Annotated in this window: 99 protein-coding genes, 4 tRNA genes and 2 rRNA genes; 95 read left to right on the plus strand and 10 right to left on the minus strand. The window is 53.5% G+C overall.

What is annotated here, in order from left to right; translation table 11 throughout:
- The 50 genes from GXN74_RS02815 to GXN74_RS03060 all read left to right on the plus strand — a co-directional run.
- A 23S ribosomal RNA gene (locus GXN74_RS02815) occupies nt 1-126 on the plus strand; the annotation flags it as partial.
- Between the two features lie 89 nt (nt 127-215).
- Nucleotides 216-287 (plus strand) — tRNA-Asn (locus GXN74_RS02820).
- A gap of 31 nt (nt 288-318) precedes the next feature.
- A tRNA-Glu gene (locus GXN74_RS02825) sits at nt 319-390 on the plus strand.
- Between the two features lies 1 nt (nt 391).
- Nucleotides 392-533, plus strand: a 5S ribosomal RNA gene (rrf, locus tag GXN74_RS02830).
- A 7-nt stretch (nt 534-540) separates the two neighbouring features.
- A tRNA-Cys gene (locus GXN74_RS02835) sits at nt 541-611 on the plus strand.
- Nucleotides 612-640: 29 nt separating this feature from the next.
- Nucleotides 641-713: transfer RNA gene (locus tag GXN74_RS02840), tRNA-Met, on the plus strand.
- Nucleotides 714-806: 93 nt separating this feature from the next.
- A complete protein-coding gene (locus tag GXN74_RS02845) occupies nt 807-1904 on the plus strand; it encodes an AraC family transcriptional regulator (protein WP_162369410.1) in 1098 nt (365 codons plus the stop codon).
- 294 nt (nt 1905-2198) lie between these two features.
- Entirely contained in the window at nt 2199-3098 is a 900-nt protein-coding gene (gene ttdA, locus GXN74_RS02850; RefSeq protein WP_162369411.1) for a L(+)-tartrate dehydratase subunit alpha, read from the plus strand.
- Nucleotides 3095-3709, plus strand: a complete 615-nt coding sequence (ttdB, locus tag GXN74_RS02855; RefSeq protein ID WP_212505685.1) for a L(+)-tartrate dehydratase subunit beta — start codon at nt 3095-3097, stop codon at nt 3707-3709. Before ttdA ends, ttdB begins: the two co-directional genes overlap by 4 nt.
- Before the next feature lie 64 nt (nt 3710-3773).
- On the plus strand, nt 3774-5018 hold the full coding sequence (locus GXN74_RS02860) for an SLC13 family permease (RefSeq protein WP_343032786.1): 1245 nt from the start codon (nt 3774-3776) through the stop codon (nt 5016-5018).
- A 211-nt stretch (nt 5019-5229) separates the two neighbouring features.
- Nucleotides 5230-5415 (plus strand): DUF951 domain-containing protein, encoded by a 186-nt coding sequence (locus tag GXN74_RS02865; RefSeq protein WP_162369413.1) that lies wholly within the window; start codon nt 5230-5232, stop codon nt 5413-5415.
- A 217-nt stretch (nt 5416-5632) separates the two neighbouring features.
- A complete protein-coding gene (gene rpsF / locus GXN74_RS02870; RefSeq protein ID WP_162369414.1) occupies nt 5633-5920 on the plus strand; it encodes a 30S ribosomal protein S6 in 288 nt (95 codons plus the stop codon).
- Between the two features lie 21 nt (nt 5921-5941).
- Nucleotides 5942-6397: a single-stranded DNA-binding protein gene (locus GXN74_RS02875; RefSeq protein WP_162369415.1), complete on the plus strand. Its 456-nt coding sequence runs from the start codon at nt 5942-5944 to the stop codon at nt 6395-6397.
- A gap of 42 nt (nt 6398-6439) precedes the next feature.
- Nucleotides 6440-6679 (plus strand): 30S ribosomal protein S18, encoded by a 240-nt coding sequence (rpsR, locus tag GXN74_RS02880; protein WP_162369416.1) that lies wholly within the window; start codon nt 6440-6442, stop codon nt 6677-6679.
- Between the two features lie 166 nt (nt 6680-6845).
- On the plus strand, nt 6846-8894 hold the full coding sequence (locus GXN74_RS02885) for a DHH family phosphoesterase (RefSeq protein WP_162369417.1): 2049 nt from the start codon (nt 6846-6848) through the stop codon (nt 8892-8894).
- Nucleotides 8891-9340, plus strand: coding sequence for a 50S ribosomal protein L9 (gene rplI / locus GXN74_RS02890; protein ID WP_162369418.1), 450 nt, complete (start codon nt 8891-8893; stop codon nt 9338-9340). The genes GXN74_RS02885 and rplI overlap by 4 nt, the downstream gene beginning before the upstream one ends.
- 46 nt (nt 9341-9386) lie before the next feature.
- The gene (dnaB, locus tag GXN74_RS02895; protein ID WP_162369419.1) at nt 9387-10718 is read left to right on the plus strand and encodes a replicative DNA helicase; all 1332 of its coding nucleotides are present in this window, start codon (nt 9387-9389) and stop codon (nt 10716-10718) included.
- 173 nt (nt 10719-10891) lie between these two features.
- Nucleotides 10892-11986, plus strand: a complete 1095-nt coding sequence (locus GXN74_RS02900) for a CpaE/TadZ family protein (protein ID WP_162369420.1) — start codon at nt 10892-10894, stop codon at nt 11984-11986.
- A complete protein-coding gene (locus GXN74_RS02905; protein ID WP_246208568.1) occupies nt 11974-13185 on the plus strand; it encodes a TadA family conjugal transfer-associated ATPase in 1212 nt (403 codons plus the stop codon). Before GXN74_RS02900 ends, GXN74_RS02905 begins: the two co-directional genes overlap by 13 nt.
- Nucleotides 13175-13897, plus strand: a complete 723-nt coding sequence (locus GXN74_RS02910; RefSeq protein WP_162369421.1) for a type II secretion system F family protein — start codon at nt 13175-13177, stop codon at nt 13895-13897. The genes GXN74_RS02905 and GXN74_RS02910 overlap by 11 nt, the downstream gene beginning before the upstream one ends.
- A gap of 6 nt (nt 13898-13903) precedes the next feature.
- Complete coding sequence (locus GXN74_RS02915) at nt 13904-15313, plus strand: type II secretion system F family protein (protein ID WP_162369422.1); 1410 nt, start codon at nt 13904-13906, stop codon at nt 15311-15313.
- A 19-nt stretch (nt 15314-15332) separates the two neighbouring features.
- Nucleotides 15333-15497 carry a Flp1 family type IVb pilin gene (locus GXN74_RS02920; RefSeq protein WP_162369423.1) on the plus strand — a complete coding sequence of 55 codons (165 nt, stop codon included), beginning with the start codon at nt 15333-15335 and terminating at the stop codon, nt 15495-15497.
- 14 nt (nt 15498-15511) lie between these two features.
- Nucleotides 15512-16060, plus strand: coding sequence for a DUF6382 domain-containing protein (locus GXN74_RS02925; protein ID WP_162369424.1), 549 nt, complete (start codon nt 15512-15514; stop codon nt 16058-16060).
- A complete protein-coding gene (locus GXN74_RS02930; RefSeq protein ID WP_162369425.1) occupies nt 16038-16595 on the plus strand; it encodes a hypothetical protein in 558 nt (185 codons plus the stop codon). The genes GXN74_RS02925 and GXN74_RS02930 overlap by 23 nt, the downstream gene beginning before the upstream one ends.
- Nucleotides 16596-16695: 100 nt before the next feature.
- Nucleotides 16696-18018, plus strand: coding sequence for a histidine kinase N-terminal 7TM domain-containing protein (locus tag GXN74_RS02935; protein WP_162369426.1), 1323 nt, complete (start codon nt 16696-16698; stop codon nt 18016-18018).
- Nucleotides 17996-18646 carry a response regulator transcription factor gene (locus GXN74_RS02940; RefSeq protein WP_162369427.1) on the plus strand — a complete coding sequence of 217 codons (651 nt, stop codon included), beginning with the start codon at nt 17996-17998 and terminating at the stop codon, nt 18644-18646. The genes GXN74_RS02935 and GXN74_RS02940 overlap by 23 nt, the downstream gene beginning before the upstream one ends.
- Nucleotides 18647-18671: 25 nt before the next feature.
- Nucleotides 18672-20399 (plus strand): PAS domain-containing protein, encoded by a 1728-nt coding sequence (locus tag GXN74_RS02945; RefSeq protein ID WP_162369428.1) that lies wholly within the window; start codon nt 18672-18674, stop codon nt 20397-20399.
- 353 nt (nt 20400-20752) lie between these two features.
- The gene (locus GXN74_RS02950) at nt 20753-22504 is read left to right on the plus strand and encodes a glycosyl hydrolase family 18 protein (protein WP_162369429.1); all 1752 of its coding nucleotides are present in this window, start codon (nt 20753-20755) and stop codon (nt 22502-22504) included.
- A gap of 3 nt (nt 22505-22507) precedes the next feature.
- Nucleotides 22508-23287 carry a CPBP family intramembrane glutamic endopeptidase gene (locus GXN74_RS02955; protein ID WP_162369430.1) on the plus strand — a complete coding sequence of 260 codons (780 nt, stop codon included), beginning with the start codon at nt 22508-22510 and terminating at the stop codon, nt 23285-23287.
- Nucleotides 23284-24363 carry an L-threonylcarbamoyladenylate synthase gene (locus GXN74_RS02960; RefSeq protein WP_212505686.1) on the plus strand — a complete coding sequence of 360 codons (1080 nt, stop codon included), beginning with the start codon at nt 23284-23286 and terminating at the stop codon, nt 24361-24363. The genes GXN74_RS02955 and GXN74_RS02960 overlap by 4 nt, the downstream gene beginning before the upstream one ends.
- Before the next feature lie 12 nt (nt 24364-24375).
- Nucleotides 24376-24813: a low molecular weight protein arginine phosphatase gene (locus GXN74_RS02965; RefSeq protein WP_162369431.1), complete on the plus strand. Its 438-nt coding sequence runs from the start codon at nt 24376-24378 to the stop codon at nt 24811-24813.
- Nucleotides 24810-25256, plus strand: a complete 447-nt coding sequence (gene rpiB, locus GXN74_RS02970) for a ribose 5-phosphate isomerase B (RefSeq protein ID WP_162369432.1) — start codon at nt 24810-24812, stop codon at nt 25254-25256. The genes GXN74_RS02965 and rpiB overlap by 4 nt, the downstream gene beginning before the upstream one ends.
- Before the next feature lie 17 nt (nt 25257-25273).
- On the plus strand, nt 25274-25903 hold the full coding sequence (upp, locus tag GXN74_RS02975) for a uracil phosphoribosyltransferase (protein ID WP_162369433.1): 630 nt from the start codon (nt 25274-25276) through the stop codon (nt 25901-25903).
- Between the two features lie 36 nt (nt 25904-25939).
- Nucleotides 25940-27007 carry an MraY family glycosyltransferase gene (locus GXN74_RS02980; RefSeq protein ID WP_343032785.1) on the plus strand — a complete coding sequence of 356 codons (1068 nt, stop codon included), beginning with the start codon at nt 25940-25942 and terminating at the stop codon, nt 27005-27007.
- A gap of 37 nt (nt 27008-27044) precedes the next feature.
- Nucleotides 27045-28190, plus strand: a complete 1146-nt coding sequence (gene wecB / locus GXN74_RS02985) for a non-hydrolyzing UDP-N-acetylglucosamine 2-epimerase (protein WP_162369434.1) — start codon at nt 27045-27047, stop codon at nt 28188-28190.
- Between the two features lie 92 nt (nt 28191-28282).
- Entirely contained in the window at nt 28283-28540 is a 258-nt protein-coding gene (locus GXN74_RS02990; RefSeq protein ID WP_162369435.1) for an AtpZ/AtpI family protein, read from the plus strand.
- Complete coding sequence (locus GXN74_RS02995; protein ID WP_162369436.1) at nt 28518-28952, plus strand: ATP synthase subunit I; 435 nt, start codon at nt 28518-28520, stop codon at nt 28950-28952. Before GXN74_RS02990 ends, GXN74_RS02995 begins: the two co-directional genes overlap by 23 nt.
- A 36-nt stretch (nt 28953-28988) precedes the next feature.
- Entirely contained in the window at nt 28989-29708 is a 720-nt protein-coding gene (gene atpB / locus GXN74_RS03000; RefSeq protein WP_162369437.1) for a F0F1 ATP synthase subunit A, read from the plus strand.
- A 44-nt stretch (nt 29709-29752) separates the two neighbouring features.
- Nucleotides 29753-30262: an ATP synthase F0 subunit C gene (gene atpE / locus GXN74_RS03005; RefSeq protein WP_162369438.1), complete on the plus strand. Its 510-nt coding sequence runs from the start codon at nt 29753-29755 to the stop codon at nt 30260-30262.
- 45 nt (nt 30263-30307) lie between these two features.
- Complete coding sequence (gene atpE, locus GXN74_RS03010) at nt 30308-30592, plus strand: ATP synthase F0 subunit C (protein WP_162369439.1); 285 nt, start codon at nt 30308-30310, stop codon at nt 30590-30592.
- A gap of 36 nt (nt 30593-30628) precedes the next feature.
- Nucleotides 30629-31198, plus strand: coding sequence for a F0F1 ATP synthase subunit B (gene atpF / locus GXN74_RS03015; protein ID WP_162369440.1), 570 nt, complete (start codon nt 30629-30631; stop codon nt 31196-31198).
- Nucleotides 31186-31749, plus strand: coding sequence for an ATP synthase F1 subunit delta (gene atpH, locus GXN74_RS03020; RefSeq protein ID WP_162369441.1), 564 nt, complete (start codon nt 31186-31188; stop codon nt 31747-31749). The genes atpF and atpH overlap by 13 nt, the downstream gene beginning before the upstream one ends.
- 54 nt (nt 31750-31803) lie before the next feature.
- On the plus strand, nt 31804-33327 hold the full coding sequence (atpA, locus tag GXN74_RS03025; protein ID WP_162369442.1) for a F0F1 ATP synthase subunit alpha: 1524 nt from the start codon (nt 31804-31806) through the stop codon (nt 33325-33327).
- Between the two features lie 7 nt (nt 33328-33334).
- On the plus strand, nt 33335-34210 hold the full coding sequence (gene atpG, locus GXN74_RS03030) for an ATP synthase F1 subunit gamma (RefSeq protein ID WP_162369443.1): 876 nt from the start codon (nt 33335-33337) through the stop codon (nt 34208-34210).
- A gap of 17 nt (nt 34211-34227) precedes the next feature.
- Nucleotides 34228-35604, plus strand: coding sequence for a F0F1 ATP synthase subunit beta (gene atpD, locus GXN74_RS03035; protein WP_162369444.1), 1377 nt, complete (start codon nt 34228-34230; stop codon nt 35602-35604).
- An 11-nt stretch (nt 35605-35615) separates the two neighbouring features.
- Nucleotides 35616-36044: an ATP synthase F1 subunit epsilon gene (atpC, locus tag GXN74_RS03040; protein ID WP_162369445.1), complete on the plus strand. Its 429-nt coding sequence runs from the start codon at nt 35616-35618 to the stop codon at nt 36042-36044.
- Nucleotides 36045-36225: 181 nt separating this feature from the next.
- Complete coding sequence (locus GXN74_RS03045; RefSeq protein WP_162369446.1) at nt 36226-36696, plus strand: universal stress protein; 471 nt, start codon at nt 36226-36228, stop codon at nt 36694-36696.
- Between the two features lie 132 nt (nt 36697-36828).
- A complete protein-coding gene (locus GXN74_RS03050; protein WP_162369447.1) occupies nt 36829-37890 on the plus strand; it encodes a peptidylprolyl isomerase in 1062 nt (353 codons plus the stop codon).
- Between the two features lie 65 nt (nt 37891-37955).
- Nucleotides 37956-39698: an ABC transporter ATP-binding protein gene (locus GXN74_RS03055; RefSeq protein ID WP_162369448.1), complete on the plus strand. Its 1743-nt coding sequence runs from the start codon at nt 37956-37958 to the stop codon at nt 39696-39698.
- The gene (locus GXN74_RS03060; RefSeq protein ID WP_162369449.1) at nt 39670-41445 is read left to right on the plus strand and encodes an ABC transporter ATP-binding protein; all 1776 of its coding nucleotides are present in this window, start codon (nt 39670-39672) and stop codon (nt 41443-41445) included. The genes GXN74_RS03055 and GXN74_RS03060 overlap by 29 nt, the downstream gene beginning before the upstream one ends.
- Here the strand turns inward: GXN74_RS03060 and GXN74_RS03065 are convergent.
- Entirely contained in the window at nt 41418-42158 is a 741-nt protein-coding gene (locus GXN74_RS03065; protein WP_162369450.1) for an MBL fold metallo-hydrolase, read from the minus strand. The genes GXN74_RS03060 and GXN74_RS03065 overlap by 28 nt on opposite strands.
- Before the next feature lie 178 nt (nt 42159-42336).
- On the opposite strand from GXN74_RS03065, the gene GXN74_RS03070 reads away from it, so the two are divergent.
- Nucleotides 42337-42819 carry a QueT transporter family protein gene (locus GXN74_RS03070; protein WP_162369451.1) on the plus strand — a complete coding sequence of 161 codons (483 nt, stop codon included), beginning with the start codon at nt 42337-42339 and terminating at the stop codon, nt 42817-42819.
- Here the strand turns inward: GXN74_RS03070 and GXN74_RS03075 are convergent.
- Nucleotides 42806-46129 carry a DEAD/DEAH box helicase gene (locus GXN74_RS03075; RefSeq protein ID WP_162369452.1) on the minus strand — a complete coding sequence of 1108 codons (3324 nt, stop codon included), beginning with the start codon at nt 46127-46129 and terminating at the stop codon, nt 42806-42808. The two genes, GXN74_RS03070 and GXN74_RS03075, sit on opposite strands and share 14 nt — an antisense overlap.
- Nucleotides 46130-46144: 15 nt before the next feature.
- Entirely contained in the window at nt 46145-47260 is a 1116-nt protein-coding gene (locus GXN74_RS03080) for an aminopeptidase (protein ID WP_162369453.1), read from the minus strand.
- A gap of 134 nt (nt 47261-47394) precedes the next feature.
- Between GXN74_RS03080 and asnS the strand changes: the two genes are divergently transcribed.
- The 3 genes from asnS to GXN74_RS03095 are packed head-to-tail and all read left to right on the plus strand — an operon-like array spanning nt 47395 to nt 50738.
- Nucleotides 47395-48786 carry an asparagine--tRNA ligase gene (gene asnS, locus GXN74_RS03085; protein WP_162369454.1) on the plus strand — a complete coding sequence of 464 codons (1392 nt, stop codon included), beginning with the start codon at nt 47395-47397 and terminating at the stop codon, nt 48784-48786.
- A 30-nt stretch (nt 48787-48816) separates the two neighbouring features.
- Nucleotides 48817-49686, plus strand: coding sequence for a mechanosensitive ion channel family protein (locus GXN74_RS03090; RefSeq protein ID WP_162369455.1), 870 nt, complete (start codon nt 48817-48819; stop codon nt 49684-49686).
- Nucleotides 49683-50738: a 6-phosphofructokinase gene (locus tag GXN74_RS03095; protein WP_162369456.1), complete on the plus strand. Its 1056-nt coding sequence runs from the start codon at nt 49683-49685 to the stop codon at nt 50736-50738. The genes GXN74_RS03090 and GXN74_RS03095 overlap by 4 nt, the downstream gene beginning before the upstream one ends.
- An 88-nt stretch (nt 50739-50826) precedes the next feature.
- On the opposite strand, the gene GXN74_RS03100 is transcribed toward GXN74_RS03095, so the two are convergent.
- The 3 genes from GXN74_RS03100 to murC form a co-directional block, all read right to left on the minus strand.
- Nucleotides 50827-51816: an ATP-binding protein gene (locus tag GXN74_RS03100; RefSeq protein WP_162369457.1), complete on the minus strand. Its 990-nt coding sequence runs from the start codon at nt 51814-51816 to the stop codon at nt 50827-50829.
- Between the two features lie 16 nt (nt 51817-51832).
- Nucleotides 51833-52858: a DnaD domain protein gene (locus tag GXN74_RS03105; RefSeq protein ID WP_162369458.1), complete on the minus strand. Its 1026-nt coding sequence runs from the start codon at nt 52856-52858 to the stop codon at nt 51833-51835.
- A gap of 379 nt (nt 52859-53237) precedes the next feature.
- Nucleotides 53238-54617, minus strand: coding sequence for a UDP-N-acetylmuramate--L-alanine ligase (gene murC, locus GXN74_RS03110; protein WP_162369459.1), 1380 nt, complete (start codon nt 54615-54617; stop codon nt 53238-53240).
- A gap of 175 nt (nt 54618-54792) precedes the next feature.
- On the opposite strand from murC, the gene purR reads away from it, so the two are divergent.
- From purR to GXN74_RS03230, 24 genes are all read left to right on the plus strand, one after another.
- On the plus strand, nt 54793-55608 hold the full coding sequence (gene purR / locus GXN74_RS03115; RefSeq protein ID WP_162369460.1) for a pur operon repressor: 816 nt from the start codon (nt 54793-54795) through the stop codon (nt 55606-55608).
- A gap of 80 nt (nt 55609-55688) precedes the next feature.
- Nucleotides 55689-56966 carry a glucose-1-phosphate adenylyltransferase gene (locus tag GXN74_RS03120; protein WP_162369461.1) on the plus strand — a complete coding sequence of 426 codons (1278 nt, stop codon included), beginning with the start codon at nt 55689-55691 and terminating at the stop codon, nt 56964-56966.
- The gene (gene glgD, locus GXN74_RS03125) at nt 56963-58078 is read left to right on the plus strand and encodes a glucose-1-phosphate adenylyltransferase subunit GlgD (RefSeq protein ID WP_162369462.1); all 1116 of its coding nucleotides are present in this window, start codon (nt 56963-56965) and stop codon (nt 58076-58078) included. Before GXN74_RS03120 ends, glgD begins: the two co-directional genes overlap by 4 nt.
- 128 nt (nt 58079-58206) lie before the next feature.
- Nucleotides 58207-58503 carry a septation regulator SpoVG gene (gene spoVG / locus GXN74_RS03130; RefSeq protein WP_162369463.1) on the plus strand — a complete coding sequence of 99 codons (297 nt, stop codon included), beginning with the start codon at nt 58207-58209 and terminating at the stop codon, nt 58501-58503.
- Between the two features lie 129 nt (nt 58504-58632).
- Complete coding sequence (gene glmU, locus GXN74_RS03135; protein WP_162369464.1) at nt 58633-60045, plus strand: bifunctional UDP-N-acetylglucosamine diphosphorylase/glucosamine-1-phosphate N-acetyltransferase GlmU; 1413 nt, start codon at nt 58633-58635, stop codon at nt 60043-60045.
- Nucleotides 60042-61007 carry a ribose-phosphate diphosphokinase gene (locus tag GXN74_RS03140; protein WP_162369465.1) on the plus strand — a complete coding sequence of 322 codons (966 nt, stop codon included), beginning with the start codon at nt 60042-60044 and terminating at the stop codon, nt 61005-61007. The genes glmU and GXN74_RS03140 overlap by 4 nt, the downstream gene beginning before the upstream one ends.
- Nucleotides 61008-61171: 164 nt before the next feature.
- Entirely contained in the window at nt 61172-61891 is a 720-nt protein-coding gene (locus GXN74_RS03145) for an HAD family hydrolase (protein ID WP_162369466.1), read from the plus strand.
- A 24-nt stretch (nt 61892-61915) separates the two neighbouring features.
- Nucleotides 61916-62989, plus strand: a complete 1074-nt coding sequence (locus GXN74_RS03150) for a hypothetical protein (RefSeq protein ID WP_162369467.1) — start codon at nt 61916-61918, stop codon at nt 62987-62989.
- A 139-nt stretch (nt 62990-63128) separates the two neighbouring features.
- On the plus strand, nt 63129-64565 hold the full coding sequence (gene proS, locus GXN74_RS03155) for a proline--tRNA ligase (RefSeq protein WP_162369468.1): 1437 nt from the start codon (nt 63129-63131) through the stop codon (nt 64563-64565).
- 18 nt (nt 64566-64583) lie between these two features.
- Nucleotides 64584-66200 (plus strand): ABC-F family ATP-binding cassette domain-containing protein, encoded by a 1617-nt coding sequence (locus tag GXN74_RS03160; protein ID WP_162369469.1) that lies wholly within the window; start codon nt 64584-64586, stop codon nt 66198-66200.
- Between the two features lie 26 nt (nt 66201-66226).
- The gene (locus GXN74_RS03165; protein WP_162369470.1) at nt 66227-67783 is read left to right on the plus strand and encodes an ABC-F family ATP-binding cassette domain-containing protein; all 1557 of its coding nucleotides are present in this window, start codon (nt 66227-66229) and stop codon (nt 67781-67783) included.
- Nucleotides 67784-67818: 35 nt separating this feature from the next.
- Nucleotides 67819-69192 (plus strand): NAD(P)/FAD-dependent oxidoreductase, encoded by a 1374-nt coding sequence (locus GXN74_RS03170; protein WP_162369471.1) that lies wholly within the window; start codon nt 67819-67821, stop codon nt 69190-69192.
- Between the two features lie 14 nt (nt 69193-69206).
- Nucleotides 69207-69587: a RidA family protein gene (locus tag GXN74_RS03175; RefSeq protein WP_162369472.1), complete on the plus strand. Its 381-nt coding sequence runs from the start codon at nt 69207-69209 to the stop codon at nt 69585-69587.
- Nucleotides 69588-69606: 19 nt separating this feature from the next.
- Nucleotides 69607-70989, plus strand: a complete 1383-nt coding sequence (locus GXN74_RS03180) for a CCA tRNA nucleotidyltransferase (protein WP_162369473.1) — start codon at nt 69607-69609, stop codon at nt 70987-70989.
- A 46-nt stretch (nt 70990-71035) separates the two neighbouring features.
- Nucleotides 71036-72319, plus strand: coding sequence for a PEGA domain-containing protein (locus tag GXN74_RS03185; protein ID WP_162369474.1), 1284 nt, complete (start codon nt 71036-71038; stop codon nt 72317-72319).
- A gap of 42 nt (nt 72320-72361) precedes the next feature.
- A complete protein-coding gene (locus GXN74_RS03190) occupies nt 72362-74101 on the plus strand; it encodes a phospho-sugar mutase (RefSeq protein WP_162369475.1) in 1740 nt (579 codons plus the stop codon).
- Between the two features lie 154 nt (nt 74102-74255).
- Complete coding sequence (ispE, locus tag GXN74_RS03195; protein WP_162369476.1) at nt 74256-75140, plus strand: 4-(cytidine 5'-diphospho)-2-C-methyl-D-erythritol kinase; 885 nt, start codon at nt 74256-74258, stop codon at nt 75138-75140.
- Nucleotides 75137-75811, plus strand: a complete 675-nt coding sequence (locus GXN74_RS03200) for a GntR family transcriptional regulator (protein ID WP_162369477.1) — start codon at nt 75137-75139, stop codon at nt 75809-75811. Before ispE ends, GXN74_RS03200 begins: the two co-directional genes overlap by 4 nt.
- Complete coding sequence (locus GXN74_RS03205; RefSeq protein ID WP_162369478.1) at nt 75808-76524, plus strand: 3'-5' exonuclease; 717 nt, start codon at nt 75808-75810, stop codon at nt 76522-76524. The genes GXN74_RS03200 and GXN74_RS03205 overlap by 4 nt, the downstream gene beginning before the upstream one ends.
- 270 nt (nt 76525-76794) lie before the next feature.
- Complete coding sequence (trhA, locus tag GXN74_RS03210; protein WP_162369479.1) at nt 76795-77457, plus strand: PAQR family membrane homeostasis protein TrhA; 663 nt, start codon at nt 76795-76797, stop codon at nt 77455-77457.
- A gap of 119 nt (nt 77458-77576) precedes the next feature.
- A complete protein-coding gene (locus GXN74_RS03215) occupies nt 77577-78143 on the plus strand; it encodes an S-layer homology domain-containing protein (protein WP_162369480.1) in 567 nt (188 codons plus the stop codon).
- Nucleotides 78144-78161: 18 nt separating this feature from the next.
- Nucleotides 78162-79154: an AIR synthase-related protein gene (locus tag GXN74_RS03220; RefSeq protein ID WP_162369481.1), complete on the plus strand. Its 993-nt coding sequence runs from the start codon at nt 78162-78164 to the stop codon at nt 79152-79154.
- Nucleotides 79155-79171: 17 nt separating this feature from the next.
- A complete protein-coding gene (locus tag GXN74_RS03225; RefSeq protein WP_162369482.1) occupies nt 79172-79654 on the plus strand; it encodes an Lrp/AsnC family transcriptional regulator in 483 nt (160 codons plus the stop codon).
- On the plus strand, nt 79654-80817 hold the full coding sequence (locus tag GXN74_RS03230; RefSeq protein WP_162369506.1) for an aminotransferase class I/II-fold pyridoxal phosphate-dependent enzyme: 1164 nt from the start codon (nt 79654-79656) through the stop codon (nt 80815-80817). The genes GXN74_RS03225 and GXN74_RS03230 overlap by 1 nt, the downstream gene beginning before the upstream one ends.
- Nucleotides 80818-80917: 100 nt before the next feature.
- On the opposite strand, the gene perR is transcribed toward GXN74_RS03230, so the two are convergent.
- Nucleotides 80918-81340, minus strand: coding sequence for a transcriptional regulator PerR (gene perR / locus GXN74_RS03235; protein WP_162369483.1), 423 nt, complete (start codon nt 81338-81340; stop codon nt 80918-80920).
- 154 nt (nt 81341-81494) lie between these two features.
- Here perR and GXN74_RS03240 point away from each other — a divergent pair, with 154 nt between their 5' ends.
- On the plus strand, nt 81495-81983 hold the full coding sequence (locus GXN74_RS03240) for a tRNA (cytidine(34)-2'-O)-methyltransferase (RefSeq protein WP_162369484.1): 489 nt from the start codon (nt 81495-81497) through the stop codon (nt 81981-81983).
- Between the two features lie 25 nt (nt 81984-82008).
- Here the strand turns inward: GXN74_RS03240 and GXN74_RS03245 are convergent, their stop codons facing one another.
- Genes GXN74_RS03245 through GXN74_RS03255 form a run of 3 tightly spaced genes read right to left on the minus strand, consistent with a single transcriptional unit; the run spans nt 82009 to nt 86578 of the window.
- Entirely contained in the window at nt 82009-83463 is a 1455-nt protein-coding gene (locus tag GXN74_RS03245; RefSeq protein ID WP_162369485.1) for a sensor histidine kinase, read from the minus strand.
- 3 nt (nt 83464-83466) lie between these two features.
- A complete protein-coding gene (locus GXN74_RS03250) occupies nt 83467-84150 on the minus strand; it encodes a response regulator transcription factor (RefSeq protein WP_162369486.1) in 684 nt (227 codons plus the stop codon).
- 34 nt (nt 84151-84184) lie between these two features.
- A complete protein-coding gene (locus GXN74_RS03255) occupies nt 84185-86578 on the minus strand; it encodes an endonuclease MutS2 (protein WP_162369487.1) in 2394 nt (797 codons plus the stop codon).
- Nucleotides 86579-87053: 475 nt separating this feature from the next.
- On the opposite strand from GXN74_RS03255, the gene GXN74_RS03260 reads away from it, so the two are divergent.
- The 16 genes from GXN74_RS03260 to GXN74_RS03335 all read left to right on the plus strand — a co-directional run bounded on the left by GXN74_RS03260 (nt 87054) and on the right by GXN74_RS03335 (nt 105802).
- On the plus strand, nt 87054-87920 hold the full coding sequence (locus GXN74_RS03260) for a multinuclear nonheme iron-dependent oxidase (RefSeq protein WP_162369488.1): 867 nt from the start codon (nt 87054-87056) through the stop codon (nt 87918-87920).
- Between the two features lie 189 nt (nt 87921-88109).
- A complete protein-coding gene (locus GXN74_RS03265) occupies nt 88110-89051 on the plus strand; it encodes a 3'-5' exoribonuclease YhaM family protein (RefSeq protein WP_162369489.1) in 942 nt (313 codons plus the stop codon).
- A 16-nt stretch (nt 89052-89067) separates the two neighbouring features.
- Nucleotides 89068-90441: a 23S rRNA (uracil(1939)-C(5))-methyltransferase RlmD gene (gene rlmD / locus GXN74_RS03270; RefSeq protein WP_212505687.1), complete on the plus strand. Its 1374-nt coding sequence runs from the start codon at nt 89068-89070 to the stop codon at nt 90439-90441.
- Nucleotides 90442-90747: 306 nt separating this feature from the next.
- Nucleotides 90748-91341: a helix-turn-helix domain-containing protein gene (locus GXN74_RS03275; RefSeq protein WP_162369490.1), complete on the plus strand. Its 594-nt coding sequence runs from the start codon at nt 90748-90750 to the stop codon at nt 91339-91341.
- A 19-nt stretch (nt 91342-91360) separates the two neighbouring features.
- Nucleotides 91361-92884, plus strand: a complete 1524-nt coding sequence (locus GXN74_RS03280) for a class I SAM-dependent DNA methyltransferase (protein WP_162369491.1) — start codon at nt 91361-91363, stop codon at nt 92882-92884.
- Nucleotides 92874-94169 carry a restriction endonuclease subunit S gene (locus GXN74_RS03285; RefSeq protein ID WP_162369492.1) on the plus strand — a complete coding sequence of 432 codons (1296 nt, stop codon included), beginning with the start codon at nt 92874-92876 and terminating at the stop codon, nt 94167-94169. Before GXN74_RS03280 ends, GXN74_RS03285 begins: the two co-directional genes overlap by 11 nt.
- A 333-nt stretch (nt 94170-94502) precedes the next feature.
- Nucleotides 94503-97757, plus strand: coding sequence for a type I restriction endonuclease subunit R (locus GXN74_RS03295; protein ID WP_162369494.1), 3255 nt, complete (start codon nt 94503-94505; stop codon nt 97755-97757).
- A 16-nt stretch (nt 97758-97773) separates the two neighbouring features.
- Nucleotides 97774-97995, plus strand: a complete 222-nt coding sequence (locus GXN74_RS03300; protein WP_162369495.1) for a YdbC family protein — start codon at nt 97774-97776, stop codon at nt 97993-97995.
- Nucleotides 97996-98007: 12 nt separating this feature from the next.
- Nucleotides 98008-98190: a YjzC family protein gene (locus GXN74_RS03305; RefSeq protein WP_044391480.1), complete on the plus strand. Its 183-nt coding sequence runs from the start codon at nt 98008-98010 to the stop codon at nt 98188-98190.
- A 26-nt stretch (nt 98191-98216) separates the two neighbouring features.
- Nucleotides 98217-99206 (plus strand): hypothetical protein, encoded by a 990-nt coding sequence (locus GXN74_RS03310; protein WP_162369496.1) that lies wholly within the window; start codon nt 98217-98219, stop codon nt 99204-99206.
- A gap of 56 nt (nt 99207-99262) precedes the next feature.
- On the plus strand, nt 99263-100723 hold the full coding sequence (locus tag GXN74_RS03315; RefSeq protein ID WP_162369497.1) for a HamA C-terminal domain-containing protein: 1461 nt from the start codon (nt 99263-99265) through the stop codon (nt 100721-100723).
- A 2-nt stretch (nt 100724-100725) separates the two neighbouring features.
- Nucleotides 100726-103341 carry a DEAD/DEAH box helicase gene (locus GXN74_RS03320; RefSeq protein ID WP_162369498.1) on the plus strand — a complete coding sequence of 872 codons (2616 nt, stop codon included), beginning with the start codon at nt 100726-100728 and terminating at the stop codon, nt 103339-103341.
- Nucleotides 103342-103521: 180 nt separating this feature from the next.
- On the plus strand, nt 103522-103662 hold the full coding sequence (locus GXN74_RS14280; protein ID WP_212505688.1) for a hypothetical protein: 141 nt from the start codon (nt 103522-103524) through the stop codon (nt 103660-103662).
- A gap of 283 nt (nt 103663-103945) precedes the next feature.
- Entirely contained in the window at nt 103946-104518 is a 573-nt protein-coding gene (locus GXN74_RS03325) for a sigma-70 family RNA polymerase sigma factor (protein ID WP_162369499.1), read from the plus strand.
- Between the two features lie 65 nt (nt 104519-104583).
- Nucleotides 104584-105366, plus strand: coding sequence for a phage antirepressor KilAC domain-containing protein (locus tag GXN74_RS03330; RefSeq protein ID WP_162369500.1), 783 nt, complete (start codon nt 104584-104586; stop codon nt 105364-105366).
- 1 nt (nt 105367) lies between these two features.
- A complete protein-coding gene (locus tag GXN74_RS03335) occupies nt 105368-105802 on the plus strand; it encodes a DUF7768 domain-containing protein (RefSeq protein ID WP_162369501.1) in 435 nt (144 codons plus the stop codon).
- The last annotated feature ends 170 nt before the right edge of the window (nt 105803-105972 follow it).

The following is a 105972-nucleotide window of genomic DNA, read 5'->3' on the forward strand; positions in this document are numbered from 1 at the left end:
CTCAAGATAAGATATCCCATCCGTAAGGAGTAAGACCCCTGGAAGACTACCAGGTTGATAGGTTGGAGGTGTACGCATGGCAACATGTTCAGCTGACCAATACTAATCGGTCGAGGGCTTGACCTAGGCGACTAGGCGTCAAACCATAATTGTGTAACAGGTTTTTGGTTCTTGCAGGTCTTCATGCTGTGTGGTATAATCGTTCAGTGACATATTCCTCGATAGCTCAGCGGTAGAGCATTCGGCTGTTAACCGAAGGGTCGTAGGTTCGAATCCTACTCGGGGAGCTGGTCCTTATGGACCTTGGAATTATATTAAGGCTCATTGGTCAAGCGGTCAAGACACCGCCCTTTCACGGCGGTAACAGGGGTTCGATTCCCCTATGAGTCATTTTGGTGGCGATGCGTCCAAGGGAAACACCCGTTCCCATCCCGAACACGAATCGCAATTGCTTGCAATTGCACTCGGTTAAGCCTTGGACGGCCGATGGTACTTGGTTGGAGACGACCTGGGAGAGTAGGTGGCTGCCAATTTTCATATGGCGCCATAGCCAAGTGGTAAGGCAGAGGACTGCAACTCCTCCACCACCAGTTCAAATCTGGTTGGCGCCTTTTATCAATATCCATCGCATCAAACATAGCGCGGAGTGGAGCAGCTGGCAGCTCGTCGGGCTCATAACCCGAAGGTCACAGGTTCGAATCCTGTCTCCGCAATTCAAGAAACGGCTTAGAATATAGATTCTAGGTCTTTTTTATTATTTGTTCCAGTTGAAGAGAAGCCGTCCACAACACTTTGAGGTGGTCCTTTTGAAAGAATTCAATTATGAATACAGCAGACCAAGCAGCAATATGGCTCTGAAGCAATACATATACAGGATTGGTTCTTACCACTTCAACTGGCACAAGGAAATTGAACTGTTGCTCGTGCTGAGAGGGGAAGTGGAGGTATGTGGGAACGGTGTGAGCAGGGTCCTTGAGGCAGACGATCTGATTGTGATCAATGCGAATGTCGGCCATGCGTCACTGGCACATGAACCGGACAGCATCGCCATGGTACTGCATGTGGATCCCGTATTCCTTAAAGAGTATTATGAGAAAATCGAATTCCTGTCTTTCAACTGCTTCTCGATGGGAGACACCAGGGATACGATGGCCTTTCAATCGATTAGAGCCTCCCTTGCCGAGATGATGCTCACCGGCAACCAAGAAGAGTCGGAAAAAAGGCTGCATTTCAAGAGTGCCTTGTACAGCCTTTTGCATACAATCGTATCAAATTTCCCACCCCAAGAAATCCAAGCCGCAACCTTTGTGGCCAACCAGAAGAACTTGGATGCGATCAATGGGATGATCCGGTATATCAACAAGAACTACAGGAAGAAAATCACGCTTGAAAAGCTGGCGAACGAAAGCGGATACAACCCGAGCTATGTATCCCAACTGTTCAAAGCCCATCTGGGAATCAATTACTACGACTATCTGACAAGGATCAGGTTGAGGGAGGCTACCGTCGAATTGGGAAAATCCAATGCTTCGATCCTGGAAATCGCCTTGTCCAACGGGTTTCCGGATATAAAAGCCTTCAATACGGCTTTTAAGGAGAATTTCAGGAAATCCCCCAAAGAATATCGAAGCAGGTTGAACAGCGAGAATGCAATGGTCGATGTGAATTTCAAAAGGGAATTCATTTCGACGGAAGATGGGTATGTGAACAAGAAATTGGAGGAGTATATTTCCGTAAGGAAGGGGGACTTCTCCAGCACCGCCTGTTTGAACGAAGAGCTGCGGCGTGACCAGGCCATCCAATCCAATCGACAATTGGCGGAAATGGCATCCAAACTGAGGGAATTGGCGCAAGAGCTGGATGCCATGGTAGGTACGGAGGATGAAAGCACACAAAACAGATAGAAAACATCCCATATCAAAATAGGCATTTATAAATAATGACGGATGGAAAATATTTTAGATGCGCTTGGCAGGCAAATTGAACCAAATCAAGCGGAATGCCCTGTTCCATGTTGAACTCTTCGACTGGAAACAGGGTTTTTTTTATACGGTTTTTAGCATCCTGTTCATTTTGAACTGCTTCCTGTGTGAACCATCCCGATAAAGATATGGATTTTGGGATAGAAGCATCGAATCCTTTTTGATAAAGTGCAGTTATGGATTTGGATGCGCCAATTTTGACAAGGAGGTAAGGAAATGGAAAAGACAGAGGCTTTAGGTCTATTGACAGATCGGGTGGCGAAGTTTACGGCAATGATTGGAAAGCGCCTGCCAGACGATGTCACTGCAAAGCTCAAGGAACTGCGTGATGAAGAAAGCATGCCAATGGCGAAAATGATTTATGAAGCCATGGAGAGGAACCAGGAGCAGGCGGTCGCATTGAACAGGCCGTCTTGCCAGGACACAGGAATGATCCAGATGTTTGTTCGGGTGGGGAGCAAATTCCCCTACATCGACGCGCTGGCAGAGGTTCTCAAGGATGCTGTAGCCATCGCGACAAAGGAAGGCCCGCTCAGGCACAATGCTGTGGAAACCTTTGACGAGGTGAATACGGGAACCAATACAGGGACAAAAGCACCGTGGCTCTACTGGGACATCCTGCCGGACAGTGACAGGCTGGAGCTGGACATCTACATGGCTGGCGGCGGCTGCTCGCTGCCGGGACAAGGAAAGACCTTGATGCCTGGTGAAGGCTATGAAGGTGTTGTGAAATTTGTGCTGGACATCATGACGTCCTATGGGCTCAATGCCTGTCCACCCCTGCTGGTGGGGATTGGAATAGGGACATCCATCGACTCTGCGGCCTATATGTCGAAGGTTGCCCTGATGAGACCGGTGGGAAGCAGAAATGCAAATCCGAAAGCGGCACAGCTCGAGAAGGATTTGATTTCAGCAATCGACTCGATCGGACTTGGACCTCAAGGGCTGCAAGGGAAAAAATCGGTCATGGGTGTGCACATTGAAAATTCCGCGCGCCATCCGTCGGTCATTTCGGTGGCCGTGAATGTCGGCTGCTGGGCGCACAGAAGGGGAACGATTGTATTCAACAGTGACCTCAGCTATGAACTGATTACACACAAGGGGGTTAAATTATGAGCAAGATATTGAATACTCCGGTATCAGATGAAGACTTGAAGGACATCAGGATTGGGGATGTCATTTATCTAAATGGACATATCGTAACCTGCCGTGATGTAGCGCACCGCAGGCTCATTGAATATGGACGCGAACTTCCTGTGGATATACAAGGCGGTGCGATTTTTCATGCCGGGCCGATTGTCCGGAAAGTGGAAGGCGAGGAAAAAAAGTTTGAAATGGTTTCCATAGGTCCGACAACCAGCATGCGCATGGAAAAATTCGAAAAGGAATTCATCGAGAAAACCGGTGTCAAGGTCATTGTAGGAAAAGGCGGCATGGGTCCGAACACGGAGATGGGCTGCAGGGAGAACAAGGCGATACACTGCGTGTTTCCCGCAGGTTGCGCCGTAATCGCCGCGACCGAGGTGGAAAAGATTGAAGGAGCCTATTGGCAGGATCTGGGAATGCCTGAAACGTTGTGGGTATGCCACGTGAAGGAATTCGGCCCCCTGATTGTTTCCATTGATGCGGAGGGGAACAATCTCTTTGAACAGAACAAGGTGCTGTTCAACAAACGCAAGGACGAAGCCCTTGAGGAGCTGTACACCAAGGTGAAATTCATAAAATAGGCAGCTGCAGTTACGTATAAAATTCAAAGGAGGAATTCAATTGAGTCCTACATCCATAACCTTATTGCTTCTTCTTTTCGCAATCGTCATGTTCGCATGGGAGAAGGTTCCCTTGTCGGTCACTTCGATGATTGTCTGCATTTCCTTGATCCTTTTCAAGGTACTGGAACCTGCGGAGGCATTCGCAGGATTCGTAAACAACAATGTCATCCTTTTTGTCGCCATGTTCATTGTGGGCGGAGCTCTGTTTGAAACAGGAATGGCCAACAGGGTTGGCGGTGTCATCACCAAATTCGCAAAAACGGAGCGGCAGCTGATCGTTTCCATCATGGTAATCGTGGGATTGATGTCTGGGATCCTTTCGAACACAGGAACCGCAGCGGTACTGATTCCTGTTGTCATCGGCATCGCCGCAAAGTCGGGTTTTGCCAGATCGAAGCTCCTGATGCCATTGGTTTTCGCTGCGGCCATGGGAGGAAACCTGTCCCTGATTGGAGCCCCCGGAAACCTGATTGCCCAATCCGCATTGCAGGAAATGGGCATGGGGTTCGGTTTTTTCGAATATGCCAAAGTTGGTTTGCCGATACTGGTCGTCGGCATCATCTATTTCGCGTTCATTGGCTATAAGTTCCTGCCAGATACAAAAGGGGATGCGGACAGTGTGTTCAATGAGGTCATCGACTACAGCCATGTTCCGGAATGGAAAAAGAAGCTCTCCCTGGTGATTCTGGTCGTTACGATCCTTGCCATGATTTTTGAAAAACAAATCGGAGTCCAACTGCATGTAATAGGCAGCGTCGGCGCAATTCTTCTGGTGTTGACAGGTGTCATATCGGAGAAGGAAGCGTACAAGGCGATCGACCTGAAAGTGATCTTCCTGTTCGGAGGAACCCTGGCGTTGGCAAAAGCACTGGAAAAGACAGGTGCAGGAGCTTCCATAGCAGAAGCGGCCATGAACGCCCTAGGTGATAATGCGAGCCCGTTCGTACTGCTCTTCGCCATTTTCATGATTTCTGCGGTGCTAACAAATTTCATGTCGAATACGGCGACGACAGCACTTCTGGTTCCAATCAGCGTATCGATCGCCGCCGGCTTGGGTGCCGACCCGCGGGCCGTGCTGATGGCTACGGTCATTGGGGGATCCTTGGCCTATGCGACACCGATTGGAATGCCGGCCAACACGATGGTCCTTAGCGCTGGCGGCTACAGGTTCAGGGATTATGTCAAGGCAGGGCTGCCGCTGATTGTTGTCGCAACAATTGTGAGCATGATCCTGTTGCCGATTCTGTTTCCGTTTTTCCCCTCTTAGATGTTTTCGATATGCAAGTCCTATGGATAAGAACGGGGTTGCCGCAAGAATGCGGCAACCCCGTTCTTATTGCGCTTGGTGAGGGGGAGCGAGGATTCCAAAAAAAATTTAAAAAATCGTGCCGCCGGCATACCAAAAAGGAATCCCGATGTGTTATCCTAATAAAGGAATGGAAAATGGAAACGGGTACAGGCAATAAAGGAGCGACTGTATGGAAATCGGAGTGGGTGACCGCTTAAGGCTAAAGAAACAGCATCCGTGTGGTTCCTATGAATGGGAAGTTCTCAGGACAGGCATCGATTTCCGGCTTCGCTGCATGGGATGCGGGCATTTGGTCATGATCCCAAGAACGAAGCTGGAAAAGAACATCCGGGGAATCCAGGCTAAGGAACAGTAGGAAATGGGAGTGAAAGACAACCGGCAATGAGGAGGGTTCCTGCGGAAAACTTGAAAGAATCAGAAAAACACGCTTTTGCTTGCATCAGCATCCGGTCTGTGGTATAATCTGTAATTGTGTTATATCCTTGCTCTCGACAGCTGGATAGCCGTTGTGGAAACACAGGGCTTAGTCCGGTAGAGATTGAGGGCCATCAGACCAAAAGGAGGTGCAAGTAATGAACAAATACGAATTGTCTTTGATCATCAACGGCAAAGTTGATGAAGAAGCCAAATTAGCCAACTTGGAAAAAGTGAAAGGCTATATTGAGAGATTCGGTGGTACGATTGTCAATGTGGACGATTGGGGAAAGAGAAGACTGGCTTATGAAATCGCCAAAGTCCGTGAAGGATTTTTCTATTTCATCCAGTTCGAATCGGAGCCTACAGCCCCCATTGAAATCGAAAAACGTGTTCGTATCATGGAAAACGTATTGCGTTATCTGATCATCAAGGAAGAAGCATAGGCGCCCCATAGGAGGACTTTTATGAATAAAGTTATTTTAATGGGAAGACTTACGCGTGATCCAGAAGTTCGATATTCGCAAGGGGCAACTCCCTTGGCCATCGCCCGCTACGGGTTGGCGGTCAACAGGAGGTTCAAGCGTGATGGAGAACCGGATGCGGACTTTTTGAACATCGTTGCCTTCGGAAAAGCAGGTGAATTTGCCGAGAAGTACTTCAAAAAGGGACAGCAGGTTCTGGTCGTCGGAAGACTTCAGACAGGCAGCTACACCGATAATGAGGGCAATAAGAAGTATACCACGGAAATCATTGTGGAAGAGCAGGAATTTGCCGAGAGCAAAAGAAGCTTTGAAGAACGAGTCGGAGGACAAGGGGACTACCAGCAGCCATCCGCGCCGACACCCAAGCCAGCAGGCAAGGGTGGGGGAGAAGGATTTGTGCCGGTGGACGAAGACTTTGACGACGATATCCCGTTCTAACCACCCGATAGGGGCCATCATTTGACAAAGGAGGTTAGTCGCATGGCATTTCAAAAGAGAAGACCAATCAGAAAAAGAAGACGTGTTTGCGCTTTCTGTGAAGAGAAAAGCAACAACGTAGTGAACTATAAAGACACGAACAAGCTGAAGAGATTCATTTCTGAAAGAGGAAAAATCCTTCCCAGGAGAATCACAGGAACTTGTGCAAAGCATCAAAGAACATTGACGATTGCAATCAAAAGAGCAAGGCACGTTGCACTTTTGCCTTACGTAATCGAGTAGAAGAAAGAGCCCTGGGTTTCCAGGGCTCTTTTCTTTTCAAACGGTAATGGCCCTCAATGAGCCGCTGTCGAATCCGGCCGACGCGAAAAACTTTTCATTCAATCCAGATGATGGTATAATAAGGATGGTTTTGCGAAAAGCCTCAGGTAAATTGAAGGGAGATTTCATGAACAAAGCGGGCAGAAAACTGGACATCAAGCTGGTCAAGTACTTGTATTGGCCATTCATCTATATCTTGTTTTTTGTGGTGATGACTTGGATTGCACTATTGGTCAACCATAAGATGGGATATCTGTTTCTAGGAATCCTGGTATTCAGCATCCTGCTTTTCGGGGTGGTCCTCCGTGTGGAAAAGACGAAGATGATGCGGGAAGTGGTGAATTTCGCCATCGATTTCAGCAGCATACAGAAGGATTTCCTGAAATATTTCGACCTTCCCATCATCATCCTGGATTATGACGGAAAGGTCCGTTGGAGCAACAGGGCATTCGACTGGATGGTGTCTGAAAAGAAAATACTGGACCGATGCATCAAAGACCTGATTCCGGAGTTCGACATCAAGACATTGCCGTTGGAGCACAACCTGATTGAAAAGGAGTTCACCTACAAGGACTTGATCCTGCGGGCGGTGGTGACCAAATATTCCTTTGAGGACCAGCCGGACCAGGCCTTGGGCCTTCTGGAGTATGTTGAAGAGCAAAGGTTCTATTCCGTCTTTTTCTTCGACATAACCAGGGAGCTGACCCTGCAGAGGGAAAACGAGGACCAAAAGGTTGTGGCAGGACTGTTGTACATCGACAATTACGATGAGGTGATCAACAGCATCGAGGACGTCCGCAGACCGCTGCTGATTGCCCTGATCGACCGGCATGTGAACAAGTTCGGGAACCAGATGGACGCAATCATCAAGAAGTTCGAGAAGGACAAATACCTGCTGCTCTTCAAGAAGAAATATGTGGCACAATTGAAGGAGAGCAAGTTTTCCATCTTGGATGAAATAAGGGAAATCAACTTGGGAAACGAACTTCCGGTCACAGCCAGCATCGGATTGGGTCTGAATGAGGATACATACCAGACCGCCCTGGAATATGCGCAGATGTCCATCGACCTGGCGCTGGGCAGAGGGGGAGACCAAGCGGTCATCAAGAAGAAGGACAAGTTCTCCTTTTACGGCGGGAAGAGCAAGGCGGTGGAAAAAAGCACACGGGTCAAGGCCAGGATAAAGGCCTACGCCTTCAGGGAGTTGCTGGAGGAGTGCTCGAATGTGATCGTCATGGGCCACAAGTTCCAGGACCTGGATTCCCTTGGGGCTGCCATCGGTGTCTATGCCTGCGCAAAGCAGTTGGACAAGACGGCCCATATCGTGATCAACGACATCACGTCCGCCACCCGTCTCTTGTACGACAGGGTGGTGCAGAGCGAACATTATCCGGAGGATCTCTTTTTGAACAGCAGCCAGGTGGCCGGCTATATCGATGAGAGCACCCTGGTGGTGGTTGTGGATGTTAACAGGCCGAGTTACATGGAGTTCCCTGCTGTACTGGACATGACGAAGAATGTTGTCGTATTCGACCATCACAGGGTAAGTGCGGATTATATCGAGAATCCCGTGCTCAGCTACATCGAATCCTATGCATCGTCTACATGTGAAATGATCACGGAAATTTTGCGCTACATTTCCGAAAAGGTCAAGTTGGATCCCATCGAAGCGGATGCCCTTTTTGCGGGGATTTCCGTCGACACCAAAAATTTCGTTGTGAAGACAGGGGTCAAAACTTTTGAAGCGGCGGCTTTCCTGCGCAGGAATGGCGCCGATGTGATCCGGGTGAGAAAGCTCTTCAAGAACGATATGGAGTCCTATAAGGCGAAGGCGACGGCGGTCAAGGATTCGATCGTATACAAGGATGTGGTCGCCCTGGCCGTATGCCCCTCCAATGTTGCCAACGCAACCTTGGTTGCGGCCCAAGCGGCGGACGAGCTCTTGGGGATTTCGGGAATCAAAGCGTCTTTCGTGCTCTCCGACATCAACGGAACCGTCTACATCAGCGCCCGGTCGCTGGACGACATCAACGTACAGTTCCTGATGGAGAAGCTGGGGGGAGGAGGCCATTTGAGCGTGGCTGGGGCCCAATTGCCAAACACCACCATAGAAGAGGGGTTGCGGCTCTTGAAAATGACAATAGACGAACACATACAGGAAGGTGAGAAGGAATGAAAATCGTATTGCTGCAGGACGTGAAGAATGTAGGTAAAAAAGGAGATGTCGTAGAGGTGAGCGAAGGCTACGCCCGCAATTTCCTGATCGCAAAAAAATATGGGATTGAGGCGACCAGCAAGACGCTGAACGACATCAAGCTCAAGAACGCGGCGGAAGAGCGGAGGCAGCAGGAAATCCTTGAGGAAGCCAAGGCGTTGGCGGAGACGTTGAAGGAAGCCTCCATCACCATCAGGATCAAGGCAGGCGAGGGAGGAAGGATCTTCGGCTCCGTATCCACAAAGGAAATCATCAAGGAAATCGAAGAACAGCTGCAATTGAAAATCGACAAGAAGAAACTTCTGCTCGGTGAACCGATCAAGGCGCTGGGAACAACCATGGTACCCGTCAAACTGCATCCCAAGGTAACCGCGGAACTGGCTGTCAAAGTGGTGGAAGAAGAATAGGCTGCGCATGGCATGCCGCATCGGCTGCCATCCTGCAATGGAGTGAATGGACGTGGAGGAAGTTGTAAAAAGGGTGCCCCCCCATAGTTTGGAGGCGGAACAATCGGTCATAGGCTCTATGATCATGGATCGGGAAGCGATCGCCATCGCGCTGGAACATCTGGAGCCAGGGGATTTCTACCAGCCCGACCTGCAGGTGGTTTTTGAGAGGATCACAGACCTCTACAACAGCAACAAGCCGGTGGACCTGGTGACCTTGAAGGCCGTCTTGGAGGATCATGGCGTTCTGGAGCAGCTGGGAGGAATCGAGTACCTGTCCAAGCTGGCGATGGCGGTGCCCACGTCGGCCCATATCAAGAACTATGCCACAATCGTAAAGGAAAAGGCGGTTTTCCGCAAACTGATCCGGACCGGACAGGACATCGCGGCGGAGGGGTACGACGGAAGGAACAAGCTGGAAGACATCCTGAACAGTGCGGAGGAAAGGATTTTCAACATCATCCAAAACCGCAAGACGGAGGAGTTCGCCAGCGTCAAGCAACTGATCAATCCTACATTGGACAAGATTGTGGCTGCCCACAAGAGCACGGGAAACATAACCGGCATCTCTTCCGGATTCCTGGATCTGGACTACAAGACAGCGGGGCTGCAACCGGCAGACCTGGTCCTGATTGCAGCCAGGCCCTCCATGGGAAAGACTGCCTTCGCCTTGAATGTGGCCCAGCACGCGGCAATCAAGGAAGGGAAATCCACAGCCATTTTCAGCTTGGAAATGTCCAAAGAGCAGCTTGTCAATAGGATGATCTGCTCGGAAGCCATGGTGGACGCGCAGAAGGTGCGGACGGGAAATCTGGAGGACGAGGAGTGGACCAAGCTGCTCCGGGGGGCGGCGATTCTGGGGGAATCGCCCATCTTCATCGACGACACCCCGGGAATCACCGTGGGAGAGATGAAAGCCAAGTGCCGGAAGCTGAAGCTAGAAAAAGGGTTGGACCTGGTGCTGATCGACTATCTCCAGTTGATGAGCGGAAGTGGAAGAAGCGACTCCAGACAACAGGAAATCTCGGAGATTTCCAGATCCCTGAAGAGTCTGGCCAGGGAAGTTGGCGCTCCGGTCATCGCCTTGTCCCAGCTTAGCCGTGCGTGCGAAGCGAGGGCTGACCACCGGCCCATGCTGTCCGACCTCCGGGAATCCGGCGCCATCGAGCAGGATGCGGACGTGGTCATGTTCCTGTACAGGGACGAATACTACAACCCGGATACGGATGCCAAGAACCAGGCGGAGCTGATCATAGCGAAACAGCGGAACGGCCCTACGGGGACGGTGGACCTGGTCTGGATGGGACAGTTCACAAAATTTGGAAATTTGGAAAAATAGAAGGACGGCTGCCGCAGGCAGCCGTCCTTTTTGGATGGAATGGGTAGGACGTACTATAGGCAGAGGCGTGCGCACGCCCTATAATGATGGGTACAGGGATGCGGCTCCAACCCATTCCATCCCATTCCATTCCAGCATAAGAACAAGTCGGGCAACACAGGAGGAGGGGTCTTTTGTCCAAAAGGAACATAGCCATTTTAAGTGAAGACACACCCTATATCCAGGCGTTCACCACCTACCTGGTCTTTTCGAAAAAGAACAATTTCCAAATCTTCAATTTCCACCATATCCAGGAAGTGAAAGAGGCTTACAGGCTGCAGCCGCTGGACCTTCTGCTGCTCGCGGAGGAGTACCTGGAGTTGGAACTGGATTTTGACCCGGCGTTGCCGGTCGTTGTAATGACGGAAGCGTTGAGCAAGGTGCCGGAGGAACGGTACAAGAGGATGATGCGGTACCAGCGCATGGATGCCATGGAGGAGGCGATCGGAAGGTTGGCCGCGAGCCAGGGGAATCGGGTTCCGGTGCCTGCCTTCAACCGATTTGAAAGGATCATCGGCATCTACAGCCCCATGGGAGGAGGAGGGAAAACCACCGTGGGGGTCGGGTTGTCCCTGGCATTGGCGGAAATCGCAGCCAAGGTCCTCTACATGCCTTTGGAGGGGCTTTATACCTTCCGGGACATCGGGAATTTGCCCTGCAGCAACGGGAACCTGTCGGAAATGATCTACCATTTCCACAAGATCAGAAAAATCCCATCCGTCCAGTGGACACTGCCTGTGGAAAAGGGGGCGGAAGGATACCTGCATTATTTCAGACCTGTGGACGCTTCGGGGGATTTGGACCATCTGGATGGGAAACTGCTGCAATCGGCGATCCGACACCTGATGGACCATACCGGATACCAGTTCGTTGTATTGGATCTTGGAAATGCCATGACACCTTTCCAGCGGGATGCAATGGAAGGATGCGATGAGATTTGGTGCATCGTCGCAGGAGGGATCCGTGGGCATCAGAAACAGGAGGCCTGGAAACGGGACCTGGCGGCCCAGCAGCTGGACCATTGGCTGGAGAAGACGGTTCCTGTGGTGAACCAGGTGAATCCGGGGATGGAGGAGATGGAAATGCAGGGGGAAGGCCGGCATGGCATTCCCTGGGTGCCAGAGGCGTCCAAAGTACAGAACGGGGTATTGGGAATAGAAATGGGCGGACAATTCGGAGAGGCCGTGCGCCGGATCGCCCAGGAGAGGATGGATGCATGGAAGGGATGAAGAAGAGTCCGGCATGGGAACAGGTGCAGGCCATGGTGTACGAATCGCTGAACCGGCAAAGGGGGACTCCCCCGGACGATACCCATGTGGCCGGGTTGATTGACGCCTCCATCCAGGAATGGAGGGGGACGGAGCCAGTGACGTTGGACGAGAGGATCGGCATCTTTTCCGGAATATTCAACAGCCTGCGCCGGCTTGACCTGCTCCAGCCGCTGCTGGACGATGATGCCGTGACGGAAATCATGGTGAACGGGCCTTCCGAAATCTTTGTGGAGAAGGACGGGCGCATGTACCGGGAAGAGGTGGAGTTCGACAACAAGGAGAAGCTGGAAGACCTGATCCAGCGGATCGTGTCCCGGGTGAACCGGGTGGTGAATGAAAAGAATCCGATCTGTGATGCCCGATTGGAGGACGGTTCCCGGGTGAACATCGTACTGCCGCCGGCGGCATTGGATGGCCCGGTGGTGACCATCAGGAAGTTCCCGGACAATCCCCTTACGATGGAAAGGCTGGTGGAAAAGGGGACTTTGGAGAGGGATGCAGCGGTTTTTCTGGAAAGGATGGTGAAGGCAAAGTACAACATCTTCATTTCCGGTGGTACAGGAACCGGAAAAACGACATTTCTGAACGTGTTGTCCAACTTCATCCCTTCGGATGAACGGATCATCACCATCGAGGATTCGGCAGAACTGCAGATCAGGCAAATCAGAAACCTGGTCCGTCTGGAAACGAGGAATGAAAACCTGACCGGTACCGGGGGAATCACCATCCGGGATCTGATCAAGACCTCGTTGCGGATGCGTCCCGACAGGATTGTGGTGGGGGAAGTCCGGGGCGAGGAGGCTCTGGACATGCTTCAGGCCATGAATACCGGACACGACGGGTCCCTATCCACGGGACACGCCAACAGCGCAAGGGACATGCTGAACCGCTTGGAAACCATGATTCTGGCGGCTGCCCGGATGTCTTCCACGGCCATACGCCAGCAGATCGTATCCGGCATAGACCTGGTTGTCCATCTGGAACGCATGGGGGACCACAGCAGGAAGGTGATGGAAATAGTGGAGGTGGTGGACCTGCGGGAGGATCGGATCCAGCTCCACCCCTTGTACCTCTACCGGGAAGGAAAGTTGACCAGGACGGATGAACCGATGTGCCGGACAAGGAAGCTGGAGAAGGCGGGATTGCATGAAGGATAAGGAAACAAGAAGCTGGGTGTTCAGGGCGCTGGGCATCTTGGGGATGATCCTGTTGGGCCTGGTTTTTTTCAACAACCTGTTTGTGGCCCTGGCGGTGGGATCGACCGGAATCTTCTGGATGGGAACGATGGAAGCCCTGTACCAGGAGCGTGCGGCCTATGCGTTGAAACTCCAGTTCAAGGATGCGCTTTACAGTGTTTCCGCATCCCTAGGTGTTGGAAAATCGGTGGAAAACGCCTTCCGTTCGGCAGTCAGCGACCTGCAGGTCATCTACCCCCCGGGCAGCAGGATCGTGCAGGTGTTCCAGGAGTTTGAAAACCAGATTGCGGTGAACAGGAATTTGGAGGAGATCCTTCTGGAGTTCTCGGGTGAAGCGGACATTGAAGAGATCCGCCAATTCGCAGAGGTGTTTGTGATCGCAAACAGGACGGGCGGGGACCTGACCCAAGTCATCCAGTACACGGCCCTGCGGATGCATGAGCGGATGGAGCTGGAAAAGGAGATTGAAATCATCACAACGGAAAAAAGGTATGAGTTGATGCTCCTGATGCTTCTGCTTCCTCTGATCATACTATATCTGAAGGGGATTTCCCCCTCCTTCACCCAGGTGATGTACCATACCGGCCTTGGGAGGGCGGTGATGCTGCTCGGTCTTGGACTTTATGTTGCGGTATTTTTCATCGGCAGGAAAATAATAAGAATCGAGGTGTGACAGAAAATGAAGTGGCGTTGGCTGGATGGCACCACGGCGGTAGGGGAAAGGATCCTTTGCAGGATGCCTTGGAAGGACAGGCTGACGGGCAGCCCCATCATGAAAGACATGGTGCAGAGCGCCTATGGGGAGGACGGATGGGAGGAGAATCTCCACAGGTATCTGGCGGAAGTGCTGGGGCTGGGGGTGGCGGGTGCCGGATTGGCCATATGCCTGGTCGTGTGCCTGCAGGTAGCGGCATGGACCGGAGGACAAGGGGAATTGCAGGAGGGGCAGCTGGTAAAGGGAAGCTTGTCCGAAGGCACCCGGTTCCTGGAGCTGGAGTATGAAACCGAATGGGAGGGGATGACCATCGAGGACCGGCTCCAGCTGGAGTTGGAGCCGCATGTGGATTCCGAGGCCATGCTGCGCGCTTATCTGCTGGAAGTGGCGGAGGGGCTGGGGGATGGGTTGCCGGGGGGGGACGAAAGCCTGGAGGGGATCACAGGGGACCTGTCCCTTCCGTCCAGGGATGCCACCGGCAGGATTGGAATCCGGTGGGAAAGCGGGCGCCAGGACTTGCTTACCAACCGGGGCGAGGTTCTGAAGTCCCAAACCATTTCCAAAGGGACGGAAGTAGGCCTGACGGCCATCCTGATGGCTGAATACAATGGCCAAAGGATTCAGGAGGAGAAGGCCTGGAAGCTGGTGTTCGGTGAAATCAGGAGAAGCCCGGAGGAGTACAGGAAATGGATCTCCAAAGAGCTGCGGGATTTCATGGAGCAGGAAAACACGCTTTCCACCGGGAGGACCGTCCTCCTTCCGGAGGCGGTCCTAGGAGAGGCCGCAGCCATTTCCTATGGGAATGGAGGGTCGAAGGCCCTGGCCGAATTGGGAAACAACCTGTTGGGGGCAATCTTCTTCGGGATTGCGGTGGCCCTGGTGAAGAGCCAGGAGTTGAAGACGGTCTCCCGGAAGCGAAAGGCAGCAATGGGGAAAAGGTTTCCGGAACTGTTGCGGAGCCTGACCCTGCTCATCAATGCGGGCATGACGGTGCGCCAGGCACTGGACAAGGTCTGTCGGCAGGGAGGGGAAGCCACCCGGGAGAATCCCTTCGTTTCTGAATTGCGGCTGGCCTTGGAGGAGTGGCAGATGGGGAAAACGGAGAAGGAGCTTTTCGAAGCCTTGGGCAGACGATGCCAGACGAAGGAAGTCCAGCGGTTTGCGGGCATCCTGCTCCAGGGAATGCAAAAAGGGAACGGGAACATGGTGGAGCAATTGGATTCGTTGGCCAGGGATGCGTGGAACGACAAGATAGGAATGGCTAGGAAAGAAGGGGAAAAGGCCAGCAGCAAACTGGTGCTTCCCATGGGAATCCTGCTTTGTGCCATCATCCTGATTGTCATGACCCCCACCTTCGCCTCGATTGGGTTTTGATGGGATGAGGAGGAGCGGAATGCGGTTGATCAAGTGTTTGCGGAATGAAGAGGGTATGGGTGTGATTGAAATAGCGTTGATCATCGTGGTGTTGATCGGACTTGCTTTTCTGTTCAAGGAACATATCAATCAGCTGCTGGCCTCCATTTTAGGCCAGATGCGTGTGGACCAATTCAATTTCTAGGAGGAGGGTTGCGGATGGGCATTGAAATGGGTATCAGCAGGATGGAGGAGAAGGCCTGTCTCCTGGTGCATGTGGAACAGGAAGCCGTGGTGTGGCACAAGCTGGAGATGCTGAAGCACAACAGGATTCCAGGCTTGCTGGGCGTCAAAACACTTGTGGAGAACGGACGGTATCGGTTGTTCTATGACATCGAAGGCACGGGCAGCCTTCGGGACCGCTATGAAAAGAAACGGATCACCTTGCAGGAACTGCAGAAGCTTTTTCAATGCCTGCAGAACGCAAAGGAAGAAGCATCCCACCATTTGCTTCCCTTTCAGGGGTTCCATCTGTCCCCGGAGCTGATCTTCATCGATGGAATGTCCAGCAAGCCGTATAGATTCCTGTATGTCCCCATCCAGTCGGAAGAAGGGGGAGACCGGTGCATGGGATTCAAGGAACTGTCCAATTTTTTGATCACCAAGGCGGAAATGGAAGATGAGGGGATTGTATCCTTCCTGCACAGGATGGCTCTGATGCAGGAGGAAGGGCTGGAGGTGTTTTTTGAAAATCTGGCACAGGGCTGAATCCTGTTGGATGCTGCTGTTCATGGCATTCCTGGTTCTGATTGCCGGCGGCCAGCGCTTGGCATGGGAACAGGCGGGAGCGGAAACCCTGGGACTTACGGAGGCGTGGCTGGAGGAAGGGATGGAAACCTACGTGGGCGGCCTGGAAGGAATGGGCATGGAACTGGCCCGCCTGGAGGTCGTTCTGGATGGGAGGAAGGGCATGATGCATCTGGAGGTTTCCGTACCTTACGGTTCCAGCCTCCTGTCCTATGAGGTTCCCCTGGTTCCGCAGGAAATGCAAGGCCTGCAGGCGCGGATAGGTTACGGAACCGTTGTGGTCCATCCGGTCAAGGGTGGATTCTCCTATCGCATGGAAGGGGACCGGCTGCAGGACCTGTGGCGGGATGCGGGGATCCCGCCAGGAACCTTTCTTCCGGAAGGTCCCTGGGCGCTGGAGATTGTGGTGGACAGGAAGGGGATTCCGGTCTCCCTGCTGCTGGCCCTGGCTTCAGGGGAGGAGGAGATGCGCGTCACGCTAGGCAGGCAGGGTTGAGCGATTCCAATCTTGCGTTCACGGCAAACTTCCGGTATAGTGAAGACAAGGAAATCCAGGGCAACGGTTTCCGGAAGATGCAGGACAAAGGAGTGGAGCAATGGAACAAATGCTGATGGCGGGATTCCTGCTGGCGTCCGCCACGCTGATCCTGTTTTTGATCTTATATGTGGCCACCCAGGCCAACAGGAGCCAGGTCACAACCACCTACGTGGTTCTCCAGGGTCTTGTGCTGGGATGGACCATCCTGCGCCTCCTGGAGGTTGTTGCGCCTGAAGGAGCCTTCCGGGAGGCGCTGTCTTTGATGCAATATGGGCCCATAGCTTTCATGGCGCCTGTTTTTTTGGTTTTTGCCTATGCGCACACGCTGAAATCCATGCCTAAGCTCCGCTGGATCCTGCTTTTGCTCGCAATGCCTTCCACAGTGTATGCCGGCATGTTGCTGGAGAAGGGGGAGGGTGTCTCCACCTGGATCATGTTGGGGACCTCCCTGCTGTGTTTTGGCCTTGGGAACAGTTTCTTTCTGGTTCCATCCTACAGCCTGCGTTCGCGGTACAAGAAACAGAACCTGTTGTTCGTGGTGGCGACCCTGCTTGTTCCCTTCTCCTATAGCATCTCGGCTGCGGATTTGTTTGAGATGGGAAAGTACACTCCGGTGATGGCACTTCCCCTGTCCCTGCTCTTGACCATGGTTGCCATCCTGAAGTACCAGTTCCTGGACCTGATGCCCCAGGCCATGGCCACCTTGCTGGAGACCATGGAGGAGGGCATGCTTGTGGTCAACGAGGGGGGGCGCATCATCGACTGCACCCCGGGGTTTTTCACCTTCCTCCCCGCCCTGTCCCAAGGGACCGGATACGGGCATTTCATCCAGCAGCTGCGCGGTGTTGCGGTGGACAAGCGTTCTGTCGACTCCCTATCCTATGCGGTGGATGCGGGGAGGGAAACCGTGCTTAACGGAGAAATACACATTCGGACGGAGCGTCGGGAGAAGACCCTCCGTTACACGGCAAAGGCGATTGCCGGACTGTATGGCAACAAGGCGGCCACCCTGGTCACCTTCTGGGATGTGACGTCCATGATCCAGCTTTCCAGAGACCTGGAAGACAAGAACCGTGCCATGGAAGAAGCGAACAAGCGTCTGCGGGGCCAGCTGGAGTCCATCCAAGCCTGGACGGTGGAAAAGGAGAGGAACAGGATCCTGCAGGAGTTCCATCATACCCTTGGCCATTCCATGGCAGAATTGCTGGCGTTGCTGGAAGTGGCGGAATTGCAGCTGCAAAGGGACGCCTGGGGGCCCTCTGCAAAGGAGGCGCTGGAGGCGGCAACGGACAGGGCCAGACAGGGACTGTCGGAAATCCGTATGTCGGTGGGCCATTATAAGAAGACGGAGGTTGGACATGATCAAGGTAATGGTGGTTGACGACCAGGTCCTGTTGCGGAAAACGTTGCTGTTCATGCTGGAACAGGATGAAGGCATATCGGTGGTGGATGGGGGCGGTGACGGCCTGGAGGCTGTCAGGAACTGCAAGCTCCACTGGCCGGATGTCGTGCTGATGGACCTGCGCATGCCCCATATGGACGGGAGGGAAGCCATGCGGCAGATAAAGGAGCTGTACCCTTCCATCAAGGTCCTGGTGCTCACTACTTTCGAGGACAAGGAAAGCATTTTGGAGTCGCTGGACCGTGGTGCGGATGGATATATCGTCAAGGACATCAAGCCGGAGGAATTGGTTCTGGCGGTCCGGGGCGCCTACCATGGCCTCAAGATTTTCCATGGGCATGTGCTGGAAACCCTGCGTTACGAACTCCATCAGTTGGGGAGCCGTCAGGAAAGCGGGGAAGGCATGGTGGAGCGGTTGGGGATCACTCCGCTGGAAGTGCAGATGATCGGAATGATTGTGGACGGGAAGAGCAACAAGGAGATTGCCGATGCGCTGGGCTTCACGGAGGGCACCATCAAGAACAAGGTTTCGAAACTCCTCGGAAAGTTGGATTTGAAGGACCGCATGCAGATTGCCGTGTTCGCCATCAACCATGACCTTTTTTAACCCCGCATAACGGAAGGTGGTGTCCATGGAGCATTTGCTGTTTTTCAAGATGGCTGGCTATGTCTGCGGCTTCCTTTTTTTTGCGGGTTTGGGCTTCATGATCCACCTCAGGTCGGTCAGGGACCGGTACATGACCTACTTTTTTGACGTCCAACTGGTCATCGGCATTTGGACCATCGGAACCCTGCTGAACGACTTGGAGCTGGAGTCTGAGTTGCACCTGGTGCTTCAGGAAATCCGGATGCTGGGAATCCTTTTCTTTCCGGTGGCCTTGTTTCTCTTCACCCGGTACTATCGCTTTGGGAATTCCCTGGGGTGGATGCAGATGGTCCTGTTGCATCTGGGGGCTGCGCTGCTGTTCGGGGTCCATATGGTGGGTGTCCTGACGGAGGCGGATGTCTTGGGGACGGGCTTCTTGGTGTTGTCCCTTGCGTATGCATATGGCCTGTTGTTTCTTGCGTTCAGGCATCTGGTCCTGAAGATCCGGACGAATGAGGGGCATCGTTTTGGACGATGGGTGCTGGTCGGGACATTCCTGCTGGTCATGGGCTACGGGAGCGGAGTCCTGGGGGGATGGATTCCGTCTGGATGGGACTATACGCCGCTGGCCGTCAACGGGTGGGTGTTCATGATGGGTGCCATGGCCTACAGCAACAATACCTTCGATGTGCAGAAGATATCCAGAAGGAAAATCATGGAAAGCATGCAGGAGGGTGTCCTGTTGCTGGACCAGGATGCCCGGATCGTCGGACTGAATCCGGCCATGGAGGCGGCCATGCAGGGCCTGGGCATATTGAAGGTCCACACCAAGGTGGAAGATTTCTTCGTCATGGTGCGGAACGGCTTTTTTGAAGGGGACTCCTTGGAGCGCCTGTACGGAGCCATTGTCAGGGGCACGCAAAGCAGCGGCTCACTGGAACTGGAGACATCGGGCAAAGGACGTAAACGCTACATCCAATGGCAGGTGCGGCAGGTGCGGAACAGGAAGGGAAGGGTGTTGGGGACGGTGTTCAGCATGAAGGACATCACAGCCAGCAAAGTCCTGCTGTTGGAACTGGAGGAGAAGAACTTTTCCTTGGCCCAAATCAACGAGGCGCTGGAAGGGAGCCTTCTGGTAAAGGAGAAACTGGCGGTTGAAAAGGAGCGGCACAGGATATCAAAAGAGGTGCATGACATCTTGGGGCACTCCATCATCCTGGTGATTTCCTTGTTGGAGGCGGCGAAGAAGGACAGGAAGACGGCGCAGGTGAAGGTGGAGCAGAGCATGGAAATCGCAAGGAACGGCCTGCTGGAATTGAAGCGTTCCTTGCAAGGCCGTGTCCGTTCGACAATTCCGGGGAAATCCCTGAAGGAAGCCATGGAGAAGATGATGGAGGAATTCAAGGTTTCAGGCATACAGGTCCGGTTGGTGGCCCATGGCCTGGAGAATTCCGTGTCCGGAAAGGCGGAAGAGGCGTTGCTGCGGATCTTGAAGGAAGCCATGACGAATGCGCTGAAGCACGGGGAAGCCAGCGAGATGGCCATCGCCCTCCGTTTGTCCCCCCTGCGGGCGGAGCTGGTGGTGGTGGACAATGGACGTGGATGCGAGCAACTGGAATTCGGCAATGGGTTGCAGGGGATGGCGGCCCGGGCCCGGGAACTGGGAGGAAGCTTCCAGTGCGGCTCGCCGGAAGGGAAGGGCTTTCATATCCATGCGGCCCTTCCGATGCACACGTTCGGCGATGATGATGACCAGGGTCACCGGAAAGGATGACTCCGGTCACTTTCCATAAGGATGCCCTGGTCGTATAATGGAAATATGAAAGGACAGGTCCCTGGCAGCTGCCCCAAGGTGCTGGGAGGTGTCCAATCTATTCCCTACTTCGGACCGTTTGCAGCGGTCTTTTGTTTTACGACGGAAAGCGTGGCCTGCCACGCTTTTTTTTTGTACACGAGCGTCCTGCTTGAGGAAATGCAGGTGGAACTTCCGCATTCCCGTCAAGGATACTTGAGAGGTATCCGCAAAATGGCTTGCGTATCCCCTTTGTGCAATTTCATGTGCGCAAAGGTCTGTAATGTGTTAAACTAAAGGATATGAAGTTGCCAGGAAAATGTGGAGGGGTTGCGATGAAGCGGATCGGGAAGATTGTTTTGGCCGTATTTCTGGCTGTCCTATTGACGGCGCTCTTGGGGGGACTTTTATTGGTGCTGGGCAACCGTGCAGGTGTGGGGGTCGCCCGGGCGATCGTAGCGCGGATTCCCAGCATCAGGACCGCCGAACCGTCCCAGCTGTTGCCTTTGGATCGGGAAGAAGGGCTCAATGTCCTGTACGAAGGGGAAGTTCTGGAATTGGAAGATCCGCCGGTGTTTCACGAAGGGCAGATCCATTTGCCATATGCCTTTGTGAAAGACTATGTGAACGACCAATTCTTCTACGATCCGGACGAACAGGTCCTAAGCTACACCACCTATAGGGATGTGTTGCGGATGGGGGAGGGGGAAACTTCCTACAGGTTCAACGGGGAGACCCGCTCCCTGGAATCACCGGTCGTCGAATTGTCCCCAGGAAGGCTCCATCTCCCCATGGACCTGGTGGAAACCTATGCGGACCATGGGATGGAATATAAAGAAGAGCTGAACGTGCTGGTTGTGGAAAACCCGACGGAGACAGGGACCCGTGCCAGGATTGCAGGGTGGCTTCCGGGAGCGGCTTTGCGCGTCAGGGACAACCACAAGTCGGCCTACTACAGGATGTTGAAGAGAGGGGAGACTGTCTGGATCCACTGGGAAGAAGGGGAATGGGTGCGGATCACCACAGAGGAAGGCCTGGCCGGCTATGTGAAGGCAGGGTCCTTGGGAAAAAGGGAAGAGGTGCCGGCGGTACCGACGAAATTGGACCAGCCGGATCCGGAACCCTTGAAGGATTTCGACGGGAAATTGAACCTGACCTGGCACCAGGTGACGACCTTGGCCGCAAACCGGAATGTGGAGGCGGCCTTCCAGAATGTGCGGGGAGTGAACGTGGTTTCCCCGACATGGTTTGAGATTGCCGATGAGGCGGGAACCGTCAAGAGCATTGCGGACCCGTCCTATGTGGAATGGGCCCATGCCCGGGGAATGCAGGTTTGGGCCCTGTTCAGCAACGCATTCAACAGCAGCCGGACCCATGAGGTCTTGAAAAGCACGGCCAAACGGGAATTTGTGGTGGAGCAGATTCTGGAATACGTCCGCAGGTATGGTCTGGACGGGATCAACATCGACTTCGAGAGCGTTGCGGTTGCCGACGGACCCTACTATGTGCAGTTCGTCAAAGAACTGGCCATCCCTTTGCGCAAGGAAGGGGTGGTTGTGTCCGTGGACATGTATGTCCCCTCCCCTTGGAGCGTACATTACGGAAGGGAAGAGATTGGCAAGTACATCGATTACCTGATCATCATGGGGTACGACGAGCATTACAGCGGTTCGGAAAAGAGCGGCTCCGTGGCATCCATTGGATTTGTGGACAAAGGGGTGCGGGAAACATTGCTGGAGGTCCCCAAAGAGAAGGTGGTGCTGGGAGTGCCGTTTTACGCCAGGCTCTGGAAGGAGACAGGAGAAGGGGAAGCGATGACCCGTTCTTCCCAGGCGCTGGGGATGAATGCCATCCAGACCATCCTGGGACAAAGAGGCGTAGTGCCCTTTTGGGACGAGGAGACAGGGCAATACTATGCGGAGTATCAGGCGGAGGGAGCAACCTACAAGATTTGGGTGGAAGACCTGCGCTCCTTGGAGGAAAAAATGAAACTGGTGCAGGCGTACGGCCTGGCGGGGGCGGCTTCCTGGAAGCTGGGTCTGGAGAACCGCGGGGTATGGGATGTCCTGTCCCAATATTTGGAGTGACCGATGGGAAAAGTGAAAAACATTCTGGAAGGTGCGCTGTACGTGGCCATCGTGCTGTTGGTTCAAAAAATCGCATATTATGGTGTCTATCTGCTGGCTCTGGTTGGAGGACGGGAGGACATGGAATGGGGCCCAGGCCATTCCGTTCTGGTCCAATGCATGGTCCTTCTGGTTCTGGGACTTGTGCGGTGGGTGGTTTGGGAACGGAACATGGAACCTTTCCAGGTACGCAGGACATCGGCAAGGAACTTGCTGGTAGGCGCATGGCTGGGAGTGGGGCTGGTGCTCCTCCTGCAGGGCGCCGCAAATCTGGCGGGGAGATTCTCGTCCCTGGAACTGTCCGTAGTGCAGCCGGAGGTGTTCCAGGCATATCCGTTGGCATGGTGGTTGCTTGGAATTGGAGTCGTGGTCCCCATTGTGGAAGAAATGATTTACAGGGGGTTCTTCCAGCACCATTTCCTGCGCGGGTTCGGGGCCGCAACTGCTGTACTGGCCCAGGGGCTGCTCTTTGCGGTCGGACACAAGAACCTTCTGCAGGGGGTCCTGGTTTTTCCCATGGCCCTGTTGCACGGGCTGCTCGTCTGGAAGACGGGATCCCTATTGCCGGCCATGGTCTCCCATGTCACCTTCAACGTGGTGGTCCTGCTGATGATGGCGCTGCAGATGGATGTCCAGAACATCGGCCAATTGGGTGTCGTCTTTCTTGGAGGGGTGTTCATGGTCTACACGGGGTTGCGCTTGATGGATACGGAGGAACCGAAGAGGGAAGGTGGTCTGCAATGAATACGAAAATAATACATCTTTCGCCGGAGAAGACAGGAATTGCCATGGAGGACCTTTTGGAAATCCATGGCAATGATTTCGATGAGGCGGCCGCGGTCTTGCGCGGGGGAGGATTGGTGGCGTTTCCAACGGAAACGGTCTATGGGATTGGGGCGAACGCCTTGGATGGGGAAGCTATCGGTAAAGTGTATGCTGCCAAAGGAAGGCCCTCGGACAATCCCCTGATCGTCCATATCGGCCGGAAAGAGCAGCTGACGCTGTATGCCACAGGAATATCGGAAAAGGCGATGCGTCTGGTGGACCGGTTTTGGCCGGGGCCCCTGACCCTCGTGTTCAAGAAACGGGAGAGCATCCCGGCGGCCACCTCCGGCGGATTGGATACGGTGGCTGTACGGATGCCTTCCCATCCCATCGCGCTGGAACTGATCCAAAAGGCAGGGGTGCCGGTGGCTGCCCCCAGCGCCAACGTGTCGGGCAGGCCAAGCCCCACCCTGGGGGAGCATGTCATTGAAGACCTCTCCGGAAGGGTGGATGTGATCATCGACGGAGGAAGCGCGCGGATTGGGCTGGAATCCACGGTGGTGGACATGACCGGGGAGATTCCCGTGGTCCTTCGTCCCGGCGGCGTCACCGTAAGCATGCTGGAACACGTCGTCGGTCCCGTGGAAGTGGATCCGACGGTATTTGAGAACGGGGAACATCTCCTGCCCAGGGCCCCAGGAATGAAATACAAGCACTATGCGCCCAAGGGACAAATGGAGATCGTGCTGGGGGATCCGGACCGGGTGGCGGCTTACATCAAGGAACAGTTGGAGCGCAGGAGAATGGAGGGGAAAAGGGCCGGCGTCATCGCCAGTGCGGAAACGGCCAACCTGTACGGGGATGCCGTGGTGTTGGCGGTTGGGAGTGGAGCACGGCCGGAGGAGGTTGCCGCCAACCTGTTCAAGGTGCTTCGGGACATGGATGGCCTGCAGATAGAGCACATCTATTCCGAAGGGTTTTCCAGCGAAGACTTGGGCCTGGCTACCATGAACCGGCTGATGAAGGCGGCGGGAAACCGGGTCGTACATGTGTAAGGATGGTGGAGGATGGATCGGATCATATTCGTGTGCACAGGCAACACTTGCAGGAGCCCCATGGCCGAAGGGCTGTTCAAAAAAATTATTCCGGAATTCGAAGGCGTTGTCCTTTCCAGAGGGCTGGCTGGAGCGAATGGCATGCCTCCAAGCCCCCAGGCGGTCGAAATCATGAAAGAATATGACATACATATTGAAAAGCATAGGTCAAAAATGATAGAATATAGTGATTTGTCAAAAGATACGCTGATCCTGGCCATGACCAGGACCCATCAAAAGGTGCTGGAAACGGCGTTCCCAGAATATCGAAGCCAAATCAGAACCCTGCTCCCGTTTGCAGGAGGAACTGGGGACGTTCCGGATCCGTACGGAGGATCCCTGGAGACATACCGGACATGCGCCGGCATGCTCCAGGCAACCATCATGAACATAAGGAGGAAAGTGCTATGATAGCAGTCGCATCGGACCATGGAGGATTTGATTTGAAACAGGAGGTTATGGCCTTCTTGGAGGAAAAGGGCTATGAGTACAAGGATTTCGGCTGCTACGACAAGAAGTCGGTCGATTATCCGGATTATGCCCGCACCGTTGCGGACAAGGTGCTCTCCAAAGAAGCCGAATTCGGCATCCTGATCTGCGGGACGGGCATCGGCATTTCCATTGCCGCAAACCGCATCCCCGGCATCCGGGCGGCCCTTTGCAGCGAATGCTTTTCCGCCCAGGCCACCCGGGAGCACAACAATGCCAACATTCTGGCGTTGGGGGGCAGGACCGTGGGGCCGGAAGTGGCCAAGAAGATTGTGGAAACCTTTTTGGAGACGCCCTTTTCCCAGGACGAGAGGCACCAGAGGAGAATCGACGGCATAGAAGGAAAGGCAAGCGGACAGCAATAGACAAAGGAGGAAGCGCCATGTCGAACATTCATGTAATGGACCATCCGTTGATCCAACATAAAATCGGGGTCTTGCGGAAGGTGGAAACGGGATCCAAAGAATTCAGGGAACTGGTGTCCGAAATCGGCATGCTCATGTGCTATGAGGCGACCAGGAACCTGCCGTTGGAAGATGTGGAAATCGAGACACCTGTAGCAAAAACGACAGCCAAGCAGATTGCAGGCAAGACATTGGGGATTGTCCCCATCCTCCGTGCCGGATTGGGGATGGTGGACGCCATGCTGCAGCTGGTGCCTACGGCGAAAGTAGGCCACATCGGCCTTTACAGGGATCCGGATACATTGAATCCGGTGGAGTACTATTGCAAGCTGCCTTACGACGTATCGGAACGGGATATTTTTGTTTTGGACCCCATGCTGGCGACGGGGGGGTCCGCATCGGAAGCCATCCAGTTCCTGAAGGACAAGGGTGTCACCAGAATCCACTTCCTATGCCTGATTGCAGCACCGGAAGGGGTGGAACGGGTGCGGAAGGACCATCCGGATGTGGAGATGTACATTGGAGCATTGGATGAAAAATTGAATGACCACGGCTATATCGTCCCAGGTTTGGGGGATGCCGGCGACAGGTTGTTCGGAACGAAATAGTCGGGAGAGGATCTCCCCGACAGGAGGATTTTTGCAGTGGAAATTATAAAAGGAATCCAGGCGCCATGGGTATATATCGGGGCCTTTCTCATGGCTTTTTCCATAACGGCATTGATGACGCCGGTCAGCAAGCTCATCGCCTACAAAGTGGGGGCCATCGATGAGCCAAAGGCTAGAGGAATGCACTCCAAGACAATGCCCTTGGGTGGTGGCACGGCAATCTACTTCGGTTTCATCGTCACCGTGCTGGTGCTGCTGCCATTCATCGGAAATTACGACCTGAAGCAGCTGGTCGGCCTCATTGCGGGAGCCACCATCATCACTACGGTTGGGCTGCTGGACGACATCTATGACTTGTCCCCCAGGATCCGTGTTTTTTTCCAGGTGCTTGCGGCGTTGATCGTCATCTTTACGGGGACGGCCTTTGATTTGGTCTCGGTTCCTTTCGTGCCCGGAGGGATTGTCCATCTGGGGAATATCGGGAAGTTCATAACCGTCATCTGGATCATCGGTGTGACCAATGCGGTCAACCTGATCGATGGACTGGATGGTCTGGCCGCAGGGGTTGCCTCCATCGCATCCCTGAGCCTGATGGTCATTTCCATCCTGTTCGGGGAACCGGCAGTGGCGGGAATCGGCATACTGCTGACGGCGACCCTGGCAGGATCCTGCATCGGATTCCTGCCCCACAATTTCAACCCGGCCACCATTTTCATGGGGGATACGGGATCCACATTCCTCGGATTCACCCTGGCGGTGATTTCCATCCAGGGACTTTTGAAGACATATACGGCCATTACGGTGGTTATTGCAGCAGTAGTTCTTGGGTTGCCCATCTTCGACACCTTTTTCGCCATAGCCCGGAGGGTCGCAAACAAAAGACCCATTTCCCAGGGAGACCGGGGACACCTGCACCACCGCCTGGTGGACAAGGGGATGAGCCACCGAAGGGCGGTCCTGACCCTGTATGGTGTCAGTGCCGGCTTCGGCATCGCGGGAATCCTGGTGGCGATGGGAGACCTGCTGTTTGCCGTATTGGTGGTCATCCTGATGCTGGCGATCTGGTTCCTGGACCTTCTGGTCTCCAGGATGCGGAGAAAGTGAACGGAAGCAAGGGGAGAATAGGACGGGAGGTAGCGATATGGGAATCAAGGTGCTGAGCATTTTTGGAACACGGCCGGAGGCCATCAAGATGGGGCCGGTGGTCAAAGCGGTTGCGGCTGCGGAAGGTTTGGAGAGCCTTGTCTGTGTCACAGCCCAGCATCGTGAGATGCTGGACCAGGTGCTGGAGGTTTTCGACATCCAGCCGGACCATGACCTGGACATCATGCAACAGGGACAGACGTTGACCGGAATCACCATCCGGGCCCTGCAGGGACTGGAGGATGTGCTGAAGGAGGTGGGTCCGGACCTGGTTCTGGTCCATGGCGACACCACCACCACTTTTGCCGGATCACTGGCCGCCTTTTACCAGCAGATTCCGGTGGGGCATGTGGAGGCGGGACTGCGGACCTATGACAAGTACCAGCCGTTTCCGGAGGAAATGAACCGGAAGATGACCGGTGTGATGGCGGATTTCCATTTCGCCCCTACGGAAACCGCTAAAAGGCATCTTCTGCTGGAGGGGGTTCCGGAGAACCAGATTTTCGTCACAGGGAATACGGTCATCGACGCGCTCCAGTCCACAGTGGACCCCCACTACCGTTTCACGGTGGAAGCGCTGAACGGAGTGGACTACCGTCATAAAAAAGTCATTGTCATGACCGCCCACAGAAGGGAAAACATCGGTGAACCGCTGGAAAACATCTGCAGGGCCGTCCGTAGGATTGTGGAGGCCCATGAGGATGTGGTGGTGGTCTACGCGGTGCATTTGAATCCCCTGGTCCAGGAGACGGCAAGGAAACACCTGGGAGGGCATGACAGGATCCTGCTGCTGGAGCCTTTGGAATTGAAGGACATGCACAACCTGATGGCTCGGTGCCACCTGGTCCTGACAGATTCCGGGGGCCTCCAGGAAGAGGTCCCCTCCCTGGGGAAGCCGGTTCTGGTGTTGCGGAACGTGACGGAACGACCGGAGGGGGTGGAGGCAGGAACCTTGAAGCTGGCGGGAACGGAAGAGGAGCGGGTCTATGCCCTGACGGAGGAGCTGTTGACGGATCCGCTGGCGTACAGCAGTATGGCCACAGCCGCCAATCCCTATGGGGACGGGAAGGCTTCCATTCGGATTGCCCAGATCATCCGGACCCATATGGAAGAGGGAAGAAAGTTGCATTTTGATGCAAAATAGTTAATCTATTCACAAGCAGTGTATGGACATCCGTACATAATCATTGTATAATGCAGTGGTGAAGCAGTGGTAAACAACACCCTGGAGGGCATATGGGGAAATGGAACGGCAAGACCTTGCAGTATCTCGGGCTTTTGAGCCAGGTAGGATTTCTGATGGCAACACCCATCATCGGCAGCATCCTGTTCGGAGCGTTTCTGGACAGGAAATTCGGGACGGGTGTGCTTTTTCTTGGGATTTTTACCGTACTGGGAGTTGGCGCCGCGTTCAGGAACTTGTATGTCCTGATGAACAAACAGGATTTGGCACGGAAAAAGGAGACCGGTAATGACAAGAAAAAAGAGGACTGAAGTCTCCCTTTCGCTGAAAGCCCTGGCCATCACCGCGGCTGTCGGCCTGCCGGGCATCTTTTTGGTCCGGTCGCCCCAAGCCTTTGTCCTGGGGCTTCTGTTGGGCGTCGCGTTCACCATAGGGAAGATCTGGATGATGGGGTCCACTTTCCAGAAGGCGGTGCGGAAGCATCCGGTGGGTGCCAGGAATTATGTCCGGGCCCAGTATTTCCTGCGCTACCTGCTGACCCTTCTCCTACTGGTCGTTGCCGCTCTGGAGCCCGGAATCCATGTGGCAGGCGTGGCCGTCGGTTTGCTTTCCCTGAAGGGAGCGGCATATTGGCAGGCCATGCGGATGCGGCTTTCCCCCAAAGATGGTTCCGTGAAGTTCCAGGTTTGGGAGGAGGAGGACGAGGAGAATTCTGATTTTTAGCCTTTGACAGTTTTAGAGAAAGGAGATGGATAGTGTATGGATTTTTCGATTCATGTGGCCAAGGTGCTGCAGATCGGTGGTTTGGAAATCTGGATCACCGAATCCATGGTCAATTCCTGGATCATTGCCGGGATACTGATCCTTCTGGCCCTGTTTGTCAGAAGCAAGATGCGTGACCCCGAAAAGGTTCCCACGGGCATCCAGAACGTGGTGGAGCTTCTGGTGGACACCCTGGACAACTTTTCCGAGTCTACCATGGGAAAGCACGGCAGGAAATTTTCATCGTTTTACGCGGGGCTCTTCATCTACATCCTGTTGAGCAACCTGTCGGGATTGTTCCTGGGGCCCAACTGGAATCCGGAGTTCCCCCTGCCGGTCAACTTCATGCGTCCTCCGACGGCGGACGTGGCGGTTACCTTCGCCTTGGCGTTGATCACCTTTTTCATGACCCAGGGTTTCGGGATCAAGAGCAAAGGGGTGTTCAAATGGATGAAGGACATGACGGAGCCCATGGTCCTGCTGACGCCTTTGAACATCATAGGCGAGCTGGCCAATCCGGTTTCGTTGAGTTTCCGTCTGTTCGGCAACATCTTGGGGGGTACCATCATCATGGGCCTCTACTACAATCTGCCGTGGCCGGCCCTGGTGGGCATCCCGGTAGTCCTGCACGGCTATTTCGACATTTTTGCAGGCGTGCTGCAAAGCTTCATTTTCGTCATGCTGAGCATGACCTTCGTATCCAGTGCGATGGATTAGGAAGTGCAATTTTTTGAAGGAAGCAAGGAAAAGGAGGAACTTCTATGGATGAATTGACAGGGAAGGCGTTGATCCTGGGCATGTCCGCAATAGGTGCGGGTCTTGCCATGATCGCCGGCATCGGACCGGGCGTAGGCCAGGGATTCGCCGCCGGCAAGGCGACGGAAGCCGTAGGCAACAACCGGGAACATGGCGGCAAGCCGGCGACCTTGGTGATGCTGCTGGGAGCCGCGGTTGCGGAAACGTCGGGCATTTTCTCGCTGGTGGTGGCGATCGTCATGCTATTCGCCAATCCGCTGGTGACAAGGGAAGGCGCGTTCATCGTGCTGGGCGCCAGCGCGCTGGGAGCGGGCCTTGCCATGATAGCGGGTATGGGACCGGCCATCGGACAGGGTTATGCGGCAGGTAAAGCCGCGGAAGCGGTGGGAAAACGCCCCAAGCTGCAAAGCTCCGTCGTCAGGACCATGCTTTTGGGACAGGCTGTGGCGCAGACCACAGGAATTTACGCCCTCATCATCGCCCTGATTCTATTGTTTGTCAATGTCTGGGCTTAGGATACGAAAAAAAAACACTCAACCGGATTTAAGGAGGATCTTTCTATGGAACAAATTGATGGAAAAGCGTTGATTTTAGCATGTTCAGCAATCGGAGCGGGCCTTGCCATGATCGCCGGAATCGGACCTGGTATCGGCCAGGGATATGCGGCAGGTAAAGGTGCGGAAGCGGTTGGCAGGCAGCCGGAAGCACAGGCGGATGTGGTGCGTACCATGCTGCTGGGAGCTGCGGTCGCCGAGACGACCGGTATCTACGGTCTGATTGTGGCGATCATCCTGTTGTTTGCAAATCCTTTGATCACAAGATACATGGACCTGATCGGGCAGTAATGGCTCCCAACCCATTGTGAAAGGAGGAGAGAAACCGTGATAGCTGCAAGTAGCGCGGCCAGCGGACTTTTCGCTAGCCAGATGTTCCTGGAAGCCAGGATCCTTGCCTTCGACGGCCAGTTGCTGGTACAGATGGCCCTGCATATGGTTACGGTGTTGATCCTGTTCTACGTGCTGGCAAGACTGTTGTTCAATCCAGTAAGGAACATTTTGACCAAACGCCGTGAGGAAATTGCCGGAGAGTACGACCGCATAGCGAAAGAGACCGAAGAAGCAAGGTCCGTGCAGGAAGAATATGAGACAAGGTTGAAAAAGATCAACCAGGAAGCGGATGAAGTCCTCGCACAGGCCAGGAAGAAGTCCATGGCAAGGGACGATGAAATGATGAAAGCCGCCAGGGAAGAGGCAGACCGGATGTTGCAGAGGGCCCGGTTGGATATCGAAAGGGAAAAAGCCCAGTTTGCAGACGATATCCGAAGAGAAATCATCGATGTTGCGACCGTTATGGCAAGCAAATTCGTTGCAGTGTCCATCGATGAGGATACGAAAGCAAAGCTCTTCAAGAATACGCTGGATGAAATCGAGGAAGTCGAATGGTTGAGATGATCGCCAAAAGATACGGCGGTGCCTTGTTTGCGCTTGCCAAAGAAGAAGGCACCTTGAATGCATTGTACAAGGAGGTTTCCCATCTGCAGCAGCTCCTGGAGACGGAGAAGGACTTGGTTGTCGTCCTGAACCATCCCAACATTTCCATCGGAGAGAAGGTGTCCATGATGGAGTCCATTTTCCAGGAGGAATTGAGCAAGAAACTGATGGGGTTGCTGGTGATTGTGCTGCAACAGTCCAGACAGCAGAACCTGCCGGAAATCCTGGAACACGTCCAGGAGAGCATCAAAGAGGACACTGGGATCAGGACGGTCCAGGTGACTACCGCGGAAGAGCTCGGTGGCGGGGAACTGAAGGTGCTGAAGGAAAAACTGACCCGCTCCACAGGCAAAACGATCGAGATCGTCAATATCGTAGACAAGGAAATTCTAGGGGGCATGGTAATCCGTATTGGTGACCGTGTCATGGATACAAGCGTGCGAAGCCAGCTGCACAGCATGTCCCGGGTCCTGCAGGATCCGGAACTGGCGGAGTTCGAAAGGGTGCGTTGAAAGCAACCGAGCGCCCAGTTGGGATGATTGAAAGAAAGGTGGTGTGGCCTTGCCATGAATTTGAGACCGGAAGAGATAAGTTCCGTAATTAAGGAACAGATAAAAAAATACAAGACCGACATGGAAGTGGCGGATGTGGGAACGGTGATCCAGGTGGCGGACGGAATTGCACGGATCCATGGCCTGGAGAAGGCCATGGCGGGAGAGCTGCTTGAATTCCCGGGCGATGTGTACGGCATGGTGCTGAACCTGGAAGAGGGAAATGTGGGCGCCGTCATCATGGGCGCGGACACCAATGTGGTGGAAGGCGACATGGTGAAGGCGACGGGCCGGGTTGTAGAGGTCCCCGTCGGGAACGAGCTCGTCGGCCGGGTAGTCAACGCCTTGGGACAGGCCATTGACGGCAAAGGTCCCATTGTAACTAAAAAGCACCGGAAAGTGGAAAGGGTGGCCCCCGGGGTCATCACCAGAAAATCGGTGGATACGCCGGTGCAGACGGGAATCAAGGCCATCGATTCCATGGTGCCCATCGGAAGAGGGCAGCGTGAGCTGATCATCGGCGACAGGCAGACCGGAAAGACGGCCATTGCCCTGGATACGATCATCAACCAAAAAGGCCAGAACATGAACTGCATCTATGTGGCCATTGGACAGAAGGCTTCCACGGTCGCCCAGATCGTGAAGACCTTGGAAGAGTACGGAGCCATGGATTACACCACCGTGGTGGTGGCCACAGCTTCCGATTCCGCACCCCTCCAGTATCTGGCGCCCTATTCAGGCTGCGCCATCGGAGAAGAGTGGATGGAGGAGGGGAAGGATGTCCTGGTCATCTATGACGACCTTTCCAAGCATGCGGTAGCCTACAGGGCCATGTCCCTCCTGCTCCGCAGGCCGCCAGGAAGGGAAGCCTACCCTGGGGATGTATTCTATCTCCATTCCAGGCTCCTGGAACGCGCGGCCAAACTTTCGGATGAATTGGGCGGCGGCAGCCTCACGGCCCTTCCCATCATCGAGACACAGGCGGGTGACGTTTCCGCCTATATCCCCACCAACGTGATTTCCATCACGGACGGCCAGATCTATCTTGAAACGGAGCTTTTCAACGCGGGTGTGCGTCCGGCCATCAACCCGGGACTTTCCGTATCCCGTGTGGGCGGAGCGGCCCAGATCAAGTCCATGAAGAAGATTGCGGGACCGGTGCGTGTGGAGTTGGCCCAGTACCGCGAATTGGCGGCTTTCGCCCAGTTCGGTTCCGACCTGGACAAGGAAACCAGGATGCGTCTGGCACAAGGGGAGAGGATCATCGAAATCCTCAAGCAGCCCCAGTACCGCCCCATGGCGGTGGCCAATCAAGTCATCATGCTCTATGCGGCCACCCGGAAATTCCTCATGGACATTCCGGTCGACCAGATTTCCAGGTTTGAAACGGAGCTGCTGGAGCATATGGACATGAAATATCCGGAAGTCCTCCAGGGAGTCGTTGGAAAAGACGGCCTAACGGAGGAATTGGACCAGAAAATCGCCGGTATATTGGGAGGGTTCGTAGAGGAATTCACCAAAAAGGATAAAGAGGTGTGATGCAGCCATGGCATCCATGAGAGAAATAAAGCGCAGAAAAATCAGCATTCAAAGCACCCAGCAGATAACCAAGGCGATGAAGCTTGTGGCGACTGCAAAGCTGCAAAAGGCCAAGCAGGAAGCGGACAGCGCCCGGCCGTACTTCAAGGTGACCAAAGAGACGGTTGCGTCCATTTTGGCCCAAAGTTCCGGATTGCACCATCCACTCCTGGAAGAGAGGAACGATGGGAAGACCCTGTATGTGGTCATCACCTCCAACCGGGGGTTGGCCGGAGGGTACAACGGCAATGTGGTGAAGCTGGTTCTGCAGCAGGAGGAAAATCCGTCCCAGGCCAAAGTGGCCGCCATCGGAAAGAAGGGCAGGGATTTGCTGAACAGAAGCGGATTTTCAATATACAAGGAGTTGCACGGGATCATGGAGGCTCCGGAATACGGCCCCATTTCCGAACTGGGGGATGAAATCCTGGAACTGTTCCTGCAACAGGAGGTGGACCAGGTCCATGTGGCCTATACGGCTTTCAATTCCTCCATCAGCCAGGAACCGAAGCTTCTGCAGATCCTGCCTTTGGGGGTTGAGGGGCTCCGGACCGACCTCCTGGAAGGCAAGACCAAGCAGGACCCCACGGAACCCATGAATTATGACCCATCTCCCGAAGCGGTTCTGGAGATGGTGATTCCCAAATATGTGAAAAGCGTCCTGTACGGAGCTTTGAAGGAATCCATCGCTAGCGAGCATGGAGCGAGGATGACGGCCATGGACTCGGCCACAAACAACGCTTCCGATATGATCGATGATCTGACGTTGGATTACAACAGGGCACGGCAGGCCACGATTACCCAGGAGCTTTCTGAAATCGTAGGCGGTGCGGAAGCACTCAAGTAAAGGAGCTAAAAAACAATATGGCAGATTCTAAGATAGGAAAGGTAACCCAGATCATCGGCGCGGTCATGGATATCCAGTTCGAGACCGGCAACCTTCCGGCCTTGTACAATGCCGTCCGCATCGGTGACAATTTGACCGTAGAAGTCGCCCAGCATCTGGGGGACGATACGGTGCGCTGCATCGCCATGGGACCGACCGACGGATTGACCCGTGGGATCGAGGCTGTGGACACCGGGGCCCCCATCACGGTTCCCGTAGGGGAACAGACGCTGGGACGAATTTTCAATGTGACCGGAGACGTGATCGACCAAAAGCCGGCTCCGGTAACGAAAGACAAGTGGAGCATCCATAGGACCGCCCCCAAATTCGAGGACCAGGCGACCACCACCGAAATCCTGGAGACCGGCATCAAGGTCGTCGACCTCCTGTGTCCTTACCAGAAGGGCGGAAAGATCGGCCTGTTCGGTGGTGCGGGTGTGGGCAAGACCGTTTTGATCCAGGAACTGATCCGCAACATCGCCACCGAGCACGGAGGGTACTCCGTCTTCACCGGTGTAGGCGAGCGGACCAGGGAAGGGAACGACCTCTACCACGAGATGGAGGAATCCGGTGTTCTGGCTAAGACAACCATGGTGTTCGGACAGATGAACGAACCCCCGGGAGCCAGGATGCGCGTGGCGCTGACCGGACTTACAATGGCGGAGTATTTCCGCGACGAAGGCGGCCGGGACGTTCTGCTCTTCATCGACAACATTTTCCGTTTCACCCAGGCCGGCTCCGAAGTGTCCGCACTGCTGGGAAGGATCCCTTCCGCGGTGGGATACCAGCCAACGCTGGCTACCGAGATGGGGAACCTGCAGGAGAGGATCACTTCCACGAAGAAAGGCTCCATCACATCCGTACAGGCGGTCTACGTGCCTGCGGATGACTTGACCGACCCGGCGCCTGCCACCACCTTCGCCCACTTGGACGCCACTACCGTGTTGTCCCGTTCCATCGTGGAATTGGGCATCTATCCGGCAGTGGATCCCTTGGACTCCTCTTCCAGGATCCTGGATCCCCTGATTGTCGGTGAGGAGCATTACGAAGTGGCCAGGGGAGTGCAGGAAATCCTTCAGCGATACAATGAATTGAAGGACATCATCGCCATCCTGGGCATGGACGAGCTGTCTGAGGAAGACAAGATGGTGGTATCCAGAGCCCGTCGGGTGCAGCGCTTCCTGTCCCAGCCCTTCTTCGTTGCGGAGAACTTCACTGGAATGGAGGGGCGCTATGTGCCTCTGCAGGAAACCATCCGAGGCTTTAGGGAAATATTGGAAGGAAATCTGGACCATGTGCCTGAGAGTGCGTTCTTGATGGCGGGAACCATTGACGATGTCATCAGCAGAAGTTAGTGGGTGATCATATGGCGGAAAACAAATTTCAATTGCAGGTGATCACACCGGAAGAGATCTTTTATGATGAATCGGTGGAACGGGTCATCTTCAGGACGTCCACAGGGGATGTGGCGGTCCTGAAAGACCACATCCCCCTGACGACTTCCCTGCGCAGCGGCATCATCACCATCTTCAGCGGCCGCAACAACCAGTACGGGGTCATCCACCAGGGATTTGCGGAAATCAGGCCGGACAAGGTGACCATCCTGACGGATGCCGCCGAGTGGCCGGAGGAAATCGATTTGGAACGGGCCAAAAAGGCCAAGGAAATCGCGGAGGAAGCCCTGAAGAAGCAGGGGGAGAAACCCGGAGCCAACATCACGGTGGCCAAGATGTCCCTGACCAGGGCGCTGGCCAGGATCGAGATGGTGGAGTACCACAACAAGATGGTCAAGTAAGCGACAAGGGCATGGCCGAATGCAGCAGCATCGGGCATGCCTTTCCTTTTCTCCAGTTGGTGTAAAGACACAAAGGCCAGGTTATAATTCCATTAAAAAATGTACAATCTGTGGCCAACACATCCGGCCGATGCTATAATGGGGATGAACGCAAGTCCATGACGGCAAGGGAGGGAGAAGGATGGAGCAAATGGAACAGTCGGATCTAGCACAACCGCAGGAGAGGGTTTTGGTATGCATCACCATTCAGGAAAATTCCAAGAGATTGATTGAAAAAGGTGCGGATATTGCCAGAAGGAACGATGGCGAATTACATATATTGCATGTGGAACAGGGAAAGAGCATTTTCGAACATGCGGAAGCGGTAGAGCTGCTGGAGGCACTTTTCGAATATGCGAAAAGCCGGGGAGGCCAGGTGCATTTCGAGAGCGGAGAAGATGTGCCGAAGACGATCATGGAGAGCATCCAGAAGCTGGAGGTGACCCAACTGGTGCTGGGACAGACCGGCAAGGGGTTCCTCCACACCATGTTGGGAAAGAGCATCGCCCGGAGCATCGCCAGCGAGTCCCAAGGGCTGGAAGTGGTGGTGCTGGAAAAGGCGGGAAAGTCCCGGCAGGAGACAAAGAGACTGGTTGAAGGCGTGGCCAAATGAATCAAGGGGTCGGGTGCTGGAATAGCCCATGGGGCAAAGCCCGACCCCTTGATTTATTTTAGGAAATGGATTACAATGGTTAGGTTCGGAAATTGTGGGAAACCAAATTTGGAAAGATTGAAGGAGAAAAGGATGAAAAGAACAATTGCACTGGGACTGACACTGGTGTTGATGCTGGCTGCCTTGTCGGGCTGCGCGGGAAAAGGCGCGGATGAGGTGGTCATGCGCATCGACGGCACGGAAATAATGAAGAACGAAGTGGACTTCTATCTGCGGCAGGTGGAGGGCATGTACGAGCAGACTTTCGGTCCGGACATCTGGGACATGGAAGTGGAAGAGGGAAAAACCTTGGAGCAGGCAACGCTGGAAGGCATCAAGGATACGGTCATCAGAAGCAACATCCTTGTGGTGAAGGCCCAGGAAATGGACCTGGCACCCACGGCGGAGGAACAGACTTCCATCGATGCGGAAGCGAAGCAGTATTTCGAGAGCATGGATGCCGCATTCATAAAGGACAACCAGATCACATTGGACCTTGTCAAGAAGATGTTCCTGTCCGAATTCCTCAGCAACAAGGTGTACCAGGAGGCGACAAAGGACTTGGAGATCGACCAGGATCTGGTGGAAGATACGCTGGCTATGGACACAACCTACCAAGGCATCCTGGAGGATGGAGCGGAGAACTACAACCGGACGGTCAGGGCCCAGCACATCCTGATCAAGACGGTGGACGATTCCTTCAATCCCCTGGGGGAGGCCGAGGCCGCAGAAGCCAAAGCCAAGGCGGAAGAGGTCCTTGCCAAGGCCAAGGCGGGAGAGGACTTCGCCGCATTGGTGCAGGAGTATTCCCAGGACACGGCCTCCTTGGAGTCGGATGGGGAATTGACCTTCGGAAGGTCGGAGATGGTTCCAGAGTTCGAACAGGCTGCCTACAGCATGCAGTTGGGGGAAATCAGGGGACTGGTGGAGACGACCTATGGTTACCATATCCTGAAGCTGAACGAGGTGATCCCCGCCACAGCGGAGGGCGTGAAGAGCGCTGAAGACCAGTTGGCACAAATCAGGACATCCGCGGAAGACAACCAGAAGCGCCAGGCGTTCAATGAAATCCTGGAAGGCTGGGTGGAGGAGTCCATCGTGGAGCTGGACCAGAAGGTTTGGGACAAGGTGAAGGTCCAGCGTTCCAAAAGCTGATGTGGAAGATTGAAATTTGCAAGCCATGGCGAAGCCATGGCTTGTTCCTATAAGAGAGGTGCGGCATGGGACGGATTCTCCGGATGATGAAAAGGTATTGGGCATATTATGCCCTAGGATTCACGGTGATGGGGGTCAGCATCTTTTTGGACATGGTCAACCCGGTGGTGGTGGGACGCCTCATCGATGAGGTCATTGTCGCCAGGGATAGGGGAGTCTTCCCCACACTGGTACTCTGGATGGCAGGGATCGCCCTGGGAAGGTCGGTCCTGGTCTACGTGAAGGAATTGAGCTTCGATTATGGCGGCGCCCTGATGGTCGGGCGGATCCGGCAAGAACTATTCGACCACATCCAGGGACTGAGCTACTCCTTTTTCGACGAGAAGAACACCGGGGAACTGATGGCCCGGGTGAAGGACGATGCGGAAAAGATCTGGTTCGCCTCCAGTTTCGGAATCATGCTGGGGGTGGAGGCGCTGGCCACACTGGTGGTGGCGACGGTCCTGATGTTCAGGATCAGCCCCAGACTGTCCATCCTCGCGCTGGTGGCCATTCCCCTGCTGGGGGGACTGGCTTGGGCCTTGGAAAGGACCATCGGAGCGGTCTATGGGGAAATCAGCGAAAAGAACGCCCAGCTCAACGCCATCGCTCAGGAGAACATCGCCGGGGTCAGGCTGGTGAAAGCATTCGGCAGGGAGAAGCATGAGATCGCCAAATTCCTGTCCCACAACGAGGGGTACTATGACTTGAACCTGAAGCAGGCCAGGATCTGGAGCCGCTTCTATCCGAAAATCGAGGGTCTTTCAGGCATCCTTCCGATCCTGGTCATCACTTTGGGAGGTGTGCTGGTGGTGGGAGAGACCCTTAGCATCGGCACCCTGGTGAAGTTCTCCAGCTACATGTATCTTGTGGTGTGGCCCATGCGGATGGTGGGATGGATCACGAACACCCTGGCGGAAGCTGTGGCCTCCGCCAGAAAGATAGAGGAGGTGCACGGGTATGCGCCGACCATAAGGAACCCGGAGGCACCGGTGAAGCTGCGTGATTTTTCCGGAGAGGTCAGTTTCGAGGATGTGTCCCTGGAGCTGGGAGGTACCCAGGTGCTGGAAGGGGTTTCCTTCCGGTTGGGGCCGGGGAAGACGTTGGGCATCATCGGGAGCACCGGTTCCGGAAAGAGCTCCATCGTGAACCTGCTCAGCCGGTTCGTCGACTGCACCGGAGGGTCGGTCACCTTCGATGGGGTGGACATCCGCAAGCTGGACCTCAAGAACCTCCGGGAACAGGTGGCTGTGGTCATGCAGGAGGTGTTCCTGTTCTCGGATACCATCGAAGAGAATATCCGCCTGGGGAACAGGGAAGAGGCCGGATGGGAGGCCCTCCAGCCGGTTGCGGCCATTGCCCAGGCCCATGAATTCATCGCCAGGATGGAACACCAGCAGGAGACCGTCATCGGGGAAAAGGGGATCGGGCTTTCGGGAGGACAGAAACAGCGCATCGGCATCGCAAGGGCCCTGGCGAAGAAGTCCAAGGTACTGGTTCTGGACGACGCCACCTCTTCCCTGGACATGGAGACGGAGCATCGGATCCAGAAAGAGGTCGAACGGCTGGAAGGGGTGGGAAAGATCATCATCGCCCACCGGATTTCAGCGGTGCGCAGGGCGGATGAGATCCTGGTGCTGGAGAAGGGTAGGGTTGTGGAGAGGGGTACCCACCAGGAGCTGATGGATCAAAGGGGAAGGTACTGCGAAACCTTCCGGGAACAATATGAGGAGGCCATGTATGCCGATCAACACCTTCAAAGAAGATGAAAGCACCCGGCAGGTGCTCAAAATCCATACGCTGTTGCGGCTCTTCGCCTACATGCTCAAGTACAGGAAGGAAATCCTGCAGGTGCTGGGGCTGATGCTGGTGGTGATTGCCGTGGGGACCGTGAATCCGCTGCTGCTGAAGGTCTCCATCGACGACAAGATCGCAAAGGGGGATGTGCCCGGTCTGCTTGGAATCCTCCTGCTTGCCTTGCTTTTGAACGGAATTTCCATGCTGTGCGTCCGGGAGAGGATCCTGCGGATGAGCAGGGTGTCCAACCTGGTGCTGATGGAGATCCGACAGGAGCTCTACGTCCATATCCAGAGGCTTTCGTTCAATTTCTTCGACAACCGTCCGGTGGGCAAGATCCTATCCCGTGTCATCGGGGACGTGAATTCCCTGAAGGACATCCTGACCAACAGCGTCGTCACCCTCCTTCCCGACCTGGCCACCGTTGTGGTGGTGCTGGGGGTCATGCTGGCCTTGAACTACCGGTTGGCGGTGGCCGCATTGGCCATGCTCCCTTTCCTGGTGCTGGGAATGGCGAACGTGGAAATCAGGGCGCACAAGAAATGGCAGACCTTCCGCCAGAAGAACTCCAATCTGAGCGCCTTCACCCATGAGGATTTTTCAGGGATCCGAGTGGTCCAGGGCTATACCGCAGAGGAGAAGACCAGCCGCACTTTCGGGGTCCTGCAGCAGGAAGTGAAGGACTCCTTCATAGCCGCCTCCCGGCTGAACGACCTGTTCTGGCCCATGGTGGAAATCTCCTGGGGCGTGGGGACCATCCTAGTCTTCGTGCTGGGCGTGGGGATGCTGGATTCAGGAGAGGTGACGGTGGGGTTGCTGGTGGCGTTTACGACCTACATCGCCATGTTCTGGCAACCCATCATGAACCTGAGCAATTTCTACAACCAGCTGGTGACCAATCTGGCGGGTGCGGAAAGGATCTTCGAAATCCTGGATTTGAAACCGGACCTGCAGGACGGTCCGGAAGCCGAAGAGCTTCCGGAAATCCGGGGGGAAGTGGAGTTCGAGGGAGTGGATTTTTCCTACGACGGGCGGGAGCAGGTGCTTGAGGAGGTCCATTTCCATGTGCGTCCGGGGGAGACGGTGGCGCTGGTGGGTCCTACGGGAGCCGGAAAGACAACCATCGTGAACCTCATCGGCCGGTTCTATGATGTGGACAAGGGTACCATCCGGATCGATGGAAGGGACATCCGGACAGTGACCATGGAAAGCCTGCGCAGGCAGATGGGAATCATGACCCAGGACAACTTCCTTTTTTCCGGAACCGTGGAGGAAAACATCCGTTATGGGAAGCTGGACGCCACCCGGGAGGAGGTGGAAGAAGCGGCCAAAGCGGTCCATGCCCATGGGTTCATCCAGGAGCTCCCCCAGGGGTACGGGACCCTGGTGAACGAACGGGGCACGGGATTGTCCGGGGGTCAGCGGCAGCTGATCGCCTTCGCCAGGACCATGATTGCACGGCCAAGGCTCCTGGTGCTGGATGAGGCCACCTCCAGCATCGACACGAGCACGGAACGGATGGTCCAGGAAGGCATCGCCCGGCTGCTGGAGGGGCGTACCGCCTTTGTGGTTGCCCACAGGTTGTCCACCATACAAAAAGCCCACAGGATCCTTTTCGTGGACGGAAAGAACATTCTGGAGGATGGAAGCCATCGGGAACTGATGGATCGGCAGGGACGCTACTACGACCTCTACATGTCCCAGTTCAAATGGATGTGAAATTCCTCCTCCCGATGGAGGAGGGCATGGAGGCCGGGATGGGCCTGGAAATGGCCGCCCCTCTCCAGCCAGTGGAAAATCCGTGTGTCTTCACCGAAGTGCATGGGGAAAATGTGGGTTCCCGCATCGGCCACATGGGCCAGGAAATACTTTAGGTTCCAGTCGTAGGCAGGTCCCAGGCGGGGATCCACCGGCAGGAAGGCCAGATGGAGGGGGCGTCCCGCCAGATGCGACCCTAGGAGCGCCATTTCCCGCTTGTATCGTTCTGCCATGTCCCGGTTCCAGGCCTCCGCCTCCCCTTCCCAGTGCCACCAGTTCAGGTCGCCTGCGAAGTAGAGTAGGATGCCGGAAATCTCCACAAGGAAAGCCACCCCTTCGTCATTGGACCGGAGGGTCCGGATCAAAATGCCGTCCAGCTCCAGGGACTGGTGGGGCCCCAGACGGTGGGTCCGGGCACCGGCTGGAATGTCCTCCGGAGGGATGTCGTCCGAAAGCACATAGGCCAGGCCCGGATGCTGGAGGCGCCACTGGAAGATGGAGGGGTCGAAATGGTCGTGGTGCCGATGGGAGGAAAACACATAGGTGGGGGTGCGGGGATCCAATGCGGGAGGCCGGCTGCCGGGGGAATCCTTGAAGTAGTCGAACACAAGGCATCTTCCGCCCAAATGGACGAGGAAGCCGCTGTGGAACAGGTATTGGATCTTGCATTCCATGGAAATTTCTCCTTTCGCGGGAAGGGGATCTGTGGTATAATCGGTCACTGACAGTTCGAAACCATCCTGTCACACGCGAAAGCGTGCGTTGCACGCTTTCGCGTAGAGGAGGAAAATTTGGTCCCAAGCAAGCTTGGACGAATTTTCCTCCTTTAAAACAAAACTATGGAGGAAAGAAATGAAAAAGAAATCCAATTACGTTGCGGATGCAGGGGTCATCGCAGCCCTGTATGTGGTGCTGGTGCTGGTGTTCGCACCCATCAGCTTCGGTCCGGTGCAGTTCCGTGTGGCGGAAGCCTTGACGGTCCTGCCCTTCTTCACGCCGGCGGCGATTCCCGGCCTGTTCGTAGGCTGTCTGGCAGCCAATTTCCTGGGAGGGGCCGTCCTCTGGGACACCCTTTTCGGAAGCCTGGCCACCCTGCTGGCGGCCTACCTCTCCTACAGGCTGCGCGCCAACAAGTGGCTGGTGCCCGTACCGCCGGTGGTCGTGAACGCAGTGGTGGTGGGGTTGATCATCCGCTATGCCTATGGGGCGCCGGAAGCCGTTCCCTTCCTGATGGGGACGGTGTTCATCGGCCAGCTGGGAACGGCCTACGGGCTGGGCATGCTGCTGCTGCATCTGCTGCAGCCCATAAAGAACAAGATATTCAAGTCGGCATGAAGAGCTCCTTCAGCTCCTCCATCGACAGCTTCTGCAGGAAGGTCTCTCCGGGCTGGATCACAGCCCCCACGAGGGCCTTCTTTTTTTGCTGCAACGCATAGATTTTCTCTTCGATGGAACCGTGGGTGATGAGCTTGAAGACCTGGACCCGGTTCTCCTGTCCGATCCTGTACGCCCGGTCGGTGGCCTGGTCCTCCACCGCCGGATTCCACCAGGGATCGTAGTGGATGACCATGTCGGCGCCCGTCAGGTTCAAACCGGTGCCTCCGGCCCGCAGGCTGATCAGGAACACCGGGGTATCCCCCAGGTTGAAGCTGTCCACCAGGGCCTTCCGCTCCCTGGCAGGTACGGAGCCGTCCAGGTAGGCGTATTCCACCCCCAGGTCCTCCAGTTCCCCGGCCAGGATGTCCAGCATGCTTGTGAACTGGGAGAACACCAGGAGCTTGTGGCCCGACTCCAGGGCTTCTCCCAGGATCTCCAGGAAAAGGGCCAGCTTGCCGCTGCCGCCCTCGTAGTCCTCCAGGAAGGTGGCCGGATGGCAGCAGATCTGCCGGAGGCGGGTCAGGTAGGAGAGGATCCGCATCCGGTTCTGGGAGTTGTCCTGGGACAGTTCCCCGTCCAGGTCCTTGCGCACCTCCTCCAGATAGGAAAGGTACAGCTCCTTCTGGGGGTCCGTCATATAGGCCAAGGACTTGGTCTCGATCTTGGGCGGCAGTTCGTGCAGCACGTCCTTCTTCAGGCGGCGGAGGAGGAAAGGCTTCACCAGCTTCTTCAGAAGCTCCAGGGCATAGGTGTCCCGGTTCGCGATGGGCTTCTCGAACTTGCCTTGGAAGTGGCGGGCGCTGCCCAGGTAGCCGGGCATCAGGAAATCCATGATGGACCAGAGCTCCAGCAGGTTGTTCTCGATGGGGGTTCCGGTCAGGGCGAAACGGCCCCGGGCCTGGACCGCCTTCACCGCCTCGCTGGTTTTGGAGAAGGGGTTCTTGATGTGCTGGGCTTCATCCAGGATGCAGTAGGCGAACTCCAGATTCCGGTAGAGGTCCGCATCCCTGCGGATCAGAGGGTAGGAGGTGACCACGAGGTGGTGGTCGCCGTACCGTTCCATCAGCAGGTTCCGGTCCTCCTTGCTGCCCGTGACCACCAGCACCTTCATCTGGGGGGCGAACTTATGCACCTCGTCCTCCCAGTTGTAGAGGAGGGAGGTGGGCGCCACAACCAGGCTGGGCTTCCCGCCCGGGGCGTGTTCGGAAGAGAGGAAAGCCAAGGCTTGGATCGTCTTCCCCAGCCCCATGTCGTCTGCAAGGATGCCGCTGAACCCGAACCGGGCAAGGGACTTCATCCATTGGACGCCGGTTGTCTGGTAGTCCCGCAGGGATCCTGAGAAGCCGTCCTCCAGGACCACCTCTTCCGGCTGGCTGTTGTGCAGGGAGTCCAGGAAGTCCTCGTATTCCCTGGAACGGTCCACCAGTCCGGATCCCCGGCCTTCCAGGAGGGACTCCAGATATACGGCCTTGTGGAGGGAAAAACGCAGATGGGACTTGTCCAGCTGCCGGTCCTCCACCCCCAGGTCCCGGACAAAATCGTGGAACTCCAGGAAATTGGGATCCTCCAGGGACAAAAAGGCCCCGCTCCGCATCCGGTGGAAGCGCTTCTTCTGGCGGTAGGAACGGAAGAGCCCCTTCAGCTCCTTGGGGTCCAGGTCCCCGTAATCGAAGGAAACCTCCAGCAGGGAACTGTCCGACATAGCCAGGCGGCTGCGCACGGGAGGAAAGGAGGTCCTTGCCTTCCTGAAGGCATCGGTGGCATACAACTCCACCAGGGGTTCCAGCCGGGGCAGGGTGTCCTCCAGGAAGGCATACTGGGCATCCTCCCCGTGCAGATGATAGAAGCCGTCCTTCGGCTCGAACCCCCCCAGATGGGAAAGCACCTCCCCTTCCCGTCTCCTGTCCCGCACCACCCAGGAATCCTCCCCTCCTGCGACATCCTCCTGGGCGGGATTGATGGACATGTCCCCATAGAAAAACAGAAGGCGGGCGGACAGCTTCATGGCATCCCGGTCCAGGTAGAGCTTCGCCTGCAGGGGACTGTCCACAATCCGGGCACGGATTTCTTCGGGCAAGTCCACAGCCCCCATGCTTCGCAGCAGGGGGTACACGTTCTTCAGGAAATGCTCCTGCCGCTCCGGGGGGATGACCTGCTCTTCCCTGGGACGGTTGAAATACGGCGCCAAAGCCCGAAGGCTGGCCTGCTGGCCGGGAGGAACCTGGTGGATCCTGCCGTCCAGCAGCACATGGGTGTAATCCCTGGACAAGGGCAGGAGATAGGGGACGCCCGGATCGAAGCGCAGGACATCCTTGCCCCCTTGGGTGTCCCAGACCACATGGAAGGGGAACGCCAGAGGGGCGTCGGAGCTGCTTAGGACCTCCAGCGTGGCGTTCTGCCGGAGATAGTTGTCAAGCTCCAAGGTGAAGGGTCGGTCCATAAGATGACGCAGGAACCCGGACACCAGGGTGGGTTGGAAAAGAACCAGATGCTTGCCGTCCAGGACCTTCAAAGGGCTGCTGTAGCTGTAGCGCTCGTAGCCGGTGGAGGAAAGGGCGGCGGTCATGGCGATGGTGGAGAGGTATTCCAGAAGGCGGGTGTCCTCGGGGGAAAAGCAATGGATCCGCGGGTCGAAGGTGAAGTTCTTGCTGTACTCCAGGGGGGTGCCGGATTCCAGGGACTCGAAGAACTTCTTCATGGATTTGACGGTGTAGCGCCTTCCCTCCCCTACCTTCATGGAAATGGTGTAGACTGGAGCCAGTTCCTGCCGGACGCCCCGGTTCTGGAGACGGATGGAAAGCTCCAGGGACAGGGGTCGCCGGGGGGAGAGGGACTCCTCCACCGGAAGGAAATCGTGGAAGAGGTAGTCGGGCTTGGGTCCGTGGATGCTGGAAAGGGGGGAGGAGGGCGGATACGTGTTCTGGATCTTCACCACCCTGCGCAACAGGTCGGTACTGGTGCCGTCCCTTGGCTGATCCGGCAGTTCCAGCACCACAGACAGGAGGAGGGCTCCCAGATGCACGCAAAAGAAGCCTGCCTCATGGGCATGGCCACAGTCGCACCGGGTATCCAGAATCTGCAGGTTCCCGTTGGTGCGCATCTCCGGATGGTAGGTCCTGTCTCCGTCCAGGACGCTGCCGAAGATGCGGTCGGAACCCACATCCACGGTCAGGACCTGTCTGTTCCTGGTCAGGCGGGAAGCCTCCTCGAAAATGCGGGAATCCCCGCAGTGCTGTTGTATGGTAGGGACGGAAAGTTTGACTTGCATGGGAGCGCTCCTTCTCTAGACCAGGTTCTCCGGATTGAGGCCTTCCAAGCCAGGGAGGACGAAGCGTCCGTCCTTGCGGACCAGCACATCGTCGAAATGGATTTCCCCGCCTCCGTACGCGGGGGTCTGGATCAGGACCAGATCCCAGTGGACAGCGGAGCGGTTGGTGTTGTCGGCTTCCTCATAGGCGTTCCCGGGAGTGAAGTGGAAGCTGCCCATGATCTTTTCGTCGAACAGGGTGTTCTTCATGGGTTTCAGGATGTAGGGGTTGACGCCGATGGCGAATTCGCCGATATAACGCGCTCCCTCGTCCGTGTCGAAGACCTCCAGGATCCTTTTGGTGTCGTTGGCGATGGCATCCACAATCCTGCCGTCCTTCAGCTCCAGGCGTATGTTCTCATAGGTGAAGCCCTGGTAGACCGCCGGGGTGTTGAAGGTGATGTGGCCGTTGACCGAGTCCCGCACGGGGGCTGTGAACACCTCCCCGTCGGGAATGTTCATCCTGCCGTCGCATTTGATGGCGGGAATCCCCTTGATGGAAAAATGGAGGTCCGTTCCTGGGGATGTGATCCGTACCCGGTCGGTACGCTCCATCAGGGAAACCAGGGGATCCATGGCTTGGGACATCCTGCTGTAGTCCAGGTTGCAGACCTTGAAGTAGAAATCCTCGAAGCTTTCCAGGCTGGTGTTGTTCAGTTGGGCCATGGAGTCGTTGGGATACCGGAGGACCACCCATTTGGTGGAGGGCACCCGGATGTCGGTATGGACGGGCTTGGAATAGGATTTCTGGTAGAGGGACTGCTGGCTTCCCGGAACATCGGCCAGTTCGCTCACGTTGTCAGAACCCCGGATGCCGATGTAGCAATCCATGTCCCGCATCCGGGCGCTGTCCCATTTGGCCTGCAACTCATAAAGCTCCTGGGGGGCCAGAAGCATCTGCTCCCGCTGGAGGCGGGGGTCCGTATGCTGGAGGAAGGGAAGTCCCCCCGCGGCGTACACCTCCTTCACAAGCTGGCGGGCCAGGTCGCCGGTGGCGTGGCCGATATATTCGATGAGAACCTTTTCGCCGGGCATCACCCGGCAGGAATAGCGTACAAGGTTTCCTGCCAATTCCTCAATGCGTCGATCCATGGAAACACTTCCTTTCTATTGATTATCGGTTATTACAGTATAGCGCAAGGCAGCGGTCCTTGCAACTTAGACCCGTGCATGGTCCGGGCTTTTGTGCTATAATGTTTCCTATCAAGATCAACCAGGAGGACAGTATGGAGTCGGTGACAATCAAGAAGATCCATGAGAACCCGGAGGCGCACATGCAGGGGAAGATTGCCGTGGCGGGTTGGGTCCGCAACGTCCGGGCATCCAACCGGTTCGGATTCATCAGCCTCAACGACGGAAGCTGCTTTTCCCCCCTGCAGGTCGTGTTCGGTGAGGACCTGCCGGATTTCCGGGAGGTCGGGAAGACGAATGTGGGGGCCGCCCTGGTGGTGGAAGGCACGCTGGTGCCAACCCCCCAGGCCCAGCAGCCTTACGAGGTCCAGGCCGAGCTGATCCGCGTCGTCGGAGCTTCCGTCCCGGAATATCCCCTGCAGAAGAAGCGGCACGGATTGGAGTACCTGCGCACCATTCCCCATCTGCGGGCCAGGACCAATACCTTTACAGCGGTGTTCCGGGTCCGTTCCATTGCGGCCTACGCCATCCACCGCTTCTTCCAGGAGCGGGGATTCGTCCATGTCCATACCCCCATCATCACCGGAAGCGACTGTGAAGGGGCGGGGGAGATGTTCCGGGTGACGACCCTGGACCTCCTGCATCCTCCCAGGACAACGGAAGGGGAGGTGGACCATGGCCGGGATTTCTTCGGGCGGGAGACCAACCTGACCGTCAGCGGCCAGCTCTACGGGGAGGCCTATGCCATGGCCTTCGGAAGCATCTACACCTTCGGGCCCACCTTCCGTGCGGAGAACTCCAACACCCCCAGGCATGCCGCCGAGTTCTGGATGGTGGAGCCGGAAATGGCCTTCGCCGGCCTGGAGGAGAACATGGCTATGGCGGAGGACATGCTGAAATTCCTGATCCGTGCGGTCCTTGCGGAGGCCCCCGAGGAGATGGAATTCTTCAACAGGCATTTGGATCCGGGACTGATGGAACGACTGGAGAATGTCCTGGAGAACCGTTTCGCCCGAGTCGGGTATACGGAGGCGGTCCGGATCCTGGAGGAGAGCGGTGTGGAATTCGAGTATCCGCCCGCATGGGGAGCCGACCTGCAGACCGAGCATGAGCGGTATCTGACGGAGATGGTCTACCAAAAGCCTGTATTCGTAACCGACTACCCCAAGGAAATCAAGGCCTTCTACATGAAGGAGAACGGGGACCGAAGGACCGTGGCGGCCATGGACCTGCTGGTCCCGGGGGTGGGGGAAATCATCGGAGGCAGCCAGCGGGAAGACGACCTGGAGAAGTTGGAGCGGAGGATGGAAGTCCTGGGACTGTCCCGGGAGGACTACGGCTGGTACCTGGACCTCCGGAGGTTCGGCGGGGCACCCCACGCCGGCTTCGGCCTTGGTTTCGAGCGGTTCCTGATGTATGTGACCGGCATGGGCAACATCCGGGATGTGGTTTCCTTCCCGAGGACCGTCAAGAATTGCAACCTGTAGACAACGGAAGCGGCAAGGAGGGAAACATTCATGGAACCGGAACAGGTGGTGGACGAGGTGAAGGCCTGGGCGGGCCTGGCGGAGACCGCCCAAGGTAAAATGGTGGACTGGCTGGCCTCCTACGGTCCCAAGGCGTTGGGGGCGGTGGTCGTGTATCTGCTGGGGGGGAGGCTCATCCGGGCCATGGTGCGGATGAGCGAAAAGGCCATGGAGAAGTCCGCCATGGACATCTCCCTCTCCAGGTTCATCCTTTCAGTGATGAACCTCACCCTGAAAGGGCTGCTGGTCGTCATCCTGGTGGCCATGCTGGAAATCCCCACCAATCCCATCATCGCCCTGGTGGGCGCGGCAGGGTTGGGGATCGGCATGGCCTTCCAGGGGAGTCTGGCCAATTTTGTGGGGGGGATCATCATCCTGGTCCTGCGTCCCTTTTCCATCGGGGATTATGTGGAGGAGGAGGACCGGGGACATGTGGGTACGGTCATCGACATCCACATATTCTACACAACCCTTCGCACGAAAGACAACAAAAGGATCACCATACCCAACGGCCGCCTTTCCAACAGCGGCATCATCAACTACACCCGGGAAGAGTTCCGGCGGGTGGAGCTGGTCATCGGAGCAGGCTATGGGGTGCCGGCCGCCAAGGTCAGGGAGAATGTCCTGGCGGTCGTCCAGGCCCATCCCCTGGTGCTGAAGGACCGGGAGATGTTCGTGGGGATGAAGGCCCACGCGGAAAGCGCCCTCCTGTACGACGTGTTCGCATGGTGCAGGGGAGAGGACTTCCTGCAGGTGAAGTATGAGCTGCTGGAACAGGTGAAGGTGCGTTTCGACCAGGAAGGCATCAAAATCCCTTACCCACAAATGGAAATTCTGATGAAAAAGGAGAGCATCCAATGAAGAAGAGAATCGGCATATTGACGAGCGGTGGTGATTGTCCCGGGTTGAATGCGGCCATCCGGGGAGTTGCGAAGGCGGCCTACGGCATGATGGATTGCGAAATCGTGGGAATCCAGGACGGGTTCAAGGGTCTGATCGAGGACAAGTCCTGGGAAATGCTGCCGAAGGATTTTTCCGGCATCCTGACCAGGGGAGGGACCATCCTGGGGACTTCCCGGACGCCCTACAAGAAGATGCGGAAGATCGAGAAGGACGGGGTGGACAAGGTCAAGAACATGGTGAAGACCTACGAGCGTCTGAAGCTGGACTGCCTGGTGACCCTAGGGGGGAACGGCACCCATAAGAACGCCAATCTCCTGCGGGAAGAGGGTCTCAACGTGGTCGGCCTTCCGAAAACCATCGACAACGACATCTGGGGAACGGACATGACCTTCGGATTCCACAGCGCGCTGGACGTAGCCACAGAGGTGGTGGACCGGATCCATACCACCGCCGACTCCCACGACAGGGTCATGATCATCGAGCTCATGGGCCACAAGGCGGGGTGGTTGACGCTATATGCGGGGATTGCCGGAGGAGCCGACGTGGTGCTCATTCCGGAAATCCCCTACGATGTCAAGAAAGTGGTGGGCTCCCTCAAGGAGAGGAAAAAATCGGGGAAGGACTTCTCCATCATCGCGGTGGCGGAAGGGGCCAGAAACATGGAGGATCCCAAGGCGGAGGATCCCGGAACGGACGGATTCCCCTCGGTTTCCTACAGGATAGCGGAACTGATCCAGCGGGAGACGGGGATGGAGACCAGGGTCACCATCCCCGGCCACCAGCAGCGGGGAGGCAGTCCCAGTCCCTACGACCGCCTGCTGGCCACCAACCTGGGGGCCTATGCGGCGGAAATGATCGCCAACGAGAACTACGGAAAAACGGTGTCCCTGATCAACAACAAGCTTTACGCCACCCCTCTGGAGGATGTGGCGGGCAAGCTGAAGCTGGTGGACCCTGGAATCGAGCTGATCAAGAACGCACGGCTGATCGGCATCGGCTTCGGGGACTGAGGGCGCCGTTCCATAGAAGAATGAAAACAGGCCGGGACCTTCCAACGGGAAGGTCCCGGCCTGTTTTCACGCGCCGGGTGAGGGCGGATCAGCGGTATTTCATCAGCCGGATGTCCGTGCCGAAGAATTTCAAGGGGGTGTAATAGCCGAAAATCCGGGAGACAATCCGCTCCGAATACTGCACCGACCATTCGCTGGAGCCCAGGTTGGTGGAGACGACCGTATGCTTCTTGTGGAGAAGCCTGGTGTTCAGGCAGTTGAAGAGCTCGGAGCTGGTGAAGCTGTTGTTCACCTCGGTCCCCAGGTCGTCTATGATCAGCAGGTCGCAGTCGTAGAGGGCCTGGATTTCCTCATAGCCGTACTCCTGGTTGTCGTTGTGGAAACGGTAGTTCTCAAAAATACGGAACAGCTGGAAGGCGGAAAGGTAGATTACGGTGTATCCTTCGTCCAGAAGTGCCTTTGCGATGGCGTTGCAGAGGAAGGTCTTGCCCAGCCCGGACTGCCCGTAGAGGATCAGGTTGGCGAAGGTATGGCTGAAGTTTTCCACGAACTCGAGGCACCGGTCCAGGACGGAGAGCATGTTGGAACGGGGGGAAACGCCTATTTCCGGCAGGACCTGGGTGTCGTAGTAGTCCAGGGAGAAGGTGTCGAAATTCTCCTCCTCCAGGATGGCCTTCAGGTTGGACTGCTCATAGGCCACATGGATGATGGCCTGCTTCAGGCACCGGCAGCGCTCGTTCCCCACATATCCGGTATCCTTGCAGAGCTTGCAGTTGTAGATGGGGTCCAGATAGTCCGGGGGATAGCCGTTCGCCACCAGAAGACGCTGCTTGTGCTCCACCAGCATGGCGATGTGCTCGGTCAGGCCCTCCAGATAGTCTTCCCTGCGGGAGGGGTCCTCCATGACCGCTTGGGCGGTGGTCAGCCCAAGGGTGGCCACTTTGTTGTGCACATCCTGCAACTTGGGGATTTTGGCGAAAACCTCCTCCCGGCGCTTCTTCAGGAGATTGTTGTTGTCCTGCCGGATCTTGTCGTATCGGGCCAGGAGCTTGTTGAACGCGCTTTGGTTGATTCCCATGGGGGGGCCTCCTTTCTCAGGGCTTGCCGTCTTTGTCCTTGAGGCGCATGTCCAGCGCCTTTTTCTCCAGGGCATCGAAATCGTAGTTGCGCTGGCTGAAATTGGAGAACTTGTTCCGGGGGAGGGGCTTCGTCTTGAAGGCGTTGCCTCCCTGGCCGCCTCCCTGACTCTTCTTGGCCTCCAATTGGGCCTGGAAAGCGGCATCCAGCTTCTGGATGTCCTCCAGGGTGCGGACCTTGCTCTCGTGCCAGCTGGCCAGCATCTTGTCGGCATATTTGAATTCCGGTTTGTTGATGGCCTGGACCGTCCGATGGCAGGCCTCTTCGATGATGGGAAGGTCGAACCCGTAAGCGAACCAGCGGTCCATGACCTGGATCTGGGGAGGGGTGGGGGTGCGGTCCCCAAGACCGAAAGCCTTGAGCACGGCGAAATAACGCTTGTTGAAGACCTGGGACCGGTATTTGGCTTGGGCGACGGTCTTGATGTTGTTTTCCGCCCAGTCCAAGGCCACCTTCTCCATATAGCGCATGTTCCGGTGGTCCCCCATGACACAGTATTCCACAAGGATTTCGATGACCTCCACCGGAAGCCCCAGCCAGTCATGGAAGCTGACCAGGGTGCTGATGTCGTTCTGGGTCAGGATCTTGCCCATGTACTTTTGGGTTATGTAGATGAGTTCCTTCAGTTCCGTCTGCTCCATGAACCTGGCCAGTTCCTCCACGGTATAACCGGGTTTTTGATCCGCTGGAAGGAGGGGGGACGGGGGAGCGGAGGAAGGGGGAGCCCCTTCCTCCGCAAGGCGCCAGACCTCCTTGGACTGCCAGTAACGGATGGCGCGCTCCACATCCGACTCCGTAAGATGCAGGCGGTCCGCGATGTCCCCGACGGACAAAGGGCTGGAGCCTTCCGCCGAAAGGCGCTCCGCCAGAAGATAGACCTTGACGAAATCCCCGTTGGCACCGGCCAGGTGGTTGTCGATAAAATCATTGGAGACCAGGATGTACTTCTGTTGATGCGAGGCATCTAGGATAAACGATTTCATACAACCTCCATAATGCGGCAGTTCGATGTTATGTAAACCTTGCAGGGGCTGCGGATTGGGCGCGCAGCCCCTGCAAGCGACAGTTTGTCCATTATAGCATAAAAGGAAGGAAAACAAAACTAATCCGATTTATCTGAAAAATCCCCGTTTTTCCACCGATCTAAGAGAATCTTGTTGAAAACTGTTGATAAACCTGTGGAGAATGTGGATAACAACCGAACATAATTTCTGCAGAGGCACCTGGAAACCAGAGAATCCAATGGAAACACCGAAGGTTGCGGAAATTCCTGGAGCCCGAAGGGAGACGTTATGTAAACCGGAGGGGTGTGGGTTTCCATCCGCATGGGCATGTGCACAAACCTGTGGACATTGTGGAAAACTATCCCCGCAACAAATCCTCTCCTATTAAATATACGTTTCCGGCGCCCATGGTTATCAACAGATCCCCTGGGACACAGTTGGCCAGAAGAAAGGCCTCGATGTCGTCGAAGGATTCCAGATAATGGCAGTTGGGATTGACCTCCCGGATCCGGGCCACCAGGTCCTTGGCATGGATGTTTCCGGGATTGGCTTCCCGGGCCGCGTATATGTCGGTGACGATCAGATTCTCCGCCTTGGACAGGGCCGAGACGAAATCCTCGAACAGCAGCTTGGTGCGGGAATAGGTGTGGGGTTGGAAGACAACCCACAGGTGTTTGTGCTCCATGCGTCCGGCCGCGGCCAGGGTGCCCAGGATTTCCGTGGGATGGTGGGCGTAGTCGTCCACCACGGTGACCCCCATCAGGGAACCCTTGTATTCGAAACGGCGGTCCGCGCCGCGGAAAGCCTCCAAGCCTTCCTGGATGGTCTGCAGGTCGATGTCCAGGATACGGGCGGTGGCGATGGCGGAAAGGGAGTTGTAGATGTTGTGCTCCCCCGGCACATGCAGTCGGATGGGGGCCAGGAAGCTTCCCAGGTGGTAGAGGTCGAAGGTTGCGCAGCCCAAGGCGTCGTAGACGGGGTTGCGGAAACTGTAGGTGTCCTCCTCCCTGTTGCCGAAGGTGGTCAGGGAGTATTGCCGCGGCTCAGCGATGGCGCCGTAGTCCGGGATGCTGCTGTTGATGACCAGATGGCCGTCCGGAGGCAGCCGGTGGGCGAAGTTGTGGAAGGAGGCGCGGATTTCCTCCAGGCCGGCAAAGAAATCCAGATGGTCTTCCTCCACATTCAGGATGATGGCGATCCGAGGATTGAATTTCAGGAAGCTGTTGTGGTATTCGCAGGCTTCCGTGATGAAATAGCCGGATCGCCCCACCCGGATGTTGCCGCCGATGGACTGCAGCATGGCGCCCACGGAGATGGTCGGATCCTTTTGGGCGGCCAGGAGGATCTGGGAAATCATGGAAGTGGTGGTGGTCTTTCCGTGGGTACCGGAAACGGCGATGGCCTGTTCGTACTGGTCCATCAGCTGACCCAGCAGCTCCGCCCGGTCGATGGCGGGAATCCCCAGTTCCAGCGCTGCGGCGAGCTCTGCGTTGTCCATGGCGATGGCGGCCGTATAGACCACCAGGTCCAGCCCCCGGTGGATGTTGGAGGTCCTGTGTCCAATCCGCACCAGCGCCCCCAGTTCCTGGAGATGGTCTGTGGTTTTGGAACGGGTCATGTCTGAGCCGCTGACCTGGAATCCCCTCCCCAGGAGGATTTGGGCCAGTCCGCTCATGCTGATGCCTCCGATGCCGATGAAATGGACATGTATGGGTGTAAACAAATCGATTTTATACATAGATGGTCTCCTTTGCGGTGAATATGGATCTTTGTCCATTATACAATAAATCCCATGAAAAAAGCAGGGGCAATGGGGAGAAAAAATCCGAATATTTTTTTGGAATCACCTTATAACATTCGAACTATTGGTGTATAATTAGGCATATAACGAGAAAGAGTCCGGGTGAACAAGCATGGAGAAAAAAAGGTCAAAAGCGGAGAGGATTGCCATCATCACGAAAAAACTGGTGGAAAACCCTTCGGAAATACATACGCTGCAGCAATTTTCGGAAATGTTCCATTGCGCCAAATCCACATTGAGCGAAGACATCGATGGGATTGGAAGGCTCTTCGAGGAGGAGGGGCTTGGGAAGGTTGTCTCCCTTCCGGGAGCCGCAGGGGGCATCTACTATTCCCCCGTGCTGACCCCCTCCCAGGTCCAAGAGGTGCAGGAAGACATCTGCCGGAGATTGAACGAGTACAGCAGGGTGATTCCCGGGGGATACGTGTACATGAACGACATCTTCTACACCCCAAGGATCCTGCAGAGCATGGCACGGTGCATCGTGACCCGTTTCTGCAACGAGCAGGTGGATTATGTGGTCACCATCGAGACGAAAGGGGTGCCCCTGGCCATGGTCATCGCGGAACTCCTGAACAAGCCCATCGCTGTGGTGCGGAAGTCGGCCAGGCTGACAGAGGGGACCACCATGCAGATGAACTATGTGACGGGTTCCAACCGGAACATCCACACCATGGCTCTGCCCATCAAATCCATCCGGCGGGGTTCCCGTGTGCTGCTGGTGGATGATTTCATGAAGGCCGGTGGGACGGCCAAGGGAATCATGGACCTGATGAAGGAGTTCGACACCACCGTGGTGGGCGTGGCCGTGGTCATGGCCACCCGGGAGCCGGAAAAGAAGCTCATCAACGACTACTACTGTCTGGTGGAATTCCAAAGTGTGGACGAGGAAAAGGAAACCATACAGATTATTCCTAAAAAAATGTGAGAATTCTGGATAAACCTATGCAAATTTGATATAATGGCGACAAAGCATCGTATCACAAGGTCCTACAAGGAGGCTGCGTCATGAAGAAAAAAGAGATAATCGCCATGCTCCTGGCGGGGGGACAGGGAAGCAGGCTGGGAGTATTGACGACCCACCTGGCCAAACCTGCCGTTTCCTTTGCCGGCAAATACAAAATCATCGATTTCGCACTCAGCAACTGCATCAATTCAGGCATCGACACCGTTGGAGTGGTGACCCAATACCAGCCCTTGCAGTTGAACAGGCACATCGGCATCGGAATCCCTTGGGACCTGGACAAGAGCTATGGGGGCGTGGCCATCCTGCCCCCCTATGTGAGCAAGGAGTCCAACACCTGGTATACGGGAACGGCCAATGCGGTCTACCAGAACATCCCTTACGTGGCCTATTACAATCCGGAATATGTCCTGATCCTGTCCGGAGACCACATCTACAAGATGGACTACGAGATGATGCTCAACTACCACAAGAAGAGGAATGCGGACTGCACCATCGCTGTCATACAGGTGGAGCCGGAGGAGGCCTCCCGTTTCGGGATCATCAACACGGACGAGGAGAACAGGATCGTCGCCTTCGAGGAGAAGCCCAAGGAGCCCAAGAGCCGGATGGCCTCCATGGGCATCTACATCTTCAAATGGAAGGCGCTGCGGGAAGCCCTTGTCCTGAGCGAGGCCAACCATGACGACAGCGACTTCGGGAAGCACATCATCCCCTACCTGATCGAACAGAAGTACCGGCTGTTCGCCTACCAGTACGAAGGGTTTTGGAGGGATGTGGGAACGCTGGACGCCTACTGGGAGACCAACCTGGAACTTGTCGGATTGGTTCCGGACTTCAACCTGTACGAGGCCTACTGGAAGATCTACACCAAGAACGAGATCCTTCCGCCCCAGTACATCGCACCAGGCTCCTACATCGAAAAGTGCATCCTGGGCGAAGGGACGGAAATCTACGGCAGCATCTACAACTGCGTCATCGGTTCCGGCGTGATCGTGGAGGCCGGAGCGGTGGTGCGGGATTCCATCCTGATGAGCGGCGTGACCGTCGGGGAAGGTACCCGGATCGACAAATCCATCATCGGAGAGAACACCTGCATCGGAAAAGGGGTCCGGATGGGGGAGGGGGAATTCAGGACCAACGGGGAATACCCCCAGATCTATGTGTCCGACATCACCGTGGTGGGAGAGAATTCCTCCGTACCCGACGGCGTTTCCATCGGCAAGAACTGCGCCCTTTACGGGCAGCTGGTTCCGGAGGATTTTCCGGAAGGCAGGCTGGAAAGCGGCAGCAACAGGATCAAAGAGGAGGTGGAGCAATGAGGGCGTTGGGAATCATCCTGGCAGGCGGGAAAAACGAACGGCTGCGGGAACTGACCTACAAGCGGGCGGTGGCAGCCATGCCCATTGCGGGCAGCTACCGGGCCATCGACTTCTCCCTGAGCAACATGATGAACTCCGGCATCAGCAAGGTGGCGGTGGTCACGCAATACAATTCGCGGTCCCTCATCGAGCACCTGAGTTCCTCCAAGTGGTGGGATTTCGGACGGAAGCATGGAGGACTCTACGTGTTCACGCCCTACATCACCAGGGATTCCAGCCTATGGTACCGGGGGACGGCGGATGCCATCCACCAGAACCTCTCCTATCTGAAGGACAGCCATGAGCCCTACGCCATCGTGGCCCAGGGGGATGCGGTGTGCAAGATCGACTTCAACAGGGTTCTGGAGTACCATGTGGAAAAACGGGCGGACATCACCATCGTTTGCGCCAGGATGGAGCAGGAGCTCCACCGGTACGGCATGGTGGAGGTGGACGAGGACAACCGCATCGTGGAGTTCGAGGAGAAGCCGGTGGACCCCAAAGGAGACATCGTGTCCACAGGCATCTACATCATACGCAGGCGGCTGTTGATCGAGCTGATCGAAGCCTGCGCAAAGGAGGAGCGTTACGATTTCGTCAGCGACGTGATCATCCGATACAGGAAGCAGAAAAGGATCTACGCCTACCTGCATGACGACTACTGGTCCAGCATCGCCAGCCTTCCCTCCTACTACCAGGTCAACATGGATTTCCTGAAGAGGGAGAACAGGGACAAGTTCTTCCGGGAGTATCCCACCATCATGACCAAGGTGGAGGACGAGCCTCCGGCAAAATTCAACCAGGGATCCCGGCTGTCCAACAGCCTCTGCTCCAGCGGATGCATCATCAACGGGCAAGTGGACGATTCCGTGCTCTTCAGGAAGGTGTTCGTGGGCAGGAACAGCGTCGTGCGCAACTCCATCATCATGGACGGCGCCTATATCGGGGAGAACTGCATCGTGGAGAACTGCATCGTGGACAGCAAGAGCCGGATATCGGACGGAAGCGTCTACATCACCAGCGGACAGGGGGACATTCGAGTTGTCTCCCAAAAAGAACAGTACACGGGGTGATGTTTGAAAATTGGCGGGCGCCCCTGCGGACATCAGACAATTGAAATAATCATTGAAAGTTGTGTGGGGAAGGACTATAATAATAGTATTAAAGAGGGACCCAGGTTTGACAGAAAGGGGCAGGCACTATGGAAATTACAGACGTACGTGTACGGAAAGTTGCCAAGGAAGGCAAGATGAAGGCGGTTGTCTCCATAACCTTTGACAATGAGTTTGTCATCCATGATATCAAGGTCATCGAAGGTGAAAAAGGATTGTTCATAGCCATGCCAAGCAGAAAAGCCCTGGATGGGGAATTTAGGGACATCGCCCATCCGATCAACTCGGAAACAAGGGACCGCCTGCAAAAGATCATTTTAGACAAATACGAGGCAATCCAGTTGGAAGACCAGCCTTTTGAAGAAGGGATGGAATACGACGGTTGACAAGAGGAAAAGCACTTCTATGGGTGGGTCATTTATAGGAGTGTTTTTTTTGACTGGAATCCACATTTGTGGTTGATTCTGAAGGGATTCTATTGTACAATGAGGAATTGAATGAGAGGTGTATACAATATGCATAAAATCAAAGCAGTCATACTGGCAGCGGGTGCCGGAACCCGGATGAAGTCGGAAGTGCCGAAGGTCCTGCACAAGGTTCTGGACCGGACCATGCTGGATTATGTGTTGGAAGCGGCGGAAGAAGCGGGTGCCCAAGAGGTCTGCATCGTGGTTGGACACAAGGGGGACATGGTCGTTTCCCATGTGGAGAAGACGGGCCGCACGAATGTGGTGTTTGCGGTCCAGGAGCAGCAACTGGGTACGGGCCATGCGGTGATGCAGGCGGGGGACTTCATCGGAGAGGAAGGGCAGGTCCTGATCCTTTTCGGCGATACGCCCTTGATTGGAGGCGACACCCTGGCGTCCCTGGTGCGTACCCACCAGGAAGAAGGCAACCAGGCAACCGTCCTCTCCACCCATGTGGACGACCCCACCGGCTATGGACGGATCATCCGGGGTGGGGACGGAACCTTTGTGAAGAGCGTGGAGCATAAGGACGCCAACGAAACGGAAAGGACCTCCAAGGAGATCAATTCCGGCATGTACTGCTTTGAAGCCAAAGCCCTGGGCAGTGCGCTGCAGAAAATCACTCCCCACAACGTACAGGGGGAATATTATCTGCCGGATACGCTGGCCATCCTGAAGGAAGCGGGAGGCAAGGTGGGCGCCGCCCCCGTGGAATGTAGCGATGAAGTGCTGGGAGTGAACTCCAGGGTGCAGCTGGCGGAAGCCACAGGCATCCTCCAGAAGAGGATAAACACCTGCTGGATGGAGGCGGGAGTGACCATCCTGTCTCCGGAGACGACCTTCATCGGCAAGGATGTGGTGTTCGAAAACGATGTGACGGTCTATCCGGGGGTCTGGATGGAAGGAAAATGCTTCGTCGGAAGCGGCAGCGTGATCGGATCCCATTCCAGGATCGAGGGGACACGCATCGGCAGGAACAATGAAATCGTCCAGTCTGTCATCCTGGACAGCTCCATGGGAGAGGGAAACCATGTGGGGCCCTTTGCCTACATACGGCCCAACTCCACCCTGGGGGACCGGATCAAGATCGGAGACTTCGTGGAAATCAAGAACGCCGTCATCGGAGACGGCACCAAGGTGTCCCACCTGACCTACATCGGGGATGCGGATGTGGGGAAAGACATAAATTTCGGCTGTGGAACCGTAGTGGTGAATTACGACGGTTACCACAAACATCGGTCTGTCATCGAGGACGGGGCTTTCATCGGTTGCAACACGAACCTGATCTCCCCCGTGCACATAGAGAAAAATGCCTATACGGCAGCCGGATCTACCATCACCATGGACGTGCCGGAAAATGCACTGGGAATTGCCAGAGCCAAGCAAACGAATAAAGAGGGATGGGTGCAGAAGTACAAGGCAATCAATGAAAAAGTTGAAAACCAGGAGGATTCGAGATGACAAGTACGATCAAGAACACGGAGGGGATCAAGATTTTCGCATGCAATTCCAATCGGGAACTGGCGGAGTCCATCGCCAAGGCCCTTGGAATGGAATTGTCCAAGTCGGAAGTGGGACAGTTCAGCGATGGTGAAACCTATGTGAAAATCAACGAGATGGTAAGGGGAGTGGACTGCTACATCGTCCAGTCCACATCCAGCCCCGTGAATGACAACCTGATGGAGCTTCTGATCATGATCGACGCATTGCGGAGAGCCTCCGCCGGCAGGATCACGGCGGTGATGCCCTATTATGGGTACGCCAGACAGGACCGCAAGGCAAGGGCCCGGGACCCCATCAGCGCAAGGATGGTAGCGGACCTGATCCAGACCGCGGGAGCGGACAGGGTGTTGACCATGGACCTCCATTCCGCCCAGATCCAGGGATTCTTCACCATTCCCGTGGACCATATGATCGGCAACCCCCTTCTGGTGAAATACTACCAGGAAAAGGTCGGATACGACAAGGACAGTTATGTGGTGGTGTCCCCGGACATCGGATCGGTAAAGAGGACAAGGCAGTTCGCGGAGTTCATCGACGTTCCCATGGCCATCATCGACAAGCGCAGGCCGGAAGACAACGTGAGCGAGGTCATGCACATCATCGGGGAAGTGAAGGGCAAGAACGTCATCCTGGTGGACGACATGATCGATACCGCCGGCACCATCTGCAATGCCGCCAATGCGTTGAAGGAGAAGGGGGCTGTGAGCGTCCTGGCATGCTGCACCCACCCGGTCCTCTCGGGACCGGCCATCCAGAGGATCCAGGACTCCGCCATCGAAGAGCTTCTGGTGCTGGACACCATCAAGCTGGAGAAGGAGAAGCAGATCCCCAAGATCAAGCAGCTGACAGTGGCGGATATTCTGGCGGACGCCATCTACCGGATCCACAACAACGCTTCGGTGTCCACGCTTTTCAGATAAAGAGACTGCAGCAAGGCAACGGCCAGGGAAGGAAGGCCGTTGCCTTTTTTCTTGAAGGGCAGGAATAAAAATCTTGAGTCTGCAGGAAAAATATGAGATACTTGTGAGAGGTGCGGACATAGGAAGCCCGGCAAGGCCGGGCGTGAGCTGCGATGGAGGTCAGTATGTATCAAAACTACGTGTTCAGTTTTTACGGCACATTGGTGGACATAAAAACCAATGAGGAAAAACCCAAGGTTTGGGAAAAGATGTCGCTCTACTACGGCTACTTCGGGGCGGTGTACAATCCCGAAGAGATGCGGGAAGTGTACGAGAAAACAGTCAAGAAATTCCTGGAGTCGAACAAGAAAAGCAAACACCCGGAAATCGACATCGAGGATGTGTTCTATAAATTGTTCAAGGTAAAAGAGGTGCAGCCGAAGAAGAAGGTGGCCAGGGAAGCGGCCAGGGTCTTCCGCATGCTGACGACCGAGAAGATTGGCCTTTACGAAGGTGTCGGGGAGGCGCTGCAGCTGCTCCGCGACAAGGGGAAGAAGCTGTACCTTCTGACGAACGCACAATCCAAGTTCGTGCAGCCGGAACTGAAGCTGCTGGGGATCGAGCAGTTCTTCGACGGAATCTACTGCTCCTCCGACTATGGGGTCTGCAAGCCCAGCGAAACCATCTTCAACAAGCTTCTTCAGGAGGAGGGCCTGAAGAAGAAGGAAACCTTGGTGGTGGGGAACGAATATTCCATGGACATCAAGGGCGCCAACAATGCCGGAATCGATGCCCTGTTCATCCGGACGAACCTGACCAGCACCCTCGCGCAGGAGGAACCCTGCAAATTCCAGGTCATGGATGGAACGCTTGTGGACGTCGTCTCCATGACAGGGACCCGCTAGGGTCCGGAAAGGTGGGGACATAGGATGCGGATCAATGGGAAAGTATTGAAGGAAGGGCTCCATGTCGGGCTTGTGGCGTTTTTGACAAGCTATGCGATTTCCCTGGTGTTGTCGGTGGTGGTCAATCTGGCGGTGATGGATGAGATCAGCGTGCTGCTCCAGGGGGTCCTGAGCGACCACTTCCAGGCCGGGGCGGCTTCCATCCTGCGGGTGGCGGCCATCATCCAGAATCTCTCCATGTACAACATGTCGGGGGATTTCAAGATCGGCCTTCTGGTCTTTGCGGTCATACCGTTTGTTTCCTTCTGGCTGGCGGACAGGGAAGACAACGCGCGGGAAGGGTTGGATGCCAGGAACCTGGGCCATTATGTGGTATCCTCCCTCACGTTCAGCGTGCTGCTCTCCCTGCTGTCCTGGGGTGCGGGAGGGACACTTCTGTCCGTCCGGGTGGATTTCTTCTCCTGGCAGAACGCGATGACGACCATGGTGGCCGCCTTCTTCATCCAGGTGGTCATCGCCTTGAATTATGGACGGCACTTCGGCGACGGGGTGGCCTCTGCCAGGAAACTTGTGCGGATCCTGCTGGCCATCGGCCTTGCGGCAGGTCTGGCGGGGCTGGTCTTCGGTGTTGTGAAGTACATCGGCGACCTGGTGACCGGCTTCTTCCTTGTGCTGGTGCTGCTGCCCAATGTGGCGGTCTATGGGATGTTCCTTCTTATGGGAATGGAACCTGCATTCAGCCAACCCATGCGGAAAATGCTGGAGTTGGGGGGGGTGGACCTGGGTGGGGGACTGTTGCCCCCATGGGTCCGCCTGATCGGAATCCTGGTCTTCCTGGGGATTGGCATCCATGCCTTGGCAGGCCTGCGGCGGGAAGGCTATCTGAAACAGCTGGCTGTGTGCAACGGCGCATTTGCGGCCTTCTCCGTGCTCATGGCCTTCGCCACGGGAGTCAACCTGGGGATTGTCAAGAATGTGGTCCACATCCAATTTGGAATCCCCTTGCTGCAGGCATTGCTGCTGCCTCTGGTGTTGCTGTCGGCGGTGGGCCTGGGGCTCTTCCTGGTGCGGAAGATCCTGGATGTCCTTAGGAATTGAAGAAGCGTGCGCTGCACGCTTCATTCGTGTTTTCAATGTACACTAGGTAAGTTCGTCCAAGCTTGTTTGGGACAAAACTTCCCTGGAATATGCTTTTCTCAATCGGTTCTCAAATTCATAGAGCGAAGGAGTTAATGAAATGGCAAAAGAGAAGAAATTGGTGGAGGCGATCACCTCCATGGACGTGGACTTTGCGCAATGGTATACGGATGTGGTGAAAAAGGCGGAGCTGATCGACTATTCCAGCGTCCGGGGCTGCATGATCATCAAGGCCTATGGGTATGCCATCTGGGAGTTGATCCAGAAGGACCTGGACAGGCGGTTCAAGGAGACGGGTCATGAGAACGTGTACATGCCCTTGTTCATACCGGAAAGCCTCCTGCAGAAGGAGAAGGACCATGTGGAGGGCTTCGCCCCGGAGGTGGCGTGGGTAACCCACGGAGGGCAGGAAAAATTGGCGGAGAGGCTTTGCGTGCGGCCCACCTCCGAGACCCTCTTCTGCGAGTTCTACTCCAACAACATCCAGTCCTACAGGGACCTCCCGAAGCTCTACAACCAGTGGTGTTCGGTAGTGCGCTGGGAGAAGACCACCCGCCCGTTCCTGCGCAGCCTGGAGTTCCTGTGGCAGGAGGGGCATACGGCCCATGCCACCCATGAAGAGGCGCAAGAGGAAACCATCCGGATGCTGAACGTCTATGCGGATTTCTGTGAGAACGTGCTGGCGATCCCCATGGTGAAGGGCAAAAAGACGGAGAAGGAAAAGTTCGCCGGCGCCCAGTCCACCTATACCATCGAGAGCCTGATGCACGACGGGAAAGCACTGCAGTCGGGCACCACCCACAATTTCGGGGACGGCTTCGCCAAGGCCTTTGAAATCCAATATACAGACAAGGAAAACAAGCTGCAGTATGTGCACCAGACCTCCTGGGGCATGACCACCCGCCTGATTGGAGCGGTGATCATGGTCCACGGGGATGATTCGGGACTGGTGCTTCCGCCCGCCATCGCACCGGTGGAGGTGGTCATCGTACCCATCATGCAGCACAAGGAGGGCGTCCTGGAGAAGGCCGCGGAACTGAAAGGCCGTCTGGAAAAGGCGTCCCGGGTGCGGGTGGACGATTCGGACAAGAGTCCGGGTTGGAAATTCGCGGAACACGAGATGAAGGGTGTGCCGGTCCGTCTGGAGATCGGTCCCAAGGACATCGAAGCCAACCAGGCCGTGCTGGTGCGCAGGGACACAGGGGAAAAATCGATCGTATCCCTGGACGGCATCGAGGCTTCGGTGGAGGAGCTGCTGGGCGCCATCCAGAAGAACCTTCTGGAAAAGGCCAGGGCCCACAGGGATTCCCATACCTACATCGCCAAGGACATGGCGGAGTTCACCAGAATCCTGGAAGAGACCCCCGGCTTCATCAAGGCCATGTGGTGCGGCGACCAGGCCTGTGAGGATGAAATCAAGGAAAAGACCAGTGCCACTGCCAGGTGCATGCCCTTCGAACAGGAGCGCGTATCGGACACCTGCGTATGTTGCGGAAAGGCTGCCCAAAAAATGGTTTATTGGGGCAAGTCGTATTAGAGATCAGGAGGAATCATTTTGATTAGTGCAAATAATGTCAGTTTGAGCTTCAGCGACAAGAAGCTGTTTAAAGACGTGAACATCAAGTTCACCCATGGAAACTGCTACGGCGTGATCGGCGCCAACGGCTCGGGAAAGTCCACTTTCCTCAAGATCCTGTCCGGTGAGATCGAACCCAATTCGGGCGACATCGCCGTGACTCCGGGAGAACGGGTTGCGGTCCTGAAACAGGACCATTACCAATACGACGAGGAAACGGTCTTGGCAACAGTGATCATGGGTCACGCCAGACTCCATGCCATCATGCAGGAGAAGGACGCCATCTACGCCAAGGAGGAGTTCACGGAAGAGGATGGCCACCGGTCTGCGGAACTGGAAGCGGAATTCGCTGACCTGAACGGCTGGGATGCGGAGTATGATGCCGAAAAGCTGCTGGGTGGCCTGAAGATCGGGAAAGAGTTGCACCAGAAGAAAATGAAGGAGCTTTCCGGCGGGGACAAGGTCAAGGTGCTCCTGGCCCAAGCCCTGTTCGGAAATCCCCACATCCTCCTTCTGGACGAGCCCACCAACCATCTGGACTTCAAAGCCATCATGTGGCTGGAGGAATTCCTGATGGACTACGAGAACACGGTCATCGTGGTTTCCCATGACCGGCATTTCCTGAACAACGTGTGCACCCATATTGTAGACATCGACTTCGGCAAGGCCAACCTGTATGTGGGCAATTACGATTTCTGGTACCAGTCCAGCCAGCTGATGCTGCGCATGATCAACGACAAGAACAAGAAGGCGGAAGAAAAGATCGAGGAACTCAAGAGCTTCATCGCCCGCTTCAGCTCCAACGCGTCCAAGGCCAGACAGGCGACCTCCAGAAAAAAAATGCTGGACAAGATCAAGGTGGAGGACATCCGCCCCTCCTCCAGAAGGTATCCTTTCGTGGGATTCACACCGGAACGGGAACTGGGCAAGGACATCCTGCGGGTGGAGGGTCTGGAAAAGACCATCGACGGCGTGAAGGTCCTGCACAACGTCACCTTCACCCTGGGGAAAGGGGACAAGGTCGTGTTCCTGAGCAACAACGAGGCCGCGCGGACCGCCCTGTTCAAGATCCTCATGGGGGAAATGGAACCCGACGCAGGCAACTTCAGCTGGGGAGTCACGACCACAAGGGGCTACCTGCCCAAGGACAACAGCGAATACTTCAATGGCGTGTCCTTGAACCTGGTGGATTGGCTGCGCCAGTATTCCAAGGACCAGGACGAGTCTTTTGTCCGGGGATTCCTGGGCAAGATGCTCTTCTCCGGAGACGAGGCCCTGAAGATGGCTTCCGTCCTTTCCGGAGGGGAAAAGGTCCGTTGCATGCTGTCCAAAATGATGCTGTCCGGAGCCAACGTGGTGCTTCTGGACGAACCCACCAACCATTTGGACCTGGAGTCCATCCAGGCGGTGAACGACGGCCTGATCGCATTCAAGGGTGTCGTTCTGCTGGCCTCCCATGACCACAAGTTCATCCAGACCGTGGCCAACAGGATCATCGAGCTCACCCCCACAGGCATTGTGGACAGGATGATGGACTTCGACGAGTTCCTGGAGAACGACGAGCTGCAGGACCAGATCCAGGCCATGTACGTATAAGGCGAAAGAGAAGCAGGATATAGAAGATGAGCATATTGACGGTAGAAAACGTAAGCCATGACTATGGCGGAAGAACCATATTGGAAAACGCCTCCTTCCGGCTGCTGAACGGGGAGCACGTGGGTCTGGTGGGCGCCAACGGAGAGGGGAAATCAACCTTCCTGAACATCATCACAGGAAAGCTCATGCCGGATGCGGGGAATGTGGAATGGTGCAAAAGGATCACCACAGGCTACCTGGACCAGCATACGGTCCTGGAAAAGGGGCGGAGGATCCGGGATGTGCTCCGGGACGCCTTCAAGCACATGTATGAGCTGGAATTGGAAATGATGGCCATCTACGAGCGGATGGGAGAGGTGGAAGAAAAGGAGCTGGCCACCCTGATGGACGACGTGAGCGAAATCCAGACCACCCTGGAGCATCATGGCTTCTACATGATCGATGCCAAGATCGAGGAAGTGGCCAACGGACTGGGTCTGGGGGACATCGGCCTGGACAAGGACGTGTCTGAGCTCTCCGGAGGGCAAAGGACCAAGGTGCTGCTGACCAAGCTGCTGCTGGAAAGCCCCATGATCCTGATCCTGGACGAGCCCACCAACTACCTGGACGTGGAGCACATCGAGTGGCTCAAGAGCTTCCTGAAGAACTACGAGAACAGCTTCATCCTGGTGTCCCACGACATCCCCTTCCTGAACGACGTGACCAATGTGATCTACCACATCGAAAACGCGGAGCTAACAAGGTACAAGGGGGACTACGAGCAGTTCCAGCGCATGTACAACCTGAAGAAGAACCAGACACAGCAGGCCTATGAGAAGCAGCAGAAGGAGATCCAGAAGCTGGAGACCTTCATCGCGAAGAACAAGGCAAGGGTGGCCACCACCAACATGGCCAAGAGCCGCCAGAAGCAGCTGGACAAGATGGACATCATAGAGAAGGTGCGGGACAAGGTGAAGCCGGTCTTCGTGTTCAAGGAGGCAAGGGCCTCTTCCCGGTTCGTGGTGGAAGCCAAAGAGCTGGTCATCGGTTATGGGGAGCCGCTGACCAAGCCCCTGGACATCGTCCTGGAGCGGGGACAGAAGGTGGCCCTGCGGGGCGTGAACGGCTTGGGGAAATCCACGCTGCTGAAGACCCTCCTGGGCATCCTGCCGCCGGTTTCCGGAAAGGTCCATCTGGGGGACTACCTGTCCCCGGGGTATTTCGAGCAGGAATCCTCCAGGGAAAACAAGAACACGGCCATCGAGGAAATCTGGCAGCAATACCCCTCCATGACCAACCAGGAGGTCAGGGCCGCCCTGGCCAAATGCGGGCTGACGAACGAGCACATCACCAGCCTCATGCGGGTGCTCAGCGGAGGGGAAAACGCCAAAGTGCGCCTCTGCAAACTGATGCTCCAGGAAGTGAACTGGCTGGTGCTGGACGAGCCCACCAACCATCTGGACGCGGACGCCAAGGAGGAGTTGCAGCGGGCGCTGAAGGCCTTCAACGGGACCGTCCTGCTGGTAAGCCATGAACCGGAGTTCTACGAATCCTGGGTCACGGACGTCTGGAATGTGGAAGACTGGACAACAAAAATCGTGTGACGGCCCTAAGGCCATAAGAGAAAGAGGGTGCCCGCATGTTTGACCTGGTCATCGTCGGCGCGGGAGCGGCAGGCGTGTTCGCCGCCTATGAAATCGTAAGGGAACGGAAGGACCTGAAGGTCCTGATGCTGGAAAAGGGATTGCCCCTGGACCGCAGGAGATGCCCCAAAAAGGGGTCGGACCGGATGGAATGCGGCTGCAAGAGCTGCAGCATCATGGAGGGCTTCTATGGGGCCGGAGGTTTTTCCGACGGCAAGTACAACATCACCAACAATTTCGGCGGAGAGCTGCACAAGCACATCGGTGCCGAAGAGGCCATGGAACTCATGTGGCAGGTGGACGCCATCAACCTTGCCATGGGAGGGCAGGACGCCAAGCTGTACACCACAGCCGATAACGAGCTGAAACGGGAGGCGTTGCGCCATGACCTGCATCTGCTGGACGCACAGGTCAGGCATCTGGGAACGGACAGGAACCTGGTCATCGCCCAGAACATGTACGACTTCCTCAAGGACAGGATGCAAATCCGTTTCTCCACAGAGGTGGTCGGCATCCGGAAGGAAGGGGAGACTTTTTCCGTGGAAACGGAGAAAGGGACCTTCCAATGCAAGAAACTGATCCTTGCAACAGGACGCACCGGATCCAAGTGGATCGAACAGGTCTGCAGGAGCTTCGGCATCAGGACAACCAGCAACCGGGTGGACATCGGTGTCCGGGTGGAGCTTCCGGCTCTTCTCTTCAAGCATATCACGGATCAGGTGTATGAAAGCAAGATCGTCTACAGGACAAAGAAATACAACGACCTGGTCCGCACCTTCTGCATGAATCCCTACGGGGAAGTGGTCTCGGAGAACTACGGGGACATTGTGACCGTGAACGGCCACAGCTACGCCGATCCGGAGCTCCATACGGAGAACACCAATTTCGCCCTGCTGGTCTCCCACCAGTTCACGGAACCCTTCAAGGACAGCAACGAGTATGGGGCCTCCATCGCCCGCCTGAGCAACATGCTGGGGGGAGGCGTGCTGATGCAGCGGTTCGGAGACCTGGTGAAGGGCAGGAGGAGCAACGAGCGGCGGATGGCGAAATGCTTCACAAGGCCCACCATGGCGGCGACCCCCGGGGACCTGAGTCTGGTCCTGCCCAAAAGGCAGCTGGACGACATCGTGGAGATGATCCATGCCCTGGACAAGATTGCGCCGGGGACCGCCAATGAAGACACGCTGCTCTATGGGGTGGAAGTCAAGTTCTACAATTCAAACGTGGCGGTGGACGGACGGCTGGAGACCAGCGTGCCGGGCATGTTCATTCTAGGGGACTGCTCCGGGGTCACCCATTCCCTGTCCCAGGCAGCCGCCAGCGGCATCCATGTGGCCAGAATCCTGAAAGGGGACCTGGCTGCGGAATAACAAAGGAGGACATCATGGAAAGAAAGACGATACAGACAAACAAGGCGCCAGCCGCCATCGGACCGTACGCACAAGCCGTAGTTGTGGGGGACATGCTTTTCGCCTCGGGCCAGATTCCTGTGGATCCCGCTACGGGCGCGGTTCCGGAAACCATCGGGGAACAGACCGCACAAGTTTTTGCCAACATCCAGGCCATCCTTGCGGAAGCGGGTCTGACGCTGGACAACCTGGTGAAGACGACGGTTTTCCTGAAGGACATGAACGATTTTGCGGCCATGAACGAAGTCTACGCAAGTTTCTTCAAGGAGCGATTCCCGGCCAGAAGCACGGTGGAAGTGGCCAGGCTCCCCAAGGATGTGAAGGTTGAGATCGAGGCCGTTGCGTCCTTCAGATGACAAAGGCACGGGGTGTGCGATGAAACGATGGGATGGACAGGAAGTCGACATAGCAATGCCGGAGGACGTGCAAAGGATCATCCATACCTTGAACAACGCGGGGTATGAGGCCTTTGCCGTGGGCGGGTGCATCCGGGACAGCCTGATGGGCATCGTGCCGGAAGACTGGGACCTGACGACATCCGCTCCGCCGGAGGTCGTCAAGGGCCTCTTTCCGGCGACCATCGATACCGGAATCAAGCATGGAACGGTGACGGTCCTGCTGCACCGGCAGCAATACGAGGTGACGACCTATCGGATCGACGGCGAGTACGAGCAGCACCGGAAACCCAAGAACGTGTTCTTCACCGAAGACCTGGTGGAAGACCTGCGGCGCAGGGATTTCACCATCAATGCCATGGCGTACAACACCACCATGGGGCTGGTGGATTATTTCCACGGCAGGGAAGATCTGGAGATGGGCATCATCCGCTGTGTGGGAAACGCCGCGGACCGTTTTGAGGAGGATGCCTTGCGGATGCTGCGGGCCGTCCGGTTCTCCGCCAGGTTCGGGTTCGACATCGACCTCCAGACGGAGCATGCCATCGGGGAGAAGGCCATCCGGATGTCCAAGATCAGCGCGGAGCGGATTTATGCCGAGCTGAGCAAGATCCTCACTTCGGAACACCCCCACTACATGGAAAAGCTGGTGGACCTGGGCCTAATGCAGGTGATATTGCCGGAATTCCTGGCCACGGTGGGGATGGAACAGAACCATCCCCGCCATGTGCATCCGGTGGACAAGCATATCTATGAGACCCTGAAGAACGTCAAGAATACCCATATCCTCCGGTGGACCATGTTTTTCCACGACATCGGCAAGGGATTCACCAAGACGGTGGACGAGGATGGGGTGGACCATTTCTACAAGCATGTCTCCAAGAGCCTGGAGATCGCCAAGAAGGCCATGTCCAGACTGAAGTTCGACAACCGGACCCGGGAAGCGGTCCTGAAGCTGGTCCAGTACCACGATTGGAGGGTGGAGCCGGTTCCAGGTGCCGTCCGCAAGGCCGTCAACCAGATGGGAAGGGAGCTGTTCCTTGATTTTCTGGAGGTGCAGAAGGCGGACTACCTTTCCCAGAACCCTGTATTCCGGGAGGAGGAGGAACGGAAGCAGGAGGCCATCCTGGGGGTCTACAAGGAAATCATGCACCGGGGAGAGTGCGTTTCCCTGAAGGACCTTGCTGTCAACGGCAAAGATCTGATCCGGATCGGAATCAGCAAGGGAGAGACCATCGGAAGGGTCCTCCAGAGCCTCCTGGAGGCGGTCCTGGAGGACCCGGAAAGGAACAGGCAGGAAGGGCTGCTGGAGATGGCCAAGGAACTGGTGGACCAGGAAGAATACCTTGAAAAGGCGAAGTAGAAGAATTATAATGGATACCATAAAGAGAGAAGGGGAGGTGGATGGCATGGAGGAACCTCAAAAGAAGTCCCCTGGGGAATTGCGCAGGGACCAGCTTTTGAAATACGCTGTCCTTGGAATCCTGGGGGCGGTACTGTTGTTCATTCTTTTGGGTGTGGTTTCCTGCACCATCGCATCCAGAAAGGAAAAGCCGGGTGGATTGGAAGACACAAAGGTGCCTGGTCTGGAGGAAAATGTGGGAGGGGTGGGAAAGACCATCCGCAGCATGGTGCTGGTGCATGCCGTGGGAAGGAATCGGCTGGACGTCTATGACATCGACAATGACAAGACCCTGCAGCTGCAGCTGGAGGGGAAAGTGGAGTTGAAGAACGCGTACGGACAAGCCATAACACTGACGGACCTGCGACCGGGGGACATTCTGGAAGCTAAGTACGATGAGCGGGAGCTGGTGCCGGAAAGCCTTCTGGTGTCCGGCAAAGCGTGGACCCGTGCCGACGAAACGGGTGTGGAAGTGGATGCCGGCAGCAACACCATACGTTTGGGAAGCGACCGTTACAGCTATACGAAAGAGTTGATCCTGCACTACCGGGGGGAACCCTTGGAGGCCGGACGGCTGCATCCTGCGGATGTCCTGTTCCTGCGGGGATATCAGGACAAGGTGTGGTACGTGGAGGTCCTGCAGGCCCATGGAACCATCCGTCTGGAAAATTCCGCCGCCTATGCGGGAGGGAACCTGCAGATAGACGGAAAGCCCTATGGAACGGTGTCTGCGGACATGGAGGTGGCGGTCACTCCGGGAATCCGGACGGTGGAAGTCGTAAAAGAGGGCATGGAGCCTTTTAGCGCCACGGTCATGGTGGAGGAGTGGAAGACCGCACCCCTGGATTTGCAGGAGGCGGTGACCAAGGAGGGGACCTTGGAGATTTCCCTGGATCCAGGGGATGCCTTGGCGACCCTGGACGGCAACAGGGTGGAACCGGATGTCCCCCTGAGCATGGCGTATGGGAGTTATGTGCTGAAGGTGTCCAGGGAAGGGTTCTCTTCCCATGAGGAGACTGTCCTGGTGGACCAGGCATACCGGAAACTGACCATACGGTTGGAGCGCATGCCCGTGAATCTGCATGTGGACGCCCCGGTGGGGGCCGAATTGTATGTGGACGGAGCGTATGTGGGGATCATTCCGGTGACCACCCCGGTACGTCCTGGAAATCATGTGCTGACCGCCAGAATGGAGGGCTTCCTCTCCGTGGAGCAGGTCCTGCAGGTGGATGGGAACGCCGGTGACCTTAACCTGCGCTTGCCGGCCCTGGAGCCGGCAGCGGGGGAATAGGGCGCCTGACCATAGACGACGAAAAGAGATGGAGGCAAGGGTATGGATTATATGCAGAGGTATGGGGAATGGCTGGAAAGCGGGTATTTCGACGAGGCCACCAAAGAAGAGTTGAGAGGCATCGCAGGGGATGAAAAGGAGATCCAGGAGCGTTTCTATCGGGACCTGGAGTTCGGTACGGGAGGACTGCGGGGAATCCTGGGCGCCGGAACCAACCGGATGAACATCTATACGGTCCGCAAGGCCACCCAAGGCCTGGCCAACTACATCCTGGCCCAGGGAGGGAACGCGGCGGCCCGGGGGGTCGCCATCGCCTACGACTCCAGAAGGATGTCCCCGGAATTCGCCGATGAATCCATCCGGGTGCTGGCAGCCAATGGAATCAAAGGATATGTTTTCGAAAGCCTGCGGCATGTGGCTATCCTGTCCTATGCCGTCCGCAAGTTCCACTGCATCGCGGGGATCGTCATCACGGCAAGCCACAACCCCCCGGAATACAACGGCTACAAGGTCTACTGGGAGGATGGTGCCCAGGTGGCGGAACCCAGGGACGTGGAAATCATCGAAGAGGTCCTGAAGGTGGAGAAATACGACGATGTGAAATCCATCTCCAAGGAGGAGGCGGTCGCCCGGGGACTCTACGTGGTCATCGACGAATCCGTGGATGACGAGTACATCGCCGAGCTGAAGAAGCTCCTCATCGACCCTGCGGTGGTGGCCAAAGAGGCGGACGATTTCAGCATCGTCTACACCCCCCTCCACGGGTCAGGCAACATCCCTGTGCGGCGGATCCTGCAGGAAATCGGGTTTAAGAACGTGCACATCGTGAAGGAGCAGGAGTTGCCGGACGGGAACTTCCCCACGGTCGACTATCCCAATCCGGAAGACATCAAGGCTTTTGCCCTGGCCCTGGAGCTGGGCAAGAAGGTGGAGGCGGATGTCATCATGGCGACGGACCCGGATGCGGACCGGCTGGGTGTGCTTGCAAGGAACAAGGCTGGGGAGTTCATCGCCTTGAACGGGAACAACATTGGCGTCCTGCTCCTGGACTACATACTGGGAAGGAAGAAGGAGCTGGGACAACTGCCCGCAAACGGCGCCGTGGTGGAGACCATCGTGTCCACCAACATGGCCAAGACGGTTGCGCGGCATTATGGTGTGGAGCTCTTTGAAGTCCTTACCGGATTCAAATACATCGGAGAGAAGATCAAGGAGTTTGAAGCCACAGGAAGCCACCAATACCTGTTCGGATTCGAAGAAAGCTATGGATGCCTGATCGGCACCCATGCCCGGGACAAGGACGCCATTGTGGCCGTCATGGGCGTGGCGGAGCTGGCGGCCTATTACAAGGCCAAAGGCATGACCCTCTACGAGGCACTGGTGTCCCTGTACGAGAAATACGGGTACTACAAGGAAACCCTCCAATCCATCACCCTGAAGGGAATCGAAGGCGTGGCCCAGATCCAGCGGATCATGGACAGCTTCCGGTCGAACCCGCCCAAAGAGCTGGCGGGATCTGTCGTGGAGGAATTCAAGGACTACGATGCGGATAGGGTGTTGGACCTGAAGACTGGAGATTCGGCCCCCACGGGCCTTCCCAAGTCCAATGTCCTTTACTTTGAAATCGAAGGGGACGCATGGTGCTGCGTAAGGCCGTCCGGAACGGAACCGAAGGTGAAGTTCTACTTCGGCGTGAAGGGCTCCGATATGGAGGATGCGGATGCGAAAGCGGCCGCATTGGAAGGGGCCGTCATGGAGATTGTGAACGGGATCATCGGATAGAAAAGGCATCATCCATAGAAACAACCTGGGAAAAGCGCAGGACTTTATGAGAATAAAGGATTGCGCTTTTTTCTTATTTTCGCTATAATAGCAGGTATATGGTATACAAAGTGCATAAGAAAAACATGCTGCTGCAGGGGAGGGGTGGAGACAGGTGAACCAAATCGAAGTGAAGGCCAGGGCCAAAATCAACATATCCCTGGATGTGCTGGGGAAAAGGCCGGACGGCTACCATGATGTCCGGATGGTCATGCAGACCCTGGAACTTTACGACAGGCTCAACTTCAAGAAAATCAGAGGCGACAAGGTCATCCTGAAGACCAACATCCCCTATCTCCCTACCGACGAGAGGAATCTTGTGAACAAGATTGTAGGGTATATGAAGGAACGCTACAAAATCCGCACAGGCGTTTTCGTCCGCCTGAAGAAGGTGATTCCAGTGGCGGCCGGTCTGGCGGGAGGCAGCGCCGACGCAGCCGAGACGGTCAAGGCCATGAACAGGCTGTTCCATCTGGGGCTCTCCCTGGAAGAGATGATGGAGATCGGAGGCCGTTTCGGGGCGGACATCCCCTACTGCATGGTGGGGGGGACGGCCCTGGCGGAAGGGATTGGAGAAAAGATCACGTATCTGCCTGATTTTCCGGAATGCCATGTGGTGCTGGTAAAACCGAATTTCGGCGTGTCCACGGCCCATGTCTTCGGACGGCTGGACGCGGGGGCCCTGGACTGCCATCCGGACACCGAAGGCGTGCTGGAAGGGATCAGGAACAGGGACCTTGCGGCCATCGGCAGGTCCATGGGAAACGTGCTGGAAACCGTCACTGTAGCGGAACACCCCTTGCTGGCCGACATCAAGAAAACCCTGCTGGTGCATGGGGCCATAGGGGCGTTGATGAGCGGAAGCGGCCCATCCGTCTATGGCCTTTTCGCAGAGGAGGCGGCGGCCCAGGAGGCGGCCCGGCGGATCATCGAGAAGAAAATGGCCAAATTTGTCCGCACAACAAAAATACACAATCGAAAGAAGGTAGGATGCCAATGAACCAGCGTGATTTAAAGGTGAACATCAATGAATACCTTCCCTTGCGGGATGTGGTCTTCAATTCCCTCAGGGAAGCCATCTTGAAGGGCGAATTCCAACCGGGGGAGCGCCTGATGGAAAAGCAGCTTGCGGAGAAGATGGGTGTCAGCAGGACCCCCATCCGGGAAGCCATCCGCAAGCTGGAGCTGGAAGGGCTGGTTGTCATGATTCCCCGAAAAGGTGCGGAAGTGGCCCAAATCACCGAGAAGGACTTGAAGGACGTGCTGGAGGTCCGGGCAACCCTGGAGGCGCTGGCGGTAAAGATCGCCTGCCAGAAGATGACCGAAGAGGAACTGCAGGCGCTGGTCGACGTGAACGAACTGTTCAGGCAGGCCGCAAACGGACATGACACGGACCAGGTCATCCACCAGGATGTTGCCTTCCACGACATCATCTTCCAAAGCACAAGGAACGACAAGCTGATCCAGATCATCAACAACCTCCGGGAGCAGATTTACAGGTTCCGGGTGGAGTACATCACAAAAATGGAGGATTTCCAGACGCTGGTGGAAGAACACGACGACATCGTGGACGCCATACGGCACAGGAACAACACCCTGGCCCAGACCTTGGCGGAGCGGCATATAGAAAACCAGGAAAAAAGCGTGCGCACCTACATAGGGCTCCTATGAAGGACTACACCTGCGTCGACCTGGAGACCACGGGAATCCATCCGGCCTACAGCAAGATAACGGAAATCGGCATGGTCAAGGTGCGGGACGGCGCCGTCATCGCAACCTACAGCCGTCTGGTCAATCCGGGAATCGCCATCCCCCCGGAGATCACCCGCATCACCGGCATCGACGACGCGATGGTGGCGGGAGAACCCCCCTTGGAGGCGGTGCTTGGGGAAGTCCTGGAATTCTGCGGAATGGATCCCCTGCTGGGACACAACATCCTCTTCGACTACGGATTCCTGAAGACACACTTGGCCCAGGCGGGGGTGCCTTTCGAACGGAACGGTCTGGACACCTTGGCATTGGCCCGCCGTTTCGGGGAAGGCAAAGGCGGCAAGAGCCTTTCTGCCCTTTGCGACGCCTACCATATCCACAGGAAGCAGGCCCATCGGGCGTTGGAAGACGCCCTGGCCACCCATACCCTGTACGGAATCCTTAGGGACCGGCACTTCAGCCAGACCACCGCCTCGTATTTCGTGCCCAGGCCGCTGCAGTACAGGCCCCGGAAGGAGCAGCCCATCACAGACAGGCAACGGCGCTATCTGCTGGCTTTGCTGGACCGTTATCCGGTGCGGCTTTCGGAGCCCCTGGAAAAAATGACGAAAAGCGAGGCAAGCAGGCAAATCGACCGGATCCTTTTCGAATTCGGAAGGAACAGCAAGGAGTGATCAAACCATGTTCTTCACCAACAGATCGAGACTTAAGAAAATAGCCATATTCATTGCCCTCACGATGGTGGCCAGCATGCTGGCAGCCATCGTGGCCCCCTATCTCTACTGATGCGGCCGCCCTCCGGGCGGTCGTTTCCGTGCTGCAGGAAAGTGCGGACACTCCTGGTGCAGGGGGCTTGCAAAGGAGAAGCCCGCATGATATAATAACGTAAACGGCCTAACATGGCATTTAAAACCACGTTGTGCTTTGGAGGAAGGGAAGAATCCATGGAAACCATCAGGATCGGAACATTGAGGATCAAGGAGCCTGTCAGCGCCTTGACGCATTTCATCGGGGTGCTGCTGTCCCTGGGAGCGCTGGGGATGCTGGTGGCCAGGGCCTCGGCTATGGGAGGAGCCCTGCATGTGGCCTCCTTCGCCGTCTTCGGCGCCAGCCTGGTGCTCCTGTATTCGGCAAGCACCCTGTACCATGCGGTGGATGCGGGTCCCAAGGTCGACAGGCTCTTGAAGAGGATCGACCACATGATGATTTTCGTCCTGATTGCGGGAACCTATACACCGGTCTGCCTCATCCCTTTGGAGGGGACCATCGGCATCGTGCTACTGGCCACGGTCTGGGGGGTGGCGGCGACCGGAATCCTTCTGAAGGCATTCTGGATCCATGCCCCCCGCTGGCTGTCCACGGGAATGTACATCCTCATGGGATGGATTGTGGTGTTCGCCATCCATCCGCTGTTCAGAAGCCTTTCAGGTCCTGGATTCGCCTGGCTGGTGGCGGGCGGGGTCTCCTACACCATCGGCGGATTGGTTTATGGGGCGAAGTGGCCCCCCTTCAAGAGCCGGTGGTTCGGATTCCACGAGCTCTTCCACGTCTTTGTGCTGGCAGGAAGCGCCTGCCATTTCATCCTGGTTTACGCCTATCTGGTCTGAACAAGAAAGCATACTCCGCAAATGAAGACGCGTGCCTGCACGCGTTTTTTCCCGTTGTGCAATGAATTGGAAATGTGGTATGATAGCCATAGTCGAAAAAGGAGAAAGGTTGGATTGCGATGCAAAGGAAAAGAATGGCTGTCATGATACTGGCATTGGTCCTGCTGCTGCATCTTGTCGCAGGGACGGCGGACGCCGCAACCCAGGCCCAGGAGTACGCCGGTGCCCAATTGCGCACGTTGGACATACTGCGGGGATATGAAGACGGAAGCCTGCGTTTGGACAATCCCATTGTCCGCGGGGAAGTGGCTACCATGGTGGTGCGTGCCCTAGGATATGAGGACAAGTCCATGGCCGGCAGCGATTTCGCATTCAAGGACGTGCCTGCCTCCTACTGGGGATACCGGAACGTGCAGAACGCCTACAAGCTGAAGGTGGTGCAGGGATATCCGGATGGAACATTCCGCCCGGGGAACCACATCACCTATGCCGAAGTCGTGGCGCTGATGGTGAATGCCTTGGGGGAAGGCGGAAATTTGACGGGAAGCTGGCCGGAGAATTACCTGAACAAGGCGAAAGCCCTGGGGGTCATCCCGGGGAATTCCGCCGTCAATCCTTCCAAAATCGTGACCCGCGGGGAAATGGCTGTCATCGTGTGGGACTCCCTGCTGGTGAAGAAGAACTAGACTGGAAGGAGTGGTTTCGTGGAAATAGGGAAAGTTCCGGAGACGGTTTTGAACCGCTCCGTATTCAAGCAACTGAGCGTGTCCAGGGAGGAAGTCCTGGTGGGGCCCGCAATCGGAGAGGACTGCAGCGTGGTGGCCATCGGAGCGGATGAGGTTTTCGTGCTTTCCACCGACCCCATCACGGGAACGGCCAAAGGGATCGGAAGCCTGGCGGTCCATATCACGGTCAATGACCTGGCGGCAAGCGGAGCGGAGCCCATCGGCCTGCTGGTGACGGCTCTGCTTCCTCCGGGGTATGAGGAGGAAGCTTTGAAGAGGATGATGCGGGACCTCAACGAGGCCTGCGCCCCGCTGGATGTGCAGGTCATCGGCGGCCATACGGAGGTGACCTCCGCAGTCAACCAGCCGGTCCTTTCCGTGACCGGTGTGGGGAAGGCCAGGAGGGACAAGGTGGTGGCCGGTAGCAGGATGCGGCCCGGAGACCAGATTGTCATGAGCAAATGGGGGGGCATCGAAGGAACCGCCATCCTGGCAAATGAAAGGGAAGAGGAATTGAAGGCCTATCTGAATCCCCTTTTTGTGGACCAGGCCAAGGAATTGGGCAGGCATCTTTCCGTTCTGGCGGAAAGCCGGATCGCTCTGGAACATGGAGTGACCGCCATGCATGACGCCACGGAGGGCGGCATCTTCGGAGCGCTTTGGGAGATGGCGGAAGCGGCACAGGTGGGATTGGACATCCACCTGGAGAAGATTCCCCTGAAGCAGGAAACCATTGAAATCGCCAACTATTTCGACATCAACCCCTACCAGCTGATTTCCAGCGGGTCCATGCTGATGGCAACCCGGGACGGGGAGGGATTGGTCGAAAAATTGGAAGCTGCGGGGATTCCGGCATCTGTTGTCGGAAAGGCGGTGGAAGGGCAGGGGAGGATCGTGCACCAGGAAGACAGCATCCGCTCCCTGGAACCTGCCAAGGCGGACGCGCTGTACAAGGCCCTAGGAAAAAAATGAATTCGGGAGGTTGGAAGATGAGAGAGCAGATACTCAAGGCAATCGAATTGAACGGAAAGCGGACGGTGGAAGACCTGGCGCTGATGCTGGGAAATCCGGAAAGTGAAATTGCGGCAGAGATTTCCGAGATGGAAAAGGAACGGATCATCTGCGGCTACCATACGCTGATCAACTGGGACAAGACAGGGGTGGAGAAGGTGACCGCATTGATCGAGGTCAAGGTCACGCCCCAGCGGGGACAAGGCTTCGACAAGATTGCGGAACGCATCTACAACTTCAAGGAGGTCAAGGCGGTATACCTGATGTCCGGCGGCTTCGACCTGACCGTCATCATCGAAGGGGCCACCATGAAGGAGGTCGCCCTCTTTGTGGCCCAGAAACTTGCTCCCTTGGAGTCCGTGCTGAGCACGGCCACCCATTTCGTGCTGAAGAAGTACAAGGATTTCGGTGTGGTCCTGGATGAACCGGTGAAGGACGAGAGAATGGCGGTGACACCATGATGGAGGACAAGCTTTCCAGGGTGGCCCAGGGAATCCCCCCTTCCGGAATCCGGAAATTTTTCGACATCGTGACGGAGATGAAGGATGCCATCTCTTTGGGGGTGGGGGAACCGGACTTCGACACCCCCTGGCACATCCGGGAGGAAGGCATCTATTCCTTGGAGAAGGGGAAGACCTATTACACCTCCAATTCTGGTCTGATCGAGCTTAGGGAAGAGGTCTGCAACTACCTGGACCGCCGTTTCGACCTGAAATACAACTATAAGGAAGAAATCCTCATCACCGTGGGAGGGAGCGAGGGAATCGACGTGGCCCTGCGCGCCCTGTTGAACCCAGGGGACGAGGTCCTGGTTCCGGAACCGTCCTTTGTCTGCTACAAACCCATGACAACGCTGGCGGGAGGGGTACCTGTACCCGTTCCCCTTCAGGCGAAGAATGAATTCCGTCTGACAGCGGAGGAGATCGAGGCCCATGTGACGGACAAGACCAAAGCCATCATACTGGCATTTCCCAGCAATCCCACAGGAGCCATCATGGACAAGGGGAACCTGGAGGCAATCGCCGAAGTGATCAGGAAACATGACCTGGTGGTGATTTCGGACGAAATCTATGCGGAACTGACCTACGGGGTGAAGCACGTCTCCATCGCCAGCCTGCCGGGTATGCGGGAGCGGACAATCATAATCAGCGGCTTCTCCAAGGCCTACGCCATGACCGGATGGCGGATCGGCTATGCGGTGGGCCCCAAGGCCGTGATCGACCTCATGACCAAGATCCACCAGTTCGCCATCATGTCCGTCCCCACCACCAGCCAGTATGCCGCGCTGGAAGCGGCCAGGAACGGAGACAAGGACATCCAGGAGATGTGCGGCGCCTACAACCAGAGGAGGCGCTTCATGGTGGACTCCTTCAGGAAGATGGGGCTGGATTGCTTCGAACCCTTGGGCGCCTTCTATGTGTTCCCCTCGATCCAGAAGACCCGCATGACTTCCGAGGAGTTCGCCACCAAGCTGCTGTTCGAGCAGAAGGTGGCCGTGGTTCCGGGCACCGCCTTCGGGGAGTGCGGGGAAGGTTTCATCCGCTGCTCCTATGCCTATTCCATCGAGAACCTGAAGATCGCCGTGGAACGGATGGGCGCGTTCGTGAAGAAGCACACGCCCTAGCGGCAGGAACGGAAAGGGGGCTGTGCTCCAGCGGTTTAAAAACCGCTGGAGCACAGCCCCCTTCTCCAATACGCCATCTATATGCCCCCGCATGCTCCTCTTAGCTCAGTGTGGCTGTCTTGCATCCGGAACAGATTCCATAGAAATAGATCTTCGTGCTGAGGATCTCAAAATCGGTCTCACTTTGCAGATTGTTTATGGCATCGTCCAGCGTGCTGGTATGCAGGTCATAAACCTTGTTGCAGTGCAGGCATACCATGTGCGGATGGGATTTCATGTTGGCGTCGTAGCGCGCGCTTTCGTCTCCAATGCTCAATTCATGGACCAAATCGGCCTTTTTAAGCGCGTCCAGGGTCTTGTAGACGGTTGCCAGGCTCATGGTGGGATGGGTGGCCTTCAGCGCGTTGTAAATGACATCCGCGGTAGGATGGGCGGTCGTCTCATACAAGACCTTGTAGATCGCCAGCCTCTGCGGCGTCACCTTCAGCTTCTTCGCCTTCAGGATTTCTGCAAGTCGCTCCATTCGTTCACCTCCTTCGTTGAAACGGGATAATAGATAACTGTTCTTCAATAGTAAGTATTATATTAGGCCATTTCGACGGATTTGTCAAGGGGACTTTGCCGGAGGCCTTGTCCCCGTCCCTGGGGCATGGTAAACTGATGGGAGGAGGTGGAACATGCACATCGTACTGTTGGAACCGGAAATCCCCCAGAACACGGGGAACATCGGAAGGACCTGTGTCGCCACAGGATCCTCCCTGCATCTGATCAAACCTTTGGGATTCTCCCTGGATGAGAAGTCCCTCAAGCGTTCCGGCCTGGACTACTGGAAGCTGCTGGACCTGCATGTGTACGAGGATTTCAACGATTTCCTGTCTAGAAACCCCCAGGCCAGGATCCATATGGCCACAACGAAGGCCACCAATACCTATGCGGATGTGGCCTACAGGGAAAGCGACTTCCTTATGTTCGGAAGGGAAAGCAGCGGAATACCGGAGGAAATCCTGCTGGGGAACAAGGAGAACTGCATCCGGATCCCCATGCTGCCTTCCATCCGTTCCTTGAACCTTTCCAACGCCGTTTCCATTGTGGTCTACGAGGCCCTGCGGCAGACGGGTTTTGCCGCTCTGCAAAAAGAAGGCGAACTGCATCACCACCATTGGTAGTGGGATGCGGTCCGCCTTCTTTTTTTTAGTTCAGGGGGGTTGTCCTTTTGCCCAAGTCTCCCGTGGCCAAGGGAAGGGTGAAGGTGAAGGTGGTTCCGATGCCCACCTGGCTTTCCACCTTGATCGTCTCGTTGTGGGCCTTGATGATTTCCCGCACGATGGAGAGCCCCAGGCCTACCCCCTTCTTGTCCTTTCCCCTGGAACGGTCGGCCTTGTGGAAACGCTGCCAGATGTATTTCAGCTCTTCGGGTTGGATGCCCGGTCCGGTGTCCTTGATGGAAATCTCCACCTTGTCCTTGACCACCGTTGTCTCCAAAACGAGCTTGTCATGGTCGCTGCAGAACTTCAGGGCGTTGTCCACCAGATTGGTGATGGCCCGCTGGATCTGGTTGAGGTCCGCGAACACCAGAAGCTCCTTCTGGTCGATGAGCAGGGTGATGTCGATCTCCTTGTTGATGATGTTGCGCTCATACTTCATGATGACCTTCCGGATCACCCCGTGGATGTCGAAGGCGGTGGGGACCGGCCGGTCCACCTGGTTCTCCATCTTGGTGAGGAGCAGGATCTCATTGGTCAGCTTGGTGAGGCGGTCCGTCTCGTCCAAAATGATGGACAGATACTTGTCCTGCTTCTCCACCGGAACGGTGCCGTCCATGATGGCTTGTGCGAAGCCGCGGATGGAGGTCAGGGGGGAGCGGAAATCATGGGAAATGTTGGCGATGAAATCCTTGCGCATGTCCTCCAGCTTTTCCAGCTCGCCCGCCATATAGTTCATGTTCTGGGCCAGTTCCCAGATCTCCCCCCCATTGTCCATGGGGACGTTGATCCTAGAACTGAAGTTGCCTCCGGCGATGGCCCGGGCGTTGCCGTTGAAGGCGGCGAAGGTGGTGCGCACCTTCCGGGAAAAGAGGAAGGTGGAGAACATGGCAATCCCCAGGATCAGCAGGAAGCTGAAGAAGGTCAGGGTATAGATGTAGTTCTGGTCCTGCCGCAGGTTCGGGTAGGGGGAGTTCAGGATGGTCACTCCCATCACGTGCTCCCCCACCACCATGGGGACGGCCACCGTCAGCACCGGCTCCACAAACAGGTTCTCGAAATGCCCCGTCTCCACGGTGGATGTTTTGGCGAAGGCTGCGTCCACGATGCTGTTGTCCAGGTAGTAGCCTTCCATGCTGGTGTTGGATTTGTCCGAGTCCACATAGATGCGCCGGTCCCGGGTCAGAACGAAAATCCTGGACTGGACATGGAAGCTGATGGTGTTGATCTGGTATTTGAAGCTCAGGAAGGTGGACTCCTTGTTGTAGTGTGTGGCCATGTACTGCTGGTTGATGGCCTGGGCCTCCTTGATCATGGAATTCTGCTTGGATTCGATGAAGTAATTGGAAACGCTTTGGATGAAGACCCAGAACAGCAGCAGGAAAAGGGCGAAGGTGGCGATGGTGTAGAGTACGAAAAACCGGGTGCTGAAGGATTTGAACATGGATCATTTCACCTCGAATTTGTAGCCGATTCCCCAGACTGTCTTGATGCCCCACTCGACGGATTCGCTGATCTTCTCACGGATCCGCTTGACATGCACATCCACCGTCCGGGTATCGCCGATGTACTCATAACCCCAAATCCGGTCCAGAAGCTGTTCCCTGGTGAAGACGTGGTTGGGGTTGGAGGCCAGGTAATAGAGCAGTTCCAACTCCTTGGGGGGCATCTCCATCTTCTCCCCGTGGAAGGTCACCGTATAGTTGTTCATGTTGATCACCAGGCCGGGCAAGGTCACCTGCCGGCTCCGGTCTTCCTTGGGGGAGAGGCGGCGCATGACGGCCTTGACCCGGGCGGTCAGTTCCTTGTTGTCGAAGGGCTTCACCATGTAGTCGTCCGCCCCAAGCTCCAAGCCCAGGATCTTGTCGAAGGTCTCGCCTTTGGCGGTCAGCATGATGATGGGGGTGTCGCTGACCTGGCGGATTTCCTTGCAGATGTCGTAGCCGTCCTTGCCTGGAAGCATCAGGTCCAGGATGACAAGGGCGGGATTGAATTGCTTGAAGGCCGGCAATGCGTCCAGGCCATGGTGCACGGTTTTGGTCGTATACCCCTCCTTTTCCAGGTAGAGGGAAATGAGTTCGCAAATGTTCTCGTCGTCATCGACGATCAGTATTCTGGTTTTGTTGTCCATGGGACCTCCTGTGGACGGTGGGAACCCGCCGCTTCTATTTGAATTCCACAATGGTTACGCCGGTTTCGCCTTCCCCGTAGTTCCCCAGGCGGAACGACTTCACATGCTTGGATTGCCGAAGGAACTGGTGGATGATCTTTCGCAGGACACCGGTGCCCTTTCCGTGGATGATGGTGATTTGGGGAAGATTGGCCAGGAACGCGTCGTCGATGTACTTGTCGATGACCTCCAAGGCTTCCTGACCGGTCATGCCGCGCACATCCACTTCCGTGCGGATGTTCTGGGCCTTGGGACCGGCGCCGGAGGAGCCGCCCACATTCCTGAGTCCCGTGGGCCCTTTGGAAGCCGCAGGGCTTTTGGGACCTTCCGCAGGAGAGAGTTGGCTCAGATGGACCTTTGCCTTCATGATGCCCATCTGCACCTGGAGTTCCCCCTTGGTGTTGGGGAGGCTCAGTACGGTGCCGTTCTGGTTGAAGGGCTGGACGAATACCCCGTCCCCCACCCGGACCTGCTGCACCTTCTTCTTCGGCCGCTGCTCCGCAGTTTCCGCTTTGGCCTGCTGCATCCTGTTCATGGCTTCCCGCAGCTTCGTGCGCTCCTCCTCCAAGCCACGGGCATCGATGCCCGCTCCGGACTGGAGCAGGGCGTTCATGTTCCGGATGATTTGGTCGGCCTCGGCCTTGGCGTCCCGCAGGATGGCTCCCGCCTTGTCCTGGGCCTCCTGGAGCATCCGGGCCTTCTGGGCGTCGATCTTGTCCTTCTGCTGGATGAAATCCTTGCGCAGGGCTTCCGCCTCCAACCGGTATTCCTCCGCCTTCTGCTTCTCCAGGAGGGCGGACTTGCGGTTGATCTCCAGGTCGGTGATCAGGTCCTCGAAGCGGACCTCCCGGCCTGCGATCAGGTTCTGGGCCTCGGAGATGATGTCCTCCGTAAGCCCCAGGCGCTTGGAGATGGCAAAGGCGTTGCTCTTGCCGGGAATGCCGATGAGGAGCCTGTAGGTGGGGCGCAGGGTGGAGATGTCGAACTCGCAGCTGGCGTTCTCCACCCCCGGGGTGGACATGGCGTACACCTTCAGCTCGCTGTAGTGGGTGGTGGCGGCGGTCAGGATCTTCTTCTCCTGCAGGTTCTCCAGGATGGCCATGGCCAGGGCGGCGCCCTCGATGGGGTCCGTCCCGGCACCCAGCTCGTCGAAAAGCACCATGGAGTTGTAGTTTGCCTTCTGGAGGATGTCGATGATGTTGGTCATGTGGGACGAGAAGGTGCTCAGGCTCTGCTCGATGCTCTGCTCGTCCCCGATGTCGGCGAAAATCTCATCCAGGACCGTCAGCCGGGAGTTGTCGAAGGCGGGGATGTGCAGGCCGGACTGTCCCATGAGGGAAAGGAGCCCAAGGGTCTTGAGGGTGACGGTCTTGCCTCCCGTGTTGGGGCCGGTGACCACAAGGGTGGTGAACTTCTCTCCCAGGTAGATGTCGATGGGCACAACCGAAGCCGGATCCAGCAAGGGATGACGGGCCTTCTTCAGGTTGATGTGGTGTTCCAGGGAGAACAGGGGCCGGGATGCCTTCATGCGATAGGAGAGCTCCCCTTTCGCGAAGATGAAGTCCAGCACGGCCACAAGGCTGCAGTCGGATTCCAGCACATCCACATGGTTGGCCGCCAAGGCGCTCAAGGCCGCAAGGATCCGCTCGATTTCCGCCTGTTCCGCGTGCAGGAGCTCCCGCAGGGTGTTGTTCAGCTGGACCACGGACATGGGTTCGATGAAGAGGGTGGCGCCGGTGGAGGACTGGTCGTGGACCATGCCGGAAAAGCTGCTCCGGTATTCCGACTTCACGGGAACGCAGAAGCGGTCGTTCCGCATGGTGATGATGGGGTCCTGGAGCATGTTCCTGTAGGTGCCGGAGTTGATGATGCTCTGCAGCTGGTTCTTCACTTTGCCGTGGGTGTTCTTGATCTCCCGGCGGATGTCGTAGAGCTTGGGGCTGGCGTCGTCGGCGATCTCCTCTTCCGAAAGGATGGCGGCGGAAATCTCCCGATACAAGGGGTGGATGGGGTCCAGCAGCTGGAAGTAGCCTCCGATGTCAAGGCCGTCCAGGAATTCCCCCGCCTGGTTCCCATAGGACTTCAATCCCTTGACGACCCGCAGGGTGTCGCCGATCTGCAGAAGCTCCACGATGGACAGGTTGCCGCCGACCCGCAGGCGTTGGAGGGAAGGGCGCAAGTCCTTGGCGCCTCCCAGCTGGACGGGGCCGTATTTCTGGATCAGGGTGTAGGCGCCGGATGTCTCGTCCAGCTTCCGGTTGATCAGGTCCAGGTCTTTGTATGGTTCAAGGCTTGCCGACAACTCCTTGCCCATGGAGGTGACGGTGATGGCCGTTAGCATTTCTCTGACTTTGGTGAATTCCAAGGTTGTTAAGACTTTTTGATTCATAGGATCTCCTCTGTGCGTTGGTGTCGCTGTCAGGGACAGAACAATTTCATTTTACATCAAATGGAAGGATTTGACCACTAAAAAGCGGAACATGGGCCGGCGGGAACCCTTTTTTTCCGGTGGTATGGGCAAAATGGACAGAAAAATTAAAAAAGACACAGAAACATTATAGAATATTAAAAGGTTGTTCATATCCTGTTCAAAACTACTCCGTATAATGAACTCATGAACATCACAACGACCACAACGGAGTGTGTTGCAATGATATCGAATATGAAAGACGAACACAATGCAGATACAGTAGAAGTTGTCAGGCGTCCGTTATATAGAGAACTCATAAAAGAGCGGCCGGCGCCAAAGACATTATGGATGAGGATATTGAAGATATTCAAACGATGAGCTAGGTTCATTGCAGGGGGAGGCAACTAGGCTTCCTTTTTTTGTCCTTAATCAATCCCAGGAAGGTGATACTGTCATGGTGAAATTCGGATGTAATTATTCTGCTGAACTGCTGAATCTGGTTCAGGAAGATAAGTTGCAGATTGACTATATAAAGATCGGGGCCTTCGGTCCCTTTGAAGATATCTTGGAGGAAACGAAGGAGAAGGCTCCTTTGCTGATCCACGGTTTTGGATGGTTCGAGGATGCGGGAACCGACCATTTGGAGGCGTCCCATTTCGAACACATGAACCACATGCTGAACAAGTTCGAAAGCCCCCACCTGGGCGTACACTGCGCCCTGTTCAGGAAGGATGTGGAGCATCTGCGTCCGGTTCTGGAACAGGAAGGCGCGGATGCGGCAGGCATCTACATGGAACACATGCTGGGCGTGGTGGGAAGATACAAGGAAGCGCTGGATGTGCCCGTATTGCTGGAAAACATCGACTATTCCCCCTTCTACAACAGGGAAGTGACCTTGCCTGAAGTGGTGGACCCTGGTTTCATCGCGGACTTGTGCGAGAAGGCGGATGTGGGCTTCCTTTTGGACCTGTCCCATGCCAAGGTTTCGGCCTACCATCTGGGAATGGACATCTACGACTATCTGGAGCAGTTGCCGCTGGAGCGGATGAAGGAGATCCACCTGTCCGGCACCCATTGCAGCAGGAAGTACGGGGAAGAGGACGTCCATGACGCCCTGACGGAAAAGGACTACGAACTGTTGGAGTGGATCCTTGAACAGAAGATGCCGGAAGTGGTCACCTTGGAATACGGATGGCCAGGAGCGGATTACGCGTGGAGGACACACAGGACCCTGATTCACAGCCAGATGACCAAAATCCAGAGCATGGTGCGGGACATCGAGTGGTATGGATCTGTGGGTGAGGAAGAAGTTAGTGCTTGATATTAGGCCCTTTTAAGGGCATCATTGGAAACGGGAAGCTGTTGCATAAGCTTCCCGTTTTCTTATTGGCTTCTTGTGGGCGGGAAAGTGCGGTTAGCGTTTGCGCGGGCACCGGTTTTGCCGTATAATGGAGAAGATTGGAAAAAAATCAACCGATGGTGAATCGATAGGAAATGGAAAGGGGTAACCATGCGTTACATTAAAGACATCAAGGAGGGGGACAATGTTTCCGAACATTATCTCTGTGCCAGCAAGCAAATACTGAAGACGAGGGTGGGCAAGACCTACTATTCCCTCCTCCTGCAGGACAAGACAGGGTCCATGGACACGAAGATCTGGGAGCTGTCCGACGGGATCGCCAATTTCGAGGCGGGGGACTATGTGAAGGTGGAGGGAAGCGTGGTGAGCTTCCAGGGGGGGCTGCAGCTGAATGTACGCCGCCTGCGCAAATCCCAGACAGGCGAGGTGGACCCCAAGGAATATGTGCCCACGGTGGAAGGGGACATGGAGCAGATGTACCAGGAGCTGCTGGGGTATGTGGACAAGATCGGGAATGCCCATCTTTCCCAGCTGGCGAAGAAGTTCTTCGTGGAGGACAAGGCGTTCGCCGAGCGGTTCAAGACCCACACCGCCGCCAAGACCATGCACCACAACGTGATGGGCGGGCTGCTGGAGCACACCCTGGGGATCCTTAGGATGTGCGAGTTCCTGGCGGACGCCTATCCCACCGTGGACCGGGACCTGCTCTTCGTGGGGGCGCTGTTCCACGACATGGGCAAGACCAGGGAGCTCTCCAGCTTCCCCATCCTGGAATACACCGATGAAGGACAGCTGGTGGGACACATCGTCATGGCGGTGGAATGGATCGGGGAGAAGATCAGGGAAATCCCCGGGTTCCCGGCGCCGCTTGCCAACCTGGTGAAGCACATGGTGCTGGCCCATCACGGGGAGCTGGAATACGGGTCCCCGAAGAAACCGGCCGTCCTGGAGGCGGTGCTCCTGCATTATGCGGACAACATAGACGCCAAGGTGCAGACCTTCGGCAGGATCCTTTCGGAGACGGACAAGGAGAGCAACTGGTCCTACTACCAGAAGCCCTTCGAGTCCAGCATCCGCAGGACCAGATACTAGCACCGGGGGAGCGGCTATGAAGAAGCGGGAAATTCCGGTTGTCAAGAACGAGGACTACATGATGGATGTGGAGGACCTGGGGGTGAACGGGGAGGGGATCGGCAAGATCCTGGGCTACACCGTTTTTGTGGACGGCGCCCTCCCCGGGGACCGGGTCCGTGTGAAGGTCATCAAGACGAAGGGCAACTACGGCTACGGGAAGCTGCTGGACATCGCCATGCCTTCCCCCCAGCGGGTGGAGCCGCCCTGCAGGATCGCAATGCAGTGCGGGGGATGCCAGATCCAGCACCTGTCCTACCAGGGGCAGCTGGCCTACAAGCAGGCGCATGTGGGGAACTGCTTCCGTCGGATCGCCGGGATGGAGGAGGTGCCCATGGCGCCCATCCTGGGGATGGAGGATCCTTTCCACTACCGGAACAAGGTGCAGTTTCCGGTGCGGGAGGTCCAAGGACGGATCGCCATCGGCTTCTACGCCGCCCGGAGCCACCGGGTGGTGGAGACGGATGTCTGCCATATCCAGGACCGGTTCAACGAGGAGATCATCCGGAGGGTCCGGAAGTTCATGGAGGAGAACCGGGTCCGGGCCTATGACGAGGAGCGCCACAAGGGGCTGGTCCGTCATGTCCTGACGCGGAAATCCCATCATTCCGGAGAGTTCCATGTGACCCTGGTCATCAACGGCAAGTCCCTGCCCCAGGCGGAAGCCCTGGTGGTGGCGTTTGGGGACCTGCCCCGGGTGACGGGGATCAGCCTCAACTTCAACGAGGAGAAGACCAACGTGATCCTGGGCAGGCGGACCCAGATCCTGTTCGGGGAGCCCTATCTGGAGGACCGGATCGGGGACGTGCGGTTCATGATCTCCCCCAATTCCTTCTACCAGGTGAATCCGGTGCAGACGAAGGTGCTGTACGAGAAGGCGCTGGAATACGCGGGGCTTACGGGCAGCGAGACGGTCTGGGACATCTATTGCGGCATCGGGACCATTTCCCTCTTCCTGGCCCAAAAGGCCAAACAGGTCTACGGGGTGGAGGTGGTGGAGTCGGCCATCCAGGATGCCCGCAGGAACGCGGAAGCCAACGGCATGAAGAATGTGGAGTTCTTCGTGGGGGAGGCGGAGCAGGTGCTGCCGGAGAAGTTCGCCAAGGAGGGGATCCGGGCGGATGTGATTGTGGTGGACCCCCCCAGGAAGGGCTGCGACCCGGCGGTGATCGGGACCATCCTGGAGATGGGGCCGGCCCGGGTGGTGTATGTCTCCTGCGACCCGGCCACCCTGGCAAGGGACGTGAAGCTGCTGGCGGAGGGGGGGTACCGGCTGGAGGAGGTCCAGCCGGTGGACATGTTCCCGCATTCCGTGCATGTTGAGACGGTAGTATTGCTATCAAGAGTATAGAATTAAGAGGAAAGAAACCTGTGTAAATAAGGACTCTCCGTGATTTGAGATCTGGTCTAAGCCAGAAGGATAATCACGGTTTTTTATTTTGCGGGAACTTATCTAAGAATAGCAAAGCTTAAGGTTGAGTGGATAGATTGACTTTTGGGCTTGTGAGTTGATAGGATTGCTGACAAAAATGTGGTGAGTGGATAAGATTATTGTCAAAAAATTAGAAAACATTTACACTTTATATTGACCGAGACAATAAAATGAAGTACAATAAATATTAGGTGGGATTATAGCCCTGCACCAGGAGGTGAGAACTTGATAGGATTAGAATATATTTTAAACCTCTATAACCTTCAACATATAGAACTTGCAGAAAAACTTGGCATTAAAAAACAAAATATAAACATGTGGGTGAAAGGGCGACAGAACATTCCAAAGAAATATCTACCGGTATTAGAAGAACTCTTTGGTATTGATCAGTCCTACTTTGGACGTGAGCTTAGTGAAATTGATCAGTTAGAAATCCAGAAGGAAAAGCTGAAAAGAGATCTGAAGCCTGTAATCAAAAAACATGAGCAGCAGTTTTCTTTGGGAGAGATTAATGACCTTGTTGAAGTTCCCATTTACGATAAAGAAGAAATAAATGCTATAGAGCGAGATATTGAAAAGGCCAAGTTGGTATCAAAGTTTAAGGCGGCAATGGATATAGTAGAGAATAATCCATACTTGGAGACTTATAAGCTCATTGTAGAACTACTTGAAAAAGTGCAGCATGAATCAGTTCTACACAAAACGGTTGAAGCATTGGCGCACTATTACGAAGTCTTACCTGATTGGGTGAGTAGCGAACCGGAACAAGAAGGCTTTGAAAGTGAAATTTTTGAAGTCTTTGATGATCATAACTATTAAACATTTGGAGGGAATATAAATGGCTGAAAACACAGGAAACATTGGATTTGAAGAGACACTTTGGAAAGCGGCAGATAAGCTGAGAGGCAGCATGGATGCCAGTGAATATAAACACGTGGTACTGGGACTGATTTTCCTTAAGTACATATCCGATAAATTTGAAACAAAGTTTAACGCGCTTGTAGAAGAAGGTGCAGGCTTTGAAGAAGACAGAGACGAATATGAGGCAGAGAATATCTTCTGGGTTCCTAAAGAAGCGAGATGGACATTTATCAAAGACAATGCAAAAGATTCTAAGATTGGTCAGTACATTGATGATGCCATGATTCTTATTGAAAAGGAGAATCCATCCCTAAAGGGCGTACTGGATAAGCGATATGCTAGGCCAGAAATCGACAAGAGAAGACTAGGAGAATTAATTGACCTTATTTCAACCATCAAGCTCCATCAAAATGGAGAAAAGGACTTGCTTGGTAGAGTGTATGAATACTTCCTTGGTCAGTTTGCCAGTGTTGAGGGAAAAGGCGGTGGAGAATTTTACACCCCTACCAGCGTAGTTAAGACTTTGGTAGACATGATCGAGCCCTACCAAGGCAGAGTTTACGACCCCTGCTGTGGATCGGGCGGTATGTTTGTGCAGAGTGAAAAGTTTGTGGAAGATCATCAAGGGAAAGTTGAAAATCTCTCCATCTATGGTCAGGAGATGAACTCAACAACGTGGAAACTATGTAAGATGAACCTTGCTATCAGAGGCCTGGACGCCAATTTAGGACCACACCATGATGATACGTTCCATCACGACCTTCATAAGACCTTAAAGGCAGACTATATCCTAGCGAATCCGCCCTTTAACATTAGTGATTGGGGTGGCAATCAACTTACAGATGATGTGAGATGGAAGTTTGGTATTCCGCCTGCAGGCAATGCGAATTATGCATGGCTTCAGCATATGGTTTATCATCTGGCGCCTTATGGTAGTGCAGGAATTGTTCTTGCAAATGGGTCATTAAGTACGAATACTTCAAATGAAGGTGAAATAAGAAAAAATTTATTGGAAGGAGATCTTGTTGATGCCATTGTAGCTCTTCCAGATAAACTGTTCTATTCTACAGGTATTCCTGTGTCATTATGGATCCTAAATAGAAACAAAAAAGATAATCCGAAGTTCAGACCAAGAGAGCACGAAGTCCTATTTATTGATGCACGACAGTTAGGGAAAATGATTGATAGAACACACCGAGAGCTGACGGAAGATGATATCAGTAAGATCTCTGAAACATACCATGAATGGAGAAATATTGACGGAGAATATGAAGACATCAGGGGTTTCTGTAAGTCGGCCAAAATTGAAGAAATCAGAGAACATGAATATGTCCTAACACCAGGAAGATATGTTGGGATTGAAGATATAGAAGATGACGGAATCCCGTTTGATGAAAAAATGGAGAATATGACAGCAGAACTGGCTGAACTCTTTACCAAATCCCGACACCTAGAAGATGAGATAAGAAAGAATCTTGGGGGTATTGGATATGAGTTTTAATGAAGCTGTATCAAAATGGGAGACGGAAAAATTATCACAGTTAACTGATTATATCTCTAGAGGGATTACTCCAAAGTACACAGAAGATAAAAATCGATCAATTCTTGTTGTTAACCAGAGGTGTATAAGAGAAGGAAAAGTGTTATTTGAAGATGCCAGAAGACATGATATAGAGAAGAAAAAGATTAGTGAGGAAAAGTTCTTAAGAGACTTTGATGTGTTAGTCAATTCAACTGGTGTAGGGACATTAGGAAGAGTTTCTCAGATTAAGAAAGTACATGAGCCAACAACGGTAGACTCACATGTCACGATTGTACGAGGGAATGCGGATTATATTGATAAAAAGTATCTTGGTTATGCGATTAAAGCTCAACAATCAATAATTGAGAATATGGCCGAAGGCTCAACCGGTCAAACTGAATTAAGTCGTAAAAGACTAGGTGATGAAATTGTTATTGGTTTTCCTAAAAATAAACAAGAACAAAAAGCTATAGCCCATATCCTCTCAATTTTAGATGATAAAATTGAGGTCAACAACGAGATCAATAAAACCCTGGAAAATATGGCGCAAGTAATTTTCAAGCAATGGTTTGTGGACTTTGAATTTCCCAATGAAGATGGAGAACCTTATAAGTCCAGCGGTGGAGAAATGGTTGAAAGCGAGCTTGGTATGATTCCTAAGGGATGGGAAGTAAAAAAAGTGGAGCAAGTGACTAAGATAATAAGAGGAGCATCTCCAAGACCTATACAAGATTTTATTCGTGATGAGGGAATCCCATGGGTAAAAATATCAGACGCTTCATCAAGTAATACTCGATTTATATCTTCGACAAAGGAATTTATAAAAGAAGAAGGAAGAAAAAAGAGCAGAGAAGTAAAAGTCGGGACATTAATTTTATCAAATAGTGCGACTCCAGGAATTCCTATGATAATGAAAATTGATGCATGCGTACATGATGGATGGTTAATTTTTGACGAATTTAGAGAAGTCACAAAAGAATATATGTTTCATTTCTTAACTGAAAATCGTATTGGAATTTTAAGCTTAAGTAATGGTAGTGTGTTTAGAAATCTTAAAACTGACATACTTAAGAACTATAAAATCATAATACCTTCAAGAGATGTTGTTGCAAGGGTAGATAATATTTTTAAGAGTATAAATAATTCTATAGATAATATTGAAAATCAAATTACAACATTAACCAAAATTAGAGACGGCCTTCTTACCAAACTTATGTCAGGAGAAATCAGGGTTCCTCTTGACGAAGAAGGTGACGTATCGTGAAATTTGGATTCCGAAAACTAAGTTTAAAGAGAAGAATCTCTGCAAGAACTAGCATCAAAAGGCAGGTAGTGCACCGAGCAGGAATAAAGATGCCGCGAGGATATGGATTTCTTAGAAATCCCAAGAAAGCAGTTTACAACAAAGTGTATAATCGGACATCATTTGATATATTAAAGTTCCTTAAAAAACTGTTCAGATAATCACTCATTTAAGGTGGAATTATTGAGTAGAGAAGTGGGGGGTGCGGGGTGATCAATAATACAATTAAAGTAATACAAAAGACTGTTTTAGAAATGCAAATCGAAATTAAAGATTGTCTGGGAGGTGGTAGTGATGAGTAGTACAAATGGTATTTTTACAGAAGCGATGCTTGAAGAAGCAGCTATAGAAATATTACAAAGTCTTGGCTACGATTATGCCTTCGGTCCGGACATTTCTTTAGGTGGAGATTATGAAGAGCGAAAAGATTATCGTGAGGTAATCCTTTCACATAGAGTTAAAGATGCACTCTTTAAGATTAACCGAGATCTTCCAAGGGAGGCACTGGAAGATGCATATCGTCAACTGATTACATTCAACAGCCCAATGCTGGAAGAAAATAATCGATATTTTCATCAGTTAATGACAGAGGGGATAGAAGTATCCTTTAATGAAGGTGGACAAATTCGCACCAAAAGAGCCTTCATCATAGACTTTGAAAATATGAATAATAATGAGTTCGTGGTCGTCAATCAATTTACAATTATTGAAAATGAAGAGAGAAGACCGGACCTTATTGTCTTTGTGAATGGTCTGCCTCTTGTGGTTATTGAATTAAAGTCTGCCAGTGATGAAAATGTAGGGATTGATGGGGCCTATAATCAAATACAGACCTATAAACGAGACATTCCATCCCTTTTCAACTATAACGCTTTTTGCATCATCTCAGATGGAATCAATGCAAAAGCTGGCACCATTACCTCTAATGAAGAGTGGTTTATGAACTGGAGAACCGTTGATGGAGAAGATATCGCACCTTTGTCCCAGCCTCAGTATGAAGTACTGCTAAATGGCATGTTCCATAAGGACAGATTACTTGATATTATTAAAAACTATCTTCTTTTCCAGGAGTCTAAGGAATCTGAGAAGGACATTGATGGGAAGAAATTAGGAGATAAAAAGTCCATCATCAAAATTCTGGCAGCATATCACCAGTACTTTGCTGTTAAGAAAGCCATTGAAAAAACAAAAGAAGCTACAAAGGAAGACGGCGATCGAAAGATTGGTGTTATTTGGCATACACAAGGTTCAGGTAAGAGTTTCTCTATGGTGTTCTATACCGGTGGACTGGTAAGGGAGCTGAACAATCCGACCATCGTGGTTATCACTGATAGAAATGACTTGGACGATCAGCTCTTTACAACCTTTACAAAATCGAAAGATATCCTGCGTCAGACGCCAAAACAAGCGACCGTAAGGAAACTTTCAGATAACCAAAGAACGAATTATGCCAATGGAAATAGCACTGAGGTAAATGGACTTTATGACCTTTTAAATGATAGAGAGTCCGGCGGGATTATATTTACCACCATACAAAAGTTCAAACCAGAAGAAGGCGAGATGCCAGTACTCACTGACCGTAAGAATGTTATCATCATCGCAGATGAAGCCCATAGAAGCCAATATGGACTAGAGGCCAAAGTGGATTCTAAAACCGGTGAAGTAAATTATGGCTATGCGAAATATCTAAGAGATGCACTTCCTAATGCCTCTTTTATTGGATTTACAGGCACGCCAATTGATCTTGAAGATCGATCAACTGTTGCAATATTTGGTCATACCATTGATACATATGACATGACCCAGGCAGTAGAAGATGAAGCAACGGTTCGGATTTATTATGAAAACCGCATTATTAAACTGGAAACAGATGAAGAAGAACTGACAAAAATTGATGATGAGTTTGAAGAAATCACAGAGGGTCAGGAAGAATTTGAGAAGGATAAAAACAGAGCCAAATGGTCCAGAATGGAATCCATTGTGGGTTCTCCAAACAGAGTCAAAAAGCTCGCTGAAGATATAGTAAATCACTACGAAGAAAAGGCTAAGAGCATCGATGGCAAAGCTATGGTGGTCTGCATGAGTCGCAGAATCTGTGTTGAACTCTATGATGCCATAACAGCTCTAAGACCCGATTGGCATAATGATGATATTGATAAAGGGAAAATCAAAGTTGTTATGACCGGCAGTGCGGCAGACAATGAAAAGCTACAGAATCATTTAGGTGGTAAACAGCGTAGGGATTTACTGGCAAAACGCATGAAGGACAATAGTGATGAACTTAAAATAGTGATTGTTCGTGACATGTGGCTTACTGGATTTGATGTGCCATCCATGCATACCATGTATATTGACAAACCAATGAAAGGGCATAACCTGATGCAAGCCATTGCAAGGGTTAATCGCGTCTTCAAAGAAAAATCTGGCGGTGTAGTGGTTGACTATATTGGAATTTTAGAAAGCTTAAAGAGTGCATTAAAACAATACACCAATACAGATCGTCAAAATACCGGTATTGATACGGATGTTGCTGTTGCTGTTATGCTTGAAAAGCTGGAAATCTTAAGAGATATGATGCATGGCTATGATTACTCAAAGTATATGGGTAACTCCCAAGTGGAAAGAATGCGAACCATTGTAGGTGGCATGGACTTCATTCTCGGAAAGAAAGAAGAGGAGCAGAAGGAATTTAAAAAGACAGCTCTTGAGCTAGGCAAGGCTCATGCTCTATGTGCTGCAACTGATAAGGGGAAAGAAAAGGCTCTTGAGGTCAGTTATTTTAAAGCAGTTAAAGCCAGTCTTGTTAAGTTGAAGGAAAAAGATAAAACACCATTATCAAAAAGAGAAATTGAAGCAAGACTTCATCAAATGCTTGAGCGCTCCATCATTTCCGAAGATGTTATCGATGTATTTGATGCTATGGGAATCAAGAGGCCGGAGATCTCAATCCTTTCTGAAGAGTTTTTAAAAGAAGTTCAGGGAATGAAGCAGAAGAACTTAGCGGTAGAGATGCTAAAAAAATTATTAGAAGGCAACATCAAAACCATGGAAAAGAGAAACCTCGTGAAGTCTGAGAAGTTCTCTGAAAGGCTGACGAAGGCTCTAAACAAGTATCGAAATCAAGCACTTACAAATGCAGAAGTGATTGAAGAGCTTATTAGAATGGCCCACGATATTAAAAAGATGCGTGAAGAAGAGGCTGAACTGGGTCTAAGTGACGATGAAATTGCTTTTTATGATGCACTGACAGCTGATGATATCGTAAAAGAACTCATGGAAGATGAGACGCTTAAGAAAATCGCTCATGAATTGACTTTAGCCATAAGAAATAACATTACTATTGATTGGAGTGTTCGAAAAAGTGCAAGGGCGAGCATGAGACGTGTGATTAAAAGGCTTCTTAATTATTATGATTATCCACCAGATCAAGCTTTAAAAGCTATGAATATCGTCATGCGACAAGCGGAGAAAATGGCCGGAAATGTATATGAAGAAGTTATCTGGTCAGACAGAGTTGCAGAAGAACCTGGAAAATTTACAACGGATTGAGAAAGGATAGATATAGATGGCAGAAATAAAATATGAAATTAAAGAAACCGTGGGTACTCTTTCAGAAAACAATAAAGGCTGGTCAAAGGAACTGAATTTGATCAGCTGGAGTGACAGGGAACCTAAATACGACATCAGGGATTGGGCGCCTGAACATGAGAAAATGGGCAAGGGTGTAACCCTAAGTGTAGAAGAGCTTAAAAAGCTTAGGGATTTACTGAATGAGATGAAACTTTAGGGAGGTTGAGAGATGAGCAAATTACAAAAACCGGGTGAAAAACCTGATCGATCTGGTGAGTATATTGAGCGAGGACCACGAGGTGGAGAAGTTAGTAAGCCTAGACAAGTAACAATTGAACCTGGAGATGATAAACTTCCGCCTACAGCTGAAAAAAACAGAAAGTGGGAGAGAATTGGTCCTGAGAAGAAATAGGCATTGATATGTTGGGGGTGTAGAACATGTACAGTATTAAGGGGAAACAAGCTGCCAGGATTGAACCGGTCACTTTTTCAGAGTTGAATATGACAGAAAATGATATAGAAGAAATTTTAAGAAACAGTATTGATATGATCTGTGATGAAGAAGAGTCAATGCTTATTGTCGGTAGACAAGTCAGAAATGAAAAGAATGGAAGAAGTGATTTGACTGCAGTTGATAACAATGGAAATATTGTACTTATTGAAATCAAGAGGGATCGTAAAGATATTGAACATCGCAAAGAAGCTTTTGAATTCCAGGCAATAAGATATGCTGCTAGTTATGCAACAATAGATAAGACCGATGATTTAGTGAAGAAGGTTTATGCTCCCTACATTGAAAAATATAGAAGTGAGTTTGAACTTGGAGAGTTAACCTCATTTGAACTTGGTATTCGCAAGTTGAATGAGTTCCTTCAGGTCAATGATGCCCAAAAGAACTTCAATGAAAAGCAAAGGATCATCTTGGTGGCGTCTGATTTTGATGAGCAGACGTTGTCGGCAGTTGCGTGGCTTAATAGCAATAATGTCGATATGAGTTGCTTTAGATTAACTCCGTACAAGCTGAATGAGGATTTGTTTTTCTATGTTGAAAAGCTACTTCCGGTGACCAACTATGATGATTATTATGTGAATTTGATGGATAAATCGGTGATGACAACAGTAACTGGAGATAAGAAAATCACACGGAGATCTTTACCTAAAATTGACTTAATGCTCGAATGGGGTGTTGTTAAAGAGGGTGACATTATTGTTGCTAAAGGAAGAGAGGACGAAGGAAGACTTCTTTCTAATGGCAATGTAACGGTCAATGGTGAAGAAAAGTCTATGCAAGCGTGGTTGAAAGAAATTTATGGCTGGTCTAGCGTTCAGACTTATGTTTTTGCTGTACATAAGGAAACTGGCAAAACTCTCTCTCAGATTCGTGAAGAGTATATGGCACAAAAGGAAACAGAGAATACTGAGATATAAAAATAAGCAATTGTTTAGTGATAAATTATCATTATAAAAAAAGGGGAGGCATCGCAATGAAACGATTATGTTTTGGTACACTTATGCACATATTGTATCAAGCTCGCAACCAAAAGGTTACGAATAATTTGTTGTGCGATGCTATCTTTTCATCATATGACCAATCAATAGAGCTTCGAGATAGTTCTCTTCCAGGACACCTTAAAAGTGGCCGTGACAATGTACCGCCAGATGTTATTGATGCTGTCCGGAATACATCTTTTGAAGATGCAGAAAAAGTATTTCAAACTAAAGTGGTTTCACTGATCAAAGATAGTAAACGTGAATCGGTAGTCCGTGCTATTAAAGATATTTTGCGTGAGGATTCAAACATCCAAGATCAAACTGTGATTGGATATATCGAGGGTTATGAAAAAATCAATATCACAACTAATTCTACATTCAGTTTATCTGCTCTTTTGGCATCGGTATTTTACTTTGCAATAATTGAAGTCAAAAATCAAGAATGCAAAGAAGCAATAAAAGAAATTGATAAAGAATATGTAGAGTCTTTTGACTCCTCATCTGAACCTGTGTTTTTTGAAAAAGTTAAAGCGGGAGTGCACTTACCTTTGCAGAAAACGCTTCATGATCCAGTATTTGACCGTGTATTTAATCAAGTATCCTCGCTAACTATATCCGGTCTTGCTAACCCGTCAAATGTCAAAATTTATGGTGTCGATGTAAATAACTGCAAATTCAAGTTCAAATCATTAAAAGAATATCTTGTAGATAACATAGGAAGTTATGTGTTTTCTAGAGCGAAAGCTAACAGATATACTAGTTCGGGCAAAAGTGCTTCCATCGGAGCACAAGCTTTAATTAGATTTATGCAAGCTTATGGAACTTGTGCTGAAACTATTCTTGGAGAGATGCTCTTATATGTTTTTATGGAACAGGAGCTCAATGCTCCAAAGATAATGAGTAAGATCGAAATAGATGATCTCGGAGGGAGGATCTGCAGTAAAAGTGATGGTGTTCATCTTTTAGCGGTAGAAAATAATGGCCAATTATTTCATCAGCTTGTATTTGGCGCGTCCGACATTTATGGTGATTTGACAGCCAGCATTGATAGAGCCTTTGATAAAATTATTGATATTGAAAACAATAGTGATATTGAAATGAAGATGGTTGAAAACACTACGCATAATAATATCTATGATCCTGATACCACTAATTATATGGTTGATCTTTTGCTACCGAAAAAATCCAATATTCCAAAGCCTGATACGGCATTTGGAGTATTTCTTGGCTATACCCTTTCGTTAGGTTACAACGAAACGGATAATAATAAATATCGTGCTGCAGTAAGGAACCAAATGCTAAATGATATTGCTTCTTTACAGCCATACATTGAGCAGAAGATTCGTGACAATGGTTTATCTGGATATAATTTTTATCTATATGTTGTGCCATTTAATGATGCTCCAACTGAGAAAAATAGCATTGTTTCAGAGATGCTTAGTGGGAGGTATTGACTATGCATATTCCAAGAAATCAAACCCTCGCTGAAGCATTATATGTAGATATTGATAAAAATGAATACTTGAATGAGATTTATGAGGCGTTGCTAAATAACTACTCAATAAAAATCTTCAACAGTCAGAAACAGCATATAGAAGTTAACATAAAAGATGCATTGAGATTTGCGGATTTGTTGGCAAAATCTTCTATCCCAGAAAAACGAGATAGGCATAGGCTGTGGGGTCAAGAGCTTGTAATCTTATTAAGTATAGTTTATCCAGAAAATTCATCAATAAAGTACTACCTTGGATCCATACTTTCGACCGTTGGCAATTATCGTGGATTACAATCTACTTATAAGGCTGGTTATCAGACTTCCGATGTATTTGACGGTTTATATTTCGAATATGACAAATCAATATTGCGGATTCCTGGTCACGAGGGAAGTTATTTTTTTCATGATCAGAAAGATGTTTATGAAGGCTTGAGTAGTAAATATTTCAGCTATTCTGGACCTACATCGATGGGGAAGTCATTTGTAGTGCAGACATTTATTAAACAGCAAATTGAGAATGGATCAACAAACAACTATTCTATTCTGGTGCCCACTAAAGCTCTAATAAACGAAATTCGTAGCGATATAATTGGGAGCCTTCAGGGGAAGCTTAAGGAGACTAACTATCGTGTTGTGAGTGCATCTGGAGATATCGTATTACAGCAAGAACACAATTTTATTTTTGTGATGACACCTGAGCGACTTCTTCATATGCTGATCGGTATGCCAAAGATAAGAATTGATTTTCTGTTTGTTGATGAGGCTCATAAAATATCAGATAGAGGTGGACGAAGTGCTTATTATTATGAAGTGGTTGCCCACCTATCGAAACTTAAAGAGATGCCTACAGTAATTTTTGCATCGCCTAATATCCCAAATCCTGAGGTATACTTAAGCTTGATTCCCAATATTCAAGTGGATGAAGTCAAAAAACTGGCGTCAAAATACACACCAGTATGTCAGTTTAAGTATTTCTTGGATTTGTGTGAGGGTAAAGTATATTCTCATAATGATTATGCAAAATCCCTTTCACATATCTCTAACATACCTCTTCAAGTGGAACTAAGTGAAATTGTTAAAAGAGTTGGCTCCACACAGCAAAACATTATCTATTGCAATTCTAAACAGAAAGTTGTAGATTATGCCGTTCAGTATGCAAATAACCTACCAGTCAAAGAAGATGAAAACCTTGTAGCTTTGGCAAAAGATATCCGCAATGAAGTCCATAATGATTGTTATCTTGCAGATATGATTTTAAAGGGTGTTGCTTACCATGTCGGATACCTTCCTTCCAATATTCGATTAAGGATAGAGAAAAGCTTTGTTGATGGTGATTTAAGAACTATCTTTTGTACAAGCACACTTGTGGAGGGAGTAAATCTTCCAGCGGATAATTTGTTTATTACAAGCTATAAAAATGGGAATTCTAATATGGATGAGGTGCAATTCAGAAACCTTGTTGGTCGAGTTGGCCGTATCAAATATAATTTATATGGAAATGTGTTCTTGGTTCGCATGGAAGATAATCTTAAAACCGAGAAATACATCAGCTTATTACAAAATGATGTTCCACCACAGGAAGTTTCGATTAACATTAAAGATAATAAAAAACATTTGGACTTGGTTATTGATGATTTAGTTCGTGGTGATATAGAACTTACTACGGTTCGTGAAGCTGCAACTGCAAAGGATTTTGAAGCATTACGAAAATTTGCCATGATTCTTACAAAAGACATTGCAGAGGGTAATCACACACCAATATATGAATCATTCTCCCCATTTTTAGATGAACAGAAGGAGTATAGAATTAAAGAAATTTTTCCTATAGAAAGAACTAGTGTTGATATCAGTTTCTCATATGATCAAGTGATTAACTTAAGGGAACTGGTGGAAAGTGGGCAGAAATATCCTGAGGTGACGGGAGAAAATGATGAGGTTGATTTTGAGGAACTTGTTGACTTCCTCATGAAGCTAAGAAAAGTATTTAAGTGGGATATCTATGAGAAGAGAACAATAGGGAAAGCTGGTACTTATAGAGAAGATTCTGTTATCCGGTGGTATGCTGTTATCCTATTAAGATGGATTAGAGGTAATGGTCTCAATCAGATCATTTATCATGCACTTAAATATAAAGAGAACAATCCGTATACAGGTGTATGGGTTGGTAATATGAAATTGGCCGACATATATAACAAAAATTCTAAGCTTCACAAAAATTATATTATTGCAGAAACACTTGGTGTAATTGAAAATGTTCTATTGTTCAGCATTTCAAATTATTTTAGGAAGTTTTCTCTTGAGTATAAAGATGTGCATCAAGTAGAGCATTTCCAAAATGATTGGTATGAATTTGTGGAATATGGAACAACAAATCCACTGACTATTTTTCTACAACAAATCGGTTTTTCAAGGGAATCATCAAAATTCATAGAAGAACCACCTAATAGAAACAAATATTTAACACAGGTTGACGGTGAATTAAGGATACATCGTTCTATACTTGAATGTGGTAACATCGGTGTCGAAACTGAATCACAAGATATACAATTTAATATGCCAGAACTTTTCATTGAGTAGTTCTGAGATTACATTATGCCTCCTGCAGCAATGCAGGGGGTTATTTTTTTGCCTTTTTTAAGATCCATACTTTACCCATATTTCATCCCTGCTGCATCCATATTTTGAAGATGAACAATCAGCGATAATAGAAGTATCAAAGGAATATCCTTGAAATCCAATAGATCGGAGGTGAATGAAATGAGCAAGAATAATAAGCAAACATCCAAAAAAGTTGCATCAAAAGCAAGCAAAATTCTTAGTGATGGACGCTATAGCAAAAATTCTAAATCAGTTGCTGGCAGTGCTTTAAGTCAAACGAAACAAAGCAAAAAGAAGTAGATTTTTTTCTTTGATCGATAGGCAGCGACAGATTTGAATAATCAGCCTGCCTATCTTTCTTAAAGGTATTACTCAACAAAATCAATCTCAATGTCCTAGTGCGCATACGGACGGCGGGATGCATAAGAGTTCGGAATACAGTGATAAAGACTGTATTTGGAATGAAGATGCACCCACCGTGATTTCGTGTGCCTATTTTTAGGACAAGCGGAGTCTGTGGTCATCTTCTCCACAGGCTCTTTTTGTATTCCGCCGTCAATGCCAGGACGGAAAGGAGTACAAAATGAAAATTAAAGTACTATATGAAGAAAACATCAAAAACGGTCACAAGAACTACACCACAATTGAAATTCCGGATGGCGATTACAGCATCATGCTGGACATCGACTATGAGCAGCGGCTTGCAGAGGCTAAGCCTGAAAAGAAAGATGAAGTCAAGCGCTGTGAAACTGTGCAAGAGATGTTTGACCTGTTGAACTCCAAAGAATACAACGGTTGGCGGAGGGAAACAAGGCGGATTGACCCTAATCCCAAGATGAAAAAATCAAATGGCAAGAGGGGATATATCCAAGGTGAACTAGATGATGAGTCTTTTAACATTATGGATTATCTCTGTACAACCTCCGATGATGAAACACGCAGTAGAGATTATGAATGCGAGGCTATTTGCGTCTGGATCCGCAAAACTCTTGTAAAAAAACCTGAATGGGCAGATGCCTTTATTGCAGTCCGTATCGATGGCATTCCAATTCGTGAGTATGCGAACTCCATCGGCGCTGATGAAAACAACATCACTCAAAAATTAAAGAGAGCAACAAAAAAATTACAAGAAGAATATAAAAACCGTCAGATTTGACTTTCTCCCAAGGCTACCACTTAGGAGGGTCAATACCTCCAAAAAAATTTAAGGAGGTAATTCTAATGGAATTACAAGTTTATAACAATGCAGATTTTGGTTCTGTACGCACCACAACAATTGGCGGTCAACCATACTTTGTTGGTAAGGATGTAGCTGATATTCTCAGTTACTCCAATACTCGCAAAGCTTTAATTGATCATGTGGATGAAGAGGACAAGAGTGACGTAACGATTCGTGACGCCATCGGTAGAAATCAAACAATGACTGCTATTAACGAATCAGGTCTTTACAGTCTTATTCTCTCAAGCAAAATGCCAAAAGCGAAGAAGTTTAAGCGTTGGGTTACAAGCGAGGTGCTTCCCGCTATTCGAAAACATGGTATGTATGCATCGGATGAACTCATAGCCAATCCTGACCTTGCCATTGCTGCTTTTACCGCACTGAAGGAAGAACGTGAGAAGAACAAGAGACTTATGGCAGCAGTCGCAGTGGGGCAGCAGCAGATTGCTGAAATGAAACCCAAAGCTACCTATTACGATGTTGTTCTTAAATGCAAGGATGCCGTGAATATCTCCGTTATTGCCAAAGACTACGGTTGGAGCGGGATCCGCATGAATGAATATCTTCATGAAAAGGGAATCCAGTTCAAGCAGGGTGATATTTGGCTTTTGTATCAAAAATATGCTCCCAATGGATACACCAAAACCAACACCCACGTTTATGAGGATAGCAAAGGCATAAAGCATACGAAAGTTCATACCAAATGGACACAAAAAGGCAGACTTTTCATCTATGAACAGCTGAAGGCCGACGGTATCTACCCACAGATTGAGATGGAGGTGTGATATGGGAATCGACATGAGAAACTCTGAAGGTTATCTTGATTTAACGTGTTACGAAGCACTAAGCAATGTATCTCGTACGGAAAAGGCAGCATCAAAAGCTGTCTTTAGGCCTCTTGTCTACATTTGTTCTCCTTTTAGTGGAGACACCGAAGGGAACATAAAACGAGCACAGGACTTCTGTCGGTTTGCACTTGAGAAAGGTAATATTCCACTGGCTCCGCATCTTATGTTTCCACAGTTTATGGATGATAACAATGAAAAGGAGCGCGACCTGGCAATTTTCATGGATATCATCCTCATGGGTAAATGTCAGGAAGTTTGGGTGCTCGGGGATGTCATTTCAAAAGGGATGAGTATTGAAATTGAAAAGGCTAAGAAGCGTAGACAGCCGATCAGATACTTCAACAAAGATTTTGAGGAGGTGGACACATTATGAAAAAAATAAAAGCGATACAGGCCAGGTTTGAACATGGTGTGAAAGACCAGCTAATAAAAGTCAATAGCTGAGATCAAAAAACTTTAAAAATTGAGTTTTAAAAAAGCGTATAGCAAAGCTAGCCAATAGCAAAATCCGAACATTGGCATTTGGTTGGCATATGAGACACC

This window comes from Anaerotalea alkaliphila (genome assembly GCF_010179735.1).
Classification (GTDB): Bacteria; Bacillota; Clostridia; order Lachnospirales; family Vallitaleaceae; genus Anaerotalea; species Anaerotalea alkaliphila.

Excerpts from the sequence above, each read along its gene's own strand:
- ttdA (WP_162369411.1), top strand. The coding sequence starts at position 2,199 with ATGGAAAAGACAGAGGCTTTAGGTCTATTGACAGATCGGGTGGCGAAG.
- ttdB (WP_212505685.1), top strand. The coding sequence starts at position 3,095 with ATGAGCAAGATATTGAATACTCCGGTATCAGATGAAGACTTGAAGGAC.
- GXN74_RS02865 (WP_162369413.1), top strand. The coding sequence starts at position 5,230 with ATGGAAATCGGAGTGGGTGACCGCTTAAGGCTAAAGAAACAGCATCCG.
- rpsF (WP_162369414.1), top strand. The coding sequence starts at position 5,633 with ATGAACAAATACGAATTGTCTTTGATCATCAACGGCAAAGTTGATGAA.
- GXN74_RS02875 (WP_162369415.1), top strand. The coding sequence starts at position 5,942 with ATGAATAAAGTTATTTTAATGGGAAGACTTACGCGTGATCCAGAAGTT.
- rpsR (WP_162369416.1), top strand. The coding sequence starts at position 6,440 with ATGGCATTTCAAAAGAGAAGACCAATCAGAAAAAGAAGACGTGTTTGC.
- GXN74_RS02885 (WP_162369417.1), top strand. The coding sequence starts at position 6,846 with ATGAACAAAGCGGGCAGAAAACTGGACATCAAGCTGGTCAAGTACTTG.
- rplI (WP_162369418.1), top strand. The coding sequence starts at position 8,891 with ATGAAAATCGTATTGCTGCAGGACGTGAAGAATGTAGGTAAAAAAGGA.
- dnaB (WP_162369419.1), top strand. The coding sequence starts at position 9,387 with ATGGACGTGGAGGAAGTTGTAAAAAGGGTGCCCCCCCATAGTTTGGAG.
- GXN74_RS02905 (WP_246208568.1), top strand. The coding sequence starts at position 11,974 with ATGGAAGGGATGAAGAAGAGTCCGGCATGGGAACAGGTGCAGGCCATG.
- GXN74_RS02910 (WP_162369421.1), top strand. The coding sequence starts at position 13,175 with ATGAAGGATAAGGAAACAAGAAGCTGGGTGTTCAGGGCGCTGGGCATC.
- GXN74_RS02915 (WP_162369422.1), top strand. The coding sequence starts at position 13,904 with ATGAAGTGGCGTTGGCTGGATGGCACCACGGCGGTAGGGGAAAGGATC.
- GXN74_RS02920 (WP_162369423.1), top strand. The coding sequence starts at position 15,333 with ATGCGGTTGATCAAGTGTTTGCGGAATGAAGAGGGTATGGGTGTGATT.
- GXN74_RS02925 (WP_162369424.1), top strand. The coding sequence starts at position 15,512 with ATGGGCATTGAAATGGGTATCAGCAGGATGGAGGAGAAGGCCTGTCTC.
- GXN74_RS02935 (WP_162369426.1), top strand. The coding sequence starts at position 16,696 with ATGGAACAAATGCTGATGGCGGGATTCCTGCTGGCGTCCGCCACGCTG.
- GXN74_RS02940 (WP_162369427.1), top strand. The coding sequence starts at position 17,996 with ATGATCAAGGTAATGGTGGTTGACGACCAGGTCCTGTTGCGGAAAACG.
- GXN74_RS02945 (WP_162369428.1), top strand. The coding sequence starts at position 18,672 with ATGGAGCATTTGCTGTTTTTCAAGATGGCTGGCTATGTCTGCGGCTTC.
- GXN74_RS02950 (WP_162369429.1), top strand. The coding sequence starts at position 20,753 with ATGAAGCGGATCGGGAAGATTGTTTTGGCCGTATTTCTGGCTGTCCTA.
- GXN74_RS02955 (WP_162369430.1), top strand. The coding sequence starts at position 22,508 with ATGGGAAAAGTGAAAAACATTCTGGAAGGTGCGCTGTACGTGGCCATC.
- GXN74_RS02960 (WP_212505686.1), top strand. The coding sequence starts at position 23,284 with ATGAATACGAAAATAATACATCTTTCGCCGGAGAAGACAGGAATTGCC.
- GXN74_RS02965 (WP_162369431.1), top strand. The coding sequence starts at position 24,376 with ATGGATCGGATCATATTCGTGTGCACAGGCAACACTTGCAGGAGCCCC.
- rpiB (WP_162369432.1), top strand. The coding sequence starts at position 24,810 with ATGATAGCAGTCGCATCGGACCATGGAGGATTTGATTTGAAACAGGAG.
- upp (WP_162369433.1), top strand. The coding sequence starts at position 25,274 with ATGTCGAACATTCATGTAATGGACCATCCGTTGATCCAACATAAAATC.
- wecB (WP_162369434.1), top strand. The coding sequence starts at position 27,045 with ATGGGAATCAAGGTGCTGAGCATTTTTGGAACACGGCCGGAGGCCATC.
- GXN74_RS02990 (WP_162369435.1), top strand. The coding sequence starts at position 28,283 with ATGGGGAAATGGAACGGCAAGACCTTGCAGTATCTCGGGCTTTTGAGC.
- GXN74_RS02995 (WP_162369436.1), top strand. The coding sequence starts at position 28,518 with ATGACAAGAAAAAAGAGGACTGAAGTCTCCCTTTCGCTGAAAGCCCTG.
- atpB (WP_162369437.1), top strand. The coding sequence starts at position 28,989 with ATGGATTTTTCGATTCATGTGGCCAAGGTGCTGCAGATCGGTGGTTTG.
- atpE (WP_162369438.1), top strand. The coding sequence starts at position 29,753 with ATGGATGAATTGACAGGGAAGGCGTTGATCCTGGGCATGTCCGCAATA.
- atpE (WP_162369439.1), top strand. The coding sequence starts at position 30,308 with ATGGAACAAATTGATGGAAAAGCGTTGATTTTAGCATGTTCAGCAATC.
- atpH (WP_162369441.1), top strand. The coding sequence starts at position 31,186 with ATGGTTGAGATGATCGCCAAAAGATACGGCGGTGCCTTGTTTGCGCTT.
- atpA (WP_162369442.1), top strand. The coding sequence starts at position 31,804 with ATGAATTTGAGACCGGAAGAGATAAGTTCCGTAATTAAGGAACAGATA.
- atpG (WP_162369443.1), top strand. The coding sequence starts at position 33,335 with ATGGCATCCATGAGAGAAATAAAGCGCAGAAAAATCAGCATTCAAAGC.
- atpD (WP_162369444.1), top strand. The coding sequence starts at position 34,228 with ATGGCAGATTCTAAGATAGGAAAGGTAACCCAGATCATCGGCGCGGTC.
- atpC (WP_162369445.1), top strand. The coding sequence starts at position 35,616 with ATGGCGGAAAACAAATTTCAATTGCAGGTGATCACACCGGAAGAGATC.
- GXN74_RS03045 (WP_162369446.1), top strand. The coding sequence starts at position 36,226 with ATGGAGCAAATGGAACAGTCGGATCTAGCACAACCGCAGGAGAGGGTT.
- GXN74_RS03050 (WP_162369447.1), top strand. The coding sequence starts at position 36,829 with ATGAAAAGAACAATTGCACTGGGACTGACACTGGTGTTGATGCTGGCT.
- GXN74_RS03055 (WP_162369448.1), top strand. The coding sequence starts at position 37,956 with ATGGGACGGATTCTCCGGATGATGAAAAGGTATTGGGCATATTATGCC.
- GXN74_RS03060 (WP_162369449.1), top strand. The coding sequence starts at position 39,670 with ATGCCGATCAACACCTTCAAAGAAGATGAAAGCACCCGGCAGGTGCTC.
- GXN74_RS03065 (WP_162369450.1), bottom strand. The coding sequence starts at position 42,158 with ATGGAATGCAAGATCCAATACCTGTTCCACAGCGGCTTCCTCGTCCAT.
- GXN74_RS03070 (WP_162369451.1), top strand. The coding sequence starts at position 42,337 with ATGAAAAAGAAATCCAATTACGTTGCGGATGCAGGGGTCATCGCAGCC.
- GXN74_RS03075 (WP_162369452.1), bottom strand. The coding sequence starts at position 46,129 with ATGCAAGTCAAACTTTCCGTCCCTACCATACAACAGCACTGCGGGGAT.
- GXN74_RS03080 (WP_162369453.1), bottom strand. The coding sequence starts at position 47,260 with ATGGATCGACGCATTGAGGAATTGGCAGGAAACCTTGTACGCTATTCC.
- asnS (WP_162369454.1), top strand. The coding sequence starts at position 47,395 with ATGGAGTCGGTGACAATCAAGAAGATCCATGAGAACCCGGAGGCGCAC.
- GXN74_RS03090 (WP_162369455.1), top strand. The coding sequence starts at position 48,817 with ATGGAACCGGAACAGGTGGTGGACGAGGTGAAGGCCTGGGCGGGCCTG.
- GXN74_RS03095 (WP_162369456.1), top strand. The coding sequence starts at position 49,683 with ATGAAGAAGAGAATCGGCATATTGACGAGCGGTGGTGATTGTCCCGGG.
- GXN74_RS03100 (WP_162369457.1), bottom strand. The coding sequence starts at position 51,816 with ATGGGAATCAACCAAAGCGCGTTCAACAAGCTCCTGGCCCGATACGAC.
- GXN74_RS03105 (WP_162369458.1), bottom strand. The coding sequence starts at position 52,858 with ATGAAATCGTTTATCCTAGATGCCTCGCATCAACAGAAGTACATCCTG.
- murC (WP_162369459.1), bottom strand. The coding sequence starts at position 54,617 with ATGTATAAAATCGATTTGTTTACACCCATACATGTCCATTTCATCGGC.
- purR (WP_162369460.1), top strand. The coding sequence starts at position 54,793 with ATGGAGAAAAAAAGGTCAAAAGCGGAGAGGATTGCCATCATCACGAAA.
- GXN74_RS03120 (WP_162369461.1), top strand. The coding sequence starts at position 55,689 with ATGAAGAAAAAAGAGATAATCGCCATGCTCCTGGCGGGGGGACAGGGA.
- glgD (WP_162369462.1), top strand. The coding sequence starts at position 56,963 with ATGAGGGCGTTGGGAATCATCCTGGCAGGCGGGAAAAACGAACGGCTG.
- spoVG (WP_162369463.1), top strand. The coding sequence starts at position 58,207 with ATGGAAATTACAGACGTACGTGTACGGAAAGTTGCCAAGGAAGGCAAG.
- glmU (WP_162369464.1), top strand. The coding sequence starts at position 58,633 with ATGCATAAAATCAAAGCAGTCATACTGGCAGCGGGTGCCGGAACCCGG.
- GXN74_RS03140 (WP_162369465.1), top strand. The coding sequence starts at position 60,042 with ATGACAAGTACGATCAAGAACACGGAGGGGATCAAGATTTTCGCATGC.
- GXN74_RS03145 (WP_162369466.1), top strand. The coding sequence starts at position 61,172 with ATGTATCAAAACTACGTGTTCAGTTTTTACGGCACATTGGTGGACATA.
- GXN74_RS03150 (WP_162369467.1), top strand. The coding sequence starts at position 61,916 with ATGCGGATCAATGGGAAAGTATTGAAGGAAGGGCTCCATGTCGGGCTT.
- proS (WP_162369468.1), top strand. The coding sequence starts at position 63,129 with ATGGCAAAAGAGAAGAAATTGGTGGAGGCGATCACCTCCATGGACGTG.
- GXN74_RS03165 (WP_162369470.1), top strand. The coding sequence starts at position 66,227 with ATGAGCATATTGACGGTAGAAAACGTAAGCCATGACTATGGCGGAAGA.
- GXN74_RS03170 (WP_162369471.1), top strand. The coding sequence starts at position 67,819 with ATGTTTGACCTGGTCATCGTCGGCGCGGGAGCGGCAGGCGTGTTCGCC.
- GXN74_RS03175 (WP_162369472.1), top strand. The coding sequence starts at position 69,207 with ATGGAAAGAAAGACGATACAGACAAACAAGGCGCCAGCCGCCATCGGA.
- GXN74_RS03180 (WP_162369473.1), top strand. The coding sequence starts at position 69,607 with ATGAAACGATGGGATGGACAGGAAGTCGACATAGCAATGCCGGAGGAC.
- GXN74_RS03185 (WP_162369474.1), top strand. The coding sequence starts at position 71,036 with ATGGAGGAACCTCAAAAGAAGTCCCCTGGGGAATTGCGCAGGGACCAG.
- GXN74_RS03190 (WP_162369475.1), top strand. The coding sequence starts at position 72,362 with ATGGATTATATGCAGAGGTATGGGGAATGGCTGGAAAGCGGGTATTTC.
- GXN74_RS03200 (WP_162369477.1), top strand. The coding sequence starts at position 75,137 with ATGAACCAGCGTGATTTAAAGGTGAACATCAATGAATACCTTCCCTTG.
- GXN74_RS03205 (WP_162369478.1), top strand. The coding sequence starts at position 75,808 with ATGAAGGACTACACCTGCGTCGACCTGGAGACCACGGGAATCCATCCG.
- trhA (WP_162369479.1), top strand. The coding sequence starts at position 76,795 with ATGGAAACCATCAGGATCGGAACATTGAGGATCAAGGAGCCTGTCAGC.
- GXN74_RS03215 (WP_162369480.1), top strand. The coding sequence starts at position 77,577 with ATGCAAAGGAAAAGAATGGCTGTCATGATACTGGCATTGGTCCTGCTG.
- GXN74_RS03225 (WP_162369482.1), top strand. The coding sequence starts at position 79,172 with ATGAGAGAGCAGATACTCAAGGCAATCGAATTGAACGGAAAGCGGACG.
- GXN74_RS03230 (WP_162369506.1), top strand. The coding sequence starts at position 79,654 with ATGGAGGACAAGCTTTCCAGGGTGGCCCAGGGAATCCCCCCTTCCGGA.
- perR (WP_162369483.1), bottom strand. The coding sequence starts at position 81,340 with ATGGAGCGACTTGCAGAAATCCTGAAGGCGAAGAAGCTGAAGGTGACG.
- GXN74_RS03240 (WP_162369484.1), top strand. The coding sequence starts at position 81,495 with ATGCACATCGTACTGTTGGAACCGGAAATCCCCCAGAACACGGGGAAC.
- GXN74_RS03245 (WP_162369485.1), bottom strand. The coding sequence starts at position 83,463 with ATGTTCAAATCCTTCAGCACCCGGTTTTTCGTACTCTACACCATCGCC.
- GXN74_RS03250 (WP_162369486.1), bottom strand. The coding sequence starts at position 84,150 with ATGGACAACAAAACCAGAATACTGATCGTCGATGACGACGAGAACATT.
- GXN74_RS03255 (WP_162369487.1), bottom strand. The coding sequence starts at position 86,578 with ATGAATCAAAAAGTCTTAACAACCTTGGAATTCACCAAAGTCAGAGAA.
- GXN74_RS03260 (WP_162369488.1), top strand. The coding sequence starts at position 87,054 with ATGGTGAAATTCGGATGTAATTATTCTGCTGAACTGCTGAATCTGGTT.
- GXN74_RS03265 (WP_162369489.1), top strand. The coding sequence starts at position 88,110 with ATGCGTTACATTAAAGACATCAAGGAGGGGGACAATGTTTCCGAACAT.
- rlmD (WP_212505687.1), top strand. The coding sequence starts at position 89,068 with ATGAAGAAGCGGGAAATTCCGGTTGTCAAGAACGAGGACTACATGATG.
- GXN74_RS03280 (WP_162369491.1), top strand. The coding sequence starts at position 91,361 with ATGGCTGAAAACACAGGAAACATTGGATTTGAAGAGACACTTTGGAAA.
- GXN74_RS03285 (WP_162369492.1), top strand. The coding sequence starts at position 92,874 with ATGAGTTTTAATGAAGCTGTATCAAAATGGGAGACGGAAAAATTATCA.
- GXN74_RS03295 (WP_162369494.1), top strand. The coding sequence starts at position 94,503 with ATGAGTAGTACAAATGGTATTTTTACAGAAGCGATGCTTGAAGAAGCA.
- GXN74_RS03300 (WP_162369495.1), top strand. The coding sequence starts at position 97,774 with ATGGCAGAAATAAAATATGAAATTAAAGAAACCGTGGGTACTCTTTCA.
- GXN74_RS03305 (WP_044391480.1), top strand. The coding sequence starts at position 98,008 with ATGAGCAAATTACAAAAACCGGGTGAAAAACCTGATCGATCTGGTGAG.
- GXN74_RS03310 (WP_162369496.1), top strand. The coding sequence starts at position 98,217 with ATGTACAGTATTAAGGGGAAACAAGCTGCCAGGATTGAACCGGTCACT.
- GXN74_RS03315 (WP_162369497.1), top strand. The coding sequence starts at position 99,263 with ATGAAACGATTATGTTTTGGTACACTTATGCACATATTGTATCAAGCT.
- GXN74_RS03320 (WP_162369498.1), top strand. The coding sequence starts at position 100,726 with ATGCATATTCCAAGAAATCAAACCCTCGCTGAAGCATTATATGTAGAT.
- GXN74_RS14280 (WP_212505688.1), top strand. The coding sequence starts at position 103,522 with ATGAGCAAGAATAATAAGCAAACATCCAAAAAAGTTGCATCAAAAGCA.
- GXN74_RS03325 (WP_162369499.1), top strand. The coding sequence starts at position 103,946 with ATGAAAATTAAAGTACTATATGAAGAAAACATCAAAAACGGTCACAAG.
- GXN74_RS03330 (WP_162369500.1), top strand. The coding sequence starts at position 104,584 with ATGGAATTACAAGTTTATAACAATGCAGATTTTGGTTCTGTACGCACC.
- GXN74_RS03335 (WP_162369501.1), top strand. The coding sequence starts at position 105,368 with ATGGGAATCGACATGAGAAACTCTGAAGGTTATCTTGATTTAACGTGT.